The 115343-nt window shown below is 39.8% G+C and carries 85 protein-coding genes and 2 tRNA genes (2 of these 87 cut by a window edge); 28 read left to right on the top strand and 59 right to left on the bottom strand.

Annotated features, from left to right (window positions below):
• A protein-coding gene (locus FBD94_RS12300; protein ID WP_136880395.1) for a hypothetical protein crosses the window boundary here: on the top strand, window positions 1–462 show its end. The gene continues 741 nt to the left of window position 1, outside the view; only the last 462 of its 1203 coding nucleotides appear in the window; its start codon lies off the left edge, out of view; it ends in the stop codon at window positions 460–462.
• A 66-nt stretch (window positions 463–528) separates the two neighbouring features.
• On the opposite strand, the gene FBD94_RS12295 is transcribed toward FBD94_RS12300, so the two are convergent.
• The 11 genes from FBD94_RS12295 to FBD94_RS12245 form a co-directional block, all read right to left on the bottom strand.
• Window positions 529–1953, bottom strand: coding sequence for a T9SS C-terminal target domain-containing protein (locus tag FBD94_RS12295; RefSeq protein WP_136880394.1), 1425 nt, complete (start codon window positions 1951–1953; stop codon window positions 529–531).
• 98 nt (window positions 1954–2051) lie between these two features.
• Entirely contained in the window at window positions 2052–4853 is a 2802-nt protein-coding gene (locus FBD94_RS12290) for a TonB-dependent receptor (RefSeq protein WP_136880393.1), read from the bottom strand.
• A gap of 113 nt (window positions 4854–4966) precedes the next feature.
• The gene (locus FBD94_RS12285; RefSeq protein WP_136880392.1) at window positions 4967–5491 is read right to left on the bottom strand and encodes an Mpo1 family 2-hydroxy fatty acid dioxygenase; all 525 of its coding nucleotides are present in this window, start codon (window positions 5489–5491) and stop codon (window positions 4967–4969) included.
• Window positions 5492–5575: 84 nt separating this feature from the next.
• On the bottom strand, window positions 5576–7138 hold the full coding sequence (gene rny, locus FBD94_RS12280; protein WP_131609863.1) for a ribonuclease Y: 1563 nt from the start codon (window positions 7136–7138) through the stop codon (window positions 5576–5578).
• A gap of 360 nt (window positions 7139–7498) precedes the next feature.
• Window positions 7499–7789, bottom strand: coding sequence for a cell division protein ZapA (locus FBD94_RS12275; RefSeq protein WP_131609862.1), 291 nt, complete (start codon window positions 7787–7789; stop codon window positions 7499–7501).
• A gap of 31 nt (window positions 7790–7820) precedes the next feature.
• Window positions 7821–8111, bottom strand: coding sequence for a hypothetical protein (locus FBD94_RS12270; protein WP_136880391.1), 291 nt, complete (start codon window positions 8109–8111; stop codon window positions 7821–7823).
• 19 nt (window positions 8112–8130) lie between these two features.
• Window positions 8131–10530 carry a phenylalanine--tRNA ligase subunit beta gene (gene pheT / locus FBD94_RS12265; RefSeq protein WP_136880390.1) on the bottom strand — a complete coding sequence of 800 codons (2400 nt, stop codon included), beginning with the start codon at window positions 10528–10530 and terminating at the stop codon, window positions 8131–8133.
• 89 nt (window positions 10531–10619) lie between these two features.
• Complete coding sequence (locus FBD94_RS12260) at window positions 10620–11462, bottom strand: endonuclease/exonuclease/phosphatase family protein (protein WP_131609859.1); 843 nt, start codon at window positions 11460–11462, stop codon at window positions 10620–10622.
• Window positions 11463–11485: 23 nt separating this feature from the next.
• The gene (gene radC / locus FBD94_RS12255; RefSeq protein ID WP_136880389.1) at window positions 11486–12184 is read right to left on the bottom strand and encodes a RadC family protein; all 699 of its coding nucleotides are present in this window, start codon (window positions 12182–12184) and stop codon (window positions 11486–11488) included.
• 85 nt (window positions 12185–12269) lie between these two features.
• Entirely contained in the window at window positions 12270–12524 is a 255-nt protein-coding gene (gene rpsT, locus FBD94_RS12250; protein ID WP_090785043.1) for a 30S ribosomal protein S20, read from the bottom strand.
• Window positions 12525–12717: 193 nt separating this feature from the next.
• On the bottom strand, window positions 12718–13455 hold the full coding sequence (locus FBD94_RS12245) for a superoxide dismutase (protein WP_136880388.1): 738 nt from the start codon (window positions 13453–13455) through the stop codon (window positions 12718–12720).
• 209 nt (window positions 13456–13664) lie between these two features.
• On the opposite strand from FBD94_RS12245, the gene purN reads away from it, so the two are divergent.
• Complete coding sequence (gene purN / locus FBD94_RS12240) at window positions 13665–14243, top strand: phosphoribosylglycinamide formyltransferase (protein WP_131609851.1); 579 nt, start codon at window positions 13665–13667, stop codon at window positions 14241–14243.
• Between the two features lie 3 nt (window positions 14244–14246).
• On the opposite strand, the gene FBD94_RS12235 is transcribed toward purN, so the two are convergent.
• Window positions 14247–14456, bottom strand: coding sequence for a hypothetical protein (locus tag FBD94_RS12235; protein ID WP_136880387.1), 210 nt, complete (start codon window positions 14454–14456; stop codon window positions 14247–14249).
• 431 nt (window positions 14457–14887) lie between these two features.
• Here FBD94_RS12235 and purH point away from each other — a divergent pair, with 431 nt between their 5' ends.
• The 6 genes from purH to rodA all read left to right on the top strand — a co-directional run bounded on the left by purH (window position 14888) and on the right by rodA (window position 22161).
• Window positions 14888–16414 carry a bifunctional phosphoribosylaminoimidazolecarboxamide formyltransferase/IMP cyclohydrolase gene (gene purH / locus FBD94_RS12230; RefSeq protein WP_131609849.1) on the top strand — a complete coding sequence of 509 codons (1527 nt, stop codon included), beginning with the start codon at window positions 14888–14890 and terminating at the stop codon, window positions 16412–16414.
• Window positions 16415–16501: 87 nt separating this feature from the next.
• On the top strand, window positions 16502–17524 hold the full coding sequence (locus FBD94_RS12225) for a rod shape-determining protein (RefSeq protein WP_012780976.1): 1023 nt from the start codon (window positions 16502–16504) through the stop codon (window positions 17522–17524).
• Window positions 17525–17596: 72 nt separating this feature from the next.
• Window positions 17597–18433 carry a rod shape-determining protein MreC gene (gene mreC / locus FBD94_RS12220; protein ID WP_131609848.1) on the top strand — a complete coding sequence of 279 codons (837 nt, stop codon included), beginning with the start codon at window positions 17597–17599 and terminating at the stop codon, window positions 18431–18433.
• Window positions 18426–18941, top strand: a complete 516-nt coding sequence (locus FBD94_RS12215; protein ID WP_131609847.1) for a rod shape-determining protein MreD — start codon at window positions 18426–18428, stop codon at window positions 18939–18941. Before mreC ends, FBD94_RS12215 begins: the two co-directional genes overlap by 8 nt.
• The gene (gene mrdA, locus FBD94_RS12210; protein ID WP_136880386.1) at window positions 18941–20896 is read left to right on the top strand and encodes a penicillin-binding protein 2; all 1956 of its coding nucleotides are present in this window, start codon (window positions 18941–18943) and stop codon (window positions 20894–20896) included. The genes FBD94_RS12215 and mrdA overlap by 1 nt, the downstream gene beginning before the upstream one ends.
• Window positions 20896–22161: a rod shape-determining protein RodA gene (rodA, locus tag FBD94_RS12205; RefSeq protein ID WP_394347789.1), complete on the top strand. Its 1266-nt coding sequence runs from the start codon at window positions 20896–20898 to the stop codon at window positions 22159–22161. The genes mrdA and rodA overlap by 1 nt, the downstream gene beginning before the upstream one ends.
• Here rodA and FBD94_RS12200 read toward each other — a convergent pair.
• Window positions 22154–23104, bottom strand: coding sequence for a hypothetical protein (locus tag FBD94_RS12200; RefSeq protein ID WP_131609844.1), 951 nt, complete (start codon window positions 23102–23104; stop codon window positions 22154–22156). The two genes, rodA and FBD94_RS12200, sit on opposite strands and share 8 nt — an antisense overlap.
• Window positions 23105–23202: 98 nt before the next feature.
• On the opposite strand from FBD94_RS12200, the gene FBD94_RS12195 reads away from it, so the two are divergent.
• Window positions 23203–23784: a thymidine kinase gene (locus FBD94_RS12195; protein WP_131609843.1), complete on the top strand. Its 582-nt coding sequence runs from the start codon at window positions 23203–23205 to the stop codon at window positions 23782–23784.
• A 246-nt stretch (window positions 23785–24030) separates the two neighbouring features.
• On the opposite strand, the gene FBD94_RS12190 is transcribed toward FBD94_RS12195, so the two are convergent.
• A complete protein-coding gene (locus tag FBD94_RS12190; protein ID WP_136880385.1) occupies window positions 24031–24558 on the bottom strand; it encodes a ferritin in 528 nt (175 codons plus the stop codon).
• Window positions 24559–24661: 103 nt separating this feature from the next.
• Entirely contained in the window at window positions 24662–25027 is a 366-nt protein-coding gene (locus FBD94_RS12185; RefSeq protein ID WP_136880384.1) for a hypothetical protein, read from the bottom strand.
• A 314-nt stretch (window positions 25028–25341) separates the two neighbouring features.
• On the opposite strand from FBD94_RS12185, the gene FBD94_RS12180 reads away from it, so the two are divergent.
• From FBD94_RS12180 to FBD94_RS12170, 3 genes are read left to right on the top strand one after another with little or no spacing between them, the layout of a single operon-like run.
• Window positions 25342–26151, top strand: coding sequence for an MlaE family ABC transporter permease (locus FBD94_RS12180; protein ID WP_131609840.1), 810 nt, complete (start codon window positions 25342–25344; stop codon window positions 26149–26151).
• A gap of 8 nt (window positions 26152–26159) precedes the next feature.
• The gene (locus FBD94_RS12175) at window positions 26160–26930 is read left to right on the top strand and encodes an ABC transporter ATP-binding protein (RefSeq protein ID WP_131609839.1); all 771 of its coding nucleotides are present in this window, start codon (window positions 26160–26162) and stop codon (window positions 26928–26930) included.
• Between the two features lie 4 nt (window positions 26931–26934).
• Complete coding sequence (locus tag FBD94_RS12170; protein ID WP_131609838.1) at window positions 26935–27921, top strand: MlaD family protein; 987 nt, start codon at window positions 26935–26937, stop codon at window positions 27919–27921.
• Window positions 27922–28052: 131 nt separating this feature from the next.
• On the opposite strand, the gene FBD94_RS12165 is transcribed toward FBD94_RS12170, so the two are convergent.
• From FBD94_RS12165 to FBD94_RS12105, 13 genes are all read right to left on the bottom strand, one after another.
• Window positions 28053–30464: a glycoside hydrolase family 3 N-terminal domain-containing protein gene (locus FBD94_RS12165; RefSeq protein ID WP_235884451.1), complete on the bottom strand. Its 2412-nt coding sequence runs from the start codon at window positions 30462–30464 to the stop codon at window positions 28053–28055.
• 98 nt (window positions 30465–30562) lie between these two features.
• A complete protein-coding gene (locus FBD94_RS12160; RefSeq protein WP_136880383.1) occupies window positions 30563–31249 on the bottom strand; it encodes a Dph6-related ATP pyrophosphatase in 687 nt (228 codons plus the stop codon).
• A 206-nt stretch (window positions 31250–31455) separates the two neighbouring features.
• Window positions 31456–32721, bottom strand: coding sequence for a glycoside hydrolase family 88 protein (locus FBD94_RS12155; RefSeq protein ID WP_136880382.1), 1266 nt, complete (start codon window positions 32719–32721; stop codon window positions 31456–31458).
• A 32-nt stretch (window positions 32722–32753) separates the two neighbouring features.
• Window positions 32754–35030: a glycosyl hydrolase family 95 catalytic domain-containing protein gene (locus FBD94_RS12150; RefSeq protein ID WP_136880381.1), complete on the bottom strand. Its 2277-nt coding sequence runs from the start codon at window positions 35028–35030 to the stop codon at window positions 32754–32756.
• Window positions 35030–36421 carry an alpha-L-fucosidase gene (locus FBD94_RS12145; RefSeq protein ID WP_136880380.1) on the bottom strand — a complete coding sequence of 464 codons (1392 nt, stop codon included), beginning with the start codon at window positions 36419–36421 and terminating at the stop codon, window positions 35030–35032. The genes FBD94_RS12150 and FBD94_RS12145 overlap by 1 nt, the downstream gene beginning before the upstream one ends.
• A gap of 20 nt (window positions 36422–36441) precedes the next feature.
• Window positions 36442–37443: a DUF5017 domain-containing protein gene (locus tag FBD94_RS12140; protein WP_131609833.1), complete on the bottom strand. Its 1002-nt coding sequence runs from the start codon at window positions 37441–37443 to the stop codon at window positions 36442–36444.
• Between the two features lie 37 nt (window positions 37444–37480).
• A complete protein-coding gene (locus tag FBD94_RS12135; RefSeq protein WP_136880379.1) occupies window positions 37481–39484 on the bottom strand; it encodes a RagB/SusD family nutrient uptake outer membrane protein in 2004 nt (667 codons plus the stop codon).
• Between the two features lie 18 nt (window positions 39485–39502).
• Window positions 39503–42679: a SusC/RagA family TonB-linked outer membrane protein gene (locus FBD94_RS12130; protein ID WP_136880378.1), complete on the bottom strand. Its 3177-nt coding sequence runs from the start codon at window positions 42677–42679 to the stop codon at window positions 39503–39505.
• 162 nt (window positions 42680–42841) lie between these two features.
• Entirely contained in the window at window positions 42842–44950 is a 2109-nt protein-coding gene (cslA, locus tag FBD94_RS12125) for a chondroitinase-AC (protein ID WP_136880377.1), read from the bottom strand.
• 29 nt (window positions 44951–44979) lie between these two features.
• Window positions 44980–46404 carry a sulfatase gene (locus FBD94_RS12120; RefSeq protein ID WP_136880376.1) on the bottom strand — a complete coding sequence of 475 codons (1425 nt, stop codon included), beginning with the start codon at window positions 46402–46404 and terminating at the stop codon, window positions 44980–44982.
• Between the two features lies 1 nt (window position 46405).
• The gene (locus FBD94_RS12115; RefSeq protein ID WP_136880375.1) at window positions 46406–49468 is read right to left on the bottom strand and encodes a chondroitinase family polysaccharide lyase; all 3063 of its coding nucleotides are present in this window, start codon (window positions 49466–49468) and stop codon (window positions 46406–46408) included.
• A gap of 93 nt (window positions 49469–49561) precedes the next feature.
• Window positions 49562–53617, bottom strand: a complete 4056-nt coding sequence (locus tag FBD94_RS12110; protein ID WP_136880374.1) for a hybrid sensor histidine kinase/response regulator transcription factor — start codon at window positions 53615–53617, stop codon at window positions 49562–49564.
• A 250-nt stretch (window positions 53618–53867) separates the two neighbouring features.
• Window positions 53868–53940, bottom strand: a tRNA-Phe gene (locus tag FBD94_RS12105).
• Window positions 53941–54401: 461 nt separating this feature from the next.
• On the opposite strand from FBD94_RS12105, the gene FBD94_RS12100 reads away from it, so the two are divergent.
• The 7 genes from FBD94_RS12100 to FBD94_RS12070 are packed head-to-tail and all read left to right on the top strand — an operon-like array spanning window position 54402 to window position 65378.
• Window positions 54402–57497 carry a SusC/RagA family TonB-linked outer membrane protein gene (locus tag FBD94_RS12100; RefSeq protein ID WP_136880373.1) on the top strand — a complete coding sequence of 1032 codons (3096 nt, stop codon included), beginning with the start codon at window positions 54402–54404 and terminating at the stop codon, window positions 57495–57497.
• Between the two features lie 19 nt (window positions 57498–57516).
• The gene (locus tag FBD94_RS12095) at window positions 57517–58884 is read left to right on the top strand and encodes a RagB/SusD family nutrient uptake outer membrane protein (RefSeq protein WP_136880372.1); all 1368 of its coding nucleotides are present in this window, start codon (window positions 57517–57519) and stop codon (window positions 58882–58884) included.
• A gap of 9 nt (window positions 58885–58893) precedes the next feature.
• Window positions 58894–60228: a beta-carotene 15,15'-monooxygenase gene (locus tag FBD94_RS12090; protein WP_136880371.1), complete on the top strand. Its 1335-nt coding sequence runs from the start codon at window positions 58894–58896 to the stop codon at window positions 60226–60228.
• Window positions 60229–60242: 14 nt separating this feature from the next.
• Complete coding sequence (locus tag FBD94_RS12085; protein ID WP_136880370.1) at window positions 60243–61715, top strand: hypothetical protein; 1473 nt, start codon at window positions 60243–60245, stop codon at window positions 61713–61715.
• Window positions 61702–62484 (top strand): hypothetical protein, encoded by a 783-nt coding sequence (locus FBD94_RS12080; RefSeq protein WP_235884450.1) that lies wholly within the window; start codon window positions 61702–61704, stop codon window positions 62482–62484. The genes FBD94_RS12085 and FBD94_RS12080 overlap by 14 nt, the downstream gene beginning before the upstream one ends.
• A 17-nt stretch (window positions 62485–62501) precedes the next feature.
• Window positions 62502–63935 (top strand): MBL fold metallo-hydrolase, encoded by a 1434-nt coding sequence (locus FBD94_RS12075; RefSeq protein ID WP_136880368.1) that lies wholly within the window; start codon window positions 62502–62504, stop codon window positions 63933–63935.
• Window positions 63936–63941: 6 nt separating this feature from the next.
• Window positions 63942–65378, top strand: coding sequence for a phytoene desaturase family protein (locus FBD94_RS12070; protein ID WP_131609821.1), 1437 nt, complete (start codon window positions 63942–63944; stop codon window positions 65376–65378).
• Here the strand turns inward: FBD94_RS12070 and FBD94_RS12065 are convergent.
• From FBD94_RS12065 to FBD94_RS12025, 9 genes are all read right to left on the bottom strand, one after another.
• Window positions 65359–66441, bottom strand: a complete 1083-nt coding sequence (locus tag FBD94_RS12065; protein ID WP_235884448.1) for a glycoside hydrolase family 76 protein — start codon at window positions 66439–66441, stop codon at window positions 65359–65361. The two genes, FBD94_RS12070 and FBD94_RS12065, sit on opposite strands and share 20 nt — an antisense overlap.
• Window positions 66441–67856 carry a glycoside hydrolase family 125 protein gene (locus tag FBD94_RS12060; protein WP_136880367.1) on the bottom strand — a complete coding sequence of 472 codons (1416 nt, stop codon included), beginning with the start codon at window positions 67854–67856 and terminating at the stop codon, window positions 66441–66443. The genes FBD94_RS12065 and FBD94_RS12060 overlap by 1 nt, the downstream gene beginning before the upstream one ends.
• A gap of 14 nt (window positions 67857–67870) precedes the next feature.
• Entirely contained in the window at window positions 67871–68980 is a 1110-nt protein-coding gene (locus tag FBD94_RS12055) for a glycoside hydrolase family 88/105 protein (RefSeq protein ID WP_136880366.1), read from the bottom strand.
• 20 nt (window positions 68981–69000) lie between these two features.
• The gene (locus FBD94_RS12050; RefSeq protein ID WP_136880365.1) at window positions 69001–70941 is read right to left on the bottom strand and encodes a glycoside hydrolase family 97 protein; all 1941 of its coding nucleotides are present in this window, start codon (window positions 70939–70941) and stop codon (window positions 69001–69003) included.
• Window positions 70942–70955: 14 nt separating this feature from the next.
• Complete coding sequence (locus FBD94_RS12045; protein ID WP_169472288.1) at window positions 70956–72551, bottom strand: glycoside hydrolase family 28 protein; 1596 nt, start codon at window positions 72549–72551, stop codon at window positions 70956–70958.
• Window positions 72552–72564: 13 nt separating this feature from the next.
• Entirely contained in the window at window positions 72565–74256 is a 1692-nt protein-coding gene (locus FBD94_RS12040) for a RagB/SusD family nutrient uptake outer membrane protein (RefSeq protein ID WP_136880363.1), read from the bottom strand.
• A gap of 12 nt (window positions 74257–74268) precedes the next feature.
• Window positions 74269–77670: a TonB-dependent receptor gene (locus FBD94_RS12035; protein WP_136880362.1), complete on the bottom strand. Its 3402-nt coding sequence runs from the start codon at window positions 77668–77670 to the stop codon at window positions 74269–74271.
• A 132-nt stretch (window positions 77671–77802) separates the two neighbouring features.
• Entirely contained in the window at window positions 77803–78942 is a 1140-nt protein-coding gene (locus FBD94_RS12030; protein WP_136880361.1) for a FecR family protein, read from the bottom strand.
• Window positions 78943–79045: 103 nt separating this feature from the next.
• A complete protein-coding gene (locus FBD94_RS12025) occupies window positions 79046–79618 on the bottom strand; it encodes an RNA polymerase sigma-70 factor (protein ID WP_136880360.1) in 573 nt (190 codons plus the stop codon).
• Window positions 79619–79794: 176 nt separating this feature from the next.
• On the opposite strand from FBD94_RS12025, the gene FBD94_RS12020 reads away from it, so the two are divergent.
• Both FBD94_RS12020 and FBD94_RS12015 read left to right on the top strand, forming a co-directional pair.
• Window positions 79795–81027: a sugar MFS transporter gene (locus tag FBD94_RS12020; RefSeq protein WP_136880359.1), complete on the top strand. Its 1233-nt coding sequence runs from the start codon at window positions 79795–79797 to the stop codon at window positions 81025–81027.
• Between the two features lie 8 nt (window positions 81028–81035).
• Window positions 81036–82049, top strand: a complete 1014-nt coding sequence (locus tag FBD94_RS12015) for a LacI family DNA-binding transcriptional regulator (RefSeq protein ID WP_136880358.1) — start codon at window positions 81036–81038, stop codon at window positions 82047–82049.
• Window positions 82050–82120: 71 nt separating this feature from the next.
• On the opposite strand, the gene FBD94_RS12010 is transcribed toward FBD94_RS12015, so the two are convergent.
• The 7 genes from FBD94_RS12010 to FBD94_RS11980 form a co-directional block, all read right to left on the bottom strand.
• A complete protein-coding gene (locus tag FBD94_RS12010) occupies window positions 82121–83272 on the bottom strand; it encodes a glycoside hydrolase family 76 protein (RefSeq protein WP_136880357.1) in 1152 nt (383 codons plus the stop codon).
• Window positions 83273–83279: 7 nt separating this feature from the next.
• Window positions 83280–84410: a SusE domain-containing protein gene (locus tag FBD94_RS12005; protein ID WP_136880356.1), complete on the bottom strand. Its 1131-nt coding sequence runs from the start codon at window positions 84408–84410 to the stop codon at window positions 83280–83282.
• Window positions 84411–84430: 20 nt separating this feature from the next.
• Entirely contained in the window at window positions 84431–86251 is a 1821-nt protein-coding gene (locus tag FBD94_RS12000; protein ID WP_136880355.1) for a RagB/SusD family nutrient uptake outer membrane protein, read from the bottom strand.
• 17 nt (window positions 86252–86268) lie between these two features.
• Window positions 86269–89562 carry a SusC/RagA family TonB-linked outer membrane protein gene (locus FBD94_RS11995; protein ID WP_169472287.1) on the bottom strand — a complete coding sequence of 1098 codons (3294 nt, stop codon included), beginning with the start codon at window positions 89560–89562 and terminating at the stop codon, window positions 86269–86271.
• Between the two features lie 195 nt (window positions 89563–89757).
• Window positions 89758–90876, bottom strand: coding sequence for a FecR family protein (locus FBD94_RS11990; RefSeq protein ID WP_205945875.1), 1119 nt, complete (start codon window positions 90874–90876; stop codon window positions 89758–89760).
• Window positions 90877–91000: 124 nt separating this feature from the next.
• A complete protein-coding gene (locus FBD94_RS11985; RefSeq protein WP_131609804.1) occupies window positions 91001–91570 on the bottom strand; it encodes an RNA polymerase sigma factor in 570 nt (189 codons plus the stop codon).
• Between the two features lie 297 nt (window positions 91571–91867).
• Window positions 91868–91940 (bottom strand) — tRNA-Phe (locus tag FBD94_RS11980).
• Window positions 91941–92141: 201 nt separating this feature from the next.
• Between FBD94_RS11980 and FBD94_RS11975 the strand changes: the two genes are divergently transcribed.
• The 3 genes from FBD94_RS11975 to FBD94_RS11965 all read left to right on the top strand — a co-directional run bounded on the left by FBD94_RS11975 (window position 92142) and on the right by FBD94_RS11965 (window position 95098).
• Complete coding sequence (locus FBD94_RS11975; RefSeq protein ID WP_136880352.1) at window positions 92142–93437, top strand: 4Fe-4S dicluster domain-containing protein; 1296 nt, start codon at window positions 92142–92144, stop codon at window positions 93435–93437.
• A gap of 73 nt (window positions 93438–93510) precedes the next feature.
• A complete protein-coding gene (locus tag FBD94_RS11970; protein ID WP_090784948.1) occupies window positions 93511–94311 on the top strand; it encodes a (Fe-S)-binding protein in 801 nt (266 codons plus the stop codon).
• On the top strand, window positions 94301–95098 hold the full coding sequence (locus tag FBD94_RS11965; protein ID WP_136880351.1) for an MBL fold metallo-hydrolase: 798 nt from the start codon (window positions 94301–94303) through the stop codon (window positions 95096–95098). The genes FBD94_RS11970 and FBD94_RS11965 overlap by 11 nt, the downstream gene beginning before the upstream one ends.
• Window positions 95099–95150: 52 nt before the next feature.
• On the opposite strand, the gene FBD94_RS11960 is transcribed toward FBD94_RS11965, so the two are convergent.
• From FBD94_RS11960 to FBD94_RS11925, 8 genes are all read right to left on the bottom strand, one after another.
• A complete protein-coding gene (locus tag FBD94_RS11960; RefSeq protein WP_136880350.1) occupies window positions 95151–96011 on the bottom strand; it encodes a glycoside hydrolase family 16 protein in 861 nt (286 codons plus the stop codon).
• 4 nt (window positions 96012–96015) lie between these two features.
• Window positions 96016–97347, bottom strand: a complete 1332-nt coding sequence (locus tag FBD94_RS11955) for an acetylxylan esterase (protein WP_136880349.1) — start codon at window positions 97345–97347, stop codon at window positions 96016–96018.
• A gap of 20 nt (window positions 97348–97367) precedes the next feature.
• Window positions 97368–98498: an IPT/TIG domain-containing protein gene (locus FBD94_RS11950; protein WP_136880348.1), complete on the bottom strand. Its 1131-nt coding sequence runs from the start codon at window positions 98496–98498 to the stop codon at window positions 97368–97370.
• A 6-nt stretch (window positions 98499–98504) separates the two neighbouring features.
• A complete protein-coding gene (locus FBD94_RS11945; protein WP_136880347.1) occupies window positions 98505–100073 on the bottom strand; it encodes a RagB/SusD family nutrient uptake outer membrane protein in 1569 nt (522 codons plus the stop codon).
• 11 nt (window positions 100074–100084) lie between these two features.
• Window positions 100085–103483 (bottom strand): TonB-dependent receptor, encoded by a 3399-nt coding sequence (locus FBD94_RS11940; RefSeq protein ID WP_205945874.1) that lies wholly within the window; start codon window positions 103481–103483, stop codon window positions 100085–100087.
• 310 nt (window positions 103484–103793) lie between these two features.
• On the bottom strand, window positions 103794–104978 hold the full coding sequence (locus FBD94_RS11935) for a FecR family protein (RefSeq protein WP_136880345.1): 1185 nt from the start codon (window positions 104976–104978) through the stop codon (window positions 103794–103796).
• A 37-nt stretch (window positions 104979–105015) separates the two neighbouring features.
• The gene (locus tag FBD94_RS11930; RefSeq protein ID WP_136880344.1) at window positions 105016–105609 is read right to left on the bottom strand and encodes an RNA polymerase sigma factor; all 594 of its coding nucleotides are present in this window, start codon (window positions 105607–105609) and stop codon (window positions 105016–105018) included.
• A gap of 82 nt (window positions 105610–105691) precedes the next feature.
• On the bottom strand, window positions 105692–106174 hold the full coding sequence (locus FBD94_RS11925) for a hypothetical protein (RefSeq protein ID WP_136880343.1): 483 nt from the start codon (window positions 106172–106174) through the stop codon (window positions 105692–105694).
• Between the two features lie 51 nt (window positions 106175–106225).
• Between FBD94_RS11925 and FBD94_RS11920 the strand changes: the two genes are divergently transcribed.
• Window positions 106226–106705, top strand: coding sequence for an ABC transporter ATPase (locus FBD94_RS11920; RefSeq protein WP_136880342.1), 480 nt, complete (start codon window positions 106226–106228; stop codon window positions 106703–106705).
• A 32-nt stretch (window positions 106706–106737) separates the two neighbouring features.
• On the opposite strand, the gene mtgA is transcribed toward FBD94_RS11920, so the two are convergent.
• On the bottom strand, window positions 106738–107460 hold the full coding sequence (mtgA, locus tag FBD94_RS11915; RefSeq protein WP_136880341.1) for a monofunctional biosynthetic peptidoglycan transglycosylase: 723 nt from the start codon (window positions 107458–107460) through the stop codon (window positions 106738–106740).
• A gap of 89 nt (window positions 107461–107549) precedes the next feature.
• Here mtgA and FBD94_RS11910 point away from each other — a divergent pair, with 89 nt between their 5' ends.
• Entirely contained in the window at window positions 107550–107843 is a 294-nt protein-coding gene (locus FBD94_RS11910; protein ID WP_136880340.1) for a hypothetical protein, read from the top strand.
• 127 nt (window positions 107844–107970) lie between these two features.
• On the opposite strand, the gene rplI is transcribed toward FBD94_RS11910, so the two are convergent.
• From rplI to FBD94_RS11890, 4 genes are all read right to left on the bottom strand, one after another.
• Window positions 107971–108414: a 50S ribosomal protein L9 gene (gene rplI, locus FBD94_RS11905; protein WP_090784932.1), complete on the bottom strand. Its 444-nt coding sequence runs from the start codon at window positions 108412–108414 to the stop codon at window positions 107971–107973.
• A 10-nt stretch (window positions 108415–108424) separates the two neighbouring features.
• Window positions 108425–108688, bottom strand: a complete 264-nt coding sequence (gene rpsR, locus FBD94_RS11900) for a 30S ribosomal protein S18 (protein ID WP_084291565.1) — start codon at window positions 108686–108688, stop codon at window positions 108425–108427.
• Window positions 108688–109047, bottom strand: a complete 360-nt coding sequence (rpsF, locus tag FBD94_RS11895; protein WP_131611735.1) for a 30S ribosomal protein S6 — start codon at window positions 109045–109047, stop codon at window positions 108688–108690. Before rpsF ends, rpsR begins: the two co-directional genes overlap by 1 nt.
• A gap of 193 nt (window positions 109048–109240) precedes the next feature.
• Window positions 109241–109834, bottom strand: coding sequence for a hypothetical protein (locus tag FBD94_RS11890; RefSeq protein ID WP_136880339.1), 594 nt, complete (start codon window positions 109832–109834; stop codon window positions 109241–109243).
• A gap of 164 nt (window positions 109835–109998) precedes the next feature.
• Here FBD94_RS11890 and FBD94_RS11885 point away from each other — a divergent pair, with 164 nt between their 5' ends.
• The gene (locus tag FBD94_RS11885; protein ID WP_205945873.1) at window positions 109999–110880 is read left to right on the top strand and encodes an AraC family transcriptional regulator; all 882 of its coding nucleotides are present in this window, start codon (window positions 109999–110001) and stop codon (window positions 110878–110880) included.
• A 27-nt stretch (window positions 110881–110907) separates the two neighbouring features.
• Window positions 110908–112764, top strand: coding sequence for a DNA polymerase III subunit gamma/tau (locus FBD94_RS11880; protein ID WP_136880338.1), 1857 nt, complete (start codon window positions 110908–110910; stop codon window positions 112762–112764).
• 3 nt (window positions 112765–112767) lie between these two features.
• Here the strand turns inward: FBD94_RS11880 and FBD94_RS11875 are convergent, their stop codons facing one another.
• Both FBD94_RS11875 and FBD94_RS11870 read right to left on the bottom strand, forming a co-directional pair.
• Window positions 112768–113193: a hypothetical protein gene (locus FBD94_RS11875; RefSeq protein ID WP_136880337.1), complete on the bottom strand. Its 426-nt coding sequence runs from the start codon at window positions 113191–113193 to the stop codon at window positions 112768–112770.
• 165 nt (window positions 113194–113358) lie between these two features.
• Window positions 113359–115343 carry the 3' portion of an NADP-dependent isocitrate dehydrogenase gene (locus tag FBD94_RS11870; protein WP_136880336.1) on the bottom strand. 235 nt of this gene lie beyond the right edge of the window, so the window shows 1985 of its 2220 coding nt (coding positions 236–2220); its start codon lies beyond the right edge, outside the window; its stop codon occupies window positions 113359–113361.

Here is a 115343-nt window from a genome sequence, read left to right as displayed (position 1 = left end):
ATCCCATTAAGCAACGAAACTTACGGCTCCTTAATTCCTATATTAAAAAAGAACTTAAACGGAATGAACCAGAAGAAGGGCATAGATTACCTAATGCGTTTTACCCGCTATGCGTTTTTATATGAAGATGACGACAAAAACTTTGGCAAAGAAAAACGGCTCTCCCCTGAAGAGACTTTGTTTTCTAAGTATAGTGATTGTGATGACAGGGCAGCATTGTTTTTTTTCCTCGTAAAAGAGATATACAATTTGCCTATGATTGCTTTACTCTATCCTACCCATATCACCATGGCCGTACAGTTTGATAAGCCAATAGGACAGCCTATCGTATACAAAGGAAAAACCTATTCTTTCTGCGAGCCTACGCCTCAAAAAGAGAACTTAAATATTGGACAAGTTTCCGCTAACCTCAAAAACGTGCCCTATAAAGTTGTATATGCCTATGAACCAATTCATAAATAAACACAAAACCCCTTTAAGCGTTATGCTTAAAGGGGTTCTATAAAATATATTATTAATATCTTACTACTAGAACGTAGCTCCAGTTGCAGCAACTGATCCAGCTTTTAAAGTAAAGTTAGGAGTTGATGTAAGCGTGAAAGGAGAGTTTAATAAAGCAGCAGCAGCTGTTACATCAATAAACGTATTTCCTTTAGATGTAAGGTATGTTCTAAGTAATGCAGCACTTGCGAATGACGGAGTAGCTCCATCAGCCACAACTTCCTTATCAGCTACAACAGCACCAGCATTGCCTTGAGCAAGCGCTAAAGATTGGTAAATGTTATTTTTAATTAACGAAGTACCATCAGTTAAAGCATCACCAGTTTCTTTATCACGAATATCGATACCGTATCTTGAATTGATAAAGATAGAGTTAGCCAAGATCATTTTAGAACCTTTCCTCCAAAGGTTTGCATATTCATGTTTAGTATCAACTGTAGCACCTGTTGTTCCAGGACCAATGATGGTCATGTTAGAGATTACCGGGCGTGTTCTTGGAGTTGATGAGAATTGAGCAGCAGAGTTATCAGATTCAATACCATTAGATTGACCAGCAGCATCTGCTAAAGCAGGATCACGTTGACCAATTAAGAATTGTAATTTTCCTGAGTAACCATTATCAAAGTCAAAGATATCATCAACGTTAGCAATAGATACTAGGTGTTTAGCATTTACCGTACCTCCAAAAAACTCATAAGAATCATCCCCGCTGTAAGATACCTGAACATAATCAATTGTAGTTCCACTACCTACTGATCCAAAAGTAATACCATTGATCTCGTTATCTTTCACAAAAGCAATACCTGGGAATTCAACACGAACATATTTTAAAGTACCAGAGTTGTCAGCAGCATCTGTACCACCGTGAACTGCCTGATCGATGTCTATACCACCTTCAATGATCCCCGTACCACCTGGGTTATTATTTAATGATTTACCAAGCAAGATGATGCCACCCCAGTCACCAGGATTTCTATCACCCACGGCCTTGTTTGAAGTAAATACAATTGGATTATTCGCTGTACCTTCAGCAACTAATTTAGCACCACGCACTACTATAAGCGAACCTTTTGAAGTCTGATCACCTCTGATTACAGTACCTGCAGGGATAGTTAAAGTAACACCACTCGCTACATAAACGAATCCGTCTAACAAATATACTTTAGTAGCGTCTAAAGTTGTGTTGGTAGAAATTGTACCTTTTAGAGTTGCTGTAGTTGCACCATAAACTGTAGTTTTCGGACTAAAGTTTGTCCAATTTGCCGTCCAGTCAGAAGTACCCATAGCACCTCTATATGCTACTTTATCAAAGAATGATTCTGCTAAAACTTCATTAGATTCAACAGGAGCTGTTGGCTCTTCAACAACATCGTCATTTTTCGAGCAACTGGTTAGTACTGAAGTACCTGCCATTAATACAGCTATAAGACTTAGGTTTAATTTGTTTTTCATCTTCATAATTTATTTATACAAAAATATTCTAGTGATATTATTACAGTGTTAAAAACCAATTAACAAACCGTAATAGTTAAGTTAATTTAGTGTGAACTCTATTTGATTTTGTAAGAGAAGGTTAAGCTGAAAGTAGAACCAAAACGATCTGAAATATTGATATTATCCTTTTTTGGATCAAATGCAGCATTAGGATCTGAACCTTTTACTTTCTGATAATAGATAGCTTTGTTATTTAAGATATCACTATAGTTCAATTTTACCTCTGCTCTTGATTTTGCGAATTTTTGAGACAATTGTAAATCAAGAACATTTCTTGGATTCTCATAGATGTCCGGATCCGTAACATTTCCAACTGCCCAGATGCGTTTTCCGATTCTATTATACAATAAGCTTACGCCTGTTGAATTTTCCTTTTTTGAATTATACATCAAACCAGCATTGATCAAATAAGGCGATTGACCTTGCAAAGGACGTTTCCCTGTTTTATTAACTGTTTTAGCTACCTTCACTTCAGATTTCATATAAGATGCGTTGGTACTTAATGTAAAATTCGTCCATTTCTCTCCAACAAAGTCAAGAGATCTTCTGAATTCCATTTCTACACCATACAAGGTTGCAGATTTTGAATTGGTATATCCGAACGTTCTACCTGATGGACCAATCTGTAAAGCTTGTTCAATTGGCATCTCAAATTCTTTATAGAAAGTAGAAATCGAGAATACCTGTCCTGAAGATGGATAAACAGCATACCCTAAATCAAAATTTGTAGTTTTTGATTGTTTCAGCTTTGGGTTCCCAATAACGTTAGCATTCTTATTAAAGTCATAGAAACTAAAAGGTGCTATCTCTCTGAATTCGGGTCTACCTACAGTTTGCGATGCAGACAATCGAAGATTTGCCTTTTCCGTTAAATTGTAGATTAAGTTAGCAGATGGCAACACATTTACATAAGTTGTATCTACTCTTAAAGGATTAGATGAGTTATCAATACTGTTTAATTTCTGATTATAAGATTCTAATCTTGCTCCAATACCAAGTCTTAACTTTTCGGTAAGGTATCCATCAAACATAGCGTAACCAGCATTCAAAAATGAATTAGCATCATAAGCATCGGTACCGTTGGTGATATCACCCAACACAAATCCATTCTCTCTGATATTTGCCGGAGCAAAGATTTGATCTTGAGGTAAGTTAAGCAATGAATTATCAAATGTACCATTTCTTACAAATCCGATTACCCTTGCAGCAAAATCGCGTTTTCTATATTGACCAAAATAACCGAATTTGATTTTATTATTGTCATGGAACCATTTTACCGGTACAGTAATATCAAATGATCCACCATATAAATTCTCGTTTAACTTCGAATTGAAATTACCACCTAGATTAGGATCAGCTTGTCCTGATGAAGGTATACTTGCAATTGTGTAACCACCATTGCTCCCATTCTGTTCGTATTCCATTCTTTTGAAGCCAGGTTCTTTTCTATCTGTATTAGCGAAATTCAGATTCCAATCTAATTTGATCTTGCTTTCTGCTGATAAAACATGATTACCACTCAACTGATTCGAGATTAAAGATCTTTGCAAGATGTAATCCGCCGTTTTTAAAAACTTAGATTGTGAATCATCGATACCTTCACGCGAAATGAACTGATTTTCTAATACCCTATTGTATATGTTTTTTAAAGCTATTTTATTGGTTCCCCATGAGTAGGCAAAATTAGCCAACGCACCAATATTGGTATTGTAGTTATAAATATTATCGCTAAACTGGTCACCCAAAGCTTCACCAGTATAAGCTTTTTGATCGCTTTTCTTTAACCTTTCATCGTATCTGTACGAAAGAGATAAAACTGTACCGAAACGGCTATCATCTTTAAATACTTTTGTTGTACCATAATTCGCTTGAAATGCAGGACCTAAAATGGATTTCACATTTTCATATCCCCAATTGTTAGCGAATTGCTTTGATAAAGCAACACGTCCTTCTATTGGTAATGCAAGGTATTCGGCTCTTGATGGAAAAGACGCTGGGATATTTCGGTCTTTGTTGTATAACCCAAAAGCACCATTTTTACTTCCTGAGGCTTTCTGAAAATCTTTGAATGCAGATTGCGTATTATAAGAAGTCCCTAATGAGAAATTTAAAAATGGATTATCAGGAAAGTCCTTGGTGGTAACCTGCACAACACCACCAGAAAAATCACCAGGCATATCCGCTGAAGCTGTTTTATTAACAACAATAGCATCAATCAGGTTGGATGGTAAAATATCGAATGAAAATGCTTTTTTATCTACTTCAGTATTCGGTAATACCGCATTATTCAACATTGCTGAGTTATACCTGTCAGATAAACCGCGCACAATGATGAATTTATTGTCCTGAATACTTGCACCACTTACACGCTTCAATACATCAGATGTATTACGGTCTGGGCTTTTTCTGATCAATTCTGCAGAAATACCACTCGAAATACTAATACTTGATTTTTGATTTGCGTATAAAGTATTGATAGATTCTTTTTTTACGCTTGCGGTAATGACAACTTCATTCAACTTCTGATCATTGGAATCATCCATTACAAGATCAATTATTGTTGAAGCACTACCTTTAACTTCTACATCCGTAATGTTTTTTGTTGTATAACCTACGTAGGAAGCTTCAATAGTATATTTACCAGCAGCCAATGCTCCGATAACGTAACGTCCTTCAACATCAGTAGATGAACCTTTAGTAGTTCCCTTGATTTTTACTGTTACACCGATCAGTGTCTCACCCGTCTTCTTATCAGATACCTTACCTGAAATTTTTCCCGTTTGTGCAAATACTGTTACGCTAATAATTACGAATAATGCAGTAATTATTGCTTTTTTAAGGTTTAGTTGTGATTTCAATTTTGCCGTATATTAATTTCCAGCAAAGCTATTACCACAATGTTAGCCCTATGTTAGCGTTAAATTACCATTCGTTTACCAACGTGTTAATTCTATGTTAAGTGCTATTAGGATCAATACCTTAGCCCTACTTTTTTACAAATAAAGTGCAATAACCAAATTGGGCCGATTAACAAGAACTTAACATCTTCTAAAAATGAAGGCTTCTTTCCTTCGATTTTATGCCCTACAAATTGACCTACCCAAGCCAGCACAAAAATCACGATACAAACCAACCAGAACGCAGGGCCGCCAGATGCTTGCCAGTACTCTAGCTGGACGATAAAATAGCTCATCAAGCTAACTACCCATAGCATCAGAAAAGACAAGACAGGTGATAAGGTAAAGTAATAGTATAAAGAAAAGGCGATCAGAAAGGATGCCCAGTTTAGAAAGCCATTATACTTTCCTAAAAACTCCATATGAGGAAATGGAATGGCCCATACCAGACCAAGTAAACTAAACACAATTAAGGGTACACAGATCCAGTGAATAAGCTTATTTGTATGGTTTTGATGACTTTCTGCATATTTATCAAAAAGCACATCTACCGGTCTCTTAGGTTCTGCCTTATTCACTTTACTTTGCTCCTTCTTCATGTCTATGTTTAATTACTAGGTAAAAATAAAAAAAGCGATAGAATAATCTATCGCTTTTCTCAAATATAACAACGTTGTTGCTCTTTATTTCGCAAATGAAACCGATCTGGTCTCTCTGATCACGGTAACTTTAATCTGTCCCGGATAAGTCATTTCAGTTTGTATACGGTTAGAGATGTCTGCAGCTAACAATTCAGCTTGCTGATCGGTTACTCTTTCACTCTCTACCACTACGCGCAACTCTCTACCTGCCTGGATAGCAAAAGTTTTCTCTACTCCAGGATAAGAAAGTGCAAGCTCTTCTAATTCTTTTAAACGTTTGATATAGCTTTCAACAACCTCACGACGGGCGCCTGGACGGGCACCTGATATCGCATCACAAGCCTGTACAATTGGTGAGATCATCGAAGTCATTTCTATCTCATCATGGTGAGCTCCAATAGCATTGCAAATCTCTGGATGCTCTTTATATTTCTCAGCCAGTTGCATACCAAGGATCGCGTGAGGCAATTCGGGGTTATCATCAGGCACTTTACCTATATCGTGTAATAATCCGGCACGTTTAGCCATTTTAGCATTCAAGCCTAGTTCTGCAGCCATTGTAGCACAGAAATTAGCTACCTCACGTGAGTGATGTAATAAGTTCTGGCCATAAGAAGAACGGTAACGCATACGTCCAACCATTCTGATTAGCTCTGGGTGTAAACCATGGATACCAAGATCTATTACGGTACGCTCACCGATCTCTACAATCTCGTCTTCAATTTGTTTCTTGGTCTTAGCAACCACCTCTTCAATACGCGCAGGGTGGATCCTTCCATCTGTTACCAAACGGTGCAAGGCCAAACGTGCAATCTCTCTTCTTACCGGGTCAAATCCTGATAAGATGATCGCTTCAGGGGTATCATCAACGATGATCTCAATACCTGTGGCTGCTTCCAGTGCACGGATATTACGTCCCTCACGACCAATTACACGTCCTTTTATTTCATCACTTTCGATATGGAAGACAGAAACTGTATTTTCAATAGCGGCTTCTACAGCAGTACGCTGTATAGTTTGAATCACCACTTTTTTGGCTTCTTTAGTTGCAGTAAGCTTAGCTTCATCCACGATATCCTTTACCTGGATCATGGCCTGAGTACGGGCTTCCTGTTTCATGCTCTCTACCAATTGGTCTTTTGCCTCATCAGCACTTAAGCCAGCAATAGTTTCCAATTGTTTAACATGTTGATTCTTTAAAACATCTACCTCTTCCTGTTTCTTTACAGCCAGATCAGTTTGTTTTTCCAGATTCTTTTTATGCGTATCAATTTCTTGCTCCTTACGGTTGAAATTCTCTAAACGCTGGTTGATGCTTTGTTCTTTTTGCTTAATTGCGTTTTCACGCTGGTTGATTTGGTTGTTTTTACTATTTACTTCCTGCTCATGTTCAGACTTCAATTGCAAAAACTTTTCTTTTGCTTCCAATAACCTGTCCTTTTTTAAGATTTCGGCTTTACTCTCCGCATCTTTAAGCATCTTTTTCACTTTGGTCTGGGCCGCAATCTCCTGCGTTTTCAGCAGGCTCCTTAGTAGGAACCGCCCCACCAGAACGCCGATTACGAGGCCGGCCAGTACATATCCTATTATTCCTAATATTTCCATTCTCTATTTGTATTTATTGTTTAATCAGATACAATCCTTTTGATCGCTATCAATCCCTCCGGGATCTTAATCCTATCTGATTACTTATATATTTTATGAATGAGCAGCACTTCATTTCTGTTAACAATGCCCATTTTTGTTTCAAAAAAAAACCGCAACTAAATTTAATAAGCCCCAAGTTTTAAAAACCTCAACGAATTATAATTAGGATTTAAGTCATTTTCAGGTACATAAATGTAGATGAAATACACCCTCTTAATCCTATAAATATTGAAGTGTTAAGTTTTAAAAATAGTGAAACTCAAAAACGTAGCTGCGGCTATATCTTCGTGCTAATCTTAACTTATGCAAAGAACGTACTTATTTTGAAAAAAAATCGTTTAATAAACTATCCAATTCCTCCACCTTCTCGGCAACTGCAGTGTCCTGATTCTGGACTTTGTTTTCTACCCTCAATACTGCCGTTGCATAATGCAATACTGCCATAGAAAGCAAATCCTGCTTATCCCTAACCGCATAATTTTCTTGATAGTCCTTTATGCGCTCATTAATAATCTTGGCTGCTCGCCTTACAATTTCTTCCTCTTCAGTACTCACCTTTAAGGGGTAGATACGGTCGGAAATAGTTATTTTTATCGAGATTTCTCCCATTTCTTAGCTTTGTTTCACTTTCATGTATTCCTTATTTCTTAAGCAATACGACACACTTATCTATTTCACGCACAAAATCGTTAATTTTTTGCTTTATATCAAGTGTCTTTTCACTTGTACCCTCAATACTTTTCGCCAATTTCAAAACCCTTAACTTTTCTTCCAGGTCTGCATTCTTGGTTTTTGACGTATCAAGCGCAACTTTTATCGATTCATTTTCCAGCTTCAGCAGCTCATTTTCTTCTTGTAATGCACCACAAAGCTCTATTAAACGAGCTGTTTTCTGCAATACGGAGGTTAATTGATCTGCAACTGATGACATGAATAGTATTTTTTATTTCTTATTTTCTAATTTCTGCTTTTACCGTTTGTGCTAAGTTATGAATAATCTTTTGCATAACGGCATCAATTTGCTTATCGGTTAAGGTTTGCTCCTCGTCCTGTATCGTAAAGTTCAGTGCATATGACTTTTTACCCTCAGGTAATTTATCGCCTACATACACATCAAATACCTGTACATTTTTAATCAGCTTCTTCTCTGCTTTAAAAGCAACAGTTTTCAACTCCTCAAAAGTTACATTGGTATCCACCAACATAGATAAATCTCTTCTTACCGCAGGATATTTAGGCACCTCTTTGTTGATAATTTTATTCTTTCTTACCATGTCAAGCAACAAAGCCCAATCAAAGTCAGCATAATAAACATCTTTATCCACATCAGCTTTCTTTTTATCAGCTGCAGTTGCTGCACCAAAGCTTACAATCACCTTATCACCTCTAAAGTATTTCAATCCGAAAGCAAAGCTTTCATCTTTTAACTCATCAGATTGATAGCTCGTAATCCCCAATCGGCCAATCACCGCATCAACTACTGCTTTTAAATGATAAAAACTAACTGGAACTTGCTTTTGATTCCATTGCTCTGACTGGTTACTCCCCGAAAGCACAACCAATAAGCGTGGACGCTCTACGTACTTTTCGTTAATCAAGTGATAGCTCTTGCCAAACTCATAAAACTTAATATCAGCAGTCTTTCTGTTTTGGTTATAAGCAACGCTCTCCAAAGCTGGCATCAATAGCTCCTGACGCATTACATTTAGGTCGGAACTTAATGGATTTAAGATTTGAACCGCTTCTTCAGGATTTTTTGAATAAGCACCTTTGGTTAATGAATTACACCAAATCTCTAAATAGCCATTAGCAGTAAGCATATCCGCAATCACGTGCTGTGTTTGTTCCTTATCAGGTTTTGAACTGTACGATAAAGAAGCATTTACTTTACTCGGAATTTCGATATTGTTATAACCATAAATCCTCAGCACTTCTTCCGTGATGTCGCACTCACGCGTTACATCTACTTTAAACGCAGGCACCTTTAAGCTTAGCCCTACTGCAGTTTCTGCAGCAACATCAATACCTAACGCCACTATGATCGCTTTAATTTCTTCAGCGGCAATATCAACTCCAATTAACCTATTGATATTTTGATAGTTTACTTCAACATCAAAAGGCTGTACCGGATTAGGATAAATATCAGACACCTGTGAAGCGATCTTTCCACCACCAAGTTCTGCAATCAATAAGGCTGCACGCTTTAAAGCAGTAACAGTCATATCAGGATCGGTACCACGCTCAAATCTGAATGAGGCATCGGTCTTTAATCCATGTCTTTTCGAAGTTTTACGAACCGACACCGCATTAAAGTAAGCACTTTCTAAAAATATGTTCGTTGTAGTTTCGCTTACACCAGAGCTCTTACCGCCAAATACGCCGGCAATACACATAGGCTCTTCCGCATTACAGATCATCAAGTCTTCTGCCGAAAGCTTACGCTCTACACCGTCAAGGGTTACAAAAGGAGTTCCTTCTGCACATTTCTTAACACGCACTTGTCCACCTTTAATCTGATCTGCATCAAAAGCATGAAGTGGCACACCTAAATCATGCAATACATAATTGGTAATGTCTACGACATTGTTAATTGGCCTGATGCCGATCACTTTCAATTTATCTTGCAACCAGTCTGGAGAAGCCTTAACCGTAACGCCACTAATGGTAACACTACTGTATCTTGGGCAAGCAACTGTATCTTCTACTTTCACATCAATCTGCAGACTTTCATTCTCAGTTTTAAAACCCGAAATATCAGGCATCTGAATATGGGTACGGAAATAACCTGCTAAATCCCTTGCCACACCTAAATGCGAAGCCGCATCAGCTCTGTTTGGGGTAAGACCAATTTCAAAAAGATAGTCATCTTCCAACTTGAAATAAGCTTTCGCAGTTGTTCCTACTACAGTATCTTCAGGTAATACCATAATGCCGTCGTGAGATACGCCTAAGCCAATCTCATCTTCAGCACAGATCATCCCTTCAGATGCTTCACCCCTTATTTTTGATTTATTGATTTTAAAAGGCTCGCCTTCATTTGGATAAACCGTGGTACCCACAGTTGCAACCACAACTTTTTGTCCCTGGGCTACATTAGGCGCGCCACAAACCACCTGTATAGGTTCAGTACCACCAACATCAACAGTTGTTACGCGCAAACGATCAGCGTTAGGATGTTGCACACAACTCAATACATGGCCTATAACTAATCCCTCCAAGCCACCTGCAACAGGTTGTACTGTCTCCAGGCTCTCTACCTCCAAACCAATATTGGTTAATATTAAGGAAAGTTCCTGTGGTGTTTTATCTGTATGAATGAACTGTTTTAGCCAATTGTATGATATCTTCATCTTAATTCTATAAAACGCAAAGATATTATTTAATGCTGAAAGCGGAAAGCCAAGGACAAGTCTTACCAGTTAATTTTGAAAAATAACGATTAAAAGAACAATCGTGCTAGGATAGGTAGGTGATCTGAAGGGTACCGCAGGTCCTTACTGTCAGTAAGCACACCAAACTTCTGCACATTAAAACCTTTATTTACAAAAATGTAATCTATTCTTTCTTTTAGCGGCGCATTAAATTTAAACCCGTTAAAAGTACCCTCAGGTCCATATGCAGGCTCAACAGTTACTTCTTTGGTATCAGTTAAAAAGGTTTTTATCGTAGCTACAGCTTCCGTTTCAGGGGTAACATTCAAATCACCTGTTAAAATAACCGGCAATGTAGGCGCAATTTCCATGATCTTCTTTTTAATCAGTTTAGCCGATTCAATTCGAGCTTGAACACCCACATGATCATAATGCGTATTGAAAACTATAAAATCCTTCTTATTCCATTTATCATGCAATTTCACCCAGGTACAAACCCTTACGATAGCAGCATCCCAACCTTTAGATGGTTTTTCTGGCGTTTCGGATAACCAAAAGGTACCACCGTCCTTTTTAACAAACCTTGTTTTATCGAAATAGATCGCAGAGAACTCTCCTTCGCGTTTCCCATCTGTACGCCCTACACCAACTCGATCATAATTCGTGTTTTCAGATAATTGGTCAACTTGCAAAGCCAGCGCTTCTTGTACACATAAAATATCTGCATCATGATATTTGATTAAAGCTTTTACATTATCTTTTCTATTCGGCCAGGCATTCTCCCCATCATGAGTATTGTTATAACGGATGTTATAACTCATTACATTGATATAATTCGCAGGCTTTCTTTGGGCATTTGCTGTTGTCACAACCAACAACATTGCTATAGATAGTTTAATCATTATTTTCATACTGCCAAGTTAAAATTCTAATGTTAAATTAACCCCTCATCACCAAAACTATAAAATAATTTATCTGTTACAATCAGGTGATCCAGCACATACAGATCAAGCATCCTCCCTGCCTCAACCATTTTTTTGGTAATATTTATATCCTGCTGACTTGGCCTTAAACTCCCAGAGGGGTGATTATGCGCCAGAATCACATAAGCCGCATTGTGTTCCAATGCCGTTTTAAAAATAATCTTTGGGTCGGCCACGGTACCAGCCATCCCACCTTTACTGATCAATTGTTTCCCGATCAAATAATTGGCCTGATTCAAGATCAGTATCCAGAACTCTTCATGATTCAGATCAGCAAAAACAGGTTGCAGCACAGCAATTGCATCTGCCGATGTTACGATCTTCAACACATCAGGACCATCGGCCTCTTTCCTTCTCCTCCCAAGCTCCAATGCGGCTACTATCGCAATCGCCTTAGCCTCTCCGATCCCCTTAAACTTCGAAAGATCTTTAACAGATACTTTTCCGAGCGCATCCAGATCATTGTTATAAAATCCAAGAATGCGCTTACTTAGATCTACCGCAGTTTCATCCTTATTGCCCGAACCTATTAAAATAGCAATCAGCTCTGCATCTGTAAGATGCCTCCTGCCATTCAGCAATAGTTTTTCGCGGGGCCTGTCGGCTTCCGCCCACATCTTTATGCCTATTTTTTCCTGGTATGGGTTCATTTTTACAAGATCAGTTCGTTTTTTTTGGACAAAAAAAAACGGGATATGCAATGCATATCCCGTCTATAATATTGTAAAGCTATTGTTATTTTAAGCCATTAACAAATTTAGTCAGCTTAGATTTGTTGTTAGCTGCTTTGTTTTTGTGGATAACACTCTTTTTGGCTAAACGATCTAGCATAGAGATTACTTTAGGAAGTAATTCTAATCCAGTTTTTTTATCTTCAGCACCACGCAATCTTTTGATAAACGTACGAGTTGTTTTTGCCTGATATCTGTTACGTAAACGTTTAGTTGCGTTTGCTCTAATTCTTTTTAATGAAGATTTATGATTTGCCATTTTTTGTTATTAAAGTATTTTATAGTTAGAGCAAAGCTCTGTTATTCTTTCTGTTTTTCGGACTGCAAATATAGAATTAATGTTTTTAAAATACAAAAGCATTATGCAAATATTTTTCACATAATTGCTTTTTGTCCAATTATTTCAATTAACAGTTGTCAATTTCTCCAGGTTTTAGACGCAAACATGATGACTACGCCCTTTTGCTTACCACATCCCAATCTACAACATTCCACCAGCTGGCAATATAATCTGCACGTTTATTCTGATATTTAAGGTAATAAGCATGTTCCCACACATCAAGACCCAACAAAGGCACACCTTTCACTTCCGCATTATCAAACAAAGGATTATCCTGATTGGCAGTCGAACAAATCTTCAAAGTACCCTTGTCATTTACCAACCATGCCCATCCTGAACCAAAGCGTGACGCCGCAGCAGCAGAAAACTGTTCTTTAAATTTATCAACAGATCCAAATGATTTAACAATAGCCTCTTTTAACTTCCCTTGTGGCCCAGCCGAAGCACCTGGCTTTAAAGTCTCAAAAAAGAAATTATGATTCCATGCACCACCACCATTGTTACGGGCTTTGGCCGAAAGTTTCGAGGCATTATTAAAAAACTCAGCCTCTGTTTTATAAGGTATATTTTCGGCTGCAATTGCATCATTTACATTTTTAACATAGGCCGCATGGTGCTTTGTGTAATGAATCTCCATGGTAAGCGCATCTATATTAGGCTCTAATGCATTAAAAGCATATTTTAAAGGCACTTGAGTAAATTTCAATGGAGCAAGACCAGTACTCCCTTCAGTAGTTACAGCAGCAGCCAATGCAGCCCCTCCGTTTAACAAAACTGGGGTACCTATAGCAACTGCCAATGAGGCCGTCAACGTAGTTTTAATGAAATCTCTTCGGGTGTTTGTTTCCATGATTAAGGGTATTTAAGCAAATAAATAACAGAATAATAAATCTATGTCTTGTAATTTAACCTAATTCACCATAAAATGTTCTTGAACCATGCTATTTTTACAAAGGCCGAACAATTATAGATGGTACTAATTATTTTTTATCTTTGAACACGAATAAAAAGGCATATTATAGCTTTATTGCAAAAAACATCATACTAATTGAAAACCTCATGAAGAAGCGCATCGCCATATTTGCCTCAGGATCAGGATCCAATGCCCAGAAAATAATGGAGCATTTTAAACGAAGCACGGAAGTTGAAATCGCTTTGGTGCTGACCAATAACCCTGACGCTTATGTTTTACAACGCGCCGACAACTTCGAAATTCCTTCTCATGTGTTTGACAGGCATGAATTTTATCAGACAGATAACATCATCGACCTGCTAAAAAACCTGGAAATAGATCTAATTGTACTTGCAGGATTTTTATGGTTGATCCCTAAAAATCTTATCGCTGAATACCCTGGTCGCATCGTCAACATCCACCCTGCTATTTTACCTAAATTTGGTGGTAAAGGCATGTACGGCGACAACGTGCACAACGCGGTACTGGAAGCCAAAGAAACGGAAGGTGGTATCACCATTCACTATGTAAACGAACATTATGATGAAGGGGAATACATTTATCAGGCTAAATACCGCATCGATAAAGACGACAATCTGGAGATGATCAAATTTAAAGGTCAACAATTAGAGCACCTCCACTACCCAAAGGTGGTAGAGAGCATTTTGAAAAAGATAAAGAAGTAAAAACTACTTCGGCATACTGTTTATCCAGTCGCGGATCAGTTTAACTCCCTCTTTATGAATTACTGTGCGTGCCAGTTCTGGCATTGCAGTGCCAGGCTCAGTACTATTCATTCTATAAAATAATATAGAATGAGTGGCATCCCCTGGTATAATATCATAATCAAGTCCACCTGCACCCCCACCGGCAGAAACTGGAACTTTTCCTATTCCCAAATGATTGGGATTAGTTTGCTCCTATTCTAAAAACAAGCCTGTATTGTAAGCATCGCCGCCTTTAGTATGACAGTGTGCACAATTTATATCCAGATATTAAATACTTTCATGAATTTAATCATTTTTTACGTAAAGCAAGGAATAAGACAGTATGGGAAATCGTTCGTAGATGCTTTTATCAAACTCCATAGTAAGTCCATAGTGAGTCCATGTCAAGTCCATGTATTTAAGTAAAAACATGGATTTGAAATAAAGTTATTCTATATTTAAGTTGGATGAAAATAAAGGATTATACAAAGCATAGTAAAGCCGATACAGAAGCCTACTAGTCGGACAATTAGGCCCCACAAAACCTAGTTAGCAATACCATAAATAAACATTTGACAATAAAAGAAAAACCGGTAACTTTGCGGCTCAAATTTTTTCCTCCAATGAGTCAATCTATAAAGATCAAAAACGCTTTAATTTCAGTTTATTACAAAGATGGTTTAGAACCATTAGTTCGCTTACTTGCCGAGCAAGGTGTACAATTATTCTCTACCGGAGGTACCGAACAGTTTATTAAAGACTTGAATATTCCTGTTACAGCTGTTGAAGACCTTACAGGTTACCCATCAATTTTAGGTGGAAGAGTAAAAACATTACACCCTAAAGTTTTTGGTGGTATTTTAAACCGTAGAGCGCTAGGATCAGATCAGGAGCAGATTGCACAATATGAAATCCCTGAAATTGACTTAGTAATTGTTGATTTGTATCCTTTCGAAGAAACTGTTAAAGCCGGTGGTTCTGAATCAGACATCATCGAAAAAATAGATATTGGTGGTATTTCTCTAATCAGAGCTGCTGCAAAAAACTTTAATGACGTAGTAATTTTGGCATCTAAAGATGATTACTCGACTTTACAAGCACAGTTAGAGGCGCAAAATGGAGAAACAACTTTAGCACAACGTAAAGCTTTTGCTAAAAAAGCATTCCACACTTCTTCTCATTACGATACTGCGATCTTCAATTACTTCAACAATGAAGAGCCGTTAAACGTATTTAAACACAGTATCAACCAGGCACAATCTTTAAGATACGGTGAAAACCCACACCAACAAGGTGTATTTTATGGTGATCTGGATGCCATGTTTACCAAATTAAACGGAAAAGAACTTTCATACAACAATTTGGTTGATGTGGACGCTGCTGTCGCTTTAATTGATGAGTTTGAAGCACCAACTTTCGCGATATTAAAACATACCAATGCTTGTGGTGTAGCTTCAAAAGCAACCATTTTAGAAGCTTGGAACGTTGCACTTGCTTGCGACCCAGTTTCAGCGTTTGGCGGTGTATTGATTGCCAACAGAGAGATTGATTTAGCTACCGCTACTGAGATCAACAAATTATTCTTTGAAGTTTTGATCGCTCCTTCTTATCAACCAGAGGCTGTTGAGCTTTTCCGCGCTAAAAAGAACAGAGTAATTTTACAACGTAACGAGATTGAGCTGAGCAAAAAACAGTTTAAAACTTTATTAAATGGTGTAATTGAGCAGGATAAAGATTTAATTATCGAAGGTCCTGAACAAATGACAGCTGTAACTGAAAAAGCACCTACCGCACAAGAATTACAAGACCTATATTTCGCTAATAAAATTGTAAAACATACCAAATCAAACACCATCGTTTTTGTTAAAAATGATCAGTTATTATCAAGTGGTGTTGGTCAAACTTCCAGAGTTGATGCCTTAAAACAAGCAATTGTTAAAGCTGATGCTTTCAATTTCGACTTAAAAGGTTCAGTTATGGCTTCTGATGCATTTTTCCCTTTCCCGGATTGTGTTGAAATTGCTGCCGAAGCTGGCATCACTGCTGTTTTACAACCAGGTGGTTCAATTAAAGATGCTGACTCGATAAATATGGCTAATGAAAAAGGAATTGCCATGGTTACTACTGGTGTTAGACATTTCAAACACTAATTTATTTATCCACGAATACAATAAAAAGCCGTAGTTTTACATTAATATAGTACATAGAATTATTAATACTTAAATTATCACCTATAGATGGGTCTATTTAATTGGTTTACACAGGAGGTTGCTATCGATTTAGGTACGGCAAACACCTTGATTATACATAATGACAAAGTAGTAGTTGATGAACCGTCAATCGTTGCTTTTGACAGACAAACAAATAAAATTATTGCGATTGGGAGGCAAGCCATGCAAATGGAAGGTAAAACCCATGATAATATTCGTACCGTAAGACCTTTGAAAGATGGTGTGATTGCAGATTTTAATGCTGCTGAAGCCATGATTAAAGGGATGATTCGGATGCTGAACGGCGGTAAAGGTTGGATGTTTCCTTCATTAAGAATGGTGATTTGTATTCCTTCAGGCATTACTGAGGTTGAAAAACGTGCAGTAAGAGATTCAGCTGAAATTGCTGGTGCGAAAGAAGTATACCTAATCCACGAACCAATGGCTGCTGCGGTAGGTATTGGAATTGATGTGGAAGAGCCTATGGGTAATATGATTATCGATATCGGTGGTGGTACTACTGAAATTGCAGTAATTGCCTTGTCTGGTATTGTTTGTGATCAATCTATCCGCGTTGCCGGAGATAACTTCGATTCGGATATTGTAAACTACATCCGTCGTCAGCACAACATCATGATTGGTGACCGTACAGCTGAAAAGATTAAAATTGAAGTCGGCGCCGCCTTACCTGAATTGGCTGATCCACCTGCTGATTTTGCAGTTCAAGGAAGGGATTTGATGACAGGTGTTCCTAAACAGATCACCGTTTCTTATACTGAAATTGCACATTGCCTGGATAAATCTATCTCGAAAATCGAAGAAGCAATCCTTAAAGCTCTAGAGATCACTCCTCCTGAGTTATCAGCTGATATTTACCAAACTGGTATTTATTTAACTGGTGGTGGTGCGTTACTTCGTGGATTAGATAAACGTGTAGCTGCTAAAACTAAGCTTCCTGTGCATGTGGCCGAAGATCCTCTTCGCGCTGTTGTTCGAGGAACAGGTATCGCCTTAAAGAACATTGGCGGTTTTAAATTTTTAATGCAATAATTAAATGAATAATAGTTTAATGAAGGTTTCTAAAGAATATTAGAAACCTTCATTATTTACATCTATCTGAATATGCGTAACCTTTGGATTTTCTTAAACAGATATAACGCATTTTTCTTTTTCATTATATTTTTCACTATTGGCATTGTCCTTACTGTAAAAAATAATGCCTATCAGCGCAGTGTAACCGTAAATTCTACCAATGAGGTCGTAGGTGAAGTATATCAGAACCTGAATGTTTTAAAGAAATATATTACGCTAGGAACTGTAAACGACAGTCTCGCAGCTGAAAATGCCAAACTGAAAACGGAACTGCTTACCCTTAAAAATATTGATAGCGCGAAGAAAATTGTAGTTAAAGACACGCTTAATAATCCACAGTACACTTATTTATCCGCCCGGGTAATCAAAAACTCAATTACGCTGCGCAATAATGTCATCACGATCAATAAGGGAAGTGCAGATGGAATTGCACCTGATATGCCTGTCATATCACCAGGTAAAGGTGTTGTAGGCTTTGTGATGGATGTTTCTGAACATCTTTCCACCATCCGCTCTTTATTGCATAAAGACACTAAAGTCAGTGTGAACATTAAAAAGAGCGATGCACTGGGATCTTTGGTATGGGGTATTGGCAATTCAGATTACAGAAAAGCCTTTGTAAAAGAAATTCCAAATCACTTTAAGATTAATCTTAAGGACACCATCATTACTTCAGGTTTTTCTTCCTTTCCTCCAGGTATTCCTGTGGGAGTGGTAACCAATACTGCGGTAGCAACCGGCGACAATTTCATGTCCATAGAAATAAAACTTTTCAATGATTTCAGTACTTTGCAATATGTGTACGTTATTCTTGATAAATACGCCGTAGAACAAAAAGAATTAGAAGCAAAGTTGCCACATGAATAGCAGATTAGTATTGGTAAATATAGTTAGGTGGTTTGTGCTACTCTTGATTCAAATCCTTTTGCTAAGGAATTTGAGTTTTTATAATATGGCCACCCCTTTTGTGTACATTATCTTCCTTTTACTGGTTCCGTTTAGCACCCCAAATCTGTTGTTATATCTAATTGCTTTTGTGACTGGATTAACGCTGGATGCTTTTTATGATACACTTGGTGTACATACAGCCGCCTGTGTAGCACTGGCCTTTGTAAGGATTTTGTTTATTTCGGTAACGATGAGCCGGGATGGTTTTGATGAACCCGAGCCTACATTGGGTAATATGGGCTTTAAATGGTTTATCATTTATGCGCTTTTATGTACTACAGCCCATCATCTGGTACTTTTCTTTCTAGAAACTTTTAGATTAGCAGAGTTTTCTTACACTTTGTTGAGGTGCTTTTTTAGCATTATATTTACCTTGTTTACTGTTGTATTGATAGAGTTTATATTCTATAATAGAAAAATGCGCTAATGGATAATCTGTTTAATCGGAAATATACTATACAAGGATTATTCATTGTTATTGGATTAATTTTACTTGGAACACTTTTTTACATACAGGTAGCTACCGATAAATACTTCATCTCTGCGGAGAGTAATGTATTGCGTAAGATTTATACTTTTCCAGCCCGTGGTGTTATCTTCGACCGAAATGAAAAGGCGCTCGCTCAAAATGAAGCGGTGTATGACCTCATGGTTATTCCCAACCAGGTAAAGCGCTTTGATACGGCTGCTCTTTGTCGCATTATAAACATCGACATGGAACGCTTTAACCGAAACTTCAATAAAGCCAGTGCCCAGTCAAGGTATCAGCCAAGTATTTTTGAGCGTCAATTATCTATACAAGTTTATGCGACCTTATCGGAGCAATTGTCCCGCTTTCCGGGCTTTTTTGTACAAAGTAGAACCATTAGACATTATCCTGATAGTGTAGCTGCTCATTTCCTTGGGTATATTAAAGAGGTAACTAAGCTCGACATACAAAACTCCGAAGGCTATTACCGTTCGGGCGATTATATTGGTAAATCAGGTGTAGAAAAATCTTACGAAACTTTGTTAAGAGGTGAACGAGGTGTAGTGAATATGCTTTATGATGCCCGCAATGTCCCTAAAGGAAGTTATGCTGAAGGCCGATTTGATACTGCAGCTGTTTCTGGAGATCGGCTGATTTCGTCACTAGACCTGAATCTACAAAAACTTGGAGAGGAATTGATGCACAATAAGGTAGGCAGTATTGTTGCCATAGAACCTGCATCAGGAGAAATTCTTGCTTTTGTAAGCAGCCCAAGTTACGATCCTAACCTAATGGTAGGTAGAAACCAAGGGAATAACTATATGGAGCTGCTAAAAAACCCTAACCGGGTGTTCAACATCAGGCCTATACAGGGTTACTATTCACCAGGTTCATCCTTTAAACCTTTAGACGCGCTACTGGGACTTCAGGAAGGTGTAATTGATCCAAACACTACCTTTAACTGCCCAGGATACTTCAAAGTAGGTGGCCATACGGTAAAATGCGAACACGTAGATGGAAATATCGCCTTGCGGAAAGGCTTGGCCAGATCTTGTAATACTTACGCTTGTTATGTGTTTCAAAAACTACTTACACAGCGTAAATTCCCAAACCAACGGGTAGCTTATGATGCCTGGCAAAAGATGGTCAAAAAATTTGGACTTGGAGAAAAATTAGGAATCGACCTTCCTTCTGAGCGTAATGGCAGGTTGTACGATGCAGCCTACTACTCTGGCAAATACAGTAAATACTGGAATTATGGTACGGTTATTTCCCTGGCCATTGGACAAGGTGAGATGGATGCTACCCCATTGCAGATGGCCAATATCATGGCGATTATTGCCAATCGAGGCTATTATATTAAGCCCCACCTGGTAAAAGCCATTGGTAAAAACAGGGTGATTAAAAAAGAATACGTTAAAAGGAATTATGTTGACGTAGAAGCCAGACATTTTGAATCAGTGATTGATGGGATGCAGGACGCTGTAAATGCGCCATGGGGAACAGCAATTCAATCCAGGATAGATGGTATTCTGATGTGTGGTAAAACCGGTACTGTACAAAATCCACGTGGTAAAAACCACTCTGTGTTTATTGGCTTTGCCCCAAGAGACAATCCTAAAATCGCTATTGCCGTAATTGTAGAGAATGCTGGCTATGGTAGTACATATGCTGCGCCTATGGCCAGCTATATTGCCGAACAATATTTAAGAGGTCAGTTACCTAAAAACAAACTTGCCGAGGTTGAATGGATGAAGAAGCAAGTAATTTTGCCGGCACCACCTAAGCCTAAAGTTAAACCAAAAGCGAAAGATACAGATTCGGTTGCACCAGCAACTGCAGCTCCTGCGCCAGCTCAGGTTACGACAAATAACACAACGACAACAAGCACACCTATTCCGCCTCCACAATGATCAATCAGCAAAACAGCAACAGGTTTTTCTTTAATGTTGATTGGATTACAATCCTGATCTATGTTGCATTATGCGGCATTGGCTTTGTGAATATTTATGCTTCTATCTATAATCCTGAGGAGTCGACAGTCTTTAATTTCACAACCAATTACGGTAAGCAGCTAATTTTTATCATTACTGGATTGGTACTGGGCTTATCTATATTATTACTGGACGCTAAATTTTTCAGTATATTTTCTCCCATCATTTATGGTGTTACGATGCTCTTATTGATTGTCGTACTCGTTGTTGGGCGTAATGTTGGTGGGAACCAGGCATGGATACCTATAGGATCCTTTCGTTTACAACCTTCTGAGCTCGCTAAATTTGGTACAGCTCTTTTGCTGGCAAGGTACATCAGCTCCTTTAACCCAAAGCTAAACACTTTAAAGCCTGTATTAATTGCCGCCCTAATCATTGTAATTCCGATGTGCCTGATCATGCTACAACCAGATGCAGGTTCTATGTTGGTATTTCTTTCCTTTATGTTCCCATTATACCGGGAAGGTTTACCAGGCTATTTACTGGTTGTATTTTGGGGAATGGTACTTTTGTTCATCCTTAACCTTTTTCTTGCACCATGGGTATTGATATCGTCTATTTTGGCAATTGGTGGATTGTTTATCTACTTTAATAAGAAGAAACAGCAACGGATGATTATGATTGGCGTGATTACTTTTGCTGCCATCGGTTATCTGTTTATTGCTAAGGTTATCTTCGAAAATGTACTGCAACCTCATCAGCGCACGCGTATTGAGTTGATACTTGGCCTTAAAACTGATCCTAAAGGTGCTGGATACAATGTAAATCAGTCCAAAATAGCCATTGGCTCAGGTCAACTTACCGGTCGTGGATTTTTAGAAGGTACACAAACCAAATACGGTTATGTCCCGGAACAAAGTACCGATTTCATCTTTTCTACTATTGGAGAAGAATGGGGATTTGTAGGCTGTTTTGTTGTGATTGCCTTATACCTATTTTTACTCCTCAGAGTGATTAACCTTGCCGAACGGCAACGATCCTCGTTCTCGAGGGTTTATGGCTACTGTGTGGCTTGTATTATCTTCTTCCACGTATTTATCAATATAGGGATGACCATAGGAATTATACCTGTAATCGGTATCCCATTGCCATTTATCAGCTACGGAGGATCTTCATTATGGAGCTTTACCGTATTGCTGTTTATCTTTTTAAAGTTAGACTCTAACCGAATGGGCTTTATTTAGCCGGGAAGCGTTGGTTTAACAATTCATAAAATTGATCAACAGTACTTTGCTTTGATGTCCAATTATTTTTCACAGCATAGTTCTGTTGCAAGAAATTATCGGCAGTTTTAAAATCAGGCATTTTATTGATCAAATCGATCGCTTCTGCGTAAGCAAGGTTGTAACCGTTAAACAGATCCTTAATGTAAAGCAATTTCTGATTTAGGTTTATGGCCTGTTTTAAATCCGTTATGGTAGTTTTATTGTTTTCTTCATTCAGACTTGTAGCAAAGTTACTTTTTCCTGCCAGTATATCATTTAGTGTAGGACGCGGGGCTGCTTCCTGTATCTGGGGAGTTTCCTTTTCTGGTTCTATTTTTTCAATAGGTTTTTGTTGCAGCTGGCCGTCTCTTAACCTTTGCTTTGCAGCAATAATCTCTTCTTCCTCTTTGCTTAATGGCCTGTCGAAAATCGTGCTAACAGATTGCTCTTCAAATTCAAACTTCTCCGTCAAGGGCTCACTGTTGAGCAAAAACTCAAACTTTAAAGGTTCAGGTTCTTCTGCTATCTCTTCCTCGTTAGCGGCAGCATATTCAGCTTCAAGCTCCTCAAGTGTTTTTTCTTTAGGCAATTCAGGTTCTTTAACCAGTTCAGGCTCCTTAGCTATTTCGGGCGCTTTCGCTACTTCTGGTTCTTTTGCTACTTCCGATTCTTTGATAACCACCACTTGAGCAACAACAGGGCTTTGATCTTCCGTATGTGCTGGTATAGCTTTTACAGCTTTATTGCTATTGATTTTTCTTACAATCTGAACATGATCTGATAAAAAGTTTGCATTTGCCAGAAAGAGCTCCAATTCTAACTCATTGAGTTGACTAGGATTTCGAGCTAAAAACTCATATTGATCCTGAAGTTCGATTAATATCTGTCCTACTTTTTTAAAAATATCCTCTTGGTTCATCATAATGTAATAACGGAAGAATTGATCCTTTATGTTGGTAACTTGACGTTCAAAAGTACTACAAAATTCTGATATTGCGGGCTCTTAAATCCTATTAAGCAATGTTATTCAGCGAACAAAATTACAGACGAGGAGAGTACTGCGGCAGTATTGAGGTAATTTGCGGCTCTATGTTTTCGGGAAAAACCGAAGAATTATTGAGAAGATTAAGGAGGGCACAGATCGCGAAATTAAACGTCGAAATCTTCAAACCCAAAACAGATACCCGCTATGATGAGACTGCTGTTGTTTCGCACGACCTGAACTCGGTGGAGTCTACACCTGTAGAAACCTCAACAGCAATCTTACTCTTAAAACCTGACACTCAAGTTGTGGGTATTGACGAAGCTCAGTTTTTTGATGACAACTTACCGGAAGTTTGTAACCAGCTTGCAAAAAAAGGGATAAGAGTAATCATCGCCGGCCTGGATATGGATTATATGGGCAAGCCTTTTGGCCCTGTTCCTGCCCTCATGGCTATTGCCGAGCTGGTCACTAAAGTAAATGCAGTATGTATGCGATGTGGCAGTCCTGCGGTTTATTCATACAGAACTGTTGCCAACGCCAATAGGGTGCTCTTAGGCGAAAAGGATAGTTACGAGCCAAGATGCAGGCATTGTTACCATCTTGGAGACATAGAATAGCTTATTATTGGCAATACGGTTTATGTGATCAACCATTAGGACAATTTTTGCATCGTTTTCCCGTGAGGTACTTTTCACAGCACACCTTTTTTTTCTTATCCTTCTTTTTATCTTTCTTTTTATCTTTTTTCTTTGACATGGCCTGATAGGATAATCAATAAACAAAAAAAAGGTACATACTGTTTTGCATTTCGCATTAGTATGTACCTTATATTTTACTCCCGTGAAAACCGGAAATATGGTGCCTTAAGCTTCGCTGTAGGTGATTTGACCAACATGTTTGTCGATCTGCCATCTGCCTGTTCCTTCTTCACCAATTACCTCAAACAACTCAACAGCTCTTCTAGCTTTGTATTCTTCTTCTCTTTGTTCTTTAAAGAACCAGTTTAAAAATTCAAGGGTCACAAAATCCTGCTCTTTATAGCAACGTGCAGCAATACTTTTGATGGATTGCGTTACGTTGATCTCTTGTTCCAAAGCTTCTTCAAAAACTTCACGGAATGAATTGTATTCAGCTTTAACCTGAGTGATTTCAGGAGAAACTGCATTACCACCCATATCTAAAACATATTTGAAGAATTTCAATTGATGTTGCCTTTCTTCTTCTGCTTGTGCGAAGAAATAATCAGCAGAACCATCATAACCATTCCTATTACACCATGAAGCCATAGATAAATAAATTGCTGATGATTGTGCTTCTTTTTTTATTTGTTGGTTTATAAGTGTCTCTACATCTGATGAGAGTAAACACTTAACACGCATAATGTCTTTCATATATTGTATGTATTAAGTTCGAATTTTCTAATACAAAAATACAGCTAAGTATTCACAATACTCAAAATAAGAATAATATGGAAAGAATCTAATTCTAGCCTAATCAGCTAATTATACGGTGCAGACGATCGTGAATGATGTGATTTAACTCCAGCATCACAAAGGTTCCCTGTAGCAACTCCTTTAAAGCAATGATCTCGATTAACGATAAAACGTAGCAATGATCGCAGGCGCAAATGAAGAGAATCTCTACATCAGGAGATTTGGTATTATTGAGCAACAAATCCTCAATATCAATATGATAGACAGCCTTTTTTAACTTCAGAATATTACGGTAGTCAAAGCGGGCTAGCTTTCCTGCAAAATCGATGTACCAGCAATTTTCAAGATCAGATTGATAGATTGCACCTGCCTTAGTGCTAAACACCTCAACAAAATCGACTGAAGACTGAATGGTTAAATTTTGCATTAATACCTATTGATTAATACAAAGGTGATTATTATTTAGATTTATTCCAAATCAACAGGAAGTATTTTTATAATTTTTATTTTTAGATGCGCATATTTACTGCCAATCCATCCGAATTTGCAGGTCACCTGACTTATAATCGTTCTAAATAAAAAAAAAGCAGCTTAGCAATCATAATATTACATTGTATTTATAATGCAAGGAGTAACTTTACAAAATTATGGCTCAGGGTTTGATAGCATCGTTATAGATGAGACATCTTCCTTTGCATTTAAGCACCGCTACTAAGACAATTATGATATTAAGCCTTATTCATGGAGAACAAAGCTGAAAATCCATCCATACCTAACGAAGAAGTTAAAGGCCCGGGCAAATTAGCACGTATGTTTTTAACTTTATATGATGTTTACAAGTTCATAGCTCGCTTCTTTAAAGAAGGCTTTCTGCCTCCCTACGAGCTAAAAGAACTATTTCGCCAGTGTTATGAAATTGGTTACCGTTCGGCCCTGCTGATCTCTACCACAGGATTTATTACTGGCGTGGTATTCACCAAACAGTCGCGCCCCTCTTTATCAGAGTTTGGTGCAACTTCATGGCTACCTTCTCTGGTTGGAATTGCCTTATTAAGAACCCTTGCTCCTTTGCTTACTGGTCTTATTGCGGCCGGAAAAGTAGGTTCTAGCATAGGTGCCGAATTGGGTTCGATGCGGGTTACGGAACAAATTGATGCGATGGAAGTTTCGGCAACCAACCCATTCAAATTCTTAGTATCTACCCGTGTGCTGGCAGCCACCATTACCATCCCTATCCTTACATTTTATACGGCGATGGTTGGGATGCTGGGTGCATTACTGAATGTATCCATGAGTGAAAACACAAGTGCACGTGCCTTTTTTCAATCTTCACTAGAGCAGATCACCTTTCTTGATTTTACTGCCTCAACAATTAAAGCTATTCTTTTTGGTTTTACCATAGGAATGGTTGGCTGTTACCAAGGGTATAATTCATCAAAAGGAACCGAAGGTGTGGGTAAGGCAGCAAATTCTGCTGTAGTAATTGCCATGTTCCTCATTTTTATTGAAGAGGTAGTTTCAGTCCAATTTTTTAGTCTGTTTAGAACCTAATTTTAACGATGGAACAAAAACCGACACTTAAAAACACTGAAAAAGTAATAGAGATCAAAGGATTATATAAATCCTTTGGCAACTATCATGTACTTAAAGGAGTTGATCTTGACCTTTACAAAGGCGAAAACCTTGTTGTTTTGGGAAAATCTGGTACAGGTAAATCAGTACTCATCAAAATCCTGGTAGGGTTACTTACGCCCGACGTTGGCGAGGTAAAAGTATTGAATCAGTACGTTGATCAGATTACCTATAAAGAATTGCTAGCTTTAAGACTAAAAGTAGGCTTCTCTTTTCAAAATAGTGCATTGTATGATAGTATGACGGTAAGGCAAAACCTTGAATTCCCATTGGTAAGGAATCAAAGGAACCTAACCAAAGCAGAGGTTAACCTCGCTGTGGAGGAAATGCTAGATGCCGTGGGTCTGCTACAAACCATCAACCAAATGCCTTCTGAATTATCAGGTGGACAAAGAAAGCGTATTGGTATTGCCAGAACATTGATCCTCCGTCCAGAAATCATGCTTTATGATGAACCAACCGCAGGTCTTGATCCTATTACCTGTCTGGAAATTAACAGCCTGATCAACCAAGTTCAAGAAAGATTCCATACCAGCTCCATTGTAATTACGCATGATCTTACCTGTGCCAAAGCTGTTGGCAACAGAGTAGCCATGCTTTTAGACGGGCAATTCCAACATATTGGAACATTTGAAGAAGTATTTAACACAAACGATGAAAGGGTTAAACCTTTTTACGATTATAATTTTATTCAGTAAAAATATGCAAGCAACAGACAACCGTAAACAGATAACAGTAGGTGTATTTATACTCCTCGGCTTAGTCATATTCGTTTTAGGGGTATTCACTTTAGGAAGCCAAAGAAAAGCATTTGTAAAGAGCTTTACTGTAAACGCTGTTTTTAATGATATACAAGGTTTAAAAGCCGGAGGCAATGTTTGGTTTTCGGGAGTTAAAATTGGTACGATCAAAAAAATCCAGTTCTATGGCACCTCACAGGTTCAGGTGTCTATGAGCATCGAGGAGGACTCCCACAAGTACATCCATAAAAATGCATCGGCAAGTATCAGTTCTGATGGATTGATTGGGAATAAAATTATTGTCATTACCGGTGGTAGTCCGAAATTCCCTTTTGTTGAAGATGGTGACCAGTTACAGGTAGCGAGTACGCTATCTACGGACGACATCATGAAAACTTTTCAGGTGAACAACAAAAACCTGGTAGATGTAACTTCAGATTTTAAGGTATTGGCCAGCGGTCTTGTTGAAGGAAAAGGTGCTGTAGGGGCTTTACTTACTGATGAGCAAATTGCTAAGAACTTTAAAGCAATTGTAGAGAACCTTAAAACCACTACCGAGTCGACAAACAGAATGGCTGAACAAATGAACACGTTTAGCAAAACTTTGAATACAAAGGGTGGCTTAGCAGATAAGTTAATGACAGATACGGCTGTGTTTGCCAGACTTCAACAAGCAGTGACTGAGTTACAGAAAACCGCTCAATCGGCTTCGGCAATGACAGAAAACTTAAACAAAGCAACGTCTAAATTTAATAAAACAGATAATGCTGTGGGTTTGTTGATCAACGATCAAAACACTGCCGACCAGGTTAAAGTGATTATGCAGAATATGGAGACAAGTAGCAAGAAGCTGGATGAAAATCTGGAAGCACTTCAACATAATTTCTTGCTGAGAGGCTTCTTTAAGAAGAAGGCGAAGGCTGAAGCTGCTGCGGCAACTCAAAAATAACCGTTCTCTTCAAGAGCTGCATTAATCGCTGAAGAAGCGAAGAACGCTGAGGCTCTTTCTGAGAAGGTAATTTTTGTCTGACAGCATGGTGGCTAACTGGAGCGGTTTAGGATCGTGCCTAAGCAGGGTTTTTAGTTGATTACTGTAAACTCCTTTTTCAATTTGATATCTTCTGATGAATTGCCAATCATCACCTGAAATTTACCAGGTTCAACTGTCCAGTTCATGTTTTTATCGAGCAGGGCCAGATCATCAGGGTGTAGTACAAATTTTAGGGTTTTAGTCTCACCAGGAGCAAGACTTACTCTATCGAAACCTCGCAGAACAGATTCATAGGTTGTTACACTACTTACCAGATCTTTAAGATATAACTGTACTACCTCATCACCTTTTCGGGTTCCGGTATTTTTTACATCGACACTGATTTGGATGTCTGCTTGTTGGTGGATTTCTGTTTTGCTGATTTGTAGATTGCTGAATTCAAAAGTGGTGTAACTTAATCCGTATCCAAAGGGATATAAGGCCCCTAATACACGTGTTTTACCATTACCGTTGGGGTCATCATTTTTACCCTGACCAGCTTGAGAACCCGGTTTGAAAGGGAAGTTTAATTCGATCTGACCAATGGATTTTGGATAGGTCATGGTTAACTTACCGCCAGGATTGTTTTCGCCAAATAGGGTTTCTGCAACCACTTTCCCAGCCGAAGGTCCCGGGAATCCAGCTTGAAGGATCGCTGGTAAATAGCGGTTCTCCCAGTTGATGGTTAGTGGACGACCGTTTACCATCACCATCACAATAGGTTTTCCTGTAGCGTATAGGGCCTGTAATAATAGCAGTTGACGGCCGGGTAAGTTTAGACCTGTTCTTGATTTACTTTCACCAACCTGATTATCTGTTTCACCCACAACTGCAATTACGATGTCTGATACTTTTGCATCTGCAACCGCTTTATCGATTTGTGCTTGCTCTTCGGTAGTTAATTCTGTAGCGATAATTTCACTTTCAGGCCATTTGGCATCAATCACCTCACAGCCTTTACTGTAATTTACTTTTGCGTTATTACCGACAAAGGCTTTAATCCCATCCAGAATAGAGATTATGGGGTTATTAGAAGGCCCGTATCTACTTGTCGTATAATCTATTTCCGCTGCCAATGGACCTGTAACCAATATATTTTTGTATTTATTGATGGCTAAGGGCAATAGGTTCTTTTCATTTTTTAATAGTACCATTGACTCTCTGTTGAGTTGAACGGCCAATTCTTCATCAGCTTTGGTATGTACTTTCTTATCTGCCGTAGCTGGATCTTTTACATATGGATCATCAAACAGGCCCAATCTAAATTTCACCCTTAGCACGTCAGCAACCCGTTCATCCAGTGTTTTCATCGAGAGAGAACCGTCTTTTACCAACTCTCTTAACGGAAGTATAAAATTCTCCGGCATAGTGAAGTGCGTACGCACGTTCAATCCGGCCTGTATCGACTGCCGTACGGCCTCTTTATAGTCTTCGGCGACATGATGCTTACCTGAAAGAAATTCTACAGCCTCACTGTCCGAAACCACATAGCCATCAAAGCCAAATTGTTTACGCAACAGTTCTGTCAGGAAGTAATAGCTTCCAGTTACTGGTTCTCCGTTCCAATCGTTGTAGCTACTCATAATCCCCATTGGTTTGGCTTCCTGAATCACCCTTCTGAAAGGATAAAGAAACAGCTCATGCATTTCTCTTGGTGCTACATGTGGATCGGTACGTGCCTGCCCATCTCGTCCGCCTTTAGGCACACTGTATACCGCATAATGTTTTAAAGTAGCTGCCGCTCCTTGATCTTGAATACCCAAGGTCATTTGCTTGCCCATTTCGGCAATCAGGAATGGATCTTCTGCATAGCATTCTACTACCCTGCCCCAACGCGGATCTCTGGCCACATCAAGTATTGGCGCATACACATTGGTATAGCCTAAAGCCCTGGCTTCACGCCCTACAATGCTTCCGGCTTGGTACACCAGCTTTTTATTCCATGTACTGCCAATATTTACAGGAGCAGGAAAAGGAGTAGCACGGTCGTGGCACAAACCATGAATTCCTTCATTGCTAAAATCTACAGGGATACCCAAACGTGTTTCCTCTACAAACCATTTTTGTACCGTATTGATGGCATTGGCATGTTTACTGAAAGGGAAAGAATATTCGGTTACCGCTTTTTTATTATATGGGAGACTGTTTAACTCCTCATCTATATTTGCAATACCATCCTTCCAGATTTTCGTTTTCCATTCTGGGGTTGGCATTTCGTCTTTCAGTACCCTGCCATAGCCATATAATGTGGCAGTCTGACAAGTTTTCTCATCCAGATTCATCTGGCTCAACAAATCCTTTACCCGGGCTTCAATAGGTTTGGAAGAATCTTCAAAAACATCCATCTTCCCATTTTTATTAAAATCTACCCAACCTTTATGGTAGATATTCTTATGCTGTGCAATAGCGGAATCTGCTAAAAGGGTCAATGCAATAACTGCAAGCGACTTGTATTTCATCATGTGTTAAAAAATTACGGCAAATATGATGCTACCAAATTACCTTTTTAAGCCAAGCGTAAATTGGCCAATGAATCAGTTATTTTTACATGCCGTTATCATTAAATCAGATCAATATACCAATACCCGGCAAGCGCATCCCCAACAGGAGATGGATAGGTTCTAAAAACCTTTTCACCTATAGTAAAATCTATAGGCTGCTTAAATATAGGGCCATCAAAGACAAAAGTATGGAACTCGCCATTCTCACCACATGGGTCTATACCTGTCGGCAGATCAGCAATAAAAGTTTCATCAATCACTCTTCCGCAGAAATCTTCCAGACCTTCTTTAGCGCATACTACAATTGTTTTATAGCCCAAGCCAATAAATTCTTTTAAAATAGCTGTAGTATCTCTTTTCCAAAGCGGAAAAACAGCTTCCAAACCTATTTCGGACAACTTGGCCTCCCTATAAGCCTTTAAATCTTCCAGAAATATATCTCCAAAAATAGAATGGGTAATGCCCTCCGATTTAAGCTGCATTAAGTGTCTATGCATATGGTCTTCATAAACCTTCATCTCCGGTGATTCAGGCAAACGAATTTGATATAAGGGGATATCAATACTTTTGGCTTGAGCAATCAACAGGCTTTCCCTTACACCATGCATACTCACCCTATTAAACGCGTCATTAACTGTAGTCAACAGATAACGTACATCAAAACTTTCATCTTGTAGGATATGATGTAAGGCCAGTGTACTATCCTTACCACCACTCCAATTAAACACACTAATTTGTTTCTTCATTGCTTTAACTAACAGCTAAAGATACGCAAGCGCTAGAAATATACTGAGATCCTAAAATAAATTCAGAAGAACGAAAACCATAAAAAAAGGTGGCCAAGCATTTACACATGCCTGGCCACCCTGCTTGAGATTAAAATTACCTTCTCAGAAAGAGCCTAGTGTTCTTCGCTTCTTCAGCGAAGCAATGCAGCTCTTGAAGAGAACGGTTATTTTAGCTTTTGATATCTCAACAACGCCTCCAAAAAGTAATAATCTGCATAGATTAAAGGCACATCAATTTCAGATTTATGAGGAAGACTTCCTACAGAATGCTTTAAGATAAACCCAGCATTTGTACCTGGTTTCGCCAAATACTTATCACCCGACAATGACTTCAACATCAGCTCTGCCTGAGTAAAATATTTCTTACCATCTTTAGCAAAGGTGCTCAGCTCCAATAATCCTGATGCGGTAAGTGATCCTGCCGAAGCATCACGAGGAATATAGGATACTTTATTGGCAGCATAATCAAAATCTGGCTTGTAACCTTTTTGCTCCGCATTAAAGTCCCAAAATGGAATTTTATCCTTTGGCAAATTCGGATGGTTGATATAAAAATCTGCTGCCTTTTGTGCAGCTTCTAAAAAGCGCTTGTCTTTCGTTTCTCTGTACATCATGGTAAAACCATAGATGGCCCATCCCTGTCCCCTAGACCAAGTTGAATTATCTGCGTAACCTTGATTCGTTTGCTGATGCAACACTTTACCATCAGGCGCATAATCAACCACGTGATAAGTACTAAAATCAGGTCTAAAATGATTCTTCATCGTATTTAAAGCATGGCTTATCGCCACATCTTTATACTTCGGATTACCCGTAAGTTTAGAGACATAGCAAAGCATTTCCAGGTTCATCATATTATCGATGATTACCGGATATTGCCACATGGTTTTATTGTCCCATGACTTTTTAGCATTCCATGATTTAATCAAACCCACTTTAGGATCAAAACGTGTCAATGCAGACTCTGCCGACTGGATTAGTATCTTATTATACAGTTCTATTTTCTTCGGATCTTTTTCAAATCTGATGGCATTACCATAAGAACAATACATTACAAAACCTACGTCATGGTGTTCCGTTAAAAACTGTGCTTGCTCTAAAGCTTCCGTCCATTTGGTAGCCGCAGCTTTCCACTCTGGTTTTTGAGTATACTCGTAAAGATACCACAAGCCTCCCGCAAAAAAGCCTTGTGTCCAATCCTTAATATCTGTACTTCTCACCGACCCATCTTTGTTCGTTGTACGAGGAAACTGGGTCAAATCTGTTGAAGTTTTAAGCAATTGGTTATACTGGTTTTCAGCAACAGCAAAGTCTTTTTTAATCAGTTCAGTTTTTGGGGATAGCAATAAGAATGAGGATGCGGTCACTGAAACTGCTAATGCTGATACCAGCAGCAGGTTACGTCTTTTCTTCGTGAGATTTAGTTTCATTTGTGTTATTTTAAATAGATATTAATATTCAATTACTTTTTCTTGGCCAATTTCCCGAAGCTGTTGTCATTTGTGCTATAGGTAACCACATCCTGCACGCCGATCTTTAGATCTTCTGGATTGAGGTAAAGAACTGCAGTTTCGCCTTTAGGAATGGTACAGCTATAAACCTGATTACCCATATCCAGGATCTTAACAGTAGGATTTGCTTTCAACTTTGGAGTGCTGGTAAACCCAGGTTTAATGTGGAGTGTTCCTCCGTTTAAGCTTTCTATTTTAATCCAGCGTGTAGTGCCAGACTTACGAACCGCTGTTAACAAAAAAGCCCCCTCGGTACGTAAATTCTCAAACGAAGCATTTGCCCAGTTTGTAGGAACAGCGGGAAATACCCTTGCTGTATTGTTCCAATATTGAAGATAAAGCTCCTGAATACTTGCCGCAGCAGCCAATGGGGTTTCTATAACCGGCCCACTTTCGAGGTACATGGTATTTGGTTTTACAAACTTATCGAAAAGCTGGTTCAGATAATCTCTGGCCGCATCTCCATTACCCATCATGGCATAAATAGATGCCCCGCCTGTGAATGAATATCCTTGTAAAGCGGTTGGAAAACTATGCCAGTGTGCCAACGACTTTTTAATTAAGTTCTGGTTTTCGGGCTGGTCCCAGTTCACAAGATATAGCGGATAGACCATCAACAAATGTGAATAATGGCGATGTGATTGACTAAAGGGCACATCAGCAGCGATACGAAATCCATTTTCATCCTGTGGATAGGCGACAAGATTATCTGATACATCTTTCCACTTAGCTGCCAGAGGGTCATTCAATTTCAATTCATCATTAACCTGAAGTAATGTTTTACAGCCCCAATTGAGCAGTGCAAGATCATAGTTTGTGTCGGTCCCCTTTCCTACCGGATATTCAGGAGAGTGCGTCTTAACACTAAAATGCCATTTACCATCATTCTCCTTTTTCAACAGGTGAAGCGGGTAGTTGATACTGCGTTTTAATAATGGATACAGCTTATTTAACACAGTTTTATCCATGCTATACCTATAATGCTGCCAATAATAATATAAAATCCAGGTGAGGTTACTCAATTCAGCTTCACCATTAGAAATATCGGCAGTTGATCCGGCAAGCAATTTGACCGGCGCTACAAGATCTGCTCCTGAAGCCCTTGCTATAGCTGCGGCATCGTGTTGATATTCTTTAGGAACATTCTTGATCAGGTTAACCTGCTGCTCATCAATAATACGCATTAAAGAAGTAGCGATGTTTAACCTGTTGGCCGTATAAAGTGGACTATAAGTAAGCTGTATATTTAAGTTAAGCCAATATGCCGGCCAAGGAGTTTGCTTAAACCACGGCCCCATTAAATCCAGAGCAGGCTTATCCGCTCTTGTTCCCGAAGCTAATTTATACTGCTGCATCCAATAAAAAGACTGCATCCTTGAATCAGGAATAGTCAGAAAGCTTTGAGGATAATACCTATGCCACCATTGCTGATGCTGTTGAATATGGCTGCTGATTGGTACAGACTTAAAGCTTTTAAGCGTTTGAACTGCTTTATTTACATATTGCTGGCCTTCCTTTGAAAAGGCAACAGTAATCAGAAAGTCAGTACCCAATGCTGTATTTTGCTGCTGCCATGCGGTAGCATAGCCGCCTCCGGCATTCAATGATTGGTCATACACCTGAGTTTCTCCGTTTTTAACTAGCTGACCTGTCGGATTTCCTTTATAATTATCAGGGACTTTAATATGTGAATATTTAGTCCTGCTACTTACCGATTCCTCTGGTACCCATTGCCAGGTAAAACCTCGCTCTTCACCTTTATAGGCCGCACTGTAATAAATCACATCGGAATCGGAAAAAGTAAGATTTCTAAACTCGATACTTCCTTTATCGGTATAAATAACACCTCTAATCTCTGCATTCCATAAATCCAGTCTAGCACTCACCTTAGTAATCTTTCCAACAGGTTTTACCAGAAAGTGTCCAATGGGCAACCTTGCCTTGGCTAAAAGCGGAGAGGTATTTCCTGACTGGTGGTCTCTCACATCACTGCGTCCAATATCTATACGCAAACCGTTTTCGGTATCCCTATAGATCATTGTGCCAAGCAATCCATTTCCTGTAAAAACACCTTCGTTCCAATTCGCACTTAAATCGTCAAATACCAGATCGCAGCCCGAAAGAAACTTAGGCCAATTGAGCTCAGAACGAGACTGACTAGCAGCCTGCAAACAAGGCATGGCAAAAAGAAGTATCAATAGAATCCTAGGGAGTATTGCCTTTTTCATTAAATGGTTACTTTAAATACATATACCGGAATGCCTGTCGGTAGTTTTGCAGGAAGTTTTACAGATAAACTACTACTATCCTGCTTCCATTGCACCTTTTCTTTTGAACCCAAAAGCGATACGCCTTGAACAGGAGAACTAGTACTTCCCAGACTCTTAATCAACATATCTCCGGCACTCCAGCTTCTTGCGTACACATAAATTACCCGATTCTTTTGAGCAAAATAAATATCCGGAGTAATCCCTTTAACTGTATTGTCATTGTCTGTATCCACAATCCCTGTCACAGCTTTAGCGCCAACACTCGCGTCAACAGGAAGGCTTTCATTTGTAACGGTCCAAGGTTGAACACCATAAATGGCCTCCTCATTGACTTTCATCCAGGCTCCTATTTCTTTAAGGTTATCCACACTTTGCTGAGGAAGTGCACCTTGACCATCTGGATTTACATTCAGCAGGAAGTTTCCGCCTTTGCAGACGATTTCTACCAATTGGCGAATCAATAATTCTGGAGATTTCCAGGCTTTATCATAGCGATTATAACTCCACTTACCACTCATGGTAATACAAGCTTCCCAGGGTTTAGTCATTTTTGTCGCTGATATTTGCTGCTCCGAAACAAGGTAATCACCCAATCCATTCCCAATGCGGCTGTTGATGATACAATTTGGTTGAAGCTTATGAATAAACTGTTCCAGCTCCAAACTTTCAGGTTTACTAATCAGTTCAGGCGTATCAAACCAAATGATACTGATAGGGCCATAATTGCTTAAAAGTTCTTTAATCTGTGGCTTTACTTTGCGTTCAAAATACTTAGCAAACACTTTTCCATCTTCATTCGGGAAGTCCCAGGTATTACTTCTTCCAGCTTTCTCAGGCCAGTTTGTCGGGACATCTGGATCCTCCCAATCACGCCCTAGTGAATAGTATAAACCTAGCTTCAAACCATATTTTTTACATGCAGCAGCAAGCTCCTTTACAGGATCTCTATGCCATTTTGTTGTTTTTACAATGTTGTAGTCGCTAACTTTAGAGTCGTACATCGCATATCCATCATGATGTTTACTGGTAAACACCACGTACTTCATTCCAGCCTCTTTTGCGCCCTTAACCCAGGCATCGGCATTAAATTTAACGGGATTAAAATCATCAGCTATTTTAGCATACTCCTTAACAGGAATACGTTCATATAACATAAAATGCTCATTCCCTTTTGATGGCTTTCCTTTCCATTGGCCAGCGGTAACAGAGTAAAGTCCCCAATGTACAAACATGCCAAATTTAGCATCCTTCCACCACTGCATAGCTGTAGCTGGTGTGTTAACCTCTTGAGCAGTTAAGGAACCGCCTAAGAAAATCAATATTAAAATACCTTTTAGTGCCTTCTTCATTTATAGGTTTATATTTTAAATTAAGGCTTGGTTACTTTTATTGACAGTGGTTTCACTACAGTAGCAGAACTATTAACGACATTATTTGAAGCTACAAAAGTTGGTTCGGACAGCGTTACCGATGAGTATTTATATGGATAATTTTCGAATTTAGCGGAGATAGATTTAAGGCCTACCCCAACATCCGGACTAACTTTCTTTAGGTTAATCGGTCCCATGATTGCCCATGCTTCTGCTGGAGCTGTTGCTGCTCCTACAGTTGCCGCACCAGTAATGACTAAGCTGGTACCTGCAGTAAATACCCATGGATATTTATTAGCATTTTTTGCTTCATCATAAGAAACCCACCAGCCAGGACTATAGGTAATCACACCGTAATTTTTAATCTCTGTATTTGGCGCGCCCAAATTCCCTATCGTATAAATGGACCCATCCGCTAGTTTATTTGTAAGCGTTAATAGGGTAATGGTCCATTTGTTTTGTATGGATCCTGCAGCAGCTACATACTTAAATGCGATGTATACTGGCTTACCTGAGTTCGCAAAAGAAGAAAGATTAATATCTCCTGATGCGGTTGCTGCTCCGGTGGACAAAGCTGCCTGGGCAGTAATATCTGACCATTGTGCAGTTGCAATGTTAGCATTTGTAGTAGCAGTATCTCTAATTGTTGAACCAGGTTTTGATGCGATCCCCTTAAAATCAGAAGAGACCATTAATGCCAGAGAATTTGCCTGTGTTCCGGTAGCTCTTAAAGAAGTAAACTGCAAAATAGGAGTCCCATCCGCAGCTGTTCTATCTTTATTAATATACTGTCGATTAATTTCTCCCGAATAGAATGTAATCACGTCAGGGTTGCCCTTGAAAACAAAATTCAAAGAATCTGAAGTCGTATAAGTATTACTAACAGCACCGTTAGTTTTAGATACGGCAACATCAAAATTAAGCGATTTTACTTCTATTTCTTTACTACAGCTTGCAAAAGTGAATGCTATTGCTGTAACCATTATATATCTATTGATCATAAATAAGTTCTTTTATTGGTTAATGGTTCTTATCCAGTTACCAGCCCGGATTTTGTGTCATGTTTTTATTTACAGATATTTCCGATGAAGGAATTGGAAATAGCACATTTCGATCAGTGATACTTGATCCTGCTAATCCACCATAAGAATTTCCACCAGCATTAGCTTTCATATCTAAACCTAAATCATTCATTGTTTTCACCCATTTCCCCCAACGAATCAAATCCGGTCTTCTCAAAGTCTCGTAACAAAGCTCCCTTGCGCGCTCATCTTCTATTGCCTGTTGAAAGTCTGTAAGTCCAGCCAGATCTACCACAGAAGTTGCAATTGTGGCTGTAGCCGTTGCTCTTACTCCTGCATAAGTAAAGACCGCCCCTGTTACAGCTGCAGATGAAGCTCCACTTGCTTGTGTAGGTCCGGTAGTTGTTGAAGTACCTGCTGTTGTAATTGTGTACAAATTATTGCCATTAAATACTTGTGTTCCTACCATGTACGCAGTATTAGCCGTCCAGGCCGAACCAATGGTAACTGTTGGGGCACTTGTATAACCTTTTCCAGGTTTAGTTAAAGCTAATGCAGTCACCTTCGCTGTCGCAGCAGTAGCTGAATAAACAACCAATGCCTCTCCTGCTGCATCCACACCACCACCACCAGTAATGGTCACTGGGATATTATTAACACCCGCTGTAAGATAACCAGTATTACCGGCAGTAGCTAAGGTTAAACCACTTACTACAGATATCGAGGTAACGGGCGTTTGAGGATTCAAACCAAAACCGCGTCTTCTAACCTGGTTTAACGCATCATAAGCAATCGGAGTAGCACCATTAACATGGAATTCTGCTTCTGCTAACATGAGCAACACGTCAGAATACCTTAAAATAGGGAAATTTATAGGTGTAATATTTTTTCCTTTAACCGCAGTAGTTTCATATTCCCTTCTCCATTTGCCGGCATTACGACCATAGAGATTTGTCGCTGTGAAATAGTTCTTATAAACCGTATTTGTGGCTGTATTGAATCCATAGGTATAAGCACCAATGGCCCAATCTCTTCTTAAATCACCAGCAGAATAATAATTATACAACTTAGCTGTAGTATTAATAAATCCATAGCTGTAGCCTATTGTAGCTACAATATTGTCAGCTGTAGCCACAATACCATTTGTATTTCCCAAACGATTTGCATTACCATAGCCATCAGATCCATTCCCCTTATTTTCAACTTCCCACATACTCTCTTTCACATCGTAACGGTCTTGATGTGCATTAATAAATACCTGGCTGTAACTGGAGTTCAAACTATGTGATCCTGATTCTTTTACCAGTGTAGCCCATTTCAGTGCTGCAGCATATTTACTTTGATCTTGCAAAGGAAAACCAGCCATTGTTAAACAAACTCTGGCTAAAATACCTTCAACGACTGTTTTTGATACTCTTCCACTAAACCCAAGCTGATCAGAACTGAATACCTTACCTTCAGCTAACTCCATATCTGCAAGTATTTGTGCATACACTTGCTTTACAGGTGTCCTGGTTACAAATACGTCAGTAACTGACGGCGTAGGTTCTGTTTTTAATGGCACGTCTCCAAAATTACTCACCAACAAGAAGTGATAATATCCGCGCATAAAATAAGCTTCACCTAATATTGCATTACGTTTTGTTTCATCTATTGAAGCTACATTGATGTTTTTGATGAGAATATTTGCTCTTTCAATACCTTGATAGAGCTGAGACCAGAAACTATTCAATTCCGCATTTGTGTAATCGAAATTATAAACCATAACACCGGTCGACTGTCCACTCCTGGCATAAAATCCCTCGTCTGTTGCCGCGCCTAATTGGTCGAACATATTGTCACCATATATTCCAGCGGTCCCTAAAGGTTGGTATACACCCGCAAGTGCACTTATCAATTTAGCTTCCGTATTGTAATATTCCTTCTCTGTTAATGAATCAGTTGGTTCCGTATTTAAAAACTTTTTACACGAGCTAAATCCAAGACTGATCAATATTGCTATTATGAATATGTGTTTCATAAACTTCTTTTTTTAAAATTAAAAACTCAGGTTAGCGCCGAAAGCAATTGTCCTGCCACGAGGATAAGCACTATAATCAAATCCTGCGGTTAATGCCGAAGCATAACTATTTACTTCTGGATCAAGACCAGTATATTTTGTGAAAGTGTATAAGTTCTGACCTGACACATAAACTCTCAAAGACTGAACCTTAGCTTTTTTCAACAAATTAGCTGGTATGTTATACCCAAAGGACACTGTTTTTATCCTTAGATAGGAACCATCCTCGACGGTGCGAGAAGAATAACCTCCACCAAAAAATCCATTTACCCGGTAATTGGATGCATTCTGAGTATCAGGTGTCCACCTGTCACTATAACTGGCAAACTGTTGCAAGTATGTTTTATTTAACCCATTTCCTTCAAACACCAGCCTGTTTGTGTTTTGTATATCATTACCGTAAGACCACTGTAAGAACACATTCAAGTCAAAGTTTTTATAGGTAAAGTTATTCCCAAAACCGCCAATATGTACAGGCAGGCCATTTCCTATTATTGTGTAATCTGAAGCATTTACAATACCATCATTGTTCAGATCTTTATACTTGATATCGCCTGGTTGTATCAGTGCACGCGTATTTCCGTTTGTAGGAACATTATCTTTCAAAAGATAAGCTCCCCCACTGGTCACAGTAAAGTCACTGTATTGGTAGTTACCATCCCATATAAAACCATACATATCTCCCAACGGTCTTCCTATTTTCGCTATATAAGCTGGAGTGTTCTGATAACCATTATCCCATCTTACAGCAGTAGTGATGGCCTCCTGATTTTCTGCAAGCGCCAAAACTTTATTCCCGTTAAATGAGATATTAAAACTACTTGTCCATTTAAAATCTCTTTTATCAATATTAACGGTGTTAAACGCAAACTCCAGTCCTTGATTTTGTACTTTTCCTATATTTTTAAATGCTCTATTGTAACCCGAAGATGTTGGAATATCAGCCGCTAACAAAAGATCTTTTGTAATTTTCCGATAAGCATCAATGGTAAGATTTATACGGTTCTTAAAAAATGAGATGTCTAAACCAGCATTATATTGGTCGGTTGTTTCCCATTTCAGATCCTTATTACCGATAAAGTAATACCTGGTATCGTTAATATTGTAACCTGGTATAACAGATGAGACATAAACATCATTAAACGAATAAGATAATGTTACCGGCAATGCTGAGGTAGACAGGTAAGAAAAATCACCTACCCGGTTGTTTCCGGTTTGACCATAACTTAGTCTCAACTTGCCATCAGAAATGACAGAAATCTTTTGTGCCCAGTCCTCCTGTTTAAATCTCCATGCAAATGATGCTGCTGGAAAATAAGACCAGTGATTCTCCTCACTAAACTTAGATGATCCATCTGCACGATAAGAGACTTCTGCGTAATATTTAGACTTATAATTATATTTTAAACGTCCCAAAAATGATGCTGCCGTCCACAAAGAACTCAGGGCTCTGGTACTAGCAGGATTTAATATCCCTTCATCCAATCCACTTAAGCCCAAAGATTCATTCGGCAAAAAATTAGCGCCAAAACCATTAGCACTGGATGTATTTCCCTGTTGGGTAAAACCAGCTAAAACATTCAGATTATGTATTTTATTATAGGTTTTATTCCAGGTTAATGTATTCTCATTTGCCCAGTTAAACGCCTTAGTGGTCAGTATGCTACCGTTGACACCATTGGTCATTCCAGGATTCGTTCTGGGATTACCATAGTAAGATAAAGAGTTATTAAATGATTCGGCAATTGCCGTATTGTCAGTTAAAACACCCGTTGCACGAAATTTCAAAGTAGGAGAAAATGTAACCTCAGCATAAGTATTCGCGCTAATGTTCCTCGTTATGTTATCCCTGATTAAATTCTTCTGATTGATGAGTGGATTATATTTATAATCATTAGTACTATTAGTGGTTTCATCTACAGGCACTGTTTCCGAAAGCGGCGAAGTAGGACTAGAACCCCATACACTATATAAAATATTAGTTGTACCGCTATTCGTAGATGCCCCTACACTATTACCCGATTGCTTAAGAAAGGAGTAATTGGCATTAACACCAAGCTTAAGGTATTTGCCTATAGTTTGATCAAGTGTAATTCTTCCCTGGTAACGTTTGTAACTGGTATTAATAATGGTACCATCCTGTTGATTTGCAGAACCTGAAATTGAATACAATGTTTGTTTAGTACCACCTCTTACAGCCAGGTTATAATCCTGTAAACTTCCGGTTTGAAAAAATGGCGACTGCCAATCTGTAGCCGATTCATTTCTGTAATCTTCGAGTGTTTTACCTGGTCTGGTTAATAAATAATAAGTTGGTGTAGGATTTGCCGGAGTTCCAATGGCCGGATCACGTTCTAACTGAGATTTTACATAATCGTAGCTACTCATCAGATCCATTCTTTTGTTATTAGTTGTATAACTCTGAGTTGTACTAAGCGTAATCACTGGATCACCTATTTTACCCTTTTTTGTGGTGATCATAATTACCCCATTAGCACCACGAGCTCCATATATAGCAGTTGCTGCAGCGTCCTTTAATACATCAATAGATTCTATATCCTGTGGATTGATCACATTGTTATTAGCCCCTTCCACTGGAAATCCATCTATAACATACAACGGTGAATTATCCTGAGTAATAGAATTGGCCCCCCTTACTACAATACTTACTTGCGATCCAGGTTGACCATCTGAGGACGTAACCTGTACACCAGCAACTCTTCCTGCTAGCGCCTCGTCAAATGAACGAACCGGAGCATTTAGCATATCCTTCATGTTCACCTGAGCTACCGAACTCACTAAATCGGCTTTCTTAGATGTACCGTATCCAATCACTACTACGTCATTCAGCGTTTTATTGTCCTCGACCAGAATCACGTTAACAGTTGACCTATCACCAACAATAATTTCTTTCTGTAAATAACCGATATAAGTAAAAACTAGTATGGCATTTCCTTCCTTTGGAATCATAATGGAGAACTTCCCATCGCTGCCTGTTGTTGCGCCAACCTTGGTCCCTTTAACCTGCACACTTACGCCAATCAACGGAGTTCCGCTTCCTTGTTCTGTTACCTTACCATCTACCTTCCTTGTCTGTTGGGCAAATGCTGTAATGGCAAAAAACAGGCACATAAAAATCATGTAAATTTTTCTCATACATCAATAAGTTTAAATTTGGTATACACTACAGCAACCTTGCGATTACTACAATCAAATTTGAGCATCAATCCGATTAAAAAAGGGGCACTAATTAATTTAAAAGAGGGTAATAATCAGTCAAAACGGCTGTTTCAATACCTTATTACCCTCAATCTCAATTTATTTAAGCGTTACCGTAGAGCCGGCAAATGCTTGCTGAGGGAAACTTACCGGATAATCCATTGTCTTTCCATCCTTATTATTTGTGATACTAATCACAGCATTTGTCTCTTTTTGCAAAGGGTCTGCCACAGAGATTACCACCTTACCATTCAGCGCTTTAATTAATAACGCACAAGCCTTGTCCGACTTGATGGTATAGCCCGACGTTTTTAATACACCCGGCTCGTAAAAGATCGCCTGCAACATATTTAATTGCTCATTGCTTACCGCCTGTAGTTGTCCGGTGTTAGCTAGAATTTTAATACCAGACTTAGCAAAATTACTTAGAGGTGTGGCATTCTTAATGCCCGGCAATACTACATACACATATTTTGCACCTTCTGGTTTTACACCATGGTTGATCCATAGTTTAAAAACACTACCAGAAAGCGCTCCCTTTGGATGTGCATTGTTGATCTTGTACCAGCTCCCCTTTTGGGTATTGGTACTCAAACTTAAATCTACGGATTCAGGGAATACATAGCCAATCCCATCGTGTAAGATCCAGCTTTGGTTATCATCTTTAAACACTTCCATTTTCCCTTTCCCAAACTTGCCTTTTATGCCAGAACCTAATACATCGCCATTTAACCAGCTTTGGTTAACAGTAGTCACAATCGACTCTGGCGTATTGCTACGAATATCTGCGCCCAGACATACAATCTCCTGATCAAAAAAGAACCAGGCTTTTTTTGCAGAGAGGCTATCATAGTCCAACGCATAAGTGCTTGCACCATACATGCCATCAGAAACACCACCAGCAAAAGCGTTGCTTCCATCTTCGCCCCAGAACTTGGTAGTCAAACGATCTTCCGCATAATCTCTGGTTGTTGTTCCCGGAATCTTATCCCATTCCCAAACCGGCATAATGTTGTAGTACTCCGGTCCACGAACCTGAATATTGGTCGCACCATCAGATAAGTACCTACCAAATAAATTCTCCTTGTTTCCAGACTCGCTACGTTTAGTCCGATTACTCACCATCCTCACATTAAAAGAATAACCAGGTCTAAGGTGCATTACATAATCTCCAATCCAAAACTGCTTATGCAATGGTTCAATCTTATAATCTGGTGCCGCTGTACTATCGGTTCTTGCAATTGCACTTCTCCACTCATCCGCATGTAATGGATCAATCATAGTTGCAGTAATTAACCTGCTTTTCTCTGTATTCTTTCTTAAAATATTAGGTCTACTTACACCACGACCTTCTGCGTTGAAGTCCATATAACTACCTCTAATCGCTTTTAAATAAGTTTCGCGGTAGTACCTAAAGAACATTTGCAATTTCTCATTACTGATCGCATACGGCGTTCCCTGCACGTAGTTAATCATTTTCAATATCCCGGAAATATATACCCCACCATAACTTGATATTTGTAACTGTGCGCCATGCTGCAAATAGGAATAATCATACTGCAAGCCCTCGTCATAATGCATAAGCTTAATCGGCTCAAACAACTCCGCAGCTGAACTAGCTAGTAAAGCTTGATTATTAGTAAGCAAAGCTCTATAGAAATAATGCAGAGCGACATCTGTTTTATTAGCTCCTGTTTGTTTTTCAATAACTCCGCGGTTCATTCTTTCAATCAGCAGTGCCTCTAAATCTGTCGGTATTCTACTTTCGCCATTGCGCAGCATGATCAAAATTTCACCCAAAGCCTGAGGAGTACCAATTTCATTGTGCCACCAGTTGCTACTTTTCGGGTCCTGATCGTACCAATACTTAATGGCACGAGTTATTGCGTCTAGTGTCTGATCATCGCTAAAATAACGGCTATCTTTTGTTATATACCCCTGAACAAGGCTTTCTAACTTTACTAAATGATCGTTTGGTTGCCAGTTGGTAATGGTTCTATCCTTGTAATCTATCCCCTTCCAGCTTCCATTAGGCTGCAGCGTAGCCAGGTTCTTTTCTGCTGCTTTATCCACAGACCGTACTGGCTTTCTAAGGTCCAATACAATTCTTTGCATAATTAGACTGGCTGCATCACCAGACTGTGCCTTGGCTAATCGCGATATTAGCATACTCAAAGCCAATACACTTAATAATAATACTCTCTTCATTGAGCTACAAATTTAGTTGGTTTATTTTATTAAGGATACATTCTTTCCATGTCACGACCTGTCGTTTCCATGCGGTGTTTCATGATTTGGTTTTTGCCGCCATATGAACTACCCCAGTGTGGCTTATCCAATCCCTTTTCCCATTCTGCAAGCTTACCAAGCATCTTATTTACCTGTGCAGGGTATTTCAGGGCAAGATTGGTGGTTTCAGAAATATCTTTTTCCAGATCAAAAAGCAACACATTCTCTACCTCTTTATTTTCTAAACGTCCTTTCACGCGTATCAGCTTCCAATTATTTTCTCTCATGGCTGCAGCTACCCCTCTTCGCCAGTAAAGCGCTTCGTGAGGAGTCTTTTTGTTGCTTCCGGTGATATATGGCAAGAGGTTTACCCCATCCAGTTTCTTTGCGCCTTTACGCTTTCCATTCCCCGCCGCAATAGCAGTCGGCAATATATCTAATGAAATAACTGGCTTGCTATAAGTTTTATTTGCTGCAATATGTCCGGGCCATTTCATCATCATCGCTACACGGATACCCCCTTCCCATTTTGAACCTTTCATACCACGTAAGAGCCCGTTATCAGAAGAGTTTACCGTAGCTCCACCATTATCATTGATAAAAACAATGATGGTGTTCTTATCCAGGTTTTGCTGTTTCAGCATCGCCATTACACGTCCAACCCCATCATCCAAAGAAGTCATCATCGCAGCATAAGCTCTTCTACCCGTATCCTGGATACTGGCGTAGCGCTCCATCAAATCTTTCTTAGCATTCATAGGAGTATGAACCGCGTTATAAGAAAGGTACATAAAGAAGGGTTTATCCTTATTTTCTGCAATAAAGCTGGTTGCCTTATCGGTAAACATGTCTGTTAGGTAAGTGATCTTACTTTCCGGAACAATCTCATTGTTGTTATACAAAGCATGTTCGTTAGTCCTTGCACCTTTATAGGCAAAGAAGTCCCTGTGGCCACCTGTAAAACCATAAAACTCATCAAAGCCACGTTTTAGTGGGAAATGTTTTGGCTCATCTCCCTGATGCCATTTACCTATGGCGATGGTTTTATAACCATTGGCCTGCATCTCATTTCCAATCGTTTGCTCGGATGGATCCATACCTACATCGGTAATTTTATACCCGGGAGCAACCAAATTAGAGGTGTTGTGTTCAAAACCAAAACGTTGCTGATAACGACCTGTTAAAATACCAGCTCTTGAAGGTGCACATACAGAGGCCGAAACATAAGCATCCGTAAAACGGGTACCCTGACGGGCAATTCCATCAATATTTGGTGTTGGAATCTGTTTGCCTCCATAACATCCAAAGTCTACATATCCCGCATCATCACTAACAATGACAATTACATTGGGCTGATTTGAAGACTTATTTTGTGCTATAGCAGTGCTCACTGAAAATGTAGCCAGCAAAGCACAAATGATTGTATTCTTCATTTTATATTCTCCTTTTATTTTCTTTAAACAATTCAATTTTTGAGGCTATCCCGTCTGTACATTTTACACTAACCAACGTGTTCCCATCAGGCTGCAAACTCGCCTGCAAGCCATTTGTGCCTGCCTTTACAACCCAACTACCTTTAACCAACAGTTGCATAACTGATGGTTTAGCTGGCGAACGGTACCAATTGCGGGAGTAAATACTCACCTCTTTTCTTTTACCATCTGCCGTTAAGGGACTATCATCCGGCCCTTCATAAAAAGCAAGATCAGGATCGGTAACTGACATAGACAATTGTTCCCCCTTTTGCTGATACATCAGCAAACATGGCCTATTATTGCCCATCAGTAAAGAATCCGAGAGTTTGTTATTAGTTCCAAAAACAGCGACTGCAGTAATCTGTTGTGGAGCATACCATACAATATGCGCCGCATTGTCCTTTTGCAATACTTTATACAAAGGTTTAGTACTTCCTTGCAACAAAGCTAAGCTTTCTAATGCCTGCTTATTCGTTTTTATCAACATTGCATACTGGTATCCAGCATCTACAGGCGCGCTTCCATGTTGCAAGATTAACTTAGCAAAGTTGCCTATGGTTTTACGGCTATCCTTTTGATCACGTGAAACCTGCGTTGCTTTTGTTAACACGATATCTCCCGCGTCAGGAATATAATAACCGATATTTCGGTTGTCAACAATCGTTAAAGGCTTTCCAGCTTCCCCCTTTTTTGTGTAGGGGAATGAATTTATTGCTGTACCATTTATGTTGAACACATCTGTCGAATCTTTCAGGTAATTTTGGAACAGCGTCGTTTCAGTTGGATAGGCTGCTATGGTATTTTGAATCCCCGAGCCCAAATTGATGACCAGGTTATCAAACATAAACCATGATTTGGTGGCCCTAAAACTCCCCATATCATATTTATCATGACCATGCAGTTTCATGGCAAACATACCTTGGTTCTTAAATGTTGTACCCCCCGCAAAACGCTCATCCGAGATCAACATTTCTTCTATTCCACTATAGTCATCAGCATTGATAATGTTAGCACGCAGGTTATCTAAGGGCAGATGTAAGGTTGTTGTCCCCGGAATGTTGTTCCAGTCCCAACCCTCATCTTTAAAATTACTCCCATCATCAGCTTTGGTTGCTGGAAACAAAACTTCCAACTGTCCATAGGCAAAATAACGGCCATACATATTTGCACCGGGATAGGACTCGTGGCTAATAAAATACCGATTGTGACCGCGTACCGTAAGCAACCAATCCTGACGGCGATGTATATCAAACAAACCATAATTAAGGTTCCAGTGCCCCCTGGTATAGCCTACCGGCTTGATCTGGCTACTTTTAAAAGCAGTAGCCCATTTATTTTGCTTCTTTCCGTTTAGCTTCAGGTATATCGAGGCCATAAGCGTATCCGTTTTTAAGCTACCATCGGGCATCCCAGCCATAGCCATATAAGCATAAGGCACATCTGGAATACGCCAGTTTCCTGTCGGATGACGGCCAGACACACTAATCGGCCACTTATAAGGATTGGTATAATAGTGCATCATCAGTAAACTATTCCGTAAACTTTCATGTGCTTGTTGCCTTACGCTAAACGAGGTCCCACTAAGTGCGTATACAATTGGGGTAATACCAGTATAACCGCCAATACCATAAGCTGGATAAAGATTACCATGATGAAAAACTGCCCCATCGGGCTTAAAAGCTCCCTCAATGGTATGGTCTGGTTCTATATTTTTAGATAGCCAATTCGAAAAGCTATGCATATACCTGAATTTTTCAGGAGCATCATCCATTATTAAAATAGACGAGAGCATACTCCCCAGCAGGGTATTGAAAACATCAATATTAGACGATGGCAATTGATCAGGAAGCTGCAAAGTACGTCCTAAACCACTAAACCAAGCCATACTTTTAAATGTGCGGTCTAACTTATTGTGTTTTTTGATCACATCTTTCATGAGCAAACAGGCCGAATAATAATCCGACAGGTTATAACCGTGATGATGCAATGCACCCATACCACTACCGTAAGCCCAGCCCTGATCTTCAAGATGATCAAGCAGATCTATAAAAATACCTTCTAGCTTTTGTTTATCTACTGCATCTGGCGAGGTTTGATAAAGCTGAGCGACCTGTAGCATCAGTTCGGTATAACGTTTTATGCCAGATAAGCGATTGGTTTCTTTCACACTTTCAGTTGGCGACAAAGACACCAACTCTATATCATTTGTAGAATAAACTGGTCTACCGGTTATTCGGCCCCCATCTCTTCCTATGTTCCAATAGCTAAAGGCTTTTTCAACATCTTGCACTGCGTTTTTTCCAACAGTTTTTGCTGAAGACAGAATCTGTTCTTTATAACGTTGACTGATTTGTGCCATATCGGTTCGATCAGTCGACTCCAATTTCACTTGCAAGGGCAAGTAATGTGGTGTTCTATTAAATGCATATAAAGAGTTCCAGTGCGCATTGGCGGCCTTATCTCCTTCTGGATTTACAAAAGGTAATTGCTCATCCCGCATTGGTGAACGTGGATTGATGGTTACATCATACATCAGCTGATCAATAAACAAGCTTCCCTTTTTTACAGTTGTAGGTGCATGTACAGTGAGGATATCCATATCTGCCTGAGGCTTGCCTACCATATCTCTATGGTACATTACCCAAGCTGTTCGCCAACCTTTAAAATTAAGGTTAAAATCGAAACTAGAAACCGTTTTATCTTGAGTACCAAATTTAAACACCAGCTTATCATTTATAGGTGTGTCATTATATATCCATACTACGAAAGTACTTCTTGGATTTGCTGCAACAGCTTTGAAAGCATCGTTCTGAACCTTCAATATACTTTTCCCCGCAGTGGTCCAGTCCCACTTTAGGGCTTGTTTACCCAATTTAAAGTGGTCGGCGGTCATGGATAACCTGCCATTAATGGCGTTCCAATTATTGGGTACGCTATTTTCGCAAATGTCTGTTTGTATCTGTGCGTAACTGCCGGCAGACTGCCAACAGACAAATAAAAAAACGAAAAGCAAACGGTTCATATTTGATCTTTTTCTGAAATTTGGTTCATACAAGATTCAAATATTCATTTTAATCTGCCTAAAAAAGGCGACAAATCAGTTCAAAAGGGGGGTCTAATCTGTTTTTTGAACATAGTCTGATGGGGCTACACCAAATTGCTTGCGAAACTCTTTACTAAAGTACTTCCGATCATTGAAACCAACAGAGTAAGCGACTTCAGAAATATTCAGTTTATCCTCTGTCAATAACTGCGCGGCTCTTTTTAATCGTTGTGATTTGATAAAATCTGTAATGGATAAACCAGTAATGGCCTTGATCTTTTTGTACAGCACAGTCTGACTCATTCCAATATCTTCAACAAGGCTCCCCACATTAAAATCAGGATCTTCCATACTCTCCTCAATCACCAACATCAATCGATTTAAAAACTTATCCTCCGGCGACTCTGTTTCAAGCCTCCTTGGGGTTAGCATCACTTGACGCATATATTTCTGCTTAAGCTCCTCGCGTCCCTGTAAAAGGTTACGAACACTGAGTTCCAAAACCTGAATGCTGAAAGGTTTAGTAATATAAATATTAGCTCCTGCTTCCAAACCATTAACCAGATGTAGCTGCGATGCCATAGCAGTAAGCATAATTACAGGGATATGATTTGTTCTTTCTTCTTTTTTTAATCTGGCACAAAGTTCCAAACCATCCATTTCGGGCATGGTCACATCACTAATAATGACATCGGGAACATGTGCTATAGCCACCTCCCAGCCTTCCAGTCCATTCACTCCTTCCAGAATGTGATAAGTATTTTGCAGCGACTGTACAATAAACCCTCTCAATTCATCATTATCCTCTACAACCAGAATGGTATATTTTTTCTCTCCAGGTACAGATTCTCTTTCCTCATCTACTTCTGCTATCGTTGATATAGCAACATCCCCTACAGCTTTCATCATCTTATCCGGGCTCAGCATTTCTTCCTCCGTAAAATGAGCCTTACCCAATAAAAGGGCAACGGTAAGACTAGTTTCCCCATCCTTTCCAACGATAGCCGGCACACTAGCAACCGAGATTTCGCCTTTATGCAGATCTACTATATTTTTGACCAGCGCCAAACCTATTCCCCAACCTTCAGCAGTAACCGCCCCCGATTTTACCTGATAGAAATTAGTAAATATCTTGTCTTGCGCCTCTTCAGGGATACCAATACCCGTATCTGCAATCACCACTTTTACCTGCTCATTTTCCAAATGGATAGAGAAGCTTATTTTGCCACCATCAGGCGTATATTTAAAGGCATTGGAAAGGATGTTATAAAATACTTTCTCCATCTGGCTAGTATCAAAATACACCTGGATTTGAGGTTCAGTATTGCTAAAGCTATAATCTATATTTTTAATCTCAGCCAAACTCTCGTAGGCATCATAGATACTGCGACAAAAAGCAACCAGTTCATGTTCCGAAACCTGTAGCTTGGCATTTCCCGTTTCTATCTTTCTAAAGTCTAGCAACTCACTGATCAACCTTAACAGCCTGTCAGTATTCCTCTTAATCCCCATCAACTGCTGGTTAACGGTATTATTTTCCTTAGTCAGGTTAATCAGCTTTTCAAGTGGCGCAAAGATCAGAGTTAGTGGCGTACGGATCTCATGTGATATCCGGGTAAAGAAATCAAGCTTCATCTGGTAAAGCTCTTGTTGCCGCTCATTGTTCAAGTGCTCATAATACAACTCCGACTCCAGCCTTTGCTGTCTACGACTAAAACGCAACACGAAATAAAGCAATGCAGAGCCCGCCATAAAATAGAGCAAGTAAGCCCACCAGGTGCGCCATATTGGGGGCAGGATGCGAATCTCCAGACTGGCTGGATTTTCGTTCCAAAGGCCATCATTGTTACTTGCTTTTACTAAAAAACGATACTTGCCAGATGGTAGGTTGGTATAGGTTGCGGATGGAATACTAACATAGTTCCAATCCTTTTCAAAGCCCTCGAGCTTATACGCATATTTATTACGGCCCGGCTGTATATAGCTTAAAGCCAAAAAATCAATGGTAAAAATATTTTGTCCTGCTAAAAACGTAATCTCTTTGGCAAAACTAATATCCTCCTTCAACAAGCGATCTGGCCCATTAATAGCTACCGGTTTGTTGAATAGCTTTAAACCAGAAAATACGATTTTTGGCACATGAGTATTCACCTTAATGTCGCGGGGGGTAAAACTCACTAAGCCGTTGTAACTACCAAAATAAAGCTTTCCACTTTTATCCTTATAAGCCGAATTAACGTTGAACTCATTGGCAGGCAATCCATCCGTAATGTTATAGTTTTTAAAGAATTTCCGTTGCTTATCAAACTTGGTGAGGCCACGGTCTGTACTCAACCACAAGTTCCCTTCATTGTCCTCCAAAATATCGATGATATTGTCACTAGCCATACCATTTATTTTAGTATAAGTAGTAAAGGAATTGGTTTTAGGATGGTAAAGACTTAAGCCCCCACGTAAGGAGCCTACCCAGATGTTACCTTGCTGATCTTCCCTGATACAATTGACCTGGCCTGATTTAAGACTATCCTTGCTATTGCCTTTGAAGAAAAACTTAAATTGCCTGGATTGATACCCTAACAAATTGAGTCCCCTCGGGGTCCCCACCCAAAGATTTTTCTTCGAATCCGTATAAGCAAAACGAATGTAACTGCTGCTCAGCCTTAGCCCAGATGAGGTAGGAACATCACTAATTACAGAGAAGTTTTCCTGCTCTGGATCAAACACATTTAATCCTTTCGATGAAGTACCGACAAGCAGTCTTCCCTGATCATCTTCGGCAATACTGCTTACATAGCCAAAACTTAGGGCTCTGGGATTCAAAGGATCAGGCTGGTAGTGCCTAAACTTACCTGTGTTTGGGTTAAAAAGCTCAAGCCCCCCTTGAAACAAGCCTATCCAGATTCTGTTCTTGCGATCCCGATATATGGCCTTAATGGTATTATTACCCAGACTTCCCGGATCACGGGCATCATTCACATACTTTTTAAATTCACCGGTCTTAGTGTTGAAATAATTAAGACCATGCCCTTCAGTACCAATCCAAAGATTTCCCTTTTCATCACCCTCAATAACGCTGATGATGTCGCTGCTGATGCTGTTCCCGTATTTATCGTGCTTATAAACCGTAAAGGGAATGGTATTACTGTGGGTAACATTTACACCTCCAAAATTAGTACCCACCCAAACTGAGCCCTGATTATCCTCATAAATATCCTTAATAGAATTATCACTTAAGCTCTTACGGTTATCCGAATCATGCTTAAAATCGGTAAAACGTAGGGTATGTGGATTTAAAATATTCAAGCCGTTCATGGTCGCCACCCATAAATCACCTTTTTTACTTACTGTTATTTTACGGACAATGTTATTACTCAATCCCTGTGGATCAGCAGGATTATACTTAAACCTCATAAAGGAAGCACTTTCAGGCATAAACAAATTCAAACCATCTGCTTCTGTCCCTATCCATATTCTCCCTTGCTTATCCTCAGCAATGGTTCTGATAAAATTTCCACTAATACTTTTCAGATCAGTGGCATTATTGCGAAAGGTAGTAAAGATATACTTGCCATTCTTTAAAGTCATCCTGGTCAAGCCCTCTGTAGTCCCTACCCAAATATTGCCCTTACTGTCTTCAAAAACTGCATATATAGAATTCCCTGCCAGCCCGTCTTTTTGAAAAAACCTTTTAAACTTTCTGGAAGTAGAGCTTTCCAGCATACTTAAGCCCAGATTAGTACCGAACCAGATCTTCCCTTTGCTATCGGAAAATATGGAAAGTACAATCTTATCGCTGATGCTATTTGGATTTTTGAGATCATAAGGAATCCGTTCAAAAGCATCCTTCTCAGGGATATACCGATTTAGTCCATTTTGGGTACCGATCCATAGGTTTTGCTTTTTATCCTCTAACAAAGCATAGATGTAATCTTCTGAACTGATGGTTGATGGATCATCAGGATTTGTATGGTAAATTTTAACACCTCTACCATCATAGCGATTCAGACAGTCGCGCGTACCAAACCACATGTATCCCCTGCTGTCTTTGCATATAGATAAAACGGTACTTTGAGACAGGCCGTTGGTAACTGATAAATGATCAAAGGATAACTGAGCAAATGAGCGCATGAAAAAGCAGTTGAATATTACGATTAGTAATACTCGCGTGGCTATTTTATGAAGGTTAGTAGGTTTAGTCATTTCCGCTTTAAAGATACAAAATAAACCATTCTGCTCGAAGGCGGGCATCTCTTAAGCTCCTGAAGGGGAGCAAAGAGCGCCTAGGCCTTTACGCAGAAGGTATATTTTGGGTCAAGCAGGATGTATAAAAAACCATATAAAACAGAAAAGCTCCAGATTTCTCTGAAGCTTCTCGCAGTGGTATGGGCCGGGATCGAACCGGCGACACATGGATTTTCAGTCCATTGCTCTACCGACTGAGCTACCGTACCATCTTATTTAAACAGGATTTCGTAATCATGCTCCCCTCGGTTGGGAATGCAAATGTAATATCTTTTCTGTTACTACCATATCCTAAACGGTGAAATAATCTTTAATCGCTCTCTTTCACATAATTAATTTTCAAAAATGCTGCCAATTAGAAAAAATTGAAGCCCCTATCCTTTTCAACAACCGTAGTTCTTTTTAAGAACCATAGGAAATAAAAAAAAGTATACTTATTTAGTAGTTTTTATTTTGAGGGATAAATAAAATACCTTAATATTGTCGACAAATTTAGTAGACTTTATTTATAACACCAGTTAAATGACAAGGAGGTTTCCAATGATGCGATGTTACACTCAGTAATATAAAAGGGAAATACAATGTATTCCCCTAATAACTAATTCTAAAAAACAGGATATCAATTTGGCGTTGGCCCTGTTTTATCACTCAAATTAAGTAATGTAAAAATATGCAAAATTTTGAAAAAGCTAGGCGCTTTTTTAATGGCCTTGCTTTGGTCCAAAAACTAAAGTTAACATCCCTATCGCTCGTCCTTTTATTCCCTCTCCTTACTATTGCCCAAACACCTACCAAGCCACTGGTAAACGCAAGCATAAGTGGACAAGTTATAGATTCCCGTACCAGCGACCCTTTACCGGGGGCTTTAGTGCAGCTAGAAGGCGTAACACATAGCGTCCAAACAGACCGGGATGGTAAGTTCAGCTTTGTAACCGGACAAAAACTCCCTGTCACCCTGATTGTCAGTTACCTGGGCTATGACAAATCTAGTGTTGTGGTCACCAATACCCCCATAACCATTAAATTGAATCAGAACCAAAAACAATTAAGCGAAATTCTCATAGTAGGATATGGCACCCAGAATAAAAGGGAGATCACCGGTTCTGTTGCGAAAATAAAAGCTTCTGAAGTCATACAACAACCAGTTGCTAGTTTTGACGCACAGCTACAGGGGAAAGCCGCTGGGGTACAGGTAATCACCAATTCTGGTGTTCCTGGAGAAGGCATATTTTTAAGGGTTAGGGGAACCACATCAATCAATTCAAGTAGTGATCCATTGTATATTGTAGATGGTGTATTTTTGAATAATTCAAGCTTACAAGCTACCAATCTGGGCGGTAGGGTTACCTCTCCCCTCGCGGATATCAATCCGGCCGATATCGAATCTATAGAAGTATTAAAGGATGCATCGGCAACGGCTATTTATGGTTCAAGAGGAGCCAATGGCGTCGTATTAATCACCACAAAAAAAGGAAATTACAACAACAAATCTACCGTTAGTTTCAATATAGCAAACGGATGGGTACAGGCAGATAAAAACACCGTTCCTAGTCTTACTACTGGACCTGAGGCTGCACTGCTGGCTAATGAGTGGTGGATCAATTCGGGAGTTGATAACCCAGCCTTAAATCAAACCTTTCTAAACAGACCCTTCCGCCCGGTATCAGAAGGTGGCCGCGGACTACCAGAGGAACAGCCTACATACGACAGGCTGGGCGACTTGCTGAGAAAAGGACGTGTACAAGACTATAGCTTGGCCGTACAGGGTGGATCAAACTCGTCCAGATATTACATAGGTGCTGGATACACTGATCAAGAAGCACTAATTAAAGTAATCAAGTTTTCAAGAGCAAGTTTAAAATTCAATTTCGACCAGAAACTTTCAGAAAAAGTAAGCATTGGCCTAACCAATAGCTTTTCAAAAAGCGACCGAAATCAGGCCCGTACAGGAGATGGTCCACAGGTAAGTCTATGGAACTCTGCTGTCTCAACGGCCACTTTCACACCTAAATATGGTGAAGATGGTCTCGCTACTGGAGTTGATAATACCTATACGCTCATAGATAATTATGATGTAAAAACACAGAGTTTACGCTATGTGGGAAGCGTTTTTGCTGAAGCTGAACTGGCCAAAGGTTTAAAATTTAAAACCAGCTTTAGTCTGGATTACAACAATTACAAGGAATCGGCCTATTGGAATACCAATACAAGCATTGGAAAAGCAGTAGGTGGACAAGCCAATTCAGATATCACCCAAAATAATACCTGGATAAACGAGCAAACCTTAACTTATCAAAAGCAATTGGGGAACCATAAGCTGACACTTCTTGCCGGAAACTCATTCCAAAGCAATACCCTCTCTGTAAATTCGGGAGTTGGAACCGGTTTTGCCAACGACAATTACAAGTTAATCTCATCTGCATCTATTCGTACCGCATCTGAAGGCTGGACGGGATATAATCTGTCTTCCTTCTTCGGACGTGCAGGGTACAATTATTTAAGTAAGTATTTTGCTGAAGCGACTTTGCGTGCGGATGGATCTTCAAAATTTGGGACCAATAATCAATGGGGATATTTCCCTGCATTCTCCCTGGGATGGAGGCTTAAGGAGGAAAGCTACCTTACAAACGTAGATTGGCTTAGCGAGTTAAAACTAAGAGCTTCTTATGGAATAACCGGTAATCAATCGGGTATAGACAACTTTGCTTCCAGAGGCTTATGGTCTGGCGGTAGCAGTTATGCCGATGTAGTGGGTTCGCCCTTACCTGGTATTGGACCAGAGCAGTTGGGGAATGACGATTTACGTTGGGAGAAAACCAAGCAAACCGATATAGGTTTAGACGCTTCCTTTTTTAATAACCGACTGGCGGTAACTTTGGACCTATACCATAAATATACTTCTGACCTGTTGTTGCAACAGCCTATTCCATCATCTACTGGTTTTTCTGTTTATTGGGCCAATGTTGGCGAAATCAGCAACAAAGGCTATGAACTGACAATAAACTCGACCAATCTCAGAACCAGACATTTTACATGGAACACAGATTTCAACATCTCTGGTAATAAAAATAAAATTGAAAAATTGCCAAGCCAGATTACCCAATACACCAGGGACTGGGTGATTTTGAAAGAAGGTTATTCAATGAACTCTTTTTGGCTTTACAATCAATTGTATGTAGATCCAAATACAGGCGCGCCAGTATTTGAAGGTCAGGACGCAAGTGGAAATGTAACGGCTGAAGACCGAAAAATAATACACAGTGCATATCCAAAGTTCTATGGTGGCCTTACCAACAATTTCAAATACAAAAACTTTGATCTCGGCGTAGCCTTTAGCTTCCAATATGGAAATTACACTTTAAATCTCCAAAGGTACTTTAAGGAAAGAAATGCATCAGCAGGCAGTGTGACAACCAATGTCTTAAACAGATGGCAGAAGAAAGGGGACATTACAGACATCCCTCGACTTACCTCTGTAGGCAGTAATTACACCATTGACCAGAGCAGCCGATATCTGGAAGATGCATCCTTTTTAAGATTGAAACAAGTCACTTTAGGTTACAATTTACCTAAATCAACATTTTCAAAATTAGGGCTATCTGACGTAAGAGTATACTTTGTGGGGTCAAATCTATTCCTGTGGACCAAATACAACGGAGATCCAGAATCGGGCATCACTTCAAATCCCAATGCTCAGGGATTAGGTGGTTTTGGCACCCCGCCTCAGCCCAAGGGATTTCAGTTTGGGCTTAATGTAAAATTGTAAGAACAGATCAATTAGCAACATGAAAAATAACATATTTCTATTCACATCACTAACCGCCCTTTCGTTACTCTTTGTATCATGCGGCAAATTTTTAGATGTTGAACCAAAAAAATCGACTTCCGACGAAGTTACTATAGTAGATGAAAACTCTGCCAAAACAGCTGTAAGGGGGATATACAACCAATTGCAATCCGATGGATATTATGGATATAGCTTCCAGATCCTGGGTTTCTTCTCTGGAGATAATATCCGATATACCGGCTCACAAACCGTCAATAACCAGTTAACCAACCATAATGTAAAATCTGACCTGGCTGTTTTAGCCACTTCCTGGACAGCTATATATAATACCATAAACAGGGCAAACAATGTGATTGCTAAAGTCCCTCAGCTGGCTACTACTGCAACTTTTACTCCAGCTATCAAAAATCAATTGATAGGTGAAGCCTATTTTATAAGGGCACTAGCTTATTTTGACTTGACAAGAACCTGGGGTGGCGTTCAGCTTATCCTTACGCCAACAACTTCGCCCAATGATCGTCCAAGCATCCAAAGGAGTAGCGTTACAGAAACGTATGCACAGGTATTGAAAGACCTGATCGCAGCCGAGGATCTCCTGCCAGAAACCACCAATAGAATAAGGGCCACTAAAAAAACCGTTTGGGCACTAAAAGCCAGGTTTTATCTTTATCAAAACAACTGGCCGGAAGCAGAGAAGTATGCAGGCAAAATTATTGATGACAAGACAAATTACACCCTGTTAAACCCGTACAAATCTTTCTTTGCCAATAATGCCTCTGCCACTTCAGAATCGGTATTTGAGCTTTACTACAATATCAATGTAACCAATACGCAAGCCTATAATTGGCAGCCTTCAGCCAAAGGTGGCGTGGGATGGATAAGGCCTACAGATAAAATAGCCGAATTATTAAGCGACCCTGCCATTGGTGGAGACAGGAAAGCATTGGTAGAAAAACAGGTAATTAACGGTGCCGACAACTGGTTTGGAAATCTATACTACCGCACCAACGGAACTGACCCTGCATTTTTAATCAGACTGGCAGAATTGTACCTGATCAGGGCCGAAGCAAGAGCACAGCAGGAAAATCCGGATGGTGCCCGGGATGACTTAAACGAAATCAGAAAAAGATCAAATGTGGGTATACTGACCACTGGTACTAAAGAGCAGGTACTCTTAGCCATTGAAAACGAAAACAGACTAGAATTTGCACTGGAAAACCATCGCTGGTATGACCTCATCAGAACAAACAGGGCAAAAGATGTACTAGGAATAGCAGATGCCAATAAATTGAGGCTACCTATTCCTTACTCACAGACTTTAATAGATCCCAATCTAGCTCCGAACCCTGGTTATTCATCTAATTAAAAGATTTTTATGAGTTCGCTAAAAGAAAACATCACCTGGACAAAGACCGAAATATTTTTATTCCGGCTGTCATTTGTATTTTTTATTGTTCTTTCTATCCCCTTCAATAAGCTGGTCTTTCATCATATTGGCACCAAAGTATGGAGTTTTCAAAGTTTCTACCAACTAGCGACTTTCCAAACTTCATTTATCCCAGAAAACCCTGTTGCAGGCATTAATTTATCGGGCTACTACAATTGGCTCATTGCCTTAATAATAGCACTGATCGCAACATTGATATGGCAAAAATTATCGCCTTCCAAAAAGGCATATCCACAGCTTTATTATTGGCTGCGTGTATTCCTACGTTACCGTTTAGCACTGGCTATCATTGCTACTGGCATTGTTAAATTATTCCCCATCCAGCTACCTTTGCCAACTTTGAGTGACCTCCATACGGCATATGGTGATTTTTTACCTTGGAAAGTATACTTTTTGAGCACATCAGTCTCATCGGCATATTATGTGGTCTCTTTGGGGCTACTAGAAATTGCAGCTGGCCTCTTATTGATATGCCATCGTACAGTAGCCATAGGCGCTGGTCTGGCCACTGCACTCTTGTTAAATATTGTTCTTGTAAATTTTGCTTATGGCATAGGAAATCAGGTGTACAGCTCATTTTTGCTGTTAATAGCGCTATTTATTCTTTCCTATGATTTACGCAGAATATTCAACCTTTTTTTTTTAGAGGTACAAAGTTTGGCGGATAATTTTGTCCCTAATTATCATCCCCTTATTAAAAAATACAGGAAGTATTTACAGCTGACTTTTCTACTTATTCTCTTTGTTTTTGGTCTGGCAACTTACTTCTCCTGGACCAGCACAAAATATCCTTACCCTGAAAATAAGGGCCTAGCAAACACCGAGGGGATTTACGATGTATCCAAGTTTGTTTTAAACAATGATACCATCCCCTACTCCTTAACCAGTCCAAACCGATGGCAAAATGTAGTATTTGAAAAATGGAACACCATAAGTATCCGAGACAATAAACCGGTGAAGATAGACAGCTTAAGACCTGAAATAACTTATCAGGCCAGTAAAGAACGGAATTTTGAAGAGCTGGGTAACGGTGGCCGTCATTTTTATAGCTATCAGACAGCAGCAGACAGCAACCAAATCATTCTGGAGAACAAAACGGATGTGACGGATGGATATACCTTCGCTTTAACAAGACAGGGTGATCAGGAAATAACCTTAAAAGGCTTCAATAAAACCGGGGATTCTTTATCGGTGGTATTAACACGCGTAGCAAAAACTTATTTACTGAAGGAAGGCCGCCGTAAACCAATTAAAATTTACTAATAACACATAAAAATATGGGTACTATTAAAAAATCAGAAGAAAATATAGTGCAGGACGAGATTTCGAACTGGAGCTCTTTTGAAAAAATAAGTTTCAGATTCGCATTTATTTTTATCGCCTTATTGGTTATTCCAGTCAAATTAAGCTGGTATAAAGAATTATTTCCAATAAAATCCTTGTACGACATCCTTTCAAAAATAGCCGGATACAGACCCAGCTTTATCGAGGTGGCGTCTGAGAGCGGAAAATGGGGACTTGCTTCATTCTCTACCTGGGGCGTTGCAGCTTTAATCGGTCTAGTAGGTGCCGCGGTATGGACGATTCTGGTACGGAACAAAAAAATTGCGAATTACAACGTACTGTATTACTGGTTAAGGGTAATTACCCGCTACCGCGTTGCAATTGGCATTATCGCTTTCGGGTATTTAAAACTTTACCCTATGCAAATGCCTTTTCCATCGATTACCAATCTGAATACCGAACTAGGGGATTATGCGCAATTTAAATTGTACTGGCAGGCTGTAGGCGTATCGCTATGGTACCAGATATTTCTGGGCTTACTGGAAATAGGAGCTGGCTTACTCATGTTCTTTAGGGCAACCACAGCATTGGGTGCCATTCTTAATGCGGGGGTACTATACAACATTGCACATGCCAACATTGCTTACGATGGCGGGGTGCATGTATATAGTGGATATTTCGTACTACTTTCGGCCTTTTTACTCGTTTATTATGCCCCAGCCATCTGGAAGCTTTTTATCAAGAAGGAAAATGTAAAGCCTAACTATTATTATCCCAAATTAAAAAGCACCGGGCAAAAACTGGCATTTTACGGTTCAAAATACCTTTTCATTTTTCTTTTTGTATTTGTATACGGTTATTACAGATATGATCTGCATTACAACAGTGCCCGGTTAAAGGAACCTGTTATACCCGGACTACCCAATGCAGAAGGAAATTATGAGGTGAGTTCTTTTGCTTTGAATGGTGATACCATCCCTTATACTCCTCAAGACTCCGTAAGATGGCATAGCGCCATTTTTGAACGTTATTCCACTCTAGCTTACAAAGTGCACAAAGCTTTTAAAATTGACATATCAAATGGTGTACCTCAACCCCAGGATATACTGAGGAAATATGAGCTGACTGGCAGGGCTGGTGGATGGCGCTACTTGTACTACGAGATTGATTCAGCAAATCATCAGATTTACCTGGTAGATAAAAACCAGGAATTCAGCAAAAAACTGTTCAAAGGGCAAAAAGATGTTGCCGTAGGTTTAAAAAAACTATATAAAACGGCCATACGTGATAGTATTGGTATTCTTAAATGGGATTATAAAAGACCGGTGAATGGCGAAATCATCATAGCTGGTTTAATCAACAAAAAGGATTCAGTCCATATCGTACTAAACAAATTCAAAAAAGACTATCCTATAGGTCAAGGATGGTACACCAAAAATAACTTATATACTTATGTCAGTAATTAATAGGATTAAGAAAATTTCAATGACAGCGATTGCTGTCCTGCTTGTAAATGGTTTAATGGCTGCTCCTACCAAGGTAACAGTAAGAGTAAAAGCTAAAGATGCCAAATTTATTGGTACAGGAATAGGCGGTGCATCTGTCCTCATCAAAAATAACTTGACCGGTCAGTTACTGGCAAATGGTATAACAACAGGTAGCTCTGGCGACACAAAACTGATCCTGCAAAGCTCCTTAGTTCGCGGTCAAAGATTAACGGATGAAAAAACAGCTAAATACGAAGCAATTATAGACATTAATGAACCAACCCTTGTAGACATTGAGGTGATTGCCCCTTTGAGCAGAAGGGGTGCTGCCATAAAAGGCAGTACCCAGGTCTGGCTAATTCCGGGAAAAGATATACTTGGCGAAGGCATTATTATTGATTTACCAGGATTAATACTGGATATATTAAGTCCTACCAGCCACCAGGCCATACAACTATCCTCCTTAAAACAGGATATCCTGGAATTTAAAATTAGCCTTACCATGTTATGTGGATGTGCAATTACTAAAGGTGGAGTATGGAATTCGGATGAATTTGAAGTAAAAGCAATTCTGAAAAAAGATGGAATAGAAACAGGAACGTATAGTTTGAAAAAGCTACATGAAAACAATCTATTTTCCGGAGAATTAAAAATTAAAGAAACAGGCAGTTACGAATTGGTGATTTACGCTTTCAATCCCAAAGATGGAAACGCGGGAGTTGATAAAATAGGTTTTGTGATCCAATAAGTTGACTAGAACTGACCATGAAAAGGAGAAGTTTCATTTTTAAGAGTGCCCAAGCCTTAGCATTAGGCTTTGTTGTACCTCAGCAATTGTTCGGAAATCGCCCTGCTGAGTCTGTAGGCTGGCACGTAGAACAATTTGCAGACAAGGGTTTAGCACAGTTTTCTTATGCTATATTATTTGATAACAAAATACTGCTGATAGACCCGGCAAGGGATGCAACACCATTTTACGAATATGCTAAAAAGAACCATGCAGAAATTGTTGGCGTAATGGAAACACACCCACATGCTGATTTTGTAAGCTCGCACGCAGAAATCCAACGAAACAAAGGTGTTCCAATATATCTTAGCCGAAAGGTAGGCGCTACATTTAAACATCATCCTTTGGATGCAAATGATCGCATTCCATTAAATCAGGATCTTTATCTAAAAGTATTGGATACTCCTGGACATTCGCCAGATAGTATTTCATTGGTTTTAGTCGACAAAGGTAAAGACCTTTTGGTTTTTTCTGGTGATGCTTTATTATTTGGAGATGTTGGCCGGCCAGATTTAAGGGAATATAAAGCAGGTAAAGAGACAGAGCGCATTGCCCTGGCAAAAGCCATGTACCATACCGTACATCATAAATTTGCCAAACTGGATGACCAGGTCGTCCTTTACCCTGCACATGGAGCAGGTTCTTTATGTGGGAGCAACATCAGAGACGTAAGTTCCAGTACGATTGGTTATGAAAGACAGCACAACTATGCCTTCAAAAATTACTCGGAATCCGAATTTGTGGCACTTTTACTGAAAGACTTGCCCTTTATACCCAAATATTTCCCTTATGACGTGGAGTTAAACAAAAAGGGCGCTGCTGATTTGCAGCGTAGTCTACTAGGAATCCAGTTGCTTCCTGAAAACTTCGAGACCGAAACCGATGCGATAATTGTCGATGGCAGATCTACTACCCTATTTAAAACTTCATTCCTTGAAAAAGCCATTCACATTCCCGACGGTTTAAAGTTTGAAACATGGTTGGGAACGATTATTCCACCATCACAAAAATTCTACCTTGTTGCTGAAAACAGCCAGCAATTAAATGCTTTGATTTATAAGGTAGCTAAAATTGGATACGAGGGAGCCATAAAGGGGGGCTTTGTATTCGATAAAAAGAAACAAGCACCAACAATAGTTGATAAAGAGAAGTTTGATGAGTATAAAAATGATTACTATATTTTAGATGTTAGGGAAACCAAAGAATTTAAAATCCATAAAATATTTGAAGAATCTGTAAACATACCTTTATCAGAATTATCAAACAGATGGAAAGAAATACCCTCTAATAAACCGATAGTTGTACATTGTGCTTCCGGATACAGATCTGCAATAGCAAGCAGCCTGTTGCGGCATAACCTGGAAGGGGTATTAATTTTAGATTTGGGCGAAGAAATACAAACCTATAAATAAGAAGGTATGACTAAAAAGGATTATGATGCAATTGTAGTTGGTTCTGGCCCTAATGGTCTTGCCGCTGCCATTACCATGCAGCGCGCTGGTCTCTCCGTATTATTGATAGAGGGAAAAGAAACCATTGGCGGTGGAATGAGAACCCAGGAGCTAACCCTTCCGGGCTTCAAACACGACGTCTGTTCGGCCATTCACCCAATGGCTATGGCATCGCCTTTTTTTGCAGATTTACCTTTGGATAAATACGGATTAACCTTTATACAGGCTCCCTTGTCTGCTGCCCATCCTTTTGATGATGGCAGCGCTGCTTTTTTATCGGGATCAATGGAAGAAACAGCCTCAGCTTTAGGTCTGGACAAGGATACTTATTTAAAACTGATCAGGCCAGTGGTAAACAACTGGAAAGAAATTGCAGCGGATACCATGGGCCCACTAGGCATTCCTGCTCAGCCCCTTTTGCTAGCACAATTTGGACTAAATGCAGTAAGATCCGCAGACGCAATTGCAGCAAAATTTATTACAAAAGAAGCCAAAGGTTTATGGGCTGGCATGTCTGCACATGCGATACAACCGCTAAGCAACTGGACTTCGGCAGCGATTGGCCTGGTATTGTCCGCCGTGGGACATAAGTATGGCTGGCCAATCCCTAAAGGTGGGTCTCAGTCTATCGCCAATGCCCTGGCTGCCTATTTTGGTGATCTCGGCGGAAAAATAGAAACAGGACGAATGGTAAAATCTGTAAAAGAGCTGCCCTCCCATAAAGTGGTATTATTTGACCTGACACCGAAACAACTTTTACAAATAGCTGGGGACGAATTATCTGCATTTTACAAATGGCAATTGAGCAGATACAAACAAGGTATGGGGGTTTTTAAGGTAGACTGGGCACTGAATGGACCTGCACCTTTTACCGCAGCGGCCTGCAGCAAGGCGGCAACTGTACACCTGGGCAATACCTATGCAGAAATCGCAGATTCCGAGCAACGAACTTCGGTGGGCGGGCATCCCGACAAACCTTTTGTATTATTTGCACAGCCAAGTGTTTTTGATGACACAAGGGCGCCACTGGGAAAACACACCGCCTGGGCTTATTGCCATGTACCAAATGGCTCTGAGAAAGATATGACTGCTGCCATAGAAAATCAGGTAGAACGATTTGCACCCGGTTTTAAAACACTTATACTCGCCAAAAACACGATGAATACCAGACAAATGGAAGCCCATAATCCCAACTATATCGGTGGCGACATTAATGGTGGGATTATGGACATTACACAATTGTATACCCGCCCTGCATTGCGGGTATCTCCATATAGAACTTCTTCTAAAAGTATTTATATCTGCTCGTCATCTACTCCCCCCGGGCCTGGTGTACATGGTATGTGTGGCTTTCATGCAGCAAAAACAGCACTTAAAGATATATTTAAAATAGAGGTGACCTAAGTAGCGCAAGCCTCGCGTAAATTTCTATCATCGCCGCCTGATCGATCAATGATTTATGTTTACCAAGCATATCCTTTCCATCGCGTTCATCCCGCCAAACCCGCTCGGCATCCTTAATGAAAAAATCTATCCATGCGCTATTCTTATCTATAGCATATAAGGCAAGATATCCTCTTAACATCACCGCATTAAACCAGTAATGCCCTGGCAAACGCTCATTTTTATAAAAATGAGCCCTACTCGCAGCAGCTAACCGCTGCGCTTTTAAAAGATATTGCTGCTCAGCAGTAATGGAATACAACAGTACATTAGACTGTAACATGGTGCCTACATTATAAGTATAAAAGGCCTTATCAATTTTACCCGAAGGTATTTTTATTGCATCATAGAACAAACCCTCCGGAGATTCCAGTTTGCGGTATGTCCAATTGTAGATATCCAGCGCCGCTGTTAGATATTGTTGATCTTTAGTTACTTTATACAATTCAAGCGCCACTAAAATCCCGGGGCCATTTGAGCAGGTATTCTTTGTAGTCGGGTCTCCTTCTTTCCAGTATAAACCACCACCAGCTGCTGTATCCAAGCCCTTCATCATAAATTGATAGATCATTTTGGAATCCTGAAGATATTTCAGATTTTTTGTCCGTTTATAAGCATCCAGATAGGCAATGGCAATCCATTGATTATCATCGTAAAACTTTCCGCTCAATCGCTCCGAGGTCACATAATCCTGATAAGCTGGAGGCTGTTTTGAATTGTAATACTGGTCTATTGCCTTCACAACAGGTGCCATATGTTTTTTACCCGGCTCCAGTGTTTCCTGTTCATTCGCAGCCTGGATTAAGGCACACAAGGGCCATAACCAGGAATACTTATTTTCCTTCCGAACACTATCGGTGGTTTCAAAATACAAACCTGTTTTGTTGTCTTTCAAATAAAGATCTATATTCCTGTTCAACGTTTTGATCCGTTCTCCGTAAGGAATAGATTGAGCATGCAGGTTTAAACCAATGAACATCATCATTAAAAAACCGCAGCAAGAACTGTAAAATACTTTCGTCATTATACGAGTAAATGAGGTTTTTCCTTATACGTTTTCCATAAAAATTCGCCGAAGATAGTATTCGCCCAAGCAAACCAGGATCTACTGAATTTAGAAGGGTCGTCCATACCGAACGACTCATGCATAAAGCCTGTACCTGCATGGCTTTTTTGCAGCATCTGAATACAAGATTTAATCTCCGCATCATTCGTACTGGTCAGGCCCTGGATCACGAGGGCAATCGGCCATATTTTGTCTATACCTGTGTGTGGACTACCTACCCCTTTTGCGGCCTTGCCCTGAAAGTAAAACGGGTTCTCGGCAGAAAGGATCAACTTACGGGTATTAAGATATATAGGATCATTAGGTTTTACGGCATCCAGATAAGGTAATGCTAGTAAACTCGGCACATTAGCATCATCCATCAGGTTAAAACTACCATATCCATTCACCTCAAAAGCATAAACTTTACCAAATTGAGGATGAGTTACCACAGCATATTTTTGCAGGGCAGCATCTACCTCTGCGGCCAGCGCCTTACATTCAGCAGCGAGCACGGTATCCTTTTGTACTACCTGTAAAATTTCAGCAGCCTGTTTTAAACTTACAACTGCAAAGAAATTTGAAGGGATGAGGAAATTATAAATGGTCGCATCATCACTTGGTCTGAATGCTGAGCAGATTAAACCAACTGGTTTTACAGGGTAGCCGTAACCGCTTAGCGGGGTAGTATCTGTAGCAAACATAGTTTCACGTTGGAAGCTATAAGGCCCTTGCCCATTCTTTCTTTGCTGTTCCTTAAATGTTTTCACGATCAAAGCGATGGCAGCTTTCCAGGTAGCATCAAAAGGTGAGGTATCACCAGTCAGCTTCCAGTAATGATAACTCAAGCGGATTGGGTAACATAAAGAGTCTATCTCCCATTTACGTTCGTGTATCCCCGGCTTCATATCCGTATGATCTGTTTTCCACTCTCCTACCTTATTAGGATCTCCATAAAAGGCATTTGCGTAAGGATCTTTAAGGATACATTTCACTTGGTGATTGATTACACCGGCAATAAGATCATGAAGCTTTTTATCTGTTTTTACCAATGGCAAGTATGGTGTGACCTGGGCCGTACTATCGCGAAGCCACATGGCATCGATGTCCCCCGTAATCACATACGTATCAGGTCTGCCATTAGTTTCAGTATAGGTTACTGTAGTATCCAAGGTATTTGGGAAACAGTTTTCAAACAGCCAGCCTAGCTCCTTGTTCTTTACATTCTTCTGGAATTCTGTTATCGCACTTTCAACAGCTTTACTTTTAAAGTTTCTTTTTGATTCAGCAATTCTAACAACTGGAAATTCAGGTGCAGCGGCAAATGACACTTTATCAGCCATTAACCCTGCGGCCAAAAGGCCGGTATTCTGTAAAAAAATTCTTCTTTTCATATTTGGTTATAATTTTATTGAAGCAAGGCAAAAACACTCCACAATACGGGTGCCTGCCCATGCATATCTCCGGTAATTCTCTTTCTATCCAGGTAAAACTGCCTGCTGTTTTCTTTATTGGTACCCTGGCAAACTTCTCTCACATCGCCATTCGCTTCTATGTATTTTGTGAGGGCGATCCATCCTTTTCGGGCTACGGGGGCATATTCCTTTGCATCTAACCATCCCTTTTTTACTCCCGTAATCATGGCGAATGTAAACATACCTGTGCCCGACGTTTCTGGCCAGGAACCTGCATCATCCACCAATTGCAGCCACATTCCTTCTTTTGTTTGATACTGTTTTAAACTGCTCATCATGGTTTGATAAGCTTTTAAAATTCTAGGGCGGTCTTTATTGTCCGCAGGTAAGGAGATCAGCAGCTCGGTCATTCCCGCAGCCATCCATCCATTTCCCCTTCCCCAGAAAAAGGGTACATCTGCCGCGTGAAAAAACAAGCCATTAGGACGCTGGATAGCATCCAGATAAACCACCATTTCAGCGGCGGCTCTGTCTATGTACTTTCTATCGCCAGTAGCCCTGTATGCCTGAGCCTGAATATTGTTGATCATATACATATCATCAATCCACATTCTGGTTTGCCAGGTTAGTCCCTTATCTAGTAAAGCTTGATATTCAGGTTTTGCATTTTTAGGCATGGTCCATTGCTGATCGGCAAACCATTTACCCATATCCAGATAAAGCGGATTTTTAGTCTGCATAAACAGTTCCAGCGGCAATGACCCAAATATATTAGGATCCACATGATCCGGTTTCGGCTGCAGATTTTTCTTTTCATACAACAAAGGCCTGAACCTTAAGTCCAGTTTGTTCAGCAAGTCTGGATTTTTAGTTATTGCAGCAAATTTTAAAGCTCCGTACCAGGTGCATACCTCTGCATAAGTAATAGAACCGGGAGGGCCAGGCATGCCGAAATTGGTATGCGGTGTTTCAAGAAAATGCCAAGCCAGCAGGTTCCCAATCTCTTTGGGATCGCTGCCCTTAGGCCAATTTTTGAATTCCTTTATTTGCGCCGTTGCACCTATAAAACCGAGCATGGCAAACAATATAAGATATCTTTTCATCTGATCAAACTGTTTATGTATTAACGTTTAATTAATCTGGCCACATAGCCCCCGCCCGAAGCCAACTTGATCCGCAATGGCGTATTCCGATTAACTTTAAGTGTTTCCATTTTAAAATCTTTGGCATTTTTATCGGCATTGATTCCATCTTTCCACACCTGCATTTCATACTCCCCTTCCGATAAAAAAGAAAGCGACAGCTCAAAATCTCTTCCTGTCCAGTCGGTCATAGCTCCTAAATACCAGTCGCCATTTGCCGCCTGCCTGGCCATCGTCACGTATTCCCCTACCTTTCCGTTCAGCGCTACTGTTTTCGCCCATACAGCTGGAACCGCTTTGATGAATTCCATAGACTGAGGCTCTTTAAGGTAGTGCGTAGGAATGTCGCACAACATCTGCAAAGGACTCTCGTAAATCACATACATGGCCATCTGGTTGCAGCGGGTACCTAAGGTCATTGGTTCTGAGGGAGCGGCTGCCCATTCTTTTTTGTGCACATTACGCATCCCGCCTGGAGTAAAGTCCATTGGCCCCGCTGCCATCCGTGTAAAAGGAAGCGTAGCCGTATGACTTGGCGTTATAGATCCGGCAAACTTGCTGATCTCATTGCCTAACACTCCTTCGGAAGTCATGATGTTCGGATAAGTACGCAGCCAGCCTGTCGGCTTATAGGCACCATGAAAGTCGACCAACAGTTTTCTCTTTGCAGCTGCGATTGCAACTTTCTCATAATAGTTTACCATTTCCTGGTCATCGCGCTGCATGAAATCTACCTTGATCCCCTTGATGCCCCATTTCTGAAATTGGTCAAGCGCCATATCCAGTTGTTTGTCCAACACCAGCCAGCTAGACCATAACAACAGGTCTACGTTTTTACTTTTTGCGTATACTGCAAGCTCAGCTACATCGATACCAGGCGCTTGTTTCATCAGGTCACGAGTATCGCACCAGCCCTCATCTAGCAAAACGTACTCAATTCCGTATTTTGAAGCTACGTCGATATAATATTTATAGGTATCATTATTGATTCCGGCTTTAAAATCTACTTCATAAACATTGTTATAATGCCACCAGTCCCACTGTACTTTACCTGGTTTTACCCAGCTAAAATCACCTGTAGAAGGTCTGCCTAACAGATAAGGCATTTGATTTACGAGAATGTCTTTATCTTCTCTTGCTACCATGATCACTCTCCACGGGAAATTCTGCTCAGCATTGGCTTTGGCCAGATAATCTTCCCGCTGCTTCACCTGTTCATCACGATCGCTAGTGATCGCTTTTACTTTAGGATAAGCTGGGAACACACCACGTACACCACCTTTTCCTGTTCCCCTTAACCACATCCCGGCATAGTTAAACAGGTCTGATTCGGTAAGCAGCAGCTTTACATCTCCTACCTGGAACAAAGCCGGCAAACTGGCCAGTTTCTTGTCGTCTAACTGATTCAGGGTATAATTTTTATATTCACGTTCATTGTGTGAAAAGAACTGCTCTTCCTGCGGATACCAAGCTTTGCCGGAACCTTTAAAATTAAACTTTGCGGTTTCAGATCTTACTAAAAAATCTCCTTTGATTTTACTCAACCATCTCCAGGATACCCCGTTATCAAAAGCTTTCCACTCCAGGGCAAGTCCGTTGTTAAAATCAAGGCGCAACTGGTTATAAACATCCGCTACATCCTTACTCTTTTGCCAAACTACCGGATGTAATACATCATTGTGCTTAACTCTACTGGTTTTGGCAACTTTCCATTTGCTTTTGCCATCCACATCTAAAGCGATGGCAGAAGCTGAAATGAGATCTTTCTGGTCTACTTTTACCGTATAATATACACTATCTGCTATAGAAAGTGTGACTTCAATTTTATGATCTGGCGAATATAGAACATGTTTTTGCTGTGCCTGTATGCCTGTAGCATACAAGAACAGTAGTGACAGAATAAGTATTTTAATAAATTTCATATGTGTGTTGAGTTTTATTTTTTGATTTGAATCTGGTTGGTATAGCTAGTATCGGTCATTTTTATTTGCTGTAAAGTACTTGCGGCAGCTGCCATTCCTGGCATCACAATGTTTTTAAACTTCAAATTTGAAACAGGTGTTGTGGCACTTACGCCTTTGATCTTACCAGGCGATTTACCCTCGTTTCTAACAAGTACATTTTTAACAAGGACATTATCGATTGGCCCGCTTCCTTTTTTATCGCCATTCTGCATAAAGAAGATGGCCCAGGTACGATGGTCATCGTTCTGATAGGACAATCGTTCTATGTCTATCCCATCAAACAATACATTTCTTACGGATGCCGTTCCCCATTTATGGTGGATGCCAATGCCTACTGCGGCATCATAAACTACGCAATCCTTAAACGTGATATTCCGCTGGTCCTGCATTACCCCCTGCCCGATCTTGTAACCGTAGCAGTAAGTCCAGGAAATACAATCTTCAAATCGTACTCCGTCCTGAACCATAGGTTTTCCAGGCCAATTGCGACATAAATCGGTATTCTGCGTCCAGGTCTTTGTTGAGAAAGGATCATCGAGCGCAATGCCAATGGCATGTTTTACCGATACATTTTGCGACTCTATGACATCAATACCGTCATTTTCGCCCATATCAAAACGGTTGAATAGCTTAAAGTTTTGAAATATCAGGTTTTTAGAGCGAGTGGGAATGATCGCCCAGGCTCCTGATTCCCTAATTATCGGCCCATTAAGTTCAAACTTTTCGGTATGCATAATGGCCAAAATATGGGCTCCAAGGTTGTTTTTTTCTGTTGAGTACTTTCCATTCCCATCCAGTGTTCCCCGTCCGTATATCTTGATGTCGTGTGCGCCACTATCTGTAGCAATCCACCAGGTAATATTTCTGTTTTGTGAAGCCTTGCGGGCGCTGATCTTAAAGTCCTTCTCCTCTCCGCTGAATAATAACACCGCCCCACCTTCCAGATAAAGACTCATATTACTTTTCAGTTTTAAGTTTCTGACCGGATAAACCCCCGCCGGAACATAAACAATACCTTTACCGCCCTTATAAGCCGCAGCGTCATCGATGGCTTTTTGAATAGCCCCGGTCGCCAGTTCTGTAGGCGAGCTAACCGCAGCATAGGGCTGCGTGCTAATGTTAAAAATCCCTTTTCCGGAAGAAGACGGTTTATCAGTTTCCTCCCCATCTGCAGCAATAACCAATTCCCTGAACTGATTGATTTTAACGATAAGGTATTCGTCCTTATGAAGTGTAAACCTAAGCGTACTACCAGTCTGTATGCCTGCGATGGATAATTTTTTAGGACTGATGTTGTATGCAGATACTTGATCTCCATTTTTTAGACTAATCGTAAATTCTGCTTTTCCCTTGCTCATAGAAAGTTGGGCATAATCGTACTTATCATTGTAGCCAACAACAGGTATGGTCAGTCCGTTCACCTGCAACTCAAAAAAAGAGGAGGCTTTGTAAATTGAAGGCAAGGGATAGCTAAAGATTTTCGCTGCACCCGGAGGTACAGCGAAGATTTGAAAAGAGGTCATCAGGGTAAGTAACACCGTAAAAATTCTGAGCATATTAAAATTCATAATCCTGTCTTTTTTACCACTTGTCATTTTGAGGATAAGGCGTTCCGGTTGTCACTGCATTGATCTGAGAAAGCGGGATCGGCCTTAGCACATGAAAATTCTGGATGTTTTTATTCGCTTCATAGTCGTCATAAGCCTTTACCCTTTCGATCAGTTTACCGGTTCTTACCAGGTCAAACCACCGGGTATTTTCGGCGCATAGCTCCCTTGTCCGTTCGTCAAGAATAAAATCAATATTCACTACCGCCGAGCTAACTTCCATCTGTGTTTGTTTGCCTGCTGCTGCAGCTCTTCTGCGCACATCGTTAATATAGCCCACCGCTACATCTGGCTGTTGCAGCTTAAATGCAGCTTCGGCAGCAATCAGATAAGTTTCGGCTAAACGGAAAACGATGATCGGTCGGTGCGAATCTTCATTAGGCACTAAACGATTGGGATCCAAGTATTTAGTCATAGTTGGGAATATCCTGTTGTTCGTATAGTTTTCAGGAGTAAACACATAGTACTTCTTGGCCCTGATTTCTTCAATGGTCATGTTATACCCTGGATATACCATTGCGGTATCCCCAACATTAACCTTAGGAAGGTTCACGTTATAGGTGGTTCCATTTACTTTTACAGCATAAGTGCCCGAGCCAGTCTGATTGAGCGCTTTAGTTGCTTTCCATACCGACTGGAATGTTTTGTAATAGCGGCTATCGTTAACTTTATCTGCAAATGCGGTCTCATAGACCCATTTCGTTGCCCTGAACCACGCAAAAGATCTTCCGTCATTTAGATTACGTTCGCCCAGATAAGCGTCATATGGAGCAACATACAAATGGTTCCAGGTATGAGCACCTCCAAAAGTCAGATCGCGGGAATACTGAACATTAAACAATACTTCCTGTTTATTCTCATTCCCCGGTTTAAACACATCCGCAAAATCAGGCATTAAGCCTATAGCTAAAGCCCCTTTCTGATCGATCAGTCCTTTTGCCATATCAAACGCATCCTTAAAGTCGGTTGGTACCGCTGCGCTCGAATATCCACGGGTTAAGTAAACCTTAGCCAATAGATGTTTCGCCGCCGCAACAGAAGCCCGTCCGCTTTGTAAAGCGTTTAACTGTGGACTAGGTGAAAGATCTGTAATACAAGTATTAAGATCTGAGATGATAAAATTGTATACATCAACTTTACTGTCCCTGGTAGCAGCTGTTTGCGGACTATTGGAAAAGTTCTTATTTAAAGTTACATCACCAAATAGTTGTACCAAAGTAAAGTAGTAAAAGGCGCGTAAAAACTTCGCTTCAGCAATTTTCTGCTTTTTTACAGTCTCCGTAACTCCAGTTAAATTTGCGCCAAAATCAACGAGCCCATTGCAGGTATTGATCCATTTATAGCAATTGTCCCAGGTGTTAGCAGAAAACTCATTCCCAGAATTGTAAGAAGTGTTATAATCGGCCACATTGGTGGTACGGTTTCCATTGGCGATTCTAAATTCATCGGTACCGATGTTGGTAAAAGCTTCCAGTCCTTGCTCAGGACCATACAAGGTACGCAAGCCGCCATAAGCAGCATTAAGTCCACTTTCAATTCCTTGTGGAGTGGAGAAAAAATCCTCTGTTAATTTGGAATGATTTTCTTCGATCAGTTCCTTTTTGCAGCCCGCAAAAATTATTACGGCTATTAACAGAACTGATAGCGTGTATATTGTCTTTTTCATGATTAATCTTTATTAAAATGAAACATTAAGACCAAACAACATTGACCACAGGGATGGTGTAATCTCGTTTATTCCCGAATTGGTTTCCGGATCCAGTCCTTTCGCATCCCTCATATAAGGAGAGAAAAATGTAAATGGATTAGATGCCGTTGTATAAATTCTTGCCGATCTGGCACCAACAGATTTCAATACTTTCGCAGGTAGGGTATAGCCCAATGTTACTGTCCTTATTTTTAAATACGATGCATCAAATAGATCCAGCGTTGATTTGTAGACTGGGTTTTGCAAAGTGGAATTAGGTTTAGGCCAGTAATTAACAGGATTATCCGGCGTCCAGTAATCAACATCCAGATTGTTATAACCAGCCTGAAAAGTATTTGCCCAGCCACCGTGGATACCTGATTTTAATTTTCCGCCGTATTTGAAATAGGCGACAAAAGAGAAATCAAAATTCTTATAGGTGAACCTGTTCGTCATCCCACCTTCCAGTTTTGGTTGTCTGGAACCTAAAATCTCCCGATCGTCAGCAGTAATCTTATTATCCCCATTTATATCCGCCACCTTTACCGTTCCCACCAGTGAGTTTGGACCGGTAAGATAAGCAGTCTGATTAGCCACAATACCATACTTGATAGCCAGTGCAATATCCTCAGGTGAGTTTTGCCATAAACCTACACGCTTGTAATCAAAATACACACCACTTGGCGAACCTACAAACCAGGAATTGGCCAGGTCCTTTGTTACTCCTGAAGCCAGTTTTGTGATTTTATTTCTATTAAAGAACACATTAAGATCTGTAGTCCACTTAAAGCTGTTTTGATCGGCTCCTTCGAAATTAATTGTACTCAGGTTAAACTCCATACCACTATTTTCGGTATTTCCGATATTGTTCCTGATCTTACTGTAGCCAGATGTTCTTGGCAAAGTCTGATAAAGTAAGATATCGCTGGTTTTCTGCTGATAATACTCCACTGAACCCGTGATCCTATTGTTAAAAAGACCATAATCCAGACCGAAATTCAGTGTACTGGTATATTCCCAGCCAAGCGTGATATTTGCGGGCGCATCTGGATTCGGATAAGTCCCCTGTACATTGGTCCCCCCATAGTTATAATAGATACCTGTTAAACCACCAATAGTTTCATAGGCGCCAATCGACTGGTTACCGATCCTTCCGTAGCTACCACGCAGTTTAAATGCGGATATGGTTTTATTGTTTTCCAGGAACTGCTCATTTTTAATGTTCCATCCTACAGCAGCTGAAGGAAAAGAATGCCATTTGTTACCAGCTGCAAGTCGCGAAGAACCATCGGCACGTAATGTTGCCGTTAAAAGGTACTTATTTTTATAGGTATAATTTAAACGCCCCATGTAAGACAATATAGAAGCCTTGTTAAAGTCCCCACTACTGGTTACACTAGAAGCATACTTTGGATTGTAATATTGAATATAATCAGCAAGCACATCGCGATAGCTCACATCGTTTGCCTCAGTACGTGTTTTTTGCAAACTGAATAAGCCTGTAAAATTCAGGGCATGATCTTCAGCAATTGTTTTATCATAGGTAAGAATATTCTCTATAGTGTAATTATAACCAGTAGCAGATCTATTGTAACCATAATTCGGGGTTCCCAACTGCTTGGTCGTATTACTTCCATAAAATTTACCCTGTGTTTCTGGGCTAAGTTCTATCCCCGTATTTAGCTTGTATTTAAAACCATGTGTAAGGTCGGCCTCAAGATAGGCCGTAGTGAAAGTATTTAAACGCTTCACATCGTCTAACACATTGCCGGGTTTGAAATCAGCAAGCGGGTTCCATACATTCATGTTACTTCCAGGCAAAAAGGTAGACAGTGTGCCATCAGGAAGATAAGGAGTAGAAAATGGACTGGCCTGCAAAAACTGGCTCACGGGGTTAAAATTAATCCCTTTAGTCAGATTATAACTATTCAAAGAGCTGAGTCCTACCTTAATGTATTTCCCAAGTTTATGATCTATGCTCAGTTTAACACTGTAACGATCCATTCCCTGTCCCGGATAAATCCCACCTGAGGTATAATAGCCTATAGATACATCATATTGTGTTACCTCTGTACCTCCCGAAATACCTACCTGTTGATTGGTTAACAATGCAGTTTTGTATAATAGGTCCTGCCAGTTTGTATTGGTGCCGGCCTTATATAAATTATATTCTGTTTTATCCGAAAAAATTGTTTTTGTAGGTTCATCTGATATTAAAGCGGGATCGTTAATTCCGGTATAAGTGTTGGGAGCTGAACCATTGATCCTTGCCCATTTCCTGAACAACAAGAATTGTTCTGCATCCATTACATCATAATCACCTAAAGTCTTGTTAAAACCTGCATAACCACTATAGCTTATTACGGGTTTGCCATTTTTCCCTCTTCTTGTACTAATCAGGATCACGCCATTGGCACCCCTTGATCCGTAAATTGCGGTGGCGGAAGCATCTTTTAAGATGGTTGCCCCAACCACGTCATCCTGACTGATGTCGTTCAGGTTTCCATTAAAAGGTATCCCGTCCAAAATGATCAAAGGATCATTTCCAGCGCCTAAAGATCTTTCGCCCCTTATCCTGATAGAGGGAGGTGCTCCGGGATGACTGTTACCACCAGATTTCAGAACAGACAAACCTGGGGCGCTGCCTTGTAATGCAGCGGCTACATTTCCTGATGGAATTTCCTTAATCCTCTTTTCATCTACAGTGGATATGGAGCCGGTTAAATCTGATTTTTTGCGGGTACCATAACCAACAACAACCAGTTCCGCCAATTCCTGTTCGCTCTGTTTTAACGAAATATTTACCGTAGATCTGCCTTGCACAGCCACTTCCTGATTGATAAAACCTACGTAAGAGATCACCAATACCGCATTTTCATTAGTCTTGATCGAAAAAACACCTTCGGCATTTGTAGTGGCAGCCTGATTTGTTCCTTTAACTTTTATACTTGCTCCTGGAATCCCTACCCCTTTATCATCTGTTACCTTTCCAGAAACAACAATCTCTTGTTGCTGCAATTGCTCTGCCGCAGTATAAGCGCGCAATACAATCATGTTTTTATTAACAGAGTAAGTAAAAGGCTGCCCTTCAAAGCATTGCTTTAGCACCTCCATCAATGGAGCATCAGTCACCGTGAGGCTTATGGTTTGGGCCTTCCTGATCAGCTCATCATTATAGTAAAAGTTGTAATTGGTTTGCTTATTTAAAGATTCAAAAACCTTCTGCATCGAAGCATTTTTTACATTCAACGTTACACGCTGCGCGAATGATGCAGCCTTCCCCTGGAATATGATCACCAGCAAAAACAGACAGATAAATTTCATGGTCAGTAGAAATTTAAAACGCAGGGGACCAGTAGCACCCCATACGGTTGTGTGAAATAATTTATACATTTGGTTAGTAAGTTTTTAGTACTTGTTTGAAGAATAAGTTGATAATCTTGCTAAAGGCTTTCAAAAGCCGTAAAAGATCCGGAGGGCTCAATCTTCGGGTCTTTTTTTTAGCACATTGTGATCAGGTATGGTTTAATCCATAACGTATATCCTCCTTCCTTTGATCTCAAAATGAACCGTGCCTGTCATTTCCATTGTTTTTAGCACTTCAGTAACATCCTCAAACCTAGAAATGCTACCGCTATACCGATTGGCTGAGGCAGTATTTTTGTAAATAACTTCTACATCATACCATCTCGAAATTTTATTTAAAATGGAACGAATGTCTTCATGTGCAAACATAAATATGCCGCTCTTCCAGGCAATTGCGTCCCTGGTAGAGACTTCTTGTATCGAAAGATGGTTATTGATTTTATTTAATTCGGCTTGTTGTCCTGGCTTTAACAATGCACGTCCGCCTTTAGAGGAAACCTTAACAGATCCTTCTACAAGGGTTGTTTTAATGCTATTTTCATTATCATAAGCCATAATGTTAAAGTGGGTACCCAGAACCTCGATCTCCTGTAAACTGGTTTTTACTTTAAAAGGCATCGCTTTGTTTTTCGCCACTTCAAAATAGGCTTCGCCTTCAAGACTTACCTTTCTTTCAGTTCCGGTAAATGCTGTAGGAAACTGGATAGAAGAAGCTGAGTTTAACCACACTTTAGTGCCGTCTGGTAAAACTACTTCATATTGTCCGCCCTTAGGAGTACTAATGCTGCTGAGCTGAGCTGCTACACCTGCCCCTGCAACAACTGTAAAAACCACTTGCCCTTCTTTGGTTTTCAGTACCCTTACGCCATCCATTTCAACGATCTTTCCAGGCGCGACATGGTCAAGCACAATTTGCCCCCCTGTTCCAAGCCTTAATATCGCTTTGTTACCGCCCGGTTTAATTTTTGTCATTTGTGCCTGCTTTGCAGCAATCACCGGTTTTGAGAAAGGTTTAAAAAACAACCAAGCCATAGCGACCAATAAAAGTACTGCCGCGGCGTATATAAACCGGTAGTGACTGTGGTCTATTCTATGTACTTTTTTCGAAAAGATCTCCTGCCCGATATTTGAAAGCATTCTTTGTTTAACCTGTCCAGCCTCGCCTAAACTGTCAGCCATCCACTCTATGTCCTGATCAGACTGAAGGTCATAAGACTGATTGAGTTCTACACGCTCTGCTTCGGTTAATGTTCCATCAAAATACTTTGCGATCAGCGCATTAATTCTGTCGTTCGTCATGGTTTATATTTGGGCTTATAATAAGAAGTACCATAAGTACATACCATACCCTTAGTGCAAATAAAAAAAAACGAAATATTACTCTAACGATTTAGCTTTTTGCCTATAAGAAGTATATAAAGCCGGCGTCTTTCATAGAAACCCGCAATACCTTAATGGCTTTTGTTAAATGGGCCTCGACGGTTTTTCCTGAGATATTCATCTCTTTGGCTATTTCGGGGTTACTTAATCCCTTTACCCTACTGTAATTAAAAACCATTCTGCATTTATCGGGCAGCTGATCTACCACACCCTTAAAATATTCTTCGAGGAAACGTGCTTCAATCATTTTGTCATCCTGGATCAGCTCCTCAGATTTACAGTTCTCCAGTTCAATTTCTCTTCTGCGCTGTTCCCTTTGCTTGTGTTTAAAGACTGAAAACTTAACTGCTATAGCAAAATAATTAGAAAGCGAATGAATTTTAAGCGTACCTCTTCGGTTCCAGACACTGATAAAAACATCCTGAACAATTCCCTCTGCAGCTTGCTTATTTTTGGTATGACTGTAAGCTAGCGCCAATAATTTTAACCAATAATGCTCATAAATCTCCGTAAAAGCAGATTCACTCCCCAATATTAAAGCGGCAATGAGTTCGTTTTCACGATGATCATCCATTTTAAAAGAAGGTGTGGACATAGTTGATTATTTTGTAAGCGAATATAAATAATTGTTTAAAATTAAAATTCTCCATAAAAGCATAATCAAATATAAAAGAAAATAACTCTTGTTGCTAAATCATTTTAGTATAACTATGTTTGGAAACAATTTTCCTATTTCATTAAACCTTTACTAACCAAATTAAACACTAAACTATGCAACAAAAAGCCGCCTTTACAGACAAAAAATTCCTGGTCACCCTCGTATTTGTCACTTCCCTTTTTATGTTCTGGGGCATCGCCATTACCATGGCTGATGTACTAAACAAACATTTTCAACATACCATGAGTCTTTCCAAATCACAATCGGCCTTTGTGCAGTTCGCCGTTTTCGGTGCCTATGCCGTGATGGGAATCCCTGCTGGATTGTTTATGAAACGCTTTGGTTATAAAAAAGGCGTACTTTTAGGCTTATCATTATTTGCCATCGGGGCCTTTCTATTTATCCCCGCAGCCAATGTCTCTTCTTTCGCTTTTTTTGGCATAGCCTTGTTTATTGTTGGCTGTGGTTTATCTACATTAGAAACTGTAGCACATCCATTCGTGGCTTCATTAGGTGATCAGCGGACCAGTGATCAGCGTATCAATTTTGCTCAGTCTTTCAATGCCGTTGGCGCAATGCTCGGCCCGGCAATCGGCAGTTACTTTTTATTGCGCAATAACGTGGCGGGTAGTACAGACTTAACTTCTGTTAAAGTTCTATATGCCGTAATTGGCCTTGTTATTTTACTTGTGGCTATATCTTTTTCTTTCGTAAAAGTTCCGCCGACAACAGATCCTCATGCGGTCTCTGAAACTGATGAAGCTGCTGTAAACGTAGACGTTGCCCCGGATAAAAAACTTTTTGATCATAAGCATTTTGTATGGGCAGTTGCGGCGCAGTTTTTTAATGTAGCGGCACAAGCAGGTACCTGGGCGTTTTTCATCAATTATGCCCACGAAAAAATGGGCTTTAGCGATGCTGAGGCTGGAAACTATATGGTATTATTTATGGGGATGATGCTTGCCGGACGCTTTATTGGAACATTTTTGATGCGAGTTATAGCACCAAACAAATTACTGGCCGCATTTGCCTTGGGCAATATCATCATGTGTATCATCGTAGCACAAAGCTTTGGTCTGGTATCTTTTATCGCTTTGCTGATGATCAATTTCTTTTTTAGTATTATGTTCCCCACCATATTTAGTCTGGGCCTTAAAAACCTTGGTGCACGTACGCAGCAGGCAGCCTCATTTTTATCTATGGGGGTAGTGGGTGGTGCATTTTTTCCTTTTATCATGGGAGCCGTAGCCGACAAATGTGGAATTGAAAATGCCTATTATGCCCCAATAATCTGCTATATTGTGATCTTTCTATTCGCTTACAAATTTTATAAAGTAAAACACTAGTACACCATATGGCTAAACTCTCTATCAAGGATATCGCGCAACGATGTAATACATCAATCACAACGGTTTCCTTTGTGCTGAATGGCAGAGCAGACGAAAAACGGATCAGCAGGGACCTTAAAGAAAAGATCCTCAAAACTATTGAGGATACGGGTTATAAGCAAAACCAGTTTGCACGAGGTATGAGAACAGGGAAAACAAATATCATCGGATTAATCATAGAAGATATTTCCAATGTATTTTTTTCTGCCGTAGCCAGGATTATTGAAGAAGACGCTTACAAAAGAGGGTATAAAATAATTTATTGCAGTACAGACGATAATACTGAAAAGACCAAAGAACTGATTAAACTTTTCATCGAACAAAACTTAGACGGCTATATCATTACCCCGCCGAAGGGATTGGAAGATGAAATTCAATTAATGATCAACAACAAAATACCGGTAGTCCTTTTTGACCGGTATTTTGTTGATTTAGAAACAGATTATGTTGTTGTTGACAATTTCAATGCTTCAAAAAAAGCAGTACAGCATCTATTTGATTCCGGTTTTGAAAACATTGCTTTGGTGACGACTTCCTCCGATCAAACCCAGATGGTAGAACGGCTTAACGGGTATGAAAAAACCATTATTAAAAATGGGAAAAAGCCGAAAATACTAAAGATCCCCTTTAATCAGTCTGCTGAAGAAAACATCAAAGCGATAAGTACTTATTTAAAAAAGAACAAGGAATTGGACGCCATTTTCTTTTCAACCAATTACCTTGCCTTTAAGGGGCTTGAAGCGATCAGTCAGCTGAAATTAAAAATCCCTGATGACCTTGCTGTTGTGGCTTTTGACGACCAGGACTTCTTCAGGATTTACAATCCTTCTATCAGCGCTATTGGGCAGCCTGTAAAAGACATTTCTCTTAAACTCATCGACATCCTGTTACAAAAGATGGAATCTGATGAAAAACCTATAGAAAAGATAACCCTTTCTACCAACCTGATTGTACGTAATTCTTCCATTAAGGTAAAGTAATTACTCAAAAAAATATTCCCGCTTTTATGGCGGGAATATTTAATATTTCAAGTTTCTTCGAAACAAGTAGCTTACTTTAACAAGCTGGCACGTTTCAGTTCATCCAGCGCTTCAAATAACATTAAACCACTCAGCTGAACGGAGCTGTCGCTTATTTTACTGTTAGGTCTGCTTGCCCAATCGGCCCCGAATGTATTTTCAGGTTGCCTTGTCGCTTTAGTATACAAACTCTGCCCATTATTTTTAAGGTATTTCACATAAAGTTCACGAGTGTAATCATCCAGTCCCCCTCTTAGAACCATCTGAGCCATATATCTGATAAATATCCCCTTAAATAAGCCTCCATCACCGGTATTTTCGCCTTTTAACACACCTTTAGGGGAAAACTTAACCTGATCATTCATCACATAATTCACATTCCGTATCGCATCATTAAGATAAACCTGTTCGTTGGTAATTTTGTACAGTTCCAAACCTGCACCTACCCATGTACCCTGATTATAGGTATAGATATTATCTTCACTAGAATTACCATAAGCATCCCAAACTAAACCCCGTGAAGACTCAACAACATAGGTTTTTAGCCAGCTATAGATTTTTTTAGCCCATACCAGGTCATCCGGATTGTTATCCAGTTGATAAAGCTTCGCAGCGATAATTACCGCAGGGGCATTAGAACAGGCATTTTTTGAATCTTTAGATCCAGATGCCCAGGCAATCCCCCCATTCTTAACCTCACTCCAGCCTACCTTTATCCAAGTCCAGTATTGTCTGGCCATGGTTTTATATTTCTCATCTTTTGTAGCATCATAAGCACGTAAACATGCCAGTGCCCACCATTCCATGTCATCATAGAATGTATTCCAGTAAGTATTGCCGTTTTTAACATAGCAACCCGCAAGCAGGTTGTCCATTTTGGTCAAGTACTTTGGATCCTTTGTACGGTTATAAGCATCTATCAAAACATCTAGAGCATGAGCGTTCCACCAGTAATTAAAACCGAGATGCCCATTGTTATTTTGGTTGTAATAGTTCCCTGTAACAGAATAGAACTGTTCATCTAATGTCGTCTGCGACTGCTCTGCGGCTTTCGCCCAGTCCACCACAACTACTGGTACAACCTCTGGAGGCACAGTCCCCATTTCCTCATTTTTGCAGGAGAACAAGCACAGACCTGCGGTCAATACACCCAATATTTTATATGTTGAAATAATTGATCTCATCGGTTTTTTATTTATAAGTGATTACATGTGTATAATCTGCAGATGACTGCATTTTAAACACGACTTCAGTATTCGCAGATTCCAACTGGAATTTGTAAGAAAAATCGTACTGGCTGTTATTTACCTCTTTAAGCAAAAAATAAGTTGGATCCTGATTGGCTGTCGGTCTTACATTATCCTGCTTACTACTACCCCAATTTTTTGTTACCGATATGCCTGCAGCATTCTTTTCAACTACTCTGAATTTATAGCGCTCATCCTTAAATGTTGACTCTACTTTCCAGGCATTGTTAAAAGTAGCCTTCCATCCCCCTGCAGCATCATAAACCAGATTAGCTTTTATAGCATTATATCCTGAGAACCAAAGTCCTACAGATACAATCTCCGTTACAACAGCTGAAGCATAATTAAAATCAAGATTAATGCGGTATACTGTTTTAGTTGTTGCCGGACTGTTTGCAGATGCTGCCTCGGTAATCAGGTTACCACTCAGCACAAAAGTCACAGGAGTTCCGGTAGTTTTATCTACCATTTTATAAGTTCCTGCATTTAAAGATGTATAAATTTCAAAAACTCCATCACTCAGCTTTTTAAACTTTAACGCCTTGGTAAGGTCCTCTCCGGCCTCTGTTGCAGTTCCTAAAATGTAAACATCAGCAGGATTATCGGCAAGACCGGCAGGTCTTTTAAGCTCCAGGACGCCTGTACCAGAAACCGCCGATACCACACCTGTATTGGCAACCACGCGCCATTTCACCTTTCCAGATGCCAGTTCTTCAATACCTGCTGCTTTAGCTATTCTATTTACAATCCTATGGTTAATAGACAGTTTACTATCTCCACCGCCTCTGGCAGACTGCTCCTTATAAACCGGACTGGAAAAATCACCCGTTGCTTTATCAAACTGAACCTCATAAAAAGAAGGGACATTATTTCCCACTTTTGCAGGCTTCCATTCAAAATTAACCACTGCATTCAGAAAGGGCGTAAGGTTAATTACAGTATTGTCTACCGGAGCGCTCAATACAGCCGCATCAATTGTAGTATTTAAGCTGTCGGTTTTGTCCTTTTTACAACCTGACAAAAAAACCAGACACAGCGCGCCAATGGCGCCGATATTTTTAAATATATTCTTCATGTTAATATCTTATAAACAGGTTACCAACCCGGGTTGCCCACAAGGTTCTTATTTTTATTTAACTCTGATGGTAAGATGTTCCACAGGTAATTCCTTGGTAAGAACACTCTTGTTTCGAATACTGTACGTTTGGTAAATGCAGCGGTAGTGGTTGCATTTACATCCATACCATAAAAAGGTCCGCCGTCCGTTTGATCCGCAATCTTCCATCTCCTTACGTCAAAATAACGGTGACACTCAAAAGCCAATTCAACCCTTCTTTCTCTGCGGATAGCTACTCTCCATGCATCTGGATCTGCCGGCTCCGGCACAAATCCTGCACCTGCTCCATATTGAGGAATGCCAGCCCGCTCTCTGATCATATTGATGTATTTTTTAATGTCAGGGTTACCAGGATTATATTCATTTAAAGCCTCAGCATAGTTCAAATAGATCTCGCCCAAACGAAATAAGACCTCTGGACGATCGGCTATATTCCCGTTGCTTCCCACTTTGCTATTTGGATTCACATGTTTCCTTACGCAATAACCAGTGCGCGACCAATTACGACCATTGTACTGACCGCTGTTGCCACCGTTGTACATCTGGATAGTAATCGGCGCCGAACCCGTTCCACCACTGTTGTTGCTGGAATTATTGATCCACTTACTCAAGTTAAATGTAATTGCATTATAAAAACGAGGCTCACGACCTACATACATATTAGATGTTCCAGCTGCATATTGCGCCGTAGCGGTATTCGTAAAACCGATTTCGGTATATTGTGAATTTGGATCATCCTTAGGTAAGCCATTTGCCATAAAATAAGCATCCACGGCAGTTTGTGTCGGCCCCCATGATGACCAGCCGCCCAGCACATATGGCGTGCCGTTTTGATCATAAGAGCCCAATTTATCATCGCTTTTGGTATAGCGGCTAAATATCACTTCAGAGTTCCAAGCTTTTATAAAAATACCTTTTAATGATTCGTATACTTTTAAACCTGTTATCGGGTCCACTTCCCGGTATAAACTGTAGTCAGGTAGATCAATCAGTTCCTTTGCCGCATCTGCGGCTCTTTTCCATTTATTAACATCAAAAATCTGACTAATCAATATCTTCCCATCAGGGTTTTTAAAATTCGCATAAGTAGCATTTCCATTAAACAAGGGGCTTGCAGCGTACAAAAGTGTTCTGGATTTAATGGCCAAAGCCGTTGCGCGTTTCATACGCCCATAATCTATCACACTTCCCCTGCCCGGAGGCAGATCTGGTATCGCTTTCTCCAGCTCAGCTATAATATAATTTACACACTCATCATAACTACTTCTCGGAATACTAAAAATACTGATGTCTGCATCAGGCGAGATCACCGTCTCCGGAAGTACAATAAAAGGGCCATACTGGGCCAATATACTCGAGTAAAAATAGGCACGCAGTACCCTTGCTTCGGCAATATATTGGGTCATCAGCTCGGGTTGAATCTCCAGATTTTCAGGAATCCGTTGCATAAAATAGGATGCACGACGGATCCCTTGGTAATAGTGAGTCCAATAATTATAATCACCACGGTTTTTGTCCCAGTTACCTGTATTCATAGCAAAGGTGGGATAATCATTATAGGTGATGTCAATTTCGTCAGAAAGACCTTCCCATGGACTATTTGCGGTATTCCAATCTGAATTAGATTTAATGTAATCATATACACCTGCAAGGTATTTTTCAGACTCTGATCTTTTCTTAAAAACGTCATCAATTGTCTGTCTATCATCAGGCACCTGATCGAGGAATTTTTTACAGCCACTTAACGAACTTATAACTGCGATAACCAATACAGTTTTAAAAAATATGTTTCTTTTCATGTCAAAAATTGTTAAGGTTAAAAAGTAGCACTAAGGCCCAAACTAAACGTTCTAATGTTAGGATACTTGGTACCGGATCCACCTCCCATTTCAGGATCCCATGATTTAAATGGACTGATGGTAAACAAATTATATCCTATAAAGTACAATCGTAATTTTTGCAAACCAGCAAACCTGATGGCTTCTTTCTTAAAAGTATAACCAAAATCCAATGTTTTCAATCTCAAGAAACGACCGTTCATTAAAAAATGGCTACTGTTCGCATAATTTTGATTAATATCAGCGCCATAAGTAAGTCTTGGATAAAAAGCATTCTGGTTTGGATTTTCCGGCGTCCATCTGTCTAGAATATTTGAATAAAGACTTCCTTTTGCATCTCCGTTTCTAAATGGCATAAAATCTGGACTAAAGTAAAAATCAACTGATGCTGCACCTTGAAAAAAAGCACCAAGAGAGAATCCCTTATACCCTACAGTAGTTCCAAAACCGTACAACGTTTGTGGAACCTGGTCTTTTCCTATAAAAGTTTTATCGTCTACGTTTATCACCCCATCACCATTCAAATCTTTAAACTTGAGATCACCTGCTTGAACAATACCAGCAGTTCTTGCCACTGTTGGGTCTGCGATCTCGGCCTCGGTATAAAATCCCTGGGCGATATAACCACTTCTATTGTAAACAGATTGCCCTCTTGATTCCTGCCAAGGATAATCTGGAATGACAGAGTCATCTTCTATAATTTTGTTCTTATTGTAGGTAAATGTGCCCTGAACTGACAGCGATAAATCACCAAAACGCTTATCATAATTTGCGGTAATGTCAATTCCCTTTGCTTCTGTGGTTCCTAAATTACCCTGCAAACTTTTTCTTATCCCTAAAAAACTTGGTACCACGCCACGATTCATAAATATGTTTTCGCGCTTACGGGTAAATACATCTATCTGCAATCCCAAAGCATTATTAAGTGTTTTCAGTTCCAGTCCCAAGTTTAAATCCTTTTCCGTTTCCCAGGTCGCATCCACCGCATAATCTGCAATATCAATTCCCTGAACCTCACTGGTACTGCCCCTGTTTTCTCCAAAAACATATGGACTACCTGTATTTTCAACAGTACCTATATAAGAGAACCTGCGGCCGCCAATACTACTACTTCCTACAATACCATAGGATCCTCTTAGTTTTAGCAATTGAAATACATTAGCTGCATTTCCATAAAAAGATTCATTAGATATCACCCATCCCATCGCGTAAGATGGAAAAAATCCATATCGTTTTGATGGGGCAAAATTCTCTGCACCATTGTAGCCAAAGGTAAGTTCCGCCAGGTAACGATCTTTATAAGAATAGGTAAACCTGCCTACACCACCTAAACTTCTGTATGGGATCGACCCAATCAGATCACCGGCCGTAGCACTTATTTTATCACTCTGGTTATATAAAAGCATTCCACCAACCCTATGGTCACCAAAGGCCCGATTGTATTTAAGAGCACCCTCTAAGTAAAATTGCCTGCTACCCCCATTTTTTCTTTCAAAATTCAGGTAATCCTGGCCCTGAGTAACGGTCGTATATACCAGTTCTCCATTCGCATCCCTTTTTGTCGCAAAATAAGTTGTGGGTTTTTTGATACGCTCCAGCGAATTCGTGTTTGTAGCATCAAAAGAATAAAGCACATGTGCCGATAATCCTTTTAGAATACCACTCATATCCTGGTTAACACGAATATCGGACATAATCTGATTCTCGTAGGTAGTTGAATAACCCCTGTTCGTTAGTAAACCGTAAGAACTGTTTACACCTCCTCCTGTTGATAAAAATGGTTCTTTGTTACCAGGGTACATTACCGGATAAAGTACAGGGTAAGTTCTCAAAGAGTTGGCAAATATATCACTGGCACTGACACCAGGATAATTACCAGTGGAAATCCAACCTTTAATCCCTAGATCTATTGTAGTTGTTTTCGTTGCGTGCATAGTTAACGCAGAGCTAAAATTTACGCGTGAAAACTTAATGGCAGAATTGTATTGCTGTAATGCGTCAGTTTTAAATAGCCCTGTTTCATCATAATATCCTGCCGACACATAAAATGAAGACTTTTCATTGCCCCCCCGAATACTCAGATTAGCTTTTTTGTTCTTTCCGAAATCGTTAAATATTTCGTCAAACCACTTCACATTTGGATACAAATAAGGGTCTTCTCCGCTAGCCGTTTTGCTGATTTGCTCCAGTGTATACCTTGGCGCTCCACCCCTGGTTAACCTCGCTTCATTGGCCATTTGCATATAGGTAACCCCATCAGCAGTTTCCGGAACCCTGGTGAAATTGGTTAGTCCCTGATAATAATCCAGATTAATCTCCGTTTTTCCCGGCTTGCCTCTTTTGGTGTTCACAATGATGACTCCATTTGCACCCCTTACCCCATAAACCGAAGTCGAGGAAGCATCTTTTAAAATGGAGAAACTCTCAATGTCATTCGGATCTATATTACTAAAAGAGCGCTCAACACCGTCAACCAAAATCAAAGGCGCATTATTTCCTGTAGAGATTACCCCTCTTATCCAAAGATCAGCACCGTCTCTTCCCGGTTCGCCACTTCTTTGCACACCTACCAGTCCGGATACCCTACCGGCTAGTACAGTAGAAATATTGGCTACAGGCTGCTTAAGGTCATCTACATTTAAAGTTGATTGTGCGCCAAGTGTTTCTATCTTTCTTTGCTTCTGCCCGTAAGCAACAACTATAACATCGTCCAGCTTATTGTCCGCAGGCTTTAAACTAATTTGTATGTTTTTTCTTCCCTGAACAGCGATTTCCTGAGTTTCATATCCGATATATGAAAACACAAGCACCCCGTTATCAGGCACTTTCAGTGTAAAATCACCATCAGGTGATGTGGCAACACTAACTGTAGTTCCTTTCAGTTTTACAGAAACACCTGGTATAGGTTTATTATTCTCATCTAAAACCTTACCTGTAATGAGAATGTCGGCTGGTTTTGGTGCCTGATTCACAGGACTGTTTTTTTTCCTCACCACAACCGTATTGTTGTTAATTAAGTAAGTAAAAGGCTGGTTTGCAAAACATTTTTCCAGGACAGTTAAAAACGGTTCGTTCACAGCGGATAAAGTAATGGGATTAGCCTTGCTGATCATTTCGTTTTCATAATAAAAATTATACTTGCTCTGTTCGCGAAGTGATTTAAACACCCTTTCTATATTGGCGTTTTTAACCTTCAGGTTGATGGTTTGCGCATATGTTGATGCATTAACCTGGATAATCGTTGTAAGTAGTATGATGATCGTAAATTTCATTCGGAGTAGAAATATTGATCCCATGCGGGGTGATGCCCAGCATGGTTGGTCGTTAAAAATTTTGTACATTTGGTTAGTAAGTGAAATTAAAACTTTTGAAACGGTTTGGTTCTCTTGCCAAGGTTTTCCAGACCTTAACTGATCCGGAGCGGTGCAAACGCTTCCGGGTCTTTTTTTTGCTATTGTAAGTAGAGTTTAAGGCATAACAATAATCCTCCTTCCTTCAACTCTAAACTGAATGGTACCGGTAAACTGCATCGTTTTTAAAACTTCCGTTACGTCTTCAAACTTTGAAATATTGCCACTGTATTTTTTTCCTTTCAGATCTCCCCGGTATTCTACTTCTATATCATACCATCTTGCGATTTTGTTCATGATAGAAAAAATATCCTCCTGTTCAAACATAAAAAGCCCGTTTTTCCAGGCTACAGATTCATTTACATCAACCCCTTTGCGCACATTGATTACTGTAGATCCGGTATTACTGACCGCTTGCTGTCCGGGTGTAAGTAATGCTTGTGATGAACCTTTATTTACCCTTACGCTGCCCTCAAGCAAGGTAGTTTTGGCAAAAGCATCATCACTATAAGCATTTACATTAAAATGGGTACCCAGAACCGTAATTTCCTGCTGTGCAGACTTTACTTTAAATGGCCTTTGCCGATCTTTTGCTACTTCAAAATAAGCTTCGCCACTCAATTCAACGTTTCGCTCATTAGCCGAAAATGCAACGGGAAAGCGAAGTTTAGATGCCGCATTTAACCAGACTTTAGTTCCATCAGGCAATGTTACTTCATATTGCCCCCCTTTAGGAGTAGATATGGTATTATAAGCATTGGCAACTTCGGCAGTTTTACCACCCTGATATACTAGCTTACCTTCTGCGGATTTCTGAATTTTAATACCAAATTGATTAATCCCTTCAAGCGGTGTATTAGCATCTAATACAACCGTTGAACCATCCGCAAGTGTAAGTGTTGCTTTATCACTACCCGGAACTATTTTGCTAGAATTGGCTAAGGCGCTCTGGTTTTTATCTGATGCAGAAGGATAAATGAAGAAATAAAACGCTGTGGCCAAAGTGAATAATACAACCGCAGCAGCAGCGATTCGGTAATAAAAAAACATTCGCCCCTTTTTCCCCGGCAATTCGCTTTTTATCAGCGCCAGGTCCGCTAGGAGTTCCTGATCAGAAAGATCAAATGATGAAGTTTCCCAGTTCAAATACCAACTCTCTACAAGTGAACGTTCTTCATTGGTACAATCGCCACTTTTATACCGCTCTAATAAATCTTTTATATTTGGTTTATGCATATGTGCAAAAGACATTTTTGTCTTATTTAACACATTGACGAATAACCTTGGGGTATGGAGTAGATAAAAATGAAAATATTTTCAAATCAACCAATCATCTACACTAAATCAATTTAGCATGTTGCTATAAAAAAAAGAAAGTTAGGAGTTTACTAAGTTTAGGCCTTAAAACTTTCAAAGCATTATTAATCTGTTTACGCACTGTAAGTTCAGAAATTTCAAGCGTTTCTGAGATTTCCTTGTGACTGCGATACTCATTTCTGCTGAGGTTAAACACTTGTTTCATCTTTTCCGGTAACGAATCTATTTCTTTCTCAATCAGCAGACTCAACTCCTTTTGCCGGATAACATGATCTGTTATATTGGTCCCGTTATTTAAAAAGCCATCAAAGGAACTGATGTAGCTGCTTTGAAGTTTACTATGGTTTACCAGGTCTATCACACGATTCCTGACAGCTCTATATAAGTAGGCGGAAAGTTCTGTTTTTAAAATAATTTGATCTCGCTTGCTCCACAAAACAGAGAATAATTCATGAATCAAATCCCGTGCTTCTTCCCTATTTCTAATTCTTTTATAAGCATGAACATATAATAAACCACTGTAACGGTCATAAATCTCGGTATAAGCTTTATGATCACTATTGCATAGCAATGAGAACAATTCAGCATCTGTAAGAGATTGATATACCGGCATATTTGGTTTAGGTTAAACGAATATATTATAAATTTTACAAAACTCCAATCAGATTTGGGATTTAACAGATCTAAAGTACCCTTCGAGAGTCCTTCGAGTAGGCTGGTACACAACAAGGAGTTTGAAAGGAATCCGAAAGGAGTTTAAAAGGATCTAGGGTCCTACCAGAGTCCTAGCAGACTCCTAAGAGCCTTAGACCATCCCCGAAGGATGACAAAGGAAGCTACAAGCCAGATAAGATTTATAAATTCCGCTTTAAAACAGAAAAGCTCCAGATTTCTCTGAAGCTTCTTGCAGTGGTATGGGCCGGGATCGAACCGGCGACACATGGATTTTCAGTCCATTGCTCTACCGACTGAGCTACCGTACCATCTTATTTAAACATGATTTCGTAATCATGTCCCCCTCGGTTGGGAGTGCAAATGTAGTGTCTTTTTTTGAAAAGCAAAATCTTTTTTGAAAATAATGTGATTTTATTTAAATCCACTCTAAATTTTCAATTTTATGCATGCATAATAATCGGTTTTAAACGAAATACTTTAACTTCGCCTTACGATAAGAGATATTTCAAATGGTGTCACAAATCCTATTCATAGCCATCACGCTAGCCGCAATAGCCCTATTTAGCTATAACGCAAAGAAAGTAATCCGCAATATTCGCTTCGGAAGAGCTGTAGACCGGTCAGACCAGCCTCATAAAAGGCTGATGACCATGCTCAAAGTTGCATTCGGACAAACGAAAATGTTTTTCAGACCGATTCCTGCCTTCCTACACTTCATTGTGTATGCAGGCTTCGTCATCATTAATATTGAAGTATTGGAGATCATGATCGATGGCATCTTTGGTACACACCGTGTATTTGGAGGTATAGGTATTTTATATGATGTCTTGATAGGCTCATTCGAATTCCTTGCCCTGGGCGTATGGTTAGCCTGTGTCATCTTCCTAATCAGAAGAAACATCCTCAAACTAAAGAGATTTAGTGGGGTTGAAATGAAAAGCTGGCCACGATCAGATGCCAATTACATCCTGATCACAGAGATCCTGTTAATGACGGCCTTTTTGCTTTTAAATGCGGCAGACTCCAAATTGCAGGCTATGGGCGTAGGTCATTACACCACTGCAGGAGCTTTTCCGATAAGCCAATTCTTGCATAATCTTTTACCAAATACAGAAGCTGGCCTTATTGCGATAGAAAGAGGCTGCTGGTGGTTCCATATTATAGGCATTTTTGCTTTCTTAAACTACCTGCCCTACTCTAAGCACTTCCACATCATATTCGCTTTCCCAAATACTTACTTCTCTAACCTTGAGCCTAAAGGTGAGTTTACAAATATGCAAAGTGTAACTAATGAGGTAAAAGCCATGCTCGATCCTTCATTTACACCACCAGAGGCCGCAGCAGGTCGTTTTGGAGCAAAAGATGTAAACGACTTAACCTGGGTTAACCTAATGAATGCCTATACCTGCACAGAGTGCGGAAGGTGTACATCTGTTTGTCCGGCCAATATTACCGGAAAACTATTGTCGCCGCGTAAAATCATGATGGATACCCGTGACAGAATGGAAGAAGTAGGCCGAAGCCTGGATAAAGCAGGCAAAGGATTTGACGATGGCAAATCTTTAATTGACGACTACATCAGCAGAGAAGAAATCTGGGCTTGTACCAGCTGTAATGCCTGTACAGAGGCTTGTCCAATCAACATAGATCCTCTAGCGATCATTACCGACCTGAGAAGATACGCGGTAATGGAAGAATCACAATCTCCTGCAAGTATCGGTACCATGCTGGGTAACATTGAAAACAACGGAGCACCATGGAAATATTCTCCCGCCGACAGGTTTAACTGGGCTAAGGAAGATTAAGGAAGCAGGAGCAACGCACAAAGAATAGAGATTAAGAATCAAAGATTTAAAGAAATAGCTTAAACATCAATATATGAGCGCACAACTAAATTTTGAAGTGCCAACAATGGCAGAAATGATAGCCAAAGGCGAAGAACCTGAAATTCTATTTTGGGTAGGCTGCGCCGGAAGTTATGATGAAAGAGCACAAAAAACTACTCGCGACATCTGCAAAATATTGCATCATGTAGGCTTAAAATATGCTGTATTGGGCACAGAAGAAAGCTGTACTGGCGATCCGGCTAAGCGTGCAGGAAATGAATTTCTGTTTCAAATGCAGGCCATGACCAACATAGAGGTGCTAAACGGTTATAACATCAAAAAGATTGTTACCGGTTGCCCACACTGCTTCAACACCATAAAAAACGAATACCCGGGGCTAGGTGGCAATTACGAAGTGATACACCATACTCAGCTTATACAACAACTCATTGACGAAGGCAAGCTTAAAGCTGAAGGTGGTGAGAGCTTTAAAGGTAAAAAGATTACTTACCATGACCCATGTTATTTAGGCCGTGGAAATGATGTGTATGAAGCCCCAAGAAAAGCTTTAGAAGCACTAGATGCCCAACTTGTTGAAATGAAACGCTGCAAAACCAACGGCCTATGTTGTGGTGCAGGTGGCGCACAGATGTTTAAAGAACCCGAAAAAGGAAATAAAGACATCAATATCGAAAGAATCGAAGAAGCTTTAGAGACCCAACCACAGATCATCGCAGCATCATGCCCTTTTTGCATGACCATGCTTAGCGATGGGGTAAAAATGAAAGATCAGGATCAGAACGTAAAGGTCTTAGATATTGCTGAAATCACAGTCAGAGCCAATGGATTGTAATCATCTTTTCATAGCCTCCTTAAACTCCGGCAGCAACGGAAACTGCTACTACGTTGGCAACAGCGAAGAAGCCATACTTGTTGATGCCGGGATATCGTGTAGGGAGACTGAGAAAAGAATGCTGAGACTTGGCCTTTCCATGCAAAAAGTAAAGGCCATATTTATTTCTCACGAACATACAGACCATGTTAAAGGTTTGCAGACCCTCGCTGCTAAATACAATTTACCAACCTATATCAATCCAGGCACTTTAGCAGGCTGTAGGTTTAATCTAAGAGAAGACCTCATCAGACCTTTGCATTATGACACACAGGTACAAGTAGGTAACCTTCTGATTACTGGCTTTCCTAAAATACATGATGCTTCAGAACCTTATAGTTTTGTGATTTCCTGTGGAGAGACCAAAGTTGGTGTATTTACGGATTTAGGCGCAGCATGCGAACAGCTCACTTTCCACTTCAAACAATGCCACGCCGCATTCCTGGAAGCCAATTATGACGATGAGCTGCTTCAAAAAAGTGCATACCCTTACTTTTTAAAAAAACGCATCAGCGGAGGAAGAGGTCACTTGTCCAACAAGCAGGCATTGGAGCTTTTTACTGGCCATAAACCAGCCTTCATGACTCATCTGCTACTATCTCACCTGTCTAAAGATAACAACTGCCCAGAACTCGTTGCCGACTTATTTACGCAACACGCAAACGGCACAGAGATCATCGTAGCCTCCAGATATGAGGAAACAAAGGTTTATACTATTTTCGAACCAGCCACTGTACATTACACATAAAAAAACCGGCAAATTCAATTTGAATATTACCGGTTTTTCAGTTTATCATTCTCTATTTAATCTCTTTATATAAACGTACATAATCTACCAGCATTACCGCAGGTAATTTGGTATCATCGATAACCTGCCCCGGCCAAGTACCACCAACAGCAAGGTTGAAAATAATGTTAAAAGGCAAATGAAACTCACTTGTACTACCTTTTCCATCCTTAATCCAGAGCCCATTGTAAAATTTATCGTCGATATACCATTTAATGGTCTCTTTTGTCCAAATCACACTGTATACATGATACTCACCTGGCGTAGTATTAATCTTATTGCCTGAGGAAATGTGAGTACCATCTGGTTTTGCCCAGTGTGCCGCTGCTGAGGCCCAAATTTCGGTGTTAATCGTTTCCAGGATATCAATCTCTCCACATGCCGGCCAACCTACTCCTGGTTCGCCTCCTCTGGCTCTCATATTTGAACCCAGCATCCAAAATGCAGGCCATAAACCTTGTCCACGTGGAAGCTTCATCCTAGCTTCTATTTTCCCATAAGTGAAATCCTTCTTATTTAAAGAGTTGATTCTTCCCGAAGTATAACCGCTGACACCGATCTGTTGCTTTTTTGCTGTAATCTGAAGATGTCCATCTGCGACAGCAATATTGGCGGCCTGGTAATTTTCTTGCTCCGCATTCCCCCCTATGTTATAACCGATTTCCGGTGTCCAGTTTGCGGCATTTAAGGTAGTCCCCTCAAATTCATCAGCCCAGTCTAGTACGTATTTAACTTCTGGTACGGGTGGTGTAACAACTACTTCTTCAGCAGTCGTAATCGTATTTTTTTTACAAGCCATAAATACCGGTAAAACGGTTACGACCAGGCCAATAACAAATGGTATCATTCCTTTTTTTAAAATATATGTTGTCATAATTTTATTTTTTAATTGAGTTCGGTAATAATTTTTCTATCATCCATTTGTTCAGCACATCCCATTGTTCTGGATATCCAAAATGCCCGCTATCTCTGGCGAGTAACAACTCCTTTTTGGCAGTAACGGCATTGTAGACGGCATAAGTGGTCGTTGGCGGACAGGTTTCATCATTAAAACCCCAGGAGTACATCCCAGGAACCTTTAATAGTTTAGCGAAATTCACCACATCATAATATTTTGAGGTTTGAATCCGCGCTTCGGTATTGTTAAAACCCCCGTTTTCTTTATTGAATAGATGTGGCCAGCCACCTGCCCTGTTGTGCAGGTATCCCGTTAAATCGGACAAAGCAGGAAAAAGGCATACCAGGTATTTCACCCGACTATCCAACGCTGCTGTAACGACAGAAAGTGCACCGCCCTGACTGCCACCAAAAACGCCAATATTTTCACCATCAAATTCAGGCAAACTACAAATCAGGTCTACCGCCCTAACACAGCCCATGTACACCCTCTTGTAATAATAATGATCTTTATTGTCCAGGTTAGCGGAATAATACTCATTAAGCGCACCATCGTAAAGGTTATTATAGACTGATGGATCCATCGTTACAGGGATGCCATGAATCGCCATTTCCACTGTAATTATACCCTTTTCGGCCAGCGTAACATACCCATTTAGTGGCCTGATACCCGCTCCAGGAACAATGAGCTCAGCAGGGTATTTCCCAGGCCTTTTCGGAATACAGATCATGCCATACAATCTTGATCCAGGCCTAAAATTCTGTACACTAAACTGGTAGGTGTTGACTTTTTCGGTACACCTTTCGGGCATCAGGGTTAACTTAGTTTCTAGCGGTAGCTTCGAAAGCTCGCTTTTTGCTTTATCCCAGAAAGCCGTAAAATCCGATGGCATATCCGTTGTAGGTTTAATCTGGTAAGGATCAAATCCTGCGGTTGCCAAACCACGGTATAATTTACCTTCGAAATTAATGGTAGCGATGCAGCGTAAAAACCCCGGGCTTTTCATTGTACCCCCATCTATAGTTGCTTTTCCATCAGCCATGCTTAACTTTTCAGTCCATGTGGCATCCATTTTTTCAGGGCCTACCTGGACATCAACCTTACAATTTTTAAGCGTATTACCGTCTTTAAGCACGGTAATAGAAAACATGGCCTTCTCTCCTGTCTTATAGGTCCAATCGGCATGATCTGGTGCCACCACGACCGTAATTAAAGTTCTGGGTGGCTGGGCTGAGATCATTTCGGCATATAAGCAAAACAGGCACAGGAGCAAGCTCCCCAATAAGGAGCTTGACTTCAAAATACATTTCATATCTGCGAATTAACTGATACTTATAAAAAACCTATTTCATCAATATAGATTGGCGCTTTACTATTGCTGTTCTCTACAACCCATATTTTAGTGAAGTTAACCGCAGCAGGGAAAGTGCTGAGTGGGATGACATAATCTGTAAAGGTGCCTTCTGTCAATGTGAGTATTGCCCAAACAGTAGCTACACCGTTAAGTTCCACTTTAACCGTTTTCCCTGCAGAACCTGTCCCACCATAAATAGAAAGCTTTAATGCGGTATAATTACTCAGATTTAACGTTGGCCCGGTATAGGCAAATTGTAAGGGACAATCGTATCCTGTATAATTGAATTTAATCGATTTAGTACCTCTCACTCCACCGGTAGTATTCGCAATATCACCAGTACCACCCCAACCCCCATATGATGTCATACCCGTTGCCCAGGCATCGTCATATAAAAGCTTTTTAAATGCAAAAAATGAATTTGTCGATACGGCTGATCCACCTGCAGTAGTTACAGTAATACTGGCCTGAGAAACACCTGCTGGTATTTTAACTTTTATCTCTGTTTTTGTCGGCACACCAACAATTTCGGCATCTACCGTTCCAAATTTAACGCCGGTCAGGTTCTCAAAATAAGTCCCTGTAACGGTTATTACACCCCCAACTTCACCCAACAATGGAGCAACTTTCGTAATTACAGGATAAGGCTGTAACAGTCCAAAATCATATTCTACAGTACCATATTTAGTCGTTAGTGTAAGTTTATTACTTTGAGTTGGTCCATATGGAACATCAGTTCCAACGACAAAAATCAGGCTATTTTCGGTAACAAAGACCGGATTAAAAAATACAGCAACACCATTTATTTTAATTGAAATTGTGGTTAGTAAATTTTGTCCCATTAAAATATACTGTCCGTTCCATCTTGCTGCAGGTACATTGGCGTCATATGGAACCTTGGTGATCACGTTCCCGAATTTATTAGAGTCAAGGTTAACACGTGTTTCTGTATAGGTGGTATCGTTTTTAGTTAGCGTCCTAACCCTTTCTATTTCTGGAGCGGCTTTAACGCCTTCCTCATTATTCTTTTTGCATGAGGAGCACACTAAAATGAAGGCAACAAGTATAACTATTATACCTGGAAGCCGATTGTTAATCAAATTCTTCATTGCGTTTTATTTAAATACATAAGGTACAGGTGCTTCTTTTAGCTTTGGATTGGCCGAAACTTCTATTTCCGGATAGGCAAACAAAAACTGGTCGTCCGTCACATTTAAATACATTGGCGTTCCAGCAACCCCTCTATTCTGTGCATTAACGATAGCCTTGGCAATTGGATGGGATTTTACATTAAAACCATCCATACGGCAGAGGTCAAACCAATAATCAAACTCAATAGCAAATTCGATTCTTCTTTCCTTAAAAATGTCGATTTTAGTAATTTCCGTTTTCAGCCCCAAACCCGCTCTTGACCTGATTTTATTGAATGGTCCTAATGCTGCTGCATCGCTAGTGACAGATGCCGAGCCAAGGACAGCCTCTGCTGCAATCAATAAAACTTCCGCATATCGCATTAGGTAAGTATTATTTCCTGTGGATTGTGTTGCGCCTTTTCCGCCATTATCGGCAGGAGTACCCACCACATATTTCTTAACACCTATCCCAGTATTTCCAAAAGCCCAGTTTGAAGGAATGGTTAAGCCTCCGGTAGCTTGGTTGATCTCAGGATAAACATCTCCTTTCATCATAACTGTACTTCGTTTGCGTTTATCACCCGCTTCGTAAGTCTCCAATAAACTGTAAGTTCCGCTTACCACGCTCCATCCATCACCGGTACCCGTTATAATGGAGTTTGTTGCCAATGAGGCCTGTAAACTATTCCCCGTTGCGTACGGGCCTCCAGCTACCCATTGCAAGGCTGCAACAGACTCTTCATTGTTATTATTTGCGGTTAAAAAAAGATCATGGTAAGTTTTATCCGGAAGGTCCACGCCATAGAGTTTAAACTCTCCACTGTTGATTACTTTTTCGGCATACAAACGTGCATTCGGATAATCCTCCATATTCAGGTATACTTTCGCCAGCATTGCGGCAGCTGAACCGCTCGAAACACGACCCTGCGCGGTTGAAGGTGCTCCTCTTACCATTTTTGTGCAATTTTCTTCAGCAAATTTCAGGTCGTTAATGATGAACCTGTATACATCCGGAACAGGGTTGGTGTTCACTTTAAAGTTTGTGGCCAGATCAAGACTATTCTCTACGATAGGCACATTACCAAACATCCGTACTAGGTAAAAATAGGCCAGTCCCCGCATAAAATGGGCTTCTCCCAACGCGTTGTTGAGTACTGCCGACGGCACCGATGCCGGCACCTTAGAGGGAAGTGTATTGATTAAGGCATTAGCCTGTGCAACAACAGTATACATCCCCGTCCAGGCATTAATAACCTCAGTATTATTGGCTGTCGCAGAAATAGTCACAAAGTTTACCACATCAGCGGCATAACTGCGACCATTGCCACTGGCCACCTCGCCGATACAATATGCAGCCTTATTGTTCCAGAGGAACCAGACTTTATTGTATAGCACATTTGTACTTGCTTTTACCTGATCGGCAGTTGTATAATAATTATCAACCGTAATGGCATCTTGCGGGGCCTGATCAAAAAATGAGTCCTTACAAGCGGATATGGCCAGGCAACTTACCAATCCGAATAACATAAGATATTTTTTATAGTGTATCATGACTTTTTATGTTAAAATTCTGCGTTAATCCCGAAAGTAAATACCCTTGCAGAAGGATATCGGCCTATATCTACACCAGAGTACAATGGATTTTGATTTTGCAACCCAATTTCAGGATCGTATCCTTCGTATTTTGTGAACGTATATAAATTCTGAATACTCGTATATACTTTTAACTTATTCAACTTCATCTTTTTAATAATGCCAGATGAGAAGGTATAACCAAAGTTGATGTTCTGGATTCTGACATACGAGCCATCAAAAATATACCTATCTGAAATAAGGATATTGCTGTTGTCAGAACCCGCCCTTGGTGCGGGAATATTGGATCCGGGATTCTGCATTGTCCAGAAATCAGCCTGGGAAGCCAGCTGGTTCTGATAAATAGAGGTCATTGCAGTTAATATCCTATCCGCCATGCTTAAAATACGGCCACCATAAGAGCCCTGAAGAAAAATACTCAGGTCAAATGCCTTGTAGCTAAAGTTATTGGTAAAGCCGAAAGTAAAATCGGGTTGCGGACTACCCAGACTCTCCTGATCAGCGGCATCAATAATATTGTCACCATTCAAGTCTACATACTGAATATCGCCCAACCAGGTACGTTTAGCGCCCTTATTAGGATCATTAGACACAGGGTTACCAAATTGGATCGGTGCGGTTCTTAACTGTTCGTCCGTTTTAAAAATACCTTTTACCCGATAGCCATAAAATTCTCCCAGCGGGCCACCTACTACAGTACGGCTGATTGGGATGGCGGTAGAGCCATACGTTTGCAATATGTAAGGCAAGCCATTGGCCAGAGAGGTAACTTTGTTATTGTACTTGGAAAACACTAAAGTACTGTTCCACTTAAAATCAGTAGTGGCAATATTCTTGGAAGTTAGCGTAAAGTCAAACCCGTTATTGGTAATCCCCCCTGCATTTACAAAAGGAGGACTAATTCCGCCCAGGTATGCTTGCGCGCCCACCACATAAGCAGGTAAAGGCAACTGGAACAGAAACTTATTAGATTTGCGTTCAAAATAATCAAATGTCGCCCTAAACCTATCTTTAAAGATTCCAAAATCAACACCTACATTGTATTCTTCATGGTGCTCCCATTCCAGATCCGGGTTTGCAATACGGTCTAACAGGAAGCCTGTGCCCAAACCTGTTACACTTGAGTTCAATTTCGAACCAAAAGCATAAGCAGGAATTGCTTCATTTCCCACATGTCCGTAGCCTACCCTGAACTTCACATCATTGGCTATGTGCTTAATGTGCTCCATAAAGGGTTCTTCGGACACTTTCCATGAAGCTGCAAATGAAGGGAAATAGCCTCTCCTGTTTCCTTTTGCAAAGTTTGAAGATACGTCACTACGGAGTGTTGCCGTAACACTATATTTTCTATTATACGTATAAATGGCCCGCGCAAACATAGATTCCATATTATGCGGCGCTGTTTTTTGCTCATTTACAATTGCTGTGGCGGCATTTCCAAGATTTAGTGTTGGTACCTCTTCCCCTAATTCGTTGACAAGAAAGTCTGAAATTGTCGTTTGGACATTGTTATAATTATTCGAACTTACCTGGTACCCCAGCAAGGCTGTTAAGTCGTGTTTTTTAGCAAAAACATGTCTGTAAGTCAGATATTCTTTCCAGTTCAGGTAATTACTTTTTCCATTTTGTTCCCGTAAAACGGCAATCGGATTCCGGAAACGTCCATAGGAATAACTGGGGTTAAAAACTTTGCTGTCCGAGAAGCCAAAATCTCCACCAACTTCCGACCTCAACGTCAGGTCTTTAAAGAATTTGATTTCATTAAACAGGTTGACATTTAAATTATTCCTGTTTAATCTGTTATAAATACTCAACGCTTGCTGCACTGGATTTATAATCCCCGAAATAGCATCCGGTGTATCTGGCGGTCCCGCATAAGTACCATCAGAATTATAGATCGGAATCTCAGGTGCCTGTAAAAGCGCATTATAAATAATACCACCCTGGTCCGAGTATACAATATTTTCTGCTGTCCGGCTACCAGACACAATTAAACCAACTTTTGCCCATGGTTTTACCTGAGCTTCCAGGTTAGAGCGGAAAGAATATCGTTTAAAGGCTGAGCCAATAGCAATACCATCCTGATCAAAATAACCGCCAGAAATGTAATAAGATAAACCATCCTTACCACCGGAAACCGACAATTGATGACTTTGCATAGGTGCAGTACGAAAGATTGCTCGCTGCCAGTCAGTCCCTTCGCCAAGCAAATCAATGTTGGCCAGCTCTTCCCTCCTGATCATCCCATACGAATCTGCCAGGTAATTCTCCATTTTTGCGTATTGCTTCAGGTTCATCATATCGAGGAATTTTTGCGCCTGTTGTAAACCAGCATATCCATCGTAATTGATCCGGGCACTTCCCATTTTACCTTTTTTTGTGGTGATGATGATCACGCCATTTGCCGCCCTGTTACCATAGATCGCAGCAGCCGAAGCATCTTTCAAGATATCAATACTTTCTACGTCGTTGGGATTTAAAAGTGCCAGCGGACTTGGCGAATATGCGCCAGTATTGGCGCTGAAGGAGAGATTTCCATTTGCATTTGCGGCGCCAGCAACCTCAACCCCATCAATAACATACAACGGCTCTGCAGAGCCAAAGCTTGCGATCCCGCGGATATGAACTGAAGTCTGACTGCCGGGCGCACCAGTATTTTGCGTAACTGTAATTCCCGCAGCCTTCCCTTGCAGCAATTGATCTACACTTGCCTGTGGAATAGCCGCAATATCAGCTGCTTTTACGGAAGAAATGGCACCATTGATATCTTCCCGTCTTTGAGTACCATAACCAATCACCACAATCTCATCCAGGCCAGTAGCCTTTACTGTTAGGGTAACATCTAGCGTTCCTTTAGTACCGACTTTGACATCCTTTGTAGCAAAGCCTACAATAGAAAAAGAAAGTGTCGCGTTTGCATCGGGTACTTCAATGGCATAATAGCCGTTTAAATCAGTAATGGCTCCTTTATTTGTCCCCATTAACCTGACACTTACCCCGGGTAAAGGCTGATTTTTTTCATCAGTTACTTTTCCTTTGATTGGTATTACAGCTTTATAAAAACTATTAGCGGCCAACTTTCGTTTAATCACTATGATTTTATTGTTGATAGTATAGGTTAAAGGCTGCTCTTTAAAAGCTGCATTTAACACATCTACCAAAGTAGCATCAGTAACATTGAGATCTAACAGTTTCGTTCCCTCCAACATTTTATCCGTATACAGGAAAGTATAGCCGGTTTGATTACGAATCTCACTGAACACTTGTTCCAGAGGTACATTTTTTTTAGAAAAGGTAATCTTTTGAGCATAACCTGCCAGGGAGACCTGGAGAAAGGCAGTCAAGAGCAGACCCAATGTAAGTTTCATAACCCGCGTAATTTTATGAATGCAGACTGGAAGTCTACATCCCGATTGAGTGTAAAATTTCATTATATTTGGAAATATTTGGGTTTTAAATGGTTTATTTTGGTTGATAAGTCAATATTAAGCTTGCTAGAAACTCATATTTGCCAGAGGTGTTCGAAGCACTTCTGGTTTTTTGTTTTAAGCGCTTACAATGTAGAATTCTAAGGCATCAGTATCCCTCCTTTCTTAAGTAAATATTTGGTTGTTATAAAGAAGACGCATTACTTAAAGTAAAAGCCCCCTCCTTCAAAAAAAATATATGAATATTTATTTATGGTGTGATGACGACCTGGTTTCCTTCAATTCTATAGTTCATCAGTCCCGTTAATTTCAAAGCATCAAGAAGCTCTTTGATATTTTTTGAACGGGGAACAGTTCCAACAAAGCCCTCCTTAGTCAGTGTGCCTTCATAAACGACATCCACATCGTACCATCTAGACACCTTACGCATAATCGATTGGATATTTTCCCTTGAAAACTTAAAATAGCCATCCTTCCAGTCCACAAACGCATCAGGATCAACCTCATGTATTGTAAAAATATTGGTCAACCTAGCTTGCTGACCTGGTTTTAAGAATTGTACTTTATCCGTACCTGATTTGGCAAGTTTTACACTTCCTTCCAAAAGCGTTGTCACCACTGCTGGTTCTTCTGGATAAGCATTAATGTTAAAGTGTGTACCCAATACTTCTACAGTTTGGTCAGCCGTTTTTACCCGGAAAGGTTTTGTTTTATCTTTAACTACTTCAAAGTATCCTTCACCACTCAACTCTACCATGCGTTCTTTACCCGAAAATGCGGTTGGGAATCTCAAAGAGGATGCAGAATTTAACCACACCTTGGTCCCGTCTGGTAATTTGAGCATATACTGTCCGCCGCGAGGAGTAGCTAACGAGTTATATGTTATTCCCCCGCTCTGGTCCTTACCGTTTAATGCTGAGGCATCAAAAACAAGCTGTCCGTCTTTTTCCTTGTAAATAGAGGTGTGCTGCTGTTCAGCAAGTTTTCCAACTTTTGCAGCATCCAGAATAATTTCTGATCCATCTGCCAGCTTTAATACAGCTTTATTACTTCCTTGTAAAATTTTATTTTCGATTAGTTTATTTTCAGCAAGAGCACTATCTTTTTGATCAGTGTTAAAATAATAAAGCCCAACTCCTATACACAGGAAAGCCACGCATGCAACAGCAATATATTTAAGTTTAGGCCACAGGATAACTGTACGAGCCTCCTTATGAACATCCAAGGCATTTAATCGCGCTTCAATCTTTTCTGCAAGCTCAGGATAAGTCCTTCCATTCCGCTCATCAGCCATCTCCTGGTACATATCCATCACCTGCTCCACCTCGTCTCTACTTAAACGCTGGAACCAGTTCATGAACGCATCATGCTCTTGTGCCGTGTACTGATTTCTTGAAAACTTTTTCAGAAATTCCGAAAGTTCTTTTTCTTCCATAATAGAGTAGACGAATGAGCAGGTCGAAAGACCCCCTCTATAAAGTATTTAAATATAAATTGATGGCTATTAGCATAAAATAGGCATCATGATTATGCAAATACTGACGCACGAAGCCAATTCCGGCATACAATTGCTTTTTGACTACAGATTTTGAAATGCCTAACCTTTCTGCAATTTCATCCAGAGACAACTCTTCCCGGGTACGCATCAGAAATATAGCCTTCCGCTTTTCAGGGAGCAGATCAATGGCCATTTCCGCAATTTTATGGTATTCGTTATATATGATTCGGTCATCCGTTTTACCATGACTCTCTTCTGTGTCTGGCTTTAAGGCATTATACACTTTGGTCTTTACTGCTTTTCTCCTCAGCTCATCCAACAGCATGTTCTTAGCACATTTATACAGATAAGGTTTAAAGGCTTTAATGTGAATCAGGTTTTCTCTTTTCTCCCAAATTTTGACAAAAACATCCTGTGCAATTTCTTCCGCTGCATCACTCGATCTTGTAAACAGATAGAGATAATGATAGATCTCGGAAAGATATTGTTGATATAAAGTAGAAAAGGCAATCCGGTCACCGGCAGCAACTTTACCTAAAAGCTCAGATTCAGTAAGCGTGTCTTCCATTAGGCAATTGATCGTAGCAACTTAATTCCATGATCTCAATATAGTAATTTTTCATAGAGAAATTATGCCGGAGCTAAGGTGACTATTTTTGAGTCAGCAGCTGCGCATTTGTTTTAACGAGACGATCCAAAAGGTCTGAAAGATCCTGAGGTTCAATATTTTTCATCGGAATAGCCATATAGGTTGCCATACTATCCACATCCCCACCTTTTTTATCGTTATAGGTTTGCACAATTACATTTTCACCCTTGGTACGCAAATAAAGTTGTCCATTCTTATCGGTTCCATAGTAGTCCAGGTCTTTAAATTTAACCAGGTTAAAAGAGAAATATTCAATTTTACCACTTAAATAATAACGCTTGTACCTGCAAAACCCATTGTTGGTAACATTTAATTCATAACGTTTAATTTGCTCACCACTATGTTCATTATCGTGATGTTCTGTGAGCTTTTTCTGAATATAGACAAGCTGCTCATCCAGAAGCGAACGTGCAGTAAAAGCCATTAATATTAGGCTCAGCGATAAAAAGAGGGACATTTTTAAGCTCAATGTAAACTTATTCATCACGTTAATATTTTAGCGCCAACAAATTAAATAATTTATTAAATTTGGACTATGAGTTTTTCTCCACAATCTAAAGTTTGGATCTACCAAAGTAACCGTGCATTTACTAATGACGAGGTATCCGCTATACAGCAAAAACTGGATGACTTTACTTCGCAATGGAAAGCTCACGGTCATCAATTAAAAGCAACTGCACAAATACGGCATCAATTTTTTATTGTCTTTATTGTTGACGAGGCTTCAGCAGGTGTTACTGGATGTTCAATAGACGCTTCCGTACGAATCATCAAAGATATTGAGCAAACTTACAAAGTTGACCTATTTGATAGGTTTAACATTGCCTATAAAATAGATGGTAAGGTGATTGTAACCAATAAAGAAGATTTTGAAACCTTGGTAAACATTAAAACTGTTGGACCAAAGACTATTGTATTCAACAACCTTGTACAAAATTTAGAAGAGTTTGAGACTAAATGGGAAACTCCTTTCGAGCAAAGCTGGCACAGCAAAGTGTTTGCACACTTGCTGTAAACTGGCCTTAAACTACTAACCTATTTATTATATTAGAAATCTAAAGGGCCCAGTCTTCTCATGTTTTTCATGATCAGATATTGGCGGTGTTTGATATAGCGCGTTGGTTTCTTTGGTGTCCACCTTCTTGGATTAGGGAAACAAGCAGCAATCAATGCAGCCTGAGAACGGGTTAACTTAGTACAAGATTTACCAAAATAGGCTTGTGCCGCTGCTTCTGCACCATAAATACCATCCCCCATTTCAATCACATTCAGGTAAACCTCCAGTATCCGCTCCTTACTCCATAGCATTTCTATCAGGAGCGTGAAATAGGCCTCAAAACCTTTTCTAATCCATGAACGCCCGGGCCATAAAAACACATTCTTTGCAGTTTGTTGAGAAATGGTGCTGCCCCCTTTAACTTTTTCGCCCTTCTTGTTCGTCTTAAAAGCCTTTTCTATAGCATTAACATCAAAACCAATATGCTTTAAAAACAACTGATCCTCTGCCGAAACAGCAGCACGCTTCATGTTGTCAGATATATCCTTAAAATCTACCCATTCCTTTTCCATTTTTAACGCCTTTCCTTCGCTCTTGCGTTCTATATTCCGCAATACCATCAATAGGGTAATAGGTGGGTTAACGAAGCGGTAAATCAATACCCATAGCACACTGACCAGTAAAAACCAGACAAAAAGTCGGGTAAGTATTGAGGTTGCTTTTTTAGTAAAGGATTGTTTTGATTTACTGTTCGAACGTCTTTTTTGTGCCATCGGTCAAAGGTAATAAAAACATTAATTTCAACTCATAAGCAAAGCTGCCAAATGAAAGAATTAAATAAATTACTTAAATTTACCTCAACATGAAATTTACAGCATCCCGACTATCAGAAGGAAACAAGGTTTTCCCTACGGAAATTCACCTGGAAGAAAACAGCATAGAAATCAAATCACCGGGTTTATTCTGCGGAGATTCGAAATATCTGAACTACGAAGACATTACGTCGATTGAGGTAGACTCTCCGATGATTGGCTTCTCTACGTTAAGGTTGTTCTTAACCGGAAATAAAATTGAAATCAGCGGTTTTTCTAAGAGCGACATCAAGCAGATCCGTCAGATCATTGAAGAAGCTAAGAACAAGAGAAGAAAAAGCTAATAAGAGCGAGATCCTGATACCGGCCTGCACCGGCATGACGAATTCAGGATGACGTACCTCTAAAATTATAAGGCATAAAAAAAGCTTCCTGAAAATCAGGAAGCTTTTTTTATATCTAAAAAGAAGATTACTCAGCTACAACTTCGAAAGCAACTTTAACTTTCACTTCTTTGTGTAAGTTTAAGTTTGCAACATATTCACCTACAAATTTAGGCTCAGTTTCGAAAGTGATACGGCGACGATCTACATCAAAACCTTTTTGTTTCAATGCTTCAGCAATCATAATGGTATTTACAGCACCAAAAATCTTACCTGTCTCACCAGCTTTAGCACCGATAGACAATTTAACATCAGTTAAACGTTCAGCGATACCTTCAGCATCTTTCTTAATTTTATCTTGTTTAAAAGCAGCTTGCTTTAAGTTTTCCGCTAATACTTTTTTAGCTGAAGGAGTAGCCAAAGCACCAAATCCTTGAGGGATTAAGTAGTTACGACCATATCCTGGCTTTACATTAACGATATCATCTTTTTCCCCTAGGGATTTGATATCTTGTTTTAAAATGATTTCCATCTCTCAGCTCCTATTTTAATTGGTCAGCAACAAAAGGTAACAAACCAATGTGACGTGCACGTTTTACCGCTTGAGCCACTTTACGTTGAAATTTCAATGAAGTACCAGTTAAACGGCGAGGTAATAATTTACCTTGATCATTGATGAATTTTAACAAGAAGTTTGCGTCTTTGTAATCAATATATTTAATACCGTTTTTTCTGAAACGGCAATATTTTTTTCTGTTATCGTCCACTTTTGGAGCAGTAACATATTGTATTTGATCTTTAGCCATTATCCTGCAACCTCCTGTTTTGGTTTTTTGTTAAAAGCACCACTGCGTTTCTTATCATTATAAGCAACCGCGTGACGGTCTAATCTAATGGTAAGGAAACGTAGCACACGCTCATCACGCTTAAGCTCCAATTCCAATTTACTAATTAATTCACCAGAAGATTTGTACTCTGTAAGGTGGAAGAATCCGCTTGCTTTTTTCTCAATCGGATACGCTAATTTTCTCAAACCCCAATTGTCCTCTTGAACAATTTCGGCTCCGCTATCAGTGATGATTTTGCTGAATTTGGCTAATGCCTCTTTCGCAACTTCTTCTGACAACAACGGGGTTAGAACGATAACAGTTTCGTACTGATTCATTGTTATTTTGTTTATTTTTTAATTAATCCGCTCTTAATGCGGGATGCAAAAGTACTGATTAATATCTTAAAAACAAAGGGTTTATTGAGAAATATTGACACCCTACGATCAGCCAGTCCAACCCGAATTCCTTATACAAAAAAAGAGACTATCCTTACGGGACAACCTCTTCTAAACATAAAAAACTAATCTATTAACGCATTTGTACCACTTTGGTAAATTCTTGATTTTCAGATTTGATCAGAAAAGTCAGCTCACCTAAACCTACCCTGGATACATTAAACTTTTTGGTAAGGGCTAACGTACCTTCAAAAACTTCTTTATATAATTCATCATTATATTCGTTTATAATTCTAACCTCTACTGGTCCTTTAGACGCATTTTCAAGATTCAATGTGATCATTTCATCTTCCTTAGTCAAAACCGGCTTAATCGTTTCGGTAATCAATGGATTAGACACGATCGTTTTACCATCCACAATCGAAAGTTGGTACTCCGTTGATTTCGATTCTGTTGTTATTTTAAATGTATAACTTCCATCTGGGAAAGAACTCAAGTCATAAGTTTTAGAAGATCCACGTTTTGCCTTTATTCTTTTCTCATATAAGAGCTCATTTTCTGTTCCATAAATAGAAACATCAACAATTTGAGCCTCATCAATATAAAAAGTAACTGATTTTTCATTTATCCCTTTAACTTTCAACACAAATGAGCCTTCACTTGCATATAAGCTAGCAGAAAAGAATAGGGAAACTGCTATTAGACTGATTTTTAATAAATTTTTCATGATAAAATTGTTTAAAAGGTTAACAATTATTTTATACACCAAAATTACCCTGCATTTTAATGATAAATTTATTGCATATTCACTGATATCTATGCTAAATTACCCGAACATCAGTATCTTTAGGACAAAAAACAATAAATATGATTTTTTAAGTATTTTTGATCGTGCAAAACAAGAAGAATATTAAGCCCGGCTTTGAAGTTATTGAACCCACTTTTGGAAGTTCTTTTTATTATTCAAAATATATAGAGAACCACAACAACAAAGCACACGTTTGGCATTACCACCCCGAAATTGAAATGGTTTTTGTAAACGGAGGATCGGGGAAACGACAAATCGGAAGTCATATATCTTATTATACCGAAGGTGATTTAATCTTGATTGGTAGTAATTTACCCCATTGCGGCTTCACCGACACCAATACTGGGAATAAAAATGAGACTGTTATTCAAATGAAAGATGATTTTCTTGGAAAAGACTTTTTAGGTCTCCAGGAAACAAAATCCATATCTGACCTATTTAATAAAGCAAAAGGCGGTATTGCTTTTGGACAAAAAACAAAAGACGCCGTAGGCCATAAAATTGAGCTCATGGATGAGCAAGAGCCTTTTGAAAGATTATTAACCTTATTAAGTGTATTAAAAGAACTGGAACACGCCGGTGATTATAAAATTTTAAATGCAGCTGGATTTTCAATGGAAATGCAAATCCAGGACAATGACAGAATTAATATGGCATTTAACTATGTTAAAGATCATTTCCAGGAAGAGATTAATTTAATCGCTATTGCAGAAATGTCTAGCATGACCGTGCCCTCCTTCTGCCGATATTTTAAGAAAATCACAAAAAAAACATTTACTCAATTCGTAAACGAGTATCGAATTGTACACGCCTCTAAACTTTTGGCAGAAAAACAAACCAGCGTTGCAAATATTAGCTATGAAAGCGGCTTTAATAATTTCAGTCACTTTAATAAGGTATTTAAAGAATTTACTGGAAAAAGCGCCTCACAATACAGAAAAGAATTAACGGCTGTTTTTAAATAAATTAAAAATGCCTATTTTCGTGGACGAATGGAGAATTTTATAGTATCAGCCCGTAAGTACCGCCCGGCAACGTTTGAAACCGTTGTTGGACAGCAGCACATTACAGGTACGCTAAAAAATGCTATAAAAAACAATCAACTGGCACAGGCTTTTCTATTTTGCGGGCCAAGGGGTGTAGGTAAAACCACCTGCGCACGTATCCTTGCAAAAACAATTAACTGTACCAATCTAACTCCAGAACAAGAAGCCTGTGGTACCTGTGATTCTTGTGTTTCTTTTCAAACCGGTCATTCTTTCAACTTCCATGAGCTTGATGCTGCATCGAACAACTCTGTTGATGACATCAGAAGTTTGATTGAGCAAGTACGCATACCGCCACAAGCCGGAAAATATAAAATCTATATCATTGATGAGGTGCACATGCTTTCCGCAAATGCCTTCAATGCGTTCCTAAAGACACTTGAAGAACCACCTTCTTATGCTATTTTTATATTAGCCACTACAGAAAAGCACAAAATACTGCCTACGATATTGTCACGATGCCAGATCTTTGATTTCAATAGGATCCAGGTAGATGATATTTCAAGTCATTTAAATAAAATCGCAGAACGCGAAAACATAGCCGTAGAAGCCGACGGTCTACACATCATTGCTCAAAAAGCGGATGGAGGATTAAGGGATGCACTATCTATGTTTGATCAGATTGTAAGTTATACCAATAAAAATCTAACTTATAAATCGGTAATCGACAATCTTAACATACTTGATTACGATTACTACTTTAAACTTACCCAATACCTTACTGCTGCTGATGTAAGCAATACCCTAATCTTGTTTGATGAAATATTAAACAATGGTTTTGATGGCAACAACTTCATCAACGGATTGGCCAGTCACCTGCGCAACCTATTGGTAGCCAAAGATCCGCAAACCACTAAACTTTTAGAGGTTAGCGAAAACATCAAACAAAAATACATCAGTCAGAGTCAGCAAACACCGGTATCATTTATCCTTACCGCTTTAAATCTGGCAAACCAATGCGATCTGAATTACAAAAACAGTAAAAATCAGCGGCTACAGGTGGAGATGGCTTTAATAAAGATGTGCCACATTCCATCGGTACTTCAACTAGCCAGCCAACCGCTTACCAACGCAACTGACAACGATCAGATTAAAAAAAAAACTAATGTAAGTCCTGTTGCAGCGCCTGCGCCAGCAACAAATCAAGTAGCCAATACAGCGCCTACAACTGCAATTCCTATAGCTCCGCTCAATCCAGCTGCAAATGCTACGCCGGCTATACCAGTTATGGAAGCAAAACCTGTGACTACACCGTCTGCAAGCATTCCACTTCCTAAAAAAGCACCTGCACCATCTGCAAAAATTGTACTTAAGCCATCTTCTCCTACCCAGCAAAATAATGCGGCAATGCTGATTCCATCTTTAAATGGGATTGAAAAAAAGGGAGAAGGTGCTGTTGATGACGAACCACAATATATTTCTGGTAGCGACCGTGAGCCCTTTACACATGAGCAGCTTCTATTTTACTGGGAAGAGTATGTAAACATCGTAAAAGTGGCCAACAGAATCAATGTGTACACCCTAATGAGTACCTCGCCACCGATATTGGTGAGTCAGGAAGAAATTCTGGTGCATATTGAGCATAAGCTACAAGAAGGCATACTTCAGGAGGAAATGATAGATCTACTTAATTTTTTAAGGCCAAGACTTAAAAACTTTAGTATTATCATAAAAACTAAGCAGGTCGTAAAAGAGGTAGTAAACCGTTTGTACACTAGTGTTGAAAAATATCAATATCTGGTAGAAAAAAACCCAAAGCTGGATGAAATGCGTCGTAGATTTAATCTCGACGTCAACCCATAACTCCTACTTACCAGGCATATCATTTACAGGATACCCCTCTTCATCCAGATCATCACGGTCATCCTCAGGCGTACGGGCTAGTATTTCATCCTCAGGACTCAGCATCACTACACTTTCACCATCATCTATACGCATACCTGCACCGTCTAACCTTTCTTTCAACTCGCCATCCTTGTCATACTCCAATCCAATATAAGGGTTCGATTCATCGTAAGTAGAAATACTATCTTCACCATTAGGTGCCGAAGTATCGTAAGGAAGTGGATGATCGTAGTCTGCGTCCTTTCCTTTCACATCAAACTCGAAACTATTCCGGTCTTTATCAAAAGATAAATTATCAAAATCCTTGGTTTCACCCAAATCTGTTGGATGAAGCTTATCCATTGCGCGCTTAGCACCTCCTTGCTGATCATTATCGCCCGTCATCATATTGGTTAGGTTTTATACCGATATAACGTAGAAAAACAGCTAAATGTTTTTAATTATTCACACTTATCGTATAAATTATTGATACATACCGTACAAAAAAATACATAAAAAAGGGTCTGTACCATGATGGTGATACAGACCCTTTTATGGAAACACTAGCTTAGTTTATAAAGTTTCTAAAGCAGTGTTTAATGTTTTGCTTGGACGCATTGCTGCAAAAGCTAAATCATCGTTTGGATGATAATAACCACCAATATTTTGTGGTTTACCTTGCGCTCCGATTAACTCTTCCACAATCTTAGCTTCATTTTCAGTTAAAGCTTTAGCTAGTGGTGCAAACTTCGCCTGCAATTCTGCATCCTTAGTTTGTTCAGCTAAACCTTGAGCCCAATACATTGCCAAATAGTAATGTGAACCTCTATTGTCAATCTGACCAACTTTACGAGCTGGAGATTTATCATTAGCTAAGAACTTCTCTGTTGCTAAATCTAATGTTTCGGCTAAAACTAATGCTTTTGCATTGTTTTGAGTTTGACCTAAATGCTCTAAAGAAACAGCTAAAGCCAAAAATTCACCCAAAGAATCCCAACGTAAGTAACCTTCATGCAAGAATTGTTCAATATGTTTAGGTGCAGAACCACCAGCTCCAGTTTCAAACAAACCACCACCGTTCATTAATGGTACTATAGATAACATTTTTGCAGATGTACCTAATTCTAAAATTGGAAACAAATCGGTTAAATAGTCACGTAATACATTACCTGTTACCGAAATCGTGTCTTCACCTTTACGGATTCTGTCTAAAGTAAATTTAGTCGCTTCAACTGGTGATAAAATACGGATGTCTAAACCTGAAGTATCATGATCAGCCAGGTATTTTTTCACTTTCGCAATAATTTCTCTATCATGCGCTCTGTTTTCATCTAACCAGAAAACTGCTGGTGTAGCTGATAAACGAGCTCTATTTACGGCTAATTTAACCCAATCCTGAATTGGAGCATCCTTGGTTTGGCACATACGGAAGATGTCTCCTTTTTCAACCTTTTGATCGAAGAAGACATTACCGTTTGCATCAGTTACACGGATGGTACCATTTGTGGTAGCCTGGAAAGTTTTGTCATGAGAACCATACTCTTCCGCTTTTTGCGCCATTAAACCTACGTTTGGTACAGAGCCCATCGTGGTTACATCAAAAGCGCCATGAGCTTTACAATCGTCAATTGTAGCAGTATAAACACCTGCATAGCAACGATCAGGGATTATAGCAATGGTATCTTGTTGTTTATTTTCTTTATTCCACATCTGACCTGATGTACGAATCATTGCTGGCATCGAAGCATCAACAATTACATCAGAAGGCACATGCAGGTTGGTAATTCCTTTATCTGAGTTTACCATTGCCAATGCCGGGCCATTGGCAATTGCAGCATCAATAGCCGCTTTTACTTCTGCTTCTTTTGCATTTCCAGCAATTTTAGCGTAAACATCGCCTAAACCATTACGGGTATCAATGTTTAATTCTTTGAATAGATCAGCATATTTAGCAAAAACATCAGCGAAGTAAACTTCTACAATAGCGCCAAAAATGATCGGGTCAGAAACCTTCATCATGGTTGCTTTTAAATGCACTGAAAGTAAAACACCAGCTGCTTTTGCTTCTTCAATAGCTTTTGCTACAAAAGATTTCAATGCAGAAAGATTCATTACTGAACTGTCAATTACTTCACCAGCTTTTAATGGCGATAATCCTTTTAGTTCAACAACAGCACCGTTTGCATCTACAAATTCGATTTTAAACTGAGTAGGTTCTGCAACAGTAACAGATTTTTCTGATCCGTAGAAATCACCTTCAGTCATGCTTTCTACTTTAGTTTTAGAATCTGCAGACCAAGCCCCCATCGAATGTGGATTTGCTTTTGCATAATTCTTAACTGCTTTAGGCGCTCTACGATCTGAATTACCTTCACGTAAAACAGGGTTAACAGCAGAACCTAGAATCTTCGCATATTTTGCTTTGATTGCTTTTTCTTCTTCAGTTTGTGCATTATCTGGATAATTAGGAAGTGCAAAACCTTGTGATTGTAATTCAGTAATTGCACCAACCAACTGCGGAATAGAAGCAGAAACATTAGGTAATTTGATAATATTAG

This window comes from Pedobacter hiemivivus (assembly GCF_005144565.1).
GTDB lineage: Bacteria > Bacteroidota > Bacteroidia > Sphingobacteriales > Sphingobacteriaceae > Pedobacter > Pedobacter hiemivivus.
Note: the sequence above shows the minus strand (reverse complement) of the source record. Positions and strands in the feature narration are given on the sequence as shown.

Excerpts from the sequence above, each read along its gene's own strand:
- FBD94_RS12295 (WP_136880394.1), bottom strand. The coding sequence starts at position 1,953 with ATGAAAAACAAATTAAACCTAAGTCTTATAGCTGTATTAATGGCAGGT.
- FBD94_RS12285 (WP_136880392.1), bottom strand. The coding sequence starts at position 5,491 with ATGAAGAAGGAGCAAAGTAAAGTGAATAAGGCAGAACCTAAGAGACCG.
- rny (WP_131609863.1), bottom strand. The coding sequence starts at position 7,138 with ATGGAAATATTAGGAATAATAGGATATGTACTGGCCGGCCTCGTAATC.
- FBD94_RS12275 (WP_131609862.1), bottom strand. The coding sequence starts at position 7,789 with ATGGGAGAAATCTCGATAAAAATAACTATTTCCGACCGTATCTACCCC.
- FBD94_RS12270 (WP_136880391.1), bottom strand. The coding sequence starts at position 8,111 with ATGTCATCAGTTGCAGATCAATTAACCTCCGTATTGCAGAAAACAGCT.
- pheT (WP_136880390.1), bottom strand. The coding sequence starts at position 10,530 with ATGAAGATATCATACAATTGGCTAAAACAGTTCATTCATACAGATAAA.
- FBD94_RS12260 (WP_131609859.1), bottom strand. The coding sequence starts at position 11,462 with ATGAAAATAATGATTAAACTATCTATAGCAATGTTGTTGGTTGTGACA.
- radC (WP_136880389.1), bottom strand. The coding sequence starts at position 12,184 with ATGAACCCATACCAGGAAAAAATAGGCATAAAGATGTGGGCGGAAGCC.
- rpsT (WP_090785043.1), bottom strand. The coding sequence starts at position 12,524 with ATGGCAAATCATAAATCTTCATTAAAAAGAATTAGAGCAAACGCAACT.
- FBD94_RS12245 (WP_136880388.1), bottom strand. The coding sequence starts at position 13,455 with ATGGAAACAAACACCCGAAGAGATTTCATTAAAACTACGTTGACGGCC.
- purN (WP_131609851.1), top strand. The coding sequence starts at position 13,665 with ATGAAGAAGCGCATCGCCATATTTGCCTCAGGATCAGGATCCAATGCC.
- purH (WP_131609849.1), top strand. The coding sequence starts at position 14,888 with ATGAGTCAATCTATAAAGATCAAAAACGCTTTAATTTCAGTTTATTAC.
- FBD94_RS12225 (WP_012780976.1), top strand. The coding sequence starts at position 16,502 with ATGGGTCTATTTAATTGGTTTACACAGGAGGTTGCTATCGATTTAGGT.
- mreC (WP_131609848.1), top strand. The coding sequence starts at position 17,597 with ATGCGTAACCTTTGGATTTTCTTAAACAGATATAACGCATTTTTCTTT.
- FBD94_RS12215 (WP_131609847.1), top strand. The coding sequence starts at position 18,426 with ATGAATAGCAGATTAGTATTGGTAAATATAGTTAGGTGGTTTGTGCTA.
- mrdA (WP_136880386.1), top strand. The coding sequence starts at position 18,941 with ATGGATAATCTGTTTAATCGGAAATATACTATACAAGGATTATTCATT.
- FBD94_RS12200 (WP_131609844.1), bottom strand. The coding sequence starts at position 23,104 with ATGATGAACCAAGAGGATATTTTTAAAAAAGTAGGACAGATATTAATC.
- FBD94_RS12195 (WP_131609843.1), top strand. The coding sequence starts at position 23,203 with ATGTTATTCAGCGAACAAAATTACAGACGAGGAGAGTACTGCGGCAGT.
- FBD94_RS12190 (WP_136880385.1), bottom strand. The coding sequence starts at position 24,558 with ATGAAAGACATTATGCGTGTTAAGTGTTTACTCTCATCAGATGTAGAG.
- FBD94_RS12185 (WP_136880384.1), bottom strand. The coding sequence starts at position 25,027 with ATGCAAAATTTAACCATTCAGTCTTCAGTCGATTTTGTTGAGGTGTTT.
- FBD94_RS12180 (WP_131609840.1), top strand. The coding sequence starts at position 25,342 with ATGGAGAACAAAGCTGAAAATCCATCCATACCTAACGAAGAAGTTAAA.
- FBD94_RS12175 (WP_131609839.1), top strand. The coding sequence starts at position 26,160 with ATGGAACAAAAACCGACACTTAAAAACACTGAAAAAGTAATAGAGATC.
- FBD94_RS12170 (WP_131609838.1), top strand. The coding sequence starts at position 26,935 with ATGCAAGCAACAGACAACCGTAAACAGATAACAGTAGGTGTATTTATA.
- FBD94_RS12165 (WP_235884451.1), bottom strand. The coding sequence starts at position 30,464 with ATGATGAAATACAAGTCGCTTGCAGTTATTGCATTGACCCTTTTAGCA.
- FBD94_RS12160 (WP_136880383.1), bottom strand. The coding sequence starts at position 31,249 with ATGAAGAAACAAATTAGTGTGTTTAATTGGAGTGGTGGTAAGGATAGT.
- FBD94_RS12155 (WP_136880382.1), bottom strand. The coding sequence starts at position 32,721 with ATGAAACTAAATCTCACGAAGAAAAGACGTAACCTGCTGCTGGTATCA.
- FBD94_RS12150 (WP_136880381.1), bottom strand. The coding sequence starts at position 35,030 with ATGAAAAAGGCAATACTCCCTAGGATTCTATTGATACTTCTTTTTGCC.
- FBD94_RS12145 (WP_136880380.1), bottom strand. The coding sequence starts at position 36,421 with ATGAAGAAGGCACTAAAAGGTATTTTAATATTGATTTTCTTAGGCGGT.
- FBD94_RS12140 (WP_131609833.1), bottom strand. The coding sequence starts at position 37,443 with ATGATCAATAGATATATAATGGTTACAGCAATAGCATTCACTTTTGCA.
- FBD94_RS12135 (WP_136880379.1), bottom strand. The coding sequence starts at position 39,484 with ATGAAACACATATTCATAATAGCAATATTGATCAGTCTTGGATTTAGC.
- FBD94_RS12130 (WP_136880378.1), bottom strand. The coding sequence starts at position 42,679 with ATGAGAAAAATTTACATGATTTTTATGTGCCTGTTTTTTGCCATTACA.
- cslA (WP_136880377.1), bottom strand. The coding sequence starts at position 44,950 with ATGAAGAGAGTATTATTATTAAGTGTATTGGCTTTGAGTATGCTAATA.
- FBD94_RS12120 (WP_136880376.1), bottom strand. The coding sequence starts at position 46,404 with ATGAAGAATACAATCATTTGTGCTTTGCTGGCTACATTTTCAGTGAGC.
- FBD94_RS12115 (WP_136880375.1), bottom strand. The coding sequence starts at position 49,468 with ATGAACCGTTTGCTTTTCGTTTTTTTATTTGTCTGTTGGCAGTCTGCC.
- FBD94_RS12110 (WP_136880374.1), bottom strand. The coding sequence starts at position 53,617 with ATGCGCTCATTTGCTCAGTTATCCTTTGATCATTTATCAGTTACCAAC.
- FBD94_RS12100 (WP_136880373.1), top strand. The coding sequence starts at position 54,402 with ATGCAAAATTTTGAAAAAGCTAGGCGCTTTTTTAATGGCCTTGCTTTG.
- FBD94_RS12095 (WP_136880372.1), top strand. The coding sequence starts at position 57,517 with ATGAAAAATAACATATTTCTATTCACATCACTAACCGCCCTTTCGTTA.
- FBD94_RS12090 (WP_136880371.1), top strand. The coding sequence starts at position 58,894 with ATGAGTTCGCTAAAAGAAAACATCACCTGGACAAAGACCGAAATATTT.
- FBD94_RS12085 (WP_136880370.1), top strand. The coding sequence starts at position 60,243 with ATGGGTACTATTAAAAAATCAGAAGAAAATATAGTGCAGGACGAGATT.
- FBD94_RS12080 (WP_235884450.1), top strand. The coding sequence starts at position 61,702 with ATGTCAGTAATTAATAGGATTAAGAAAATTTCAATGACAGCGATTGCT.
- FBD94_RS12075 (WP_136880368.1), top strand. The coding sequence starts at position 62,502 with ATGAAAAGGAGAAGTTTCATTTTTAAGAGTGCCCAAGCCTTAGCATTA.
- FBD94_RS12070 (WP_131609821.1), top strand. The coding sequence starts at position 63,942 with ATGACTAAAAAGGATTATGATGCAATTGTAGTTGGTTCTGGCCCTAAT.
- FBD94_RS12065 (WP_235884448.1), bottom strand. The coding sequence starts at position 66,441 with ATGACGAAAGTATTTTACAGTTCTTGCTGCGGTTTTTTAATGATGATG.
- FBD94_RS12060 (WP_136880367.1), bottom strand. The coding sequence starts at position 67,856 with ATGAAAAGAAGAATTTTTTTACAGAATACCGGCCTTTTGGCCGCAGGG.
- FBD94_RS12055 (WP_136880366.1), bottom strand. The coding sequence starts at position 68,980 with ATGAAAAGATATCTTATATTGTTTGCCATGCTCGGTTTTATAGGTGCA.
- FBD94_RS12050 (WP_136880365.1), bottom strand. The coding sequence starts at position 70,941 with ATGAAATTTATTAAAATACTTATTCTGTCACTACTGTTCTTGTATGCT.
- FBD94_RS12045 (WP_169472288.1), bottom strand. The coding sequence starts at position 72,551 with ATGAATTTTAATATGCTCAGAATTTTTACGGTGTTACTTACCCTGATG.
- FBD94_RS12040 (WP_136880363.1), bottom strand. The coding sequence starts at position 74,256 with ATGAAAAAGACAATATACACGCTATCAGTTCTGTTAATAGCCGTAATA.
- FBD94_RS12035 (WP_136880362.1), bottom strand. The coding sequence starts at position 77,670 with ATGTATAAATTATTTCACACAACCGTATGGGGTGCTACTGGTCCCCTG.
- FBD94_RS12030 (WP_136880361.1), bottom strand. The coding sequence starts at position 78,942 with ATGACGAACGACAGAATTAATGCGCTGATCGCAAAGTATTTTGATGGA.
- FBD94_RS12025 (WP_136880360.1), bottom strand. The coding sequence starts at position 79,618 with ATGTCCACACCTTCTTTTAAAATGGATGATCATCGTGAAAACGAACTC.
- FBD94_RS12020 (WP_136880359.1), top strand. The coding sequence starts at position 79,795 with ATGCAACAAAAAGCCGCCTTTACAGACAAAAAATTCCTGGTCACCCTC.
- FBD94_RS12015 (WP_136880358.1), top strand. The coding sequence starts at position 81,036 with ATGGCTAAACTCTCTATCAAGGATATCGCGCAACGATGTAATACATCA.
- FBD94_RS12010 (WP_136880357.1), bottom strand. The coding sequence starts at position 83,272 with ATGAGATCAATTATTTCAACATATAAAATATTGGGTGTATTGACCGCA.
- FBD94_RS12005 (WP_136880356.1), bottom strand. The coding sequence starts at position 84,410 with ATGAAGAATATATTTAAAAATATCGGCGCCATTGGCGCGCTGTGTCTG.
- FBD94_RS12000 (WP_136880355.1), bottom strand. The coding sequence starts at position 86,251 with ATGAAAAGAAACATATTTTTTAAAACTGTATTGGTTATCGCAGTTATA.
- FBD94_RS11995 (WP_169472287.1), bottom strand. The coding sequence starts at position 89,562 with ATGAAATTTACGATCATCATACTACTTACAACGATTATCCAGGTTAAT.
- FBD94_RS11990 (WP_205945875.1), bottom strand. The coding sequence starts at position 90,876 with ATGCATAAACCAAATATAAAAGATTTATTAGAGCGGTATAAAAGTGGC.
- FBD94_RS11985 (WP_131609804.1), bottom strand. The coding sequence starts at position 91,570 with ATGCCGGTATATCAATCTCTTACAGATGCTGAATTGTTCTCATTGCTA.
- FBD94_RS11975 (WP_136880352.1), top strand. The coding sequence starts at position 92,142 with ATGGTGTCACAAATCCTATTCATAGCCATCACGCTAGCCGCAATAGCC.
- FBD94_RS11970 (WP_090784948.1), top strand. The coding sequence starts at position 93,511 with ATGAGCGCACAACTAAATTTTGAAGTGCCAACAATGGCAGAAATGATA.
- FBD94_RS11965 (WP_136880351.1), top strand. The coding sequence starts at position 94,301 with ATGGATTGTAATCATCTTTTCATAGCCTCCTTAAACTCCGGCAGCAAC.
- FBD94_RS11960 (WP_136880350.1), bottom strand. The coding sequence starts at position 96,011 with ATGACAACATATATTTTAAAAAAAGGAATGATACCATTTGTTATTGGC.
- FBD94_RS11955 (WP_136880349.1), bottom strand. The coding sequence starts at position 97,347 with ATGAAATGTATTTTGAAGTCAAGCTCCTTATTGGGGAGCTTGCTCCTG.
- FBD94_RS11950 (WP_136880348.1), bottom strand. The coding sequence starts at position 98,498 with ATGAAGAATTTGATTAACAATCGGCTTCCAGGTATAATAGTTATACTT.
- FBD94_RS11945 (WP_136880347.1), bottom strand. The coding sequence starts at position 100,073 with ATGATACACTATAAAAAATATCTTATGTTATTCGGATTGGTAAGTTGC.
- FBD94_RS11940 (WP_205945874.1), bottom strand. The coding sequence starts at position 103,483 with ATGAAACTTACATTGGGTCTGCTCTTGACTGCCTTTCTCCAGGTCTCC.
- FBD94_RS11935 (WP_136880345.1), bottom strand. The coding sequence starts at position 104,978 with ATGGAAGAAAAAGAACTTTCGGAATTTCTGAAAAAGTTTTCAAGAAAT.
- FBD94_RS11930 (WP_136880344.1), bottom strand. The coding sequence starts at position 105,609 with ATGGAAGACACGCTTACTGAATCTGAGCTTTTAGGTAAAGTTGCTGCC.
- FBD94_RS11925 (WP_136880343.1), bottom strand. The coding sequence starts at position 106,174 with ATGAATAAGTTTACATTGAGCTTAAAAATGTCCCTCTTTTTATCGCTG.
- FBD94_RS11920 (WP_136880342.1), top strand. The coding sequence starts at position 106,226 with ATGAGTTTTTCTCCACAATCTAAAGTTTGGATCTACCAAAGTAACCGT.
- mtgA (WP_136880341.1), bottom strand. The coding sequence starts at position 107,460 with ATGGCACAAAAAAGACGTTCGAACAGTAAATCAAAACAATCCTTTACT.
- FBD94_RS11910 (WP_136880340.1), top strand. The coding sequence starts at position 107,550 with ATGAAATTTACAGCATCCCGACTATCAGAAGGAAACAAGGTTTTCCCT.
- rplI (WP_090784932.1), bottom strand. The coding sequence starts at position 108,414 with ATGGAAATCATTTTAAAACAAGATATCAAATCCCTAGGGGAAAAAGAT.
- rpsR (WP_084291565.1), bottom strand. The coding sequence starts at position 108,688 with ATGGCTAAAGATCAAATACAATATGTTACTGCTCCAAAAGTGGACGAT.
- rpsF (WP_131611735.1), bottom strand. The coding sequence starts at position 109,047 with ATGAATCAGTACGAAACTGTTATCGTTCTAACCCCGTTGTTGTCAGAA.
- FBD94_RS11890 (WP_136880339.1), bottom strand. The coding sequence starts at position 109,834 with ATGAAAAATTTATTAAAAATCAGTCTAATAGCAGTTTCCCTATTCTTT.
- FBD94_RS11880 (WP_136880338.1), top strand. The coding sequence starts at position 110,908 with ATGGAGAATTTTATAGTATCAGCCCGTAAGTACCGCCCGGCAACGTTT.
- FBD94_RS11875 (WP_136880337.1), bottom strand. The coding sequence starts at position 113,193 with ATGATGACGGGCGATAATGATCAGCAAGGAGGTGCTAAGCGCGCAATG.